Here is a 115,343-nt window from a genome sequence, read left to right on the forward strand (position 1 = left end):
TCGTTGGTCGGCAGCGAGGTGGTGGAACCGGTCTGGCTGACCTGCTTGAAGCAGCCGTTGGCCTTGGTGCAGGCGGACAGGCCGTAGGTGGAACGGTAGGTGGCCAGGTCCGACTCGGCGTTGGGGTCGTTGTAGGCGTCGACGATGGCGACCGTCATGCCCGAACCGCCCGCGGTGGGCAGGTTGTAGGCGCTGTGCAGGTTGGCCGGGGAGAGGCCGGAGGGGGCCGCGGCGGCGAGCGCCGAGGCGAGGCGCTGCCTGATGTCGGTGCGGCGCTGGGCGAAGCAGGACGCGTGGCCCGGCTCGGCCTTGCCGCACAGGTGCTCGGTCGGCACCTTCTGGCCGGCCTTGCCGGTCGAGTGGAAGGTCTGCCGCTGGGGGTCGGTCAGCGCCTTGGCGTTCTGCGTGACCTTGGAGGGGTGCGGGTGGGACGCCGCGGGCTGGGCACCGGCGGTCGGTGCGGCGACCAGTCCGGCGACGGTCAGGGCGAGCGCGGGGAAGGCGACGGCGACGAGTCTTCGCAGACTCCGTCTCCGCCGCGTCGGGCGTGACTCACGCATGGGGTACTGCCTCCGGTTGACGTGGGGATTCGCACTGGATTGGCAGGCCCGTGACGCGCGTAGCGGCGGCAGAACCGCGCAGTCATGAGCATGACACTCGCAGACACCTGACATCCCGCTGGGTGAGCGTGACATGTCAGGTGCGGGAGGAACCTAGCCTTGGCCACCGCCTGACCGGCAGTACCTCAAAGGAATTCTTTGCCCGTCCATAGGAATGACTTAGCCCCCTCATTAGGAGGGGGCCAAGACGCAGTTCAGGCGGGTCAGGCCCAGAGCTGGCCCTGCAGCGTCTCGATGGCCTCCTCGGTGGTGGCCGCCGTGTAGACGCCGGTGGACAGGTACTTCCAGCCGCCGTCGGCCACGATGAAGACGATGTCGGCGGACTCCCCCGCCTTGACCGCCTTCCTGCCCACGCCGATCGCCGCGTGCAGGGCGGCGCCGGTCGAGACGCCCGCGAAGATGCCCTCCTGCTGCAGGAGTTCACGGGTGCGGGTGACCGCGTCGGCCGAGCCGACCGAGAAGCGGGTGGTGAGGACCGAGGCGTCGTACAGCTCCGGTACGAAGCCCTCGTCCAGGTTCCTGAGGCCGTACACCAGGTCGTCGTAACGCGGTTCGGCGGCGACGATCTGGATGCCCGGCCGGTGCTCGCGCAGGTAGCGGCCGACGCCCATCAGGGTGCCGGTGGTGCCCAGGCCGGCCACGAAGTGGGTGATCGAGGGGAGGTCGGCGAGGATCTCGGGGCCCGTGGTGGCGTAGTGGGCGCCCGCGTTGTCCGGGTTGCCGTACTGGTAGAGCATCACCCAGTCGGGGTGCTCGGCGGCCAGCTCCTTGGCCACGCGTACGGCGGTGTTGGAGCCGCCCGCGGCCGGGGAGGAGATGATCTCGGCGCCCCACATGCCGAGCAGGTCCCGGCGCTCCTGCGAGGTGTTCTCCGGCATCACGCACACCATGCGGTAGCCCTTGAGCTTGGCGGCCATGGCGAGGGAGATGCCGGTGTTGCCCGAGGTGGGCTCCAGGATGGTGCAGCCCGGGGTGAGCCGGCCGTCCTTCTCCGCCTGCTCGATCATGTGCAGCGCGGGACGGTCCTTGACCGAGCCGGTCGGGTTGCGGTCCTCCAGCTTCGCCCAGATGCGGACGTCGGCGGACGGCGAGAGCCGCGGCAGGCGCACCAGAGGGGTGTTGCCCACCGCGGCCAGCGGGGAGTCGTAGCGCATCGCTGCTCAGCGACCGATCAGCGCATGCCGCCGGCGACGGCCGGCAGGATCGTCACGGTGTCGCCGTCCGACAGCTTGGTGTCGATGCCGTCGATGAAGCGGACGTCCTCGTCGTTCAGGTACACGTTGACGAAGCGGCGCAGCTTGCCCTCGTCCACGATGCGGGCCTGGATGCCCGCGTGCCGGGTCTCGAGGTCGGCGAACAGCTCGGCGAGGGTGTTCCCGCCGCCCTCCACCGCCTTCTGGCCGTCCGTGTACGTGCGGAGGATGGTCGGGATGCGGACCTCGATGGCCATGGCTCAGGGCTCCTGTCGGAAGGTGTCGTCGGTTCGGTCAGGCGCGCGCAGCGGCTGGGGGTCCCCCGGGCGTCCAGCACTGGGGGAGCGCCACGGCCTCACGGCCGGACGGCGGCAGCGGGGTGGATCAACAGATGGCGCTGTTCAGCCTGCAGAGGTCGACGTGCAGCCGCGCCACGAGCAGCATGCCCGGCGCCTTGTCGCTCACGTCGAGAAGAACCATGGGGTCATCGTATCGATTCCCGGTCCGGCTCCCGGAGTGTGATCCCGTATGCCGGACGGATTTCGTCCGATGAGCGAGATCAGTAGGACTGCACCACCGTGACCTCCTCCTCCGTGACCTCGCCGTCCACGATCCGGAAGGAGCGGAACTGGAAGTCGCCGAGGTCGTCGGTGTCCCGGGTGGAGACCAGGACGTAGTGGGCACCGGGCTCGTTGGCGTAGGAGATGTCGGTGCGGGAGGGGTAAGCCTCGGTGGCGGTGTGGGAGTGGTAGATGACCACCGGGTCCTCGTCGCGGTCGTCCAGCTCGCGGTAGAGCTTGAGCAGGTCGCCGGAGTCGAACTCGTAGAAGGTCGGCGACATCGCCGCGTTCAGCATGGGGATGAAGCGCTCGGGGCGGTCCGAGCCCGCCGGGCCCGCCACGACGCCGCACGCCTCGTCGGGGTGGTCCTTGCGCGCGTGGGCGACGATCTGGTCGACGAGGGCCTGGGTGATGGTCAGCATGTCCGTCAGGATAAGCAGAAGGGCCGTTCCGTACCGAGGCTTGGTACGGAACGGCCCATATGCCGGACGTCCTGAGCGGCAGCCGCGCGGGGCACCACGAGAGCCCCGTGCGGCTGGACGTCCCTGGGGATGGTCAGCGCTTGCGGAAGGCCGCGGCCTCCGGGTTGCGGCGCCTGAGCACCCAGTAGGAGACGCCGAGGATCGCGGCCCACAGCGGAGCACAGTAAAGCGACACCCGGGCGTCCTTGTCGATGCCCATGAACACGATCACCATGAAGATGAACGCCAGCGCGAAGACGCTCGTGTACGGCGCTCCGGGCGCGCGGAACTCGCTCTGCGGCAGCAGCCCGCGGTTCGCCTTGAACCGGTAGCGGAGCTGGCACAACAGGATGACGATCCACGCCCACATGCCGGAGATGGTCGCGAAGGAGACGACGTAGTCGAACGCCTTGCCCGGCCACTGGTAGTTGATCCAGACGCCGACCAGCATCAGCGCGGCGGAGAACGTCGTGCCGAACAGCGGGGTACCGCTGCGCGTCAGCTTGGTGAAGGCCTTCGGGCCCTGGCTGTTGAGCGCCAGGTCGCGCAGCATGCGGCCGGTGGAGTACATGCCGGAGTTGCAGGAGGACAGCGCGGCGGTCAGGACGACGAAGTTCACGATGCCGGCGCCGACGGACAGGCCCATCTTCTGGAACGCGGCGACGAAGGGGCTCACGCCCGGGTGGAACTCGGTCCACGGCACGACCGAAAGGATCATGATCAGCGCGCCGACGTAGAAGACGGCGATACGCCACGGCACGGTGTTGATCGCCTTGGGCAGCACCTTCTTGGGGTCCTTGGACTCGCCCGCGGTGACACCGACCAGCTCGACGGCGAGGAAGGCGAACATGACCATCTGCAGGGTCATCAGGGTGTTGCCGACGCCGTGCGGGAAGAAGCCGCCGTCGTTCCACAGGTGGCTCACCGAGGCGGTCCTGCCCGCGTCGGAGAAGCCGATCGTGAGGATGCCGGCGCAGATCAGGATCATGCCGATGATCGCGGTGACCTTGACCATGGAGAACCAGAACTCCAGCTCGCCGAAGAGCTTCACGGAGATCAGGTTGGCGCCGTACAGCACGATGGTGAAGATCAGGGCCGACACCCACTGCGGGATGTCGAACCAGTACGTCATGTAGGCGGCCGCTGCCGTGACCTCGGTGATGCCCGTGACCACCCAGAACAGCCAGTACGTCCAGCCGGTGACGAAGCCCGCGAAGGGGCCGATGAACTCGCGCGCGTACTCCGAGAAGGAGCCCGACACCGGGCGGTACATCAGCAGCTCGCCGAGCGCGCGCATGATCAGGAAGATGACGAGGCCCGCGACGGCGTAGGCCAGGATCAGGCTGGGGCCCGCCTTGGAAATACCCTTGCCCGCGCCGAGGAACAGGCCGGTGCCGATGGCCCCGCCGATGGCGATCATCTGGATCTGCCGGGACCCGAGCCCGCGCTGATACCCCTCGCCGCCCTCGCCGTCCGCTGTCCGCGCGGCCTCTTCGCCGTCGCGATGCTGGTCGACCTGCGCTGAGGTCATGTGTGGTGCGCCTTTCTCCATGCCGACCCGGGCCTTCGCGTCGGCCGCGGATCGGGTTTCGATCCCCCCGGATTGATGGAGCCGGGCGGGATTCGCGATCCCGCCCCGTGCCTGGCCGACGGTCGTCGGCTCGGTGGCGCACCCGGCCGAACATGGGTGGTGTTGGCCGGGCGGTCGTGAAGATTTATCACGGCCGCAATATTGATCACGGAGGCGAGCTGTGACGCACCCCACAGGGAAAGACGGACAAAGAACCCTCGAATGCGGCAAACCAGGCCGCAACGGTGACGGGATCGTTATCCGGATTTGAGCGTCCGCTGAGCGAACACGAAAACGGCTGAGACTACGACATAAGGGTCGTCACCAGGGTCTCCTGGAGGCCGCCCAGCCACAGATACGCCATCACCATCGGCTTGCGCGGGTCCTCGTCCGGGAGCCGGTAGAGCAGGTCGGTGTCGTCCTCGTCGGTGATCTCCAGCCGGGCACCGATCGCGAGACGGAGATCGTTGAGGGCGCCCAGCCACCGCCTGGACTCCTCCGGCGACAGGTTCAGCACCGCCCCGCCCTCGTCGACCGGCGCCAGCGCGTCGAGGCTGCGGATCACCGCGAGCGCGTTCTCCCGCTTGCCGGCCCTCAGGTCGTTCTCGGTGTAGCGGCGGAACTCGGCGGAGTGGGCCCGCCGCTCCTCGGCCTGGGCCGGCGAGTCCGGGGCCTGCTCGGGGTCGCTGTAGGCATCGGGGAAGAGCCTCCTGAGCACCGGGTCGGCGGGCGGCTCGCTCGGGCCCTCCGCGAACAGCTCGGCGAGCGGGTCCTTCGGGCTGTCGGCGCCCGGCCCGGGGCCGATGAGCTCCAGCAACTGGACGGCCAGCGACCGGATGATGGAGATCTCGACGTCGTCGAGTGCGACGGCCGCGCCGCCGCCGGGAAGCGGTTCGAAATGTCCGGGCATGTAAATGGGTTCGCTACTTCCGGTCCTGCGGACGGGGGCGGGTCATTTCCGGTCCTGCTGGAGGGTGGCCCACAGACCGTAGCCGTGCATCGCCTGCACGTCGCGTTCCATCTCCTCGCGCGTGCCGCTGGAGACGACCGCCCGGCCCTTGTGGTGGACGTCGAGCATGAGCTTGGTGGCCTTGTCCTTGGTGTAGCCGAAGTACGTCTGGAAGACGTACGTCACGTAGCTCATGAGGTTGACCGGGTCGTTGTGCACGATGGTGACCCAGGGGACGTCGGGCTCGGGTACGGCGAAGACCTCCTCCGCCGACTCGGTGCGTTCGATCTCTACGGGCGCGGGTGACGTCACAGTGCCCATGCTGCCACGGAGCCCGGAAATCGTCACACCGACGAAAAGGGAGTACGATCGGTTGCCATGAACACAGCGGACCTTGGGCTGCCGGTGGATGTTCCCTCGACGGCGCTCTTCACGGACCAGTACGAGCTGACGATGCTGCAGGCCGCCCTGAAGGCGGGTACGGCCGAACGGCGGAGCGTGTTCGAGGTCTTCACCCGGCGGCTGCCGGACGGGCGGCGCTACGGCGTGGTGGCGGGCACCGGGCGCGTGCTGGACGCGGTGGAGAACTTCCGCTTCGACGCGGACGTCCTCGGCTTCCTGCGCGAGCGGGGGATCGTCGACGAGCAGACCCTGAGCTGGCTCGGCGACTACCGCTTCGGCGGGGACGTCTGGGGCTACCCCGAGGGCGAGGTCTACTTCCCCGGCTCGCCGATCATGCGCGTCGAGGGCACCTTCGCCGAGTGCGTGCTGCTGGAGACGGTGATCCTCTCGATCCTCAACCACGACTCCGCGATCGCCGCGGCCGCCTCCCGGATGGCCTCCGCCGCAGGCGAGCGCCCGCTGATCGAGATGGGCGCCCGCCGCACCCACGAGCTGGCCGCGGTCGCCGCCGCCCGCGCCGCGTACGTCGGCGGCTTCGCGACCACCTCCGACCTGGCGGCCGGCTTCCGTTACGGCATCCCGACCGTCGGCACCTCCGCCCACGCCTTCACCCTGCTCCACGACCGCGAGCGGGACGCCTTCCAGGCCCAGGTCGACACCCTCGGCCGGGGCACCACCCTGCTCGTGGACACCTACGACGTCGCCGAGGCCGTCCGTACGGCGGTGGAGGTGGCCGGCCCCGAGCTGGGCGCGGTCCGCATCGACTCCGGTGACCTGCTGCTCGTGGCGCACCGGGTACGCCAGCAGCTGGACGAGCTGGGTGCCACGAGCACCAAGATCGTGGTCACCTCCGACCTGGACGAATACGCGATCGCCTCGCTCGCCGCCGCTCCCGTGGACGCGTACGGCGTCGGCACCCAGCTGGTCACCGGCTCCGGGCACCCGACCGCCGCCATGGTCTACAAGCTGGTCGCCCGCGCCGAGACCGCCGACCCGAAGGCACCGCTCGTGCCGGTCGCGAAGAAGTCCAGCGGCGGCAAGACCTCCCTGGGGGGCCGCAAGTGGGCGGCGCGCCGGCTGGACGAGGACGGGGTGGCGGAGGCCGAGGTCGTGGGCACCGGCGCGGTACCGGCGGACCTCGCCGACCGCCGGCTCCTGGTCCAGCTGATCAAGGGCGGGGACGTCGTCGCCCGCGAACCCCTGGACGTGCCCCGGGACCGCCACATCGCCGCCCGCGCGAACTTGCCGCTGTCCGCGACCCAGCTCTCCCGAGGGGAACCTGTCCTTCCGACGGAGTACGTCAACGGGCGCTCGGGTAGCTAAGGCGGGACCGCCGCCCGTCCGCGCCCCACGCCCCCTCCCCTACGGGGCCGTAAGTCTCTAGGCTCAGTTACTTACACCTCAGTCGAAGGACACCCACCATGCGCCGCGCCTTGATCGTCGTAGATGTGCAGAACGACTTCTGCGAGGGGGGCAGCCTCGCGGTGGCCGGGGGCGCGGACGTGGCCGCCGCCGTCACCGAGCTGATCGGCCAGGCGGCGGGCACCGGATACCGCCATGTGGTGGCCACCCGGGACCACCACATCGCGCCCGGCGGCCACTTCGCCGACAACCCCGACTTCGTCCGCTCCTGGCCCGCGCACTGTGTCGCGGGCACGGAGGGGGTGGGCTTCCACCCCAACTTCGCCCCCGCCGTCGCCTCCGGCGCGGTCGACGCGGTCTTCTCCAAGGGGGAGTACTCGGCGGCCTACAGCGGCTTCGAGGGCAAGGAGGAGAACGGCACCTGTCTGGCCGACTGGCTCCGCGCCCGCCACATCGACGAGGTCGACGTGGTCGGCATAGCCACGGACCACTGCGTACGCGCCACCGCACTGGACGCGGTGCGGAAGGGCTTCCGCACCCAGGTCCTGCTGGACCTGACGGCCGGGGTGGCTCCGGAGACGACGGAGAGGGCCCTGGAGGAGATGCGGGAGGCGGGCGTGGAGCTGACGGGCAAGCCCGTGGTCAGTGGCTGAGGGTCACTGAACCACCGCTGATCTGCGAAGAAGCGCCCGGATGGGATGCCACAGTTCGTTGACGATGACACCGTTGTCGGCCGGTGCCGTGCGCCATATCAGGCCGTCCGGGTGGTGCAGTACGGCGGTGATCTCGTCCGGCGTGGGAGGCGCGGCGTTCCCCCGGAGGTAGATCGCGCGCAACCCCAGGTTGCGCAGCCTGGTCAGGGCTCGGGCGCGGTTCTGGGCGTGCACCAGTACCCGCACCGCGGCGGAGCCGTAGGGCAGGTTCAGCGCCACCACGACCGTGCCGTTCGGCAGCTTGCAGAAGCCTCCAGCGGCCATGCGGTCACATCCCCGTTTCGGTCGGTGTCAATAAGCGGTCCACAGCACGCACCTAAACACGATCGGCGGCAACCCGCCAAGAGGTTGCCGCCGATACGCTTCTGACCTGCGGAAATGCGGACTACTTCACCGCCGGACCGACCTTGAGCAAGATCGTCGAGCCGTTCTTGGCTTCCTTGACGATCGTGATCTTGGTGTTGGTGTCAGTGACCTTCACACCCCCGGTGGGGTTCGACAGGTCGTAGTAGTTGCTGGTGTGGTCGTTGAAGACCGGCACCCCCTTCGACGCCTTGATCACCGTCGCGACGTCCGCCTTGTGCAGCGTGATGCCGTCCGTGCCGTACAGGCTGAACGGCGAGTCGTACGCCTGCATGCGGTTGCGCATCAGCGTGCCGTCGGACCACTTCAGCGCCGTCGGGTGCGAGTCGACCGGCAGGATGAGACCGGAACCCGGGTGACCGTTGGTGCTGTTGGTGTTGTTGTCCGCCTCGGAGGTGTCCCACTTCCAGATCAACAGGCCGTTCTGGTACGGGTAGTGCTCCACCCAGCCCGGACGGGTCGTCGAGAAGCCGAAGTTGTACGGGCCCGTCTTCAGCGTCTTGTCGTACGACACGTACTGCCGGTTCTCGGCGATGTAGTACTGCTTGTAGTCCTTGGTGAAGGACGCGCCGATGCGGGAGAAGCCCGTCGCGGTCCAACCGGCGTCCTGTGTCTCGGCGTTGTCCGAGAAGAGCGGCGTGCCGTCGGCGGTCACGGTGATCTCGTCGGCCGTGAAGCCGTTCTCCGCGACACCGCTGTCCGTGGCGTAGCGGAAGCGCAGGTCGATCTTCTTGCCCGCGTAGGCGTCCAGCGGGAACGACAGCTTCTTGTGCGTCTGCGAGAAGCCGGTCAGCGCCGGCTTGCCGCTGCCGTCACGCGGGATGGCCTGGCCGTCCGCCGTGCCGTCCAGGGCGGCCCAGTTGGCGCCGCCGTCGGTCGACACCTCGGTGTAGACGTAGTCGTAGCCGTCCTCGGTGGCCCACCAGCCGTCCAGGTCCAGCTTCGCCGAGGACTTGCCGGTCAGGTCCACGGACCGGGTCAGCGTGTTCTTCAGGTTGTTGCCGCTGCCGCTCCACCACTGGGCCGAGCCCTGGGCCGGCTGGGTGATGGTCGTGGTGACCGCCTTGTCCGGCAGGGTGACCACGAGGGCCTGCTTGTCCCAGGTGTTGTACTCGGCGACGCCCAGCTTGTGCGTGGACTGCGCACCGGCCTTGGCGCTGTCGTAGTTCAGCCAGCCGAGCTGCAGCTTGTCCCAGGCGTTCATGTCGCCCGGCAGGTCGCCGATGGACTCCCTGCCGGTGCCGAGCCAGGAACCCGAGGACATCAGGGTCCAGAAGCCGGTGGAGTTGTCGCCGCCGGCGGTGTCGTACTCGTCGGGCAGGCCGAGGTCGTGGCCGTACTCGTGGGCGAAGACGCCGAGGCCGCCGTTCTCCGGCTGGATGGTGTAGTCGCCGACCCAGATGCCGGTGTCGCCGATCTGGGCGCCGCCCAGCTTGTTGTCCGCGGGGCCGGTGGCGCCGGCGTCGGTGCCGAAGGCGTACCAGCGGTGGGCCCAGATCGCGTCCTTGCCCTGCGCGCCGCCGCCCGCGGACTCGTCCTCACCGGCGTGCACGATCTGGAAGTGGTCGATGTAGCCGTCGGGCTCGTTGAAGTTGCCGTCGTGGTCGTAGTCGTAGCGGTCCCACTGGTCGTACTGGGCGAGGTCCTTCTTGATGTCGGCGTCGGTCCTGCCGGCCGCCTTCTGCTGGGCGACCCAGGCGTTCAGGCCGTCACTGACCACGTTCCACACGCTCGGGCAGTTGGTCTGGCCGCAGGCGTTGTTGCCGTAACGAGCCTCGTTGTAGGGGACCTTGACCCAGTCCGTGACCTCGCCGTTGACCGAGTAGCGGCCCGAGGACTGCTTCTCGTAGTACTTCTTCAGCGACTCGGTCTTCTTGCCGGTGCCGAAGTAGAGGTCCTGGTAATGCTTCTGGTTGTAGTCCTTCTGCCAGGCCGTGGAGTTGTCCTTCTTGCGGTCCGGCGCGGCGATGGTGTTGTGCAGCGGGCCGGGCGTGCCGCCGAACTTCGGGTCGGTCTTGTCCCCGAACTCCACCAGGATCGTGAAGATCCTGTCGGTCTTCTCGCGGCTCAGCTCGACGTACTTGCTCTTGCCCTTGCGGCTCCCCAGCGCCACGACCTTGGAGCCGTCCCGGTCCTGGGCCTTGGCCTTCCCGGATATGAGTTGGCTCAGCGCCTCCTGGCGCTGGGCCTCCTGGGTCTTGCTGAGCGGGCCGTCGAGGTCGTGTGCCCGCTGTCGCACCGGGGCCGGGTCGTGCCGGTCGACGGCCGCGGACCGGGTCTGGGTGCTCGCCTCCGCGACGGCGAAGGTGGCGAATGTCGCGGAGGCCGCCGCGAGCGTCACACCGATCGCGGCCGCTCTGAACGTCCAGGATCTGCTGGTCACTTGAGTTCCTCCCCTGCGCCTGTTCGGCACATGTCAAGTGACGACATTTGACTAGAGGTTTAGAAGAAAAGACAGACCTTGACTCGGCCACTCCCTGTGCACTATGCGGAGATGGCGTCCGTTTTACGGATACCGTGCTTCCTGTGCGCCCCCCGTGCACCGGTACCGTGGGTTAGGTCACGCTTACCGGGCGTCCCGTTCGGGCATGCACGCGAAGAGAGTCGAATGGCACGCCCCGATACGCCGAAGAATCCCCGAAGAGTTCCGAGGACACGATTGCCATGCCTCGTCCGACTGCCGCACAGCTCGTTTACGGCTCATGCACCGTGATCTTCTCGACGCTCGCCATGCTGCTGCTGTCCCAGACGAGTTCGGGCCTCGGGGTCACCGTCATCGCCTTCGCGGCGCTGGCCCTCGGGCTGCTCGTGGCGATGACGGTGCCGCTGCCGAAGGTCCGCACGACCGAGGCAACCACCGATGCACCGGCCGAGGCACCGGCCGACGACCAGGCTGTGCGGGGGCGCGGCGCCGAACCCGCGCCCCAGGAGCAGCCGGTGTCCACCGCCCTGTGAACAGAGCGCAGACGAAAGCGGCGGGCCCGTGACCCCACGGACCCGCCGCTTTCGTATGGGCACCCATGACGATTCGCTCAACCGGTGCTGACCACCACCGTCTTGGCCGCCTTGTCGTGCAGCCCCTGCTTGTACGGCTTGTCGAAGTAGCTCCAACCGCCGCAGACCGCCGTCCAGATACAGGCACAGCAGAAGGCGAACGGCAGCCACAGCACCAGGGCGCGGATCAGGTTCGTCTGCACCGAGGGCGTGGCGCCGTTGTCCAGGTTCGCCACCCGCATGTTGAACCACTTCTTGCCGAGGGTCTGGCCGTACTGGGTCATCATGAACGTGTCGTACGCGACGTACAGCACGGCCGCGACGAAGGACTGCGCAACGGACCGGCCGACCTCGACGTGGTCGTCGTTGACGGTGTACTCGCGCACTCCGAACGCCCAGGTGAGCAGCCAGACGACGATGCCGACCAGGATCATGTCGATGATCCGCGCGAGCGTCCGCTTGCCGCTGTCGGCGAGCGGGGGCATGCCGGCGAGCGGGTCGGAGGGATAGCCACCGGCGCCCGCGCCGTAAGGACCGGTGCCGTAGGGGCCGCCTCCATAGGGTCCGCCTCCGTAGGGAGGGGGCTGGTCTCCGCCGTACGGGGGCGGTGGCTGGTTGCCGTACGGCGGCGGTGGCTCGCCGCTCCCGTACGGGGGTGGCTGGCCGCCGCCCGGAGGCTGCCCGCCGCCGGGCGGCGGCTGCTGCTCGGCGCCGCCGTACGGGGTGTCGTACGGCGAGCCCGACCCCTGGTCCGACGGGGGCCGCTTCCTGAACGGGTCGTCCTCGGGGGGCTGCTCTCCCGAGCCGGGGGGCGGTTCGCTGCTCATGGCCCGAGTGGACCGCGAACGCCCCGGCTCCGCATCCGGCGGACGGCCGTACGGAGTACGGCCGTGCCCCGCGCTCAGCCCGCGACGAAGGTGTGCGCCGCCTTGTCGTGCCAGCACTGGCGCCAGGGCCGGTCGAACAGGCACCACAGCACGCCCACGATCCCGATGCCGAGCAGTCCGGGCACGCTGAAGACCAGCCAGCGGCGCAGCGCCGCGCCGAAGGTGGGGGGCTCGTGCGCCTCGATGTCCCGGACCTCAAGACCGAGCAGCTTCTTGCCGAGGGTGCGGCCCCACTTGGCGGTCGGCAGCGCCTCGTACCCGACACCGACCAGCAGCAGGACGGCGAGCACGATGCCGAGACTGGTGGCGGTCGTGCCGTCGAGCAGCCAGACCGTGACCTCGCGGCCGGACAGCTCGGCCGCGTCGATCTTCTGCTGCACGTGGTCGACGGCCTTGATGCCGAGCGGTACGCCGGCGGCGGCCGTCACGGCGCCCACGACCAGGGTGTCGATCAGCCGGGCGGCGAACCGCTTGGCGAGTCCGGCGGGACGGGCGGCGGCCTGTCGGCGCGCGGCCGCCTGGAACGGGTCCTCCACCGGCGGCTTCCACGGCGCCACGGGCTGGTCGTCCGCGCCACCGGCCAGCTGGTGCACCTGCTGCGCCCAGGACGCCTGTCCGCCACCGGATCCGCTGGTCACCGGGGTGACCGGGGCACCGCCCTGCGCCGGCACCGAGGGCGCGACGGCCGCCTGGGCGGGGGGTGCGGGCTGGGCCTGCGGTGCCTGCGCGGCGGCGGCACGGGCGGCGGCGGCCTTGCCGGCACCGAAGCCGGGGCCTCCGGCCGGGGAGGCGGGGTTCGGGGAGGCAGCGGCGGGGTTCGCGGTGGGCGGGGTGTGTGCGCCGACGGGGCCCTGCGGCCCGAAGCCACCGGGCGCCGCCCCCGCGCCGGGGGCGTGCGGGCCGAAGCCCGAACCGGCCCCGGTGCCGACACCGGGGGTCTGCGGGGCGTAGGCGCCGGGCGCCGCGGACGAACCGGCCGCACCCGCGTCCTGGCCACCCGCTCCCGAACCGGACGCGGGCGCGGCGAAGCCGGGGCCCTGGGCCGCGCCGTGCGGTCCGAAGCCGGAGGCCTGCGGGCCGGACCCGGGCTGCCCGCCCTGGCCCTGGCCGGGTAGCGGGCGGAACGTCATCGTGCCGTCGTCCTGCACGGCCGCGGGTCCCGGGACCGGCCGGCGGAAGATGAAGGTGCCGCCGGGGTCCTGGTCGACGCCCTCCCCCGGCGGGACCGAGGCCGTGCCGTCGGTGCGGCCCGCCTGGCCGGCCGGCCGGGCCGAGCCCTCGGCGGGCACCCGGGGGTCGGTACCCCAGGCGGTGCGCCCGTCGCCGTCCCCGGCGGAACCGAACCGCCCCGCGGACGGGCCGGCACCGCCGGCACCGGGCTGTCCGGAGGGTGTGGGGGCCGGGTCCTCGTCGAAGAAGTGCGGGCCCGTCTCCTCGACGGCCGGGGCCGCGGGACGGACACCGGGCGGCGGGGTGAGCGGTTCGCCGTCCTTCGGCGCCGGGCGGCTGGTACCGGGCACCCAGGAGGCGCCGTTCCAGTACCGGACGTATCCGGGGATGGACGGGTCCGGGTAGTAGCCCTCGCGGGGCCTGTCGTCACCTGGGGCCGGGGTTGGGGCGCTCATGTCCGTCGTCCCGTATCTGCTCGGGGGTGGGATGGGAGCCTCCACATCTATCAGACCGCGGCACTCCGCAGCGCCAGTCCCGCAGGACCCACCCCTTTCCGGGCAACGCCGTACCCGGCTCCCGCACGTCCCCGAAAAAGATTTCCCCGAACCCGCGTAATGGCCCGGCCCCTGCCCGCTCTCCCCCGGTGCGGGCCCGTTCCGAGCGGACCCGGCCAAGCCCCGACAGAAAGGACACGCAGGTCATGCATCACACCGTGGTGGAGCGGGAGCTGGAACTGAGGCTCGTCCTGTCGCCGGAGCGCGGCATCCCGGTGCCGGCCCGGCTGAGCTACCGCTCCGACGATCCGTACGCCGTCCACATCGCCTTCCACATCAACTCCGACCGTCCCGTCAACTGGACGTTCGCCCGCGACCTGCTGGTGGAGGGTGTGTTCCGGCCGTGCGGGCAGGGGGACGTGCAGGTGTGGCCGTCGAAGGTGGCGGGGCGCAGTGTCGTGCTGATGGCGCTGAGCTCACCGGACGGGGACGCGCTGCTGGAGGCGCCGGTCCCGCAGGTGTCGGCCTGGCTGGAGCGGACGCTGCGGGCCGTGCCCCCGGGGGGCGAGGGCGGGCAGCTGGGCATCGACGACGCGCTCGACCAGCTGCTCGCCCAGTGAGCGCCCCAGGGTCAGAGCACCTTGCCCGGGTTGAGGATGCCCAGGGGATCGAAGGCGTGCTTCACGGCCCGCTGCATCTCGACCCCGACCGGCCCGATCTCCCGGGCGAGCCACTCCTTCTTCAAGACGCCGACGCCGTGCTCGCCGGTGATGGTGCCGCCGAGCTCCAGGCCGAGGGCCATGATCTCGTCGAAGGACTCGCGGGCCCGCCGGGACTCGGCCTCGTCCTGGGCGTCGAAGCAGACGGTGGGGTGGGTGTTGCCGTCGCCGGCGTGTGCGCAGACGCCGATGGTCAGGCCGTACTTCGCGGCGATCCGCTCGACGCCCTCCAGCATCGCTCCGAGCTGCGAGCGGGGCACGCACACGTCGTCGATCATCGTCGTGCCCTTGACCGCCTCCAGCGCGGTCAGCGAGAGCCGCCGGGCCTTCAGCAGCAGCTCCGACTCGGCCGCGTCCTCGGCCGGGACCACCTCGGTGGCGCCGGCGGCCTCGCACAGCGCGCCGACGGCGGCGAGGTCGGCGGCCGGGTCCGGGGTGTCGAAGGCCGCCAGCAGCAGCGCCTCGGTGGTCTCGGGGAGGCCCATGTGGGCGAGGTCGTTGACCGCCTTGACGGTCGTACGGTCCATCAGTTCGAGGAGGGACGGGAGGTGACCGCCCTCCATGATCCGGCAGACGGCGTCGCAGGCCGCCGCCGCGGAGGGGAACTCGGCGGCCAGCACCAGCTGCTGCGGAGGCTTGGGCTTCAACGCCAGCACAGCCCGGACGACGATGCCGAGCGAGCCCTCGGAGCCGACGAAGAGGCGGGTGAGGTCGTAGCCGGCGACGCCCTTGGCGGTGCGGCGGCCGGTGGACATCAGGCGGCCGTCGGCCAGCACCACGTCCAGGCCGAGCACGTACTCGGCCGTGACCCCGTACTTCACACAGCACAGGCCGCCGGAACCGGTGCCGATGTTGCCGCCGATGGTGCACATCTCCCAGCTGGAGGGGTCCGGCGGGTAGTACAGGCCGTGTTCCTCGACCGCGCGGGACAGGGCCGCGTTGATCACTCCGGGCTCGACCACGGCGATCCGGTCGACGGGGCTGATCTCCAGGATGCGGTCCATCTTGGTGAGGGACAGCACGATGCAGCCGTCGGTGGCGTTGGCGGCGCCGGACAGGCCCGAGCGGGCGCCCTGCGGGACCACCGGAACGCGCAGTTCGGTGGCGGTGCGCATGACGTGCTGGACGTGTTCGACGGTGCGCGGCAGGACGACGACGGCCGGGGTGCCGGCCGGGCAGAAGCTCGCCATGTCGTTGGCGTAGGCGGCGGTGACGTCGGGGTCGGTCAGCACGGCCTCGGCGGGCAGGCCGGCCAGGAGCCGGTCAGTGAGGTCGCTCGTGACCACGGCGTCTTCGGAGCGGGGCGCTTCGATGCGGCTCATGATCAAAGGGTCGCACTCACGGCCATCGGTGTGAACCCCGTCCGTACTCCGCTCGGTCGACCCGGATCGGCTCCGCACTTCTCGCCGTTGAGGGTCCCGGTGGCGAGGGCGGCGTTGGGGGCGTTGGGCGGCGTGCCGCAGGCGCCGCCCAACTGAACCCCGTGACGGGCCTACAGGTTGCCGCGCTTGGCCTGCTCGCGCTCGATCGCCTCGAACAGGGCCTTGAAGTTGCCCTTGCCGAAGCCCATGGAGCCGTGGCGTTCGATGATCTCGAAGAACACCGTCGGGCGGTCCTGGACCGGCTTGGTGAAGATCTGCAGCAGGTAGCCGTCCTCGTCGCGGTCGGCGAGGATCTTCAGCTCGCGCAGGGTCTCGATCGGCACCCGGGTGTCGCCGACCCACTCGCCGAGGGTGTCGTAGTAGGAGTCGGGGGTGTCGAGGAACTCGACGCCGGCCGCGCGCATGGTGCGGACGGTCTCCACGATGTCGCCCGTGTTCAGCGCGATGTGCTGGACGCCGGCGCCGCCGTAGAACTCCAGGTACTCGTCGATCTGGGACTTCTTCTTGGCGATCGCGGGCTCGTTGATCGGGAACTTGACCTTGAGGGTGCCGTCCGCGACGACCTTCGACATCAGCGCGCTGTACTCGGTGGCGATGTCGTCGCCCACGAACTCCTTCATGTTCGTGAAGCCCATGACCTTGTTGTAGAACCCGACCCACTCGTTCATCTTGCCGAGCTCGACGTTGCCGACGCAGTGGTCGATGGCCTGGAAGGTGCGCTGGGCGGGCGGGGCGACCATCGGCTTCGCGGCGACGTAACCGGGCAGGTAGGGGCCGTCGTAGCCGGAGCGGTCGACCAGGGTGTGGCGGGTCTCGCCGTAGGTGGCGATCGCGGCGAGGACGACGGTGCCGTGCTCGTCCTTGACCTCGTACGGCTCGACGACGCTCCGCGCGCCGTGCTCGATCGCGTAGGCGTGGGCGGCGCGGGCGTCCGGGACCTCGATGGCCAGGTCGATGACGCCGTCGCCGTGCTCGGCCACGTGCCGGGCGAGGAAGCGGCCCCAGTCGGTGCTCGGCTTGATCACCGAGGTGAACACGAAGCGGGCGGAGCCGTTCTCGAGCACGTAACTGGCGGTCTCGCGGCTGCCGTTCTCCGGTCCGGAGTAGGCGACCAGCTTCATGCCGAAGGCGGTGGAGTAGTAGTGCGCCGCCTGCTTGGCGTTGCCCACGGCGAAGACGACCGCGTCCATTCCCTTGACCGGGAAGGGGTCGGCCTGCCGGGCGGTGTCGGGAGTGTGGTGTGTGGTCTGCGTCATGCCGGAAGCGTGGACCCACTCTGCAAGGTGCGCAATAGTTTCCGTGTTCACTGGGCAGTCTGTTCAGTGGTACGACCGTAGTGCCGGTCTTTCTGTACAGGATGCCCATCCCTGGGGGTGCCGTGGCGATCGATCATCTGGACGGGCGGATCATCGTGCTCCTCGCCCGCGAGCCGCGCATCGGCGTGCTGGAGATGTCCCGGCGGCTCGGGGTCGCCCGGGGCACGGTGCAGGCGCGCCTGGACCGGCTTCAGTCGAACGGGGTCATCCGGGGATTCGGCCCCCAGGTGGATCCGGCGGCGCTCGGCTATCCGGTCACCGCCTTCGCCACGCTGCAGATCCGGCAGGGCCAGGGCGCCGACGTCCGCGCACACCTGGCGACCGTGCCGGAGGTGCTGGAACTGCTGACCACCACCGGCAGCGGCGACATGCTGTGCCGCCTGGTGGCCCGCTCCAACGCCGATCTCCAGCGGGTGATCGACCGGGTCATCGGCTTCGACGGCATCGTCCGGGCGTCCACGGCGATCGTCATGGAGAACCCGGTTCCGCTGCGGATCATCCCGCTGGTGGAACAGGCGGCCGGGCACGATGACGCATGACGCGCGACGCCTGCGCCGGCAGCATCCGCTGGAAGCCGACTGCGGCTCAACAGCTCGGCACGGGCCCCTTGCCGTTCTCCAGCGTCTGAAGGGCGTTCACCGCTCCCTTGAGCGTGGTGACCGGGATCAGGCGCAGGCCCTTCGGGAGTTCTGCCTCGGCGTCGGTGCACTCGGCCTTCGGGACCAGGAAGATCGTGGCGCCGTCGCGTCGGGCGGCCTGGGTCTTCAGGGCCACCCCGCCGACCGCGCCGACGTTGCCGGAGGCGTCGATCGTGCCCGTACCCGCGATGGTGCGACCGCCCGTGAGGTCGCCGCCGCTGCCGTCGCCGTGCAGCTTGTCGATGATGCCCAGGGTGAACAGCAGGCCCGCGCTCGGCCCGCCCACGTCGGCCAGCCTCAGCGTGACCTTGACCTTGTCGGCACTCAGCCCCAGGTACTTCAGCGCCGCCCGGGTCGCCGCGTCCTGGGACTGCTGCATCTGCGCCGCGTTGTGCTTCTCGATCTCCTTGACGGTGTCGCCGCTCGGGTAGACCGCGTCGCGCGGCATGACCGCCCGGTCGGTGCGGAACCAGTTGCCGGCCACGTCACCGAGGCTCACCCGGGCGTCCGGGCCGGTCGCCACGATCGTGACCATCCGCAGCTGCCCGCTGGTCCTGCGGACCGGCGCACCGGAGACGTTGATCACCTGGGTGCCCTTGTTCGCGCCCAGCACGTTCGCCGTCATGCCGGGCTGCGCCACCGAGAACGGCAGCGGTGCGAACGCCGCCGTGGCCAGCAGGGCCACGACGGGCAGAGCGCAGACGGCTACGGCCTGGGGACGCGTGAGACGTGAGAGCACGGGATCAATCTAACGTGACCACCGGCTGTCTCTTATGCCGCGTACAGGTCCCTTCGCCGACGGGTGAAGCGGCGCAGGGCCTCCGGAAGGGGCTCGATGCCGATTCCGGGGGCGGTCGGCACCGGCAGGTGGCCGTCCCGCAGGACGAACGGCTCGGTGATGTCCTCGGCGAAGTAGCGGGCCGAGGCGGAGGTGTCCCCGGGGAGGGTGAAGCCGGGCAGGGCGGCCAGGGCCAGGTTGGGAGCGCGGCCGATGCCCGTCTCCAGCATGCCGCCGCACCACGCCGGGACGCCGTGCGCGTGCGCCACGTCGTGGACCCGGCGGGCCTCCAGGTAGCCGCCGACCCGGGCGGGCTTGACGTTCACCACCCGGCAGGCGTCCATCGCGATCGCGGCGGCGGTGCCGGAGGCGTGGTGCAGGGACTCGTCCAGGCAGACAGGGGTGCGCAGACGCTTCTGCAGCCGGGCGTGGGCGTACAGGTTGTTCTCCTCCAGCGGCTCCTCGATCAGCAGCAGCCCGAAGTCGTCCAGGCGCCGCAGGTGTTCGGCGTCCGCGAGGGTGTAGGCGGTGTTGGCGTCCACCTGGAGGGGCAGGGCGTCACCGAAGCGGTCGCGGACCGCGCGGACCGGCTCCACGTCCCAGCCGGGCTCGATCTTCAGCTTGATGCGCACATACCCCTCGGCGAGGTAGCGCTCGACGTCGTCCAGCAGCCCCGGCACCGAGTTCCCGATGCCGACCGACACCCCGGCGGGCACCCGGTCCCGTACCGCGCCGAGATACGTCGCGAGCGGCATGCCGTGCGCGCGCAGCTCGGCGTCCAGCAGCGCCGTCTCCAGGGCCGCCTTCGCCAGCTCGTGGCCCTTGATCTTCGCCATGGCCGGGGCGAGGGCGGCGGTCGTGACCTCCCCCAGCGCCGCCACGCGCGGGATCAGGAAGTCGCGCAGCACGATCTCGGCGCCGGCGACGAACTCCGAGCAGTACAGCGGCTCGGGATCGGCGGCGAACTCCGACCAGCCCTCGGCGGAGTCGGTGACGACGTGCAGGAGGAAGGTGTCCTTCGTCGTCATCGTCCCGAAGGACGTACGGAACGGGGTGGCCAGCGGGATCGCGACGTGCACGATCTCGACGCGCTCCAGCTTCATGCCGTGGCCCCCTCACGGGTGAGGGTGTACCAGCCGTCGCGGGACATCCCGGTGGCCCGGAACCCCTCCACGAAGGCCGTCAGCAGCACCTCGCGCACCGCGTACCGCCAGCGCAGGGCCAGCGCCGGGTCGGCGGCGCGCAGCTTGACGACGTCCGCCGGCACCCGGCACCAGACGCGCCGCTCGTCGCGGCGGACGAGGGAGTCGCCGTCGGGGGCGACGGCGGTGACCGGTCCACGGGGCGTGACGTCGTACGACGCCCTCGGCGCGGCCAGGTCCCAGGTCACCGTCAGCCGGTCGCTCTCGTCGCCGTCGTTCACGCCGTCGGTCATCGGACCGTAGAAGTCGACCAGGTACTCCGTGCCGGTGGCGCCCAGCTTGGCCAGGTTGAAGCGGGCGTTGCGGCCGACCAGCGGGTCGAAGGTCCAGCGCATGGTGCCGGCGCCCACCCCGAGGGCCCAGTCCCGCTGGGCCTGCTTCACCGCGTGTCCGAGCCCCTGCTCGGCGGCGGCCACCAGCGAGTACGTGCTGCGGTCGGCAGCGAGGACGCCGACGGAGGCGCCCGCGAGCCGCTGCCCGTCGTACGCGCCGTGCACCGCGCCGCCGGCGTGCACCAGGCTGTGCAGAACCTCGGCCGGGTAGGGCGGGGCGCTGCGGGGCGTCCGCCAGACGTCGCTGAAGTAGTCGGCCACGGCCGCGAGGGAGGCGACGTCGTGGACGGTACGGATGGTGACTCCTGCTGTCATGGCACGAGTCTCGAAGGAGCCGGCCCCGCGCGCGTTGTGCGAGCGGCCAACGCGCGCCGTACGTTCGTTTCACCATCCGCCAACCGCCCGCCGGGAACCCGCATGAACGCCTGCACCCTCGGTGACCTCCTGGACGTCGTCGGCGGCCCCGCCCTGCGCCTGCACACGGCCCCCGCCGGGCAGGCCGTCCCGGTGACCGAGGCGGTGCTCCACGACGGCCGGACGCCGCTCCCCCGGCAGCCCGGCGCGCTCCTGCTCGCGGTCGGCGTCCCGGCGGCGGAGTCCGGGCCGCTGCTGCGGGCGGCGGCCGAGGCCGGGCTGACCGGGGTGGTGGTGCGCGGCGCCGACGGCCCGGTCGCGCAGGCGGAGGCGCACGGCGTGGCGCTGCTGTCGGTCGCCGAGGACGCGACCTGGCACCACGTCCATCTGCTGCTCGCCTCGGCCATCGCCGCCCAGCCCGCCGCCATGCCCTCCGACACCGGCCTCGGCGACCTGTTCGCGCTGGCCGACGCGATCGCGACGGCGGCCGGCGGGGCCACCGCCGTCGAGGACCCACGGCAGCGGATCCTCGCCTACTCCACCGTCCCCGGCCAGCCGGTGGACGAGGACCGCCGGCAGGGCATCCTCGGCCGCCAGGTACCGGCCGGCGCGGACAACACCGAGCAGTACCGCCGGCTGTTCGCCGCCGACCGGCCGATCCGGCTGCCCGCGCTGTCGGACGGGGACCTGCCCCGCCTCGCCATGCCGGTACGGGCCGGCGGGGAGACGCTCGGCTCGGTGTGGGTGATCGACGGCGGCTCACTCGCCCCGGACGCCGAGGACACCCTCGCCCAGGGCGCCTCCACGGCCGCCCTGCTCCTGCTGCGGGCGCGCGCGGCCCGGGAACTGGCCCGGCACCGGGGCAGCGAGTTGCTGCGCCGGCTGCTGGGCGGCTCGGCGGACGCGGCGACGGCCGCCGAGCGCCTGGGCATCGCCGGTCCCGCCCGGGTGGCGGCCTTCGTGCTCGACTCCGCCGCCGGCGTCCCGGACGCCGAGCGCACGGCGCTGCGCCTGCTGGACGTCGTACGCCTGCAGTGCGAGGCGCGCTACGGGCGGCACGCCGGCGTGCTGGTGGACGGGGTGGTGTACGCGGTGCTGCCCGGCCCCGGTGAACGGCACAAGAGGCTGGCCGAGGACATCGTGGCCCGGGCCGGGCAGGCGCTGCGGGTGCCGGTGCGGGCGGCGCTCGGCGAGGTCGTCCCGGACGCGGCGGGGCTGGCGGACTCCCGGGCGGACGCGGACCTGGTGCTGCGGGTGCTGGACGCGGACCTGCCGGTGGCCGGCGTGGACGAGGTACGGCCCCGGGTCACGCTGTTGCGGCTGGCCGAAGTGATGGGCGAACGCCGGGAGCTGAGCGCGGGCGCCTGGCGCCGGGTGCTGGCGTACGACGCCGCGCACGGCACGGAGTACGCCCGCACCCTGGTCTGCTGGTTCGACGCGGGCTGCGACATGGCGGGCGCGGCGAAGCTCCTCGCCGTCCATCCCAACACCTGCCGCTACCGCCTGCGCCAGCTCCAGCAGCACGCCGGGGTCGACCTGGACGACCCCGACGAACGGCTGGTTCTCTGGCTGCAGTTGAGGGCGCTGGGCGGGCTCAGCTCAGCCACGCCCTGAGCCTGGATTCACACCGCTCGAGGTGCTCCACGGGGACGCACTCCCCCACCGTGTGGGCGAGGGAGGGGTCCCCGGGACCGTAGTTGAGCGCGGGCACGCCCAGCGCGGCGAACCGGGCGACGTCCGTCCAGCCGAGCTTGGGCCGCGGCTCGGCGCCGAGCGCGGCGACGAGCCCGCCGACCCGGTCCAGGTGCGGCAGGGCACCGCCGACGACCTCGGTGACGCGCACCTCGTACTCCGGGAAGAGCGAGCGCACGTACGCCTCCGCATCCAGCGGCGAACGACTGGGCGCGAAACGGCAGTTGACGGTGACGACACACTCGTCCGGTACGACGTTCCCGGCGCCCCCGGCCCGTACGGCGACGGCGCTGCTCGGCGCCGATGCGGGCGAGCCCGTTGCGGTCCCCTTCCACCTCCTCGCACTCGTGGAAGACGTAGGTGAGGTCGCGGACGGGAGCGGAGACGGTGGCCGCCAGCCGCAGGGCGACGGCCACCCCGCCCTTCATGTCGCAGGCGCCGAGCCCGTGCACACGGCCGTCGGCCAGCCGGGAGGGCAGGTTTCCGGCAGCCGGGACGGTGGCCAGGTGCCCGGCGACCAGAGCGCGTTCGCCGCGTCCGAGGTGGGTGCGGGCGACGACGGAGTTGCCGACCCGGTCGACGGTGAGACGGGGCAGGGCGCGCAGGGTTTCCCGGACGGCGTCCGCGATCTCCGTCTCCCGCCCGCTCTCGGAGGGCAGGTCGACAAGGGCGCGGGTGAGGGTGACGGCGTCGGCGGTGAGGTCGAGGGCGGTCATGCGAGGTCTTCCGGGGAGGTCTGGGCGAGCTTGGAGTGCCGGATGCCGTAGAGGCCGTGGATGACGAGCCCGGCCGCCATCCATGCCCCGAAGGCGATCCAGGTGTGCGGCGCCCAGGCTGCCCGGCATGCAGACGCGGAATCCGACGCCGAGCAGGGGCGTGACGGGCGAGAACGGCACCCGGAAGGAGCGCGGGATGCCGGGGCTGCGCCGGCGCGGCAGTAAGGCCGAGCAGCTCGTCGACGTACTGCCCCCACCCGACGGCGACGGCCGACACCCCGTACTCCACGATCAGACACCAGCCGCAGACCCAGGCGACCAGCTCGCCGAGGGTGGCGCAGGCGTAGCCGTAGGAGGATCCCGAGCCGGGGATCATGCCGGCCAGTTCGGCGTGCGCCCGGCGGGTGAGCCGACGTGTCCTGATTGCTTCTTGTGCTGTGGCCCCCGGCGATGGGGGTTCCCGCTCGAGCGAAGCCGAGAGCGGGGAGGCTCCCTGCAAGCGCCGGCAAGCGAGACCCACCCCGGTCCGCTTCAGTACAGGGCCATCCCCCGCACCGCTCAGCGCAACGCTTCGGCGACCTCCTTCGCCGCCTCCACCACCCTCGGTCCCACCCGCTCCGGCACGGAGTCCGCCAGCATCACCACACCCACGCTGCCCTCAACGCCCGTGACCCCCACCAACGGCGCCGCGGCCCCGCTCGCCCCGGCCTCCAGCTCTCCGTGGGTGAGGGTGTACCCGGGATCCACCGACGGCGACTGGCGCGCGGCCAGGATCGCCCTGCCGGCCGCCCCCCGGTCCAGCGGATGCCGGAACCCGGCGCGATACGCCACGTGATAGTCGGTCCAGCTCGGTTCGACCACGGCGACGGCCAGCGCCTCCGTCCCGTCCACCAGCGTCAGATGCGCCGTGGCCCCGATGTCCTCGGCGAGCGACCGCAGCGCGGGCAAAGCGGCCTCCCGCACCAGCGGATGCACCTGCCGGCCGAGCCGCAGCACCCCTAGACCGACCCGGGCTCGCCCGCCCAAGTCGCGTCGTACGAGCGCGTGTTGTTCCAGCGTGGCGAGCAACCGGTACACCACGGTACGGTTCACGCCCAGTTTCGTGGACAGCTCGGTGACGGTCAGCCCGTGGTCGGTGTCGGCGAGCAGCTTGAGGACACGCAGTCCCCGGTCGAGCGTCTGAGAGGTCTCCGCGGTCACGACGCCCACTCCTTTGGTGGTGAGGTCGACGGCCCTCCGAGCGGCGGATGCCTCACCGAGTCCCGTCGGCGACGCGCTTCAGAGGCCGCCGATCGGCAGGACGGCCCGGCGGCTCCGGGTCATGTCGCTTCACGGCTGCGCTCCGCGGCGGCGCTGCCACGGGGCGTGTGCGTAGCGGGACAGTAGCGAAGCAGGTTCGCTGAGCGGAAGTCTCAGTCCAGAATCCGGGCAAGACCATATCCGGCCTGCTGCTATTCGTCCGGGTACGCACATGCCCCAGGAACCTGCACGGCGACTCATCGCATGCGCGTGGCCCACTCCTGCACCTTGGCGATCCGCTGCCGCAGCTGCCCGGCCGTGGCCTCCGCGCTGGGCGGCCCGCCGCAGACCCGGCGCAGCTCGGTGTGGATCACCCCGTGCGGCTTGCCGCTCTGGTGGACGTAGGCGCCGACCATCGTGTTGAGCTGCTTGCGCAGCTCCATCATCTCCTTGTGCGTGACCACCGGCCGCCGCTCGGCCGGCAGCTCCAGCAGGTCGGCCTCGGTGTCCGGCTTCTTGCGGCTGTGCGCGATCTGCCGGGCCTGCCGCTTCTGCAGCAGCAGCTGGACCTGCTCGGGCTCCAGCAGCCCCGGAATGCCGAGGTAGTCCTGCTCCTCCTCGCTGCCCGGGTGCGCCTGCATGCCGAACTCGGCGCCGTCGTAGAGCACCCGGTCGAAGACGGCGTCGGACTCCAGCGCCTCGAAGGGCAGCATGTCCTGCTCGCCGGTGTCCTCGTCCTGCTGCTTGTTCGCCTCCTCCATCTCCTTCTCGGATTCGGCGTACGGGTCCTCCTCGCCCTCCTTCTTCGGCTTGTCGAGGGCGTGGTCCCGCTCCTTCTCCATCTCGCCCGCGAACGTCAGCAGGTCGGGCACGGTCGGCAGGAACACGGACGCGGTCTCGCCGCGCCGCCGCGACCGTACGAAACGCCCGACGGCCTGCGCGAAGAAGAGCGGGGTCGAGATCGTTGTCGCGTACACGCCCACCGCGAGCCGGGGCACGTCGACGCCCTCGGACACCATGCGCACCGCGACCATCCACCGGTCGCTGCTCTCGCTGAAGTCGTCGATCCTCTGCGAGGCGCCGGCGTCGTCGGAGAGGACGAGCGTCGCCTTCGTCCCCGTGATCTCGCGGATCAGCTTGGCGTAGGCGCGGGCGGAGTCCTGGTCGGAGGCGATGACGAGGGCACCGGCGTCCGGGATGGCCTTGCGGACCTCGGTCAGCCGCTGGTCGGCGGCGCGCAGCACGCTGGGCATCCAGTCGCCACGGGGGTCGAGCGCCGTACGCCAGGCCTGGCTGATCGCGTCCTTGGTCATCGGCTCCCCGAGCCGCGCGGCGATCTCGTCACCGGCCTTCGTACGCCAGCGCATGTTGCCGCTGTAGGAGAGGAAGATGACCGGCCGGACGACCCCGTCCGACAGGGCGGACCCGTACCCGTAGGTGTAGTCGGCGGCGGACCGCCGGATGCCGGCGTTGTCCTCCTCGTACGTCACGAAGGGGATGGGGTTGGTGTCGGACCGGAACGGCGTACCGGTCAGGGCGAGGCGCCGCGTCGCCGGCTCGAAGGCCTCCAGACAGGCCTCGCCCCAGGACTTGGAGTCACCGGCGTGGTGGATCTCGTCGAGGATGACGAGCGTCTTGCGCTGCTCGACCCGGTTGCGGTGCAGCATGGGCCGCACGCCGACGCCGGCGTAGGTGACGGCGACACCGTCGTACTCCCGGCCGAGGGGCCCCGCGCTGTACTCGGGATCGAGCTTGATCCCTATCCTTCCGGCCGCCTCGGCCCACTGCTTCTTCAGGTGCTCGGTCGGCGCGACCACGGTCACCTGCTGCACGACGTGGTGATGCAGCAGCCAGGAGGCGAGCGTCAGCGCGAAGGTCGTCTTGCCGGCGCCGGGCGTGGCGACGGCGAGGAAGTCACGCGGCTGCTCCTGGATGTACTTCTCCATCGCCCCCTGCTGCCAGGCACGCAGCTTGCTGGCGGTACCCCAGGGCGCGCGGCCCGGGAAGGCGGGCGACAGGTGGTGGGAGTGAGCGGAGGAAGCGGCGGTGGTAGTCACGGTCTCCGTTTTTTGGGGCTGGAATCTTGGGGCCGCGCGCAGCGCGTCCGTTGGGGCGGTGGCGGGTGACGGGCGGGATCGGCTACGTATGACAACCGGGCCACCCTACCGGCGCCCCGACGGTGTCAACGTGCGAACGAGGCCGGGTCGCCCGTGGGTGGGACCCACGTCACAGCCACCGCAGCCGCCCCCACGTCACCCGGCGACCGGCCTTCGCCAGGTCGTCGCGCCTCACATTCCCACGTCACCGTGACCTCAGACGTGTCGTCACCCATGCCCCCGCCAACGCCACCACGGCCATCGGCAGGAACACGGCGGCGAAGGCCGCGGGATGGGTGCCGTCGGGCGTCGCGGCCGTGGTGGCCGTGCTGCCGCCGCCCAGGGCCGCGAAGGCGGCGCCGGTCACGGCGAGCAGGACGACGTTGGACAGGGCGTCGGAGATCTGGAGCGCGGCGGAGTTGGTGCCGGCCTCCTTCGGGGCGGACAGCTTCAGCAGCAGCACGCTGGTGGAGGAGATCACCAGGCCCATGCCGAAGCAGCCGAAGCCCCAGGCGACGGCGAGGGTCCAGACGGGCACGGAGTGCACGAGCACGCTGGGCGCGGCGGTGATCGCGGCCGCGACCAGCACCATCCCGGCGGTCATCAGCCGCTCCCGGTACGGCTGCACGCGCGGCCGGGACTGCACCCACGAGCCCAGCGCCCAGGTGCCGCCGCCCGCCGCCAGCGAGAACCCGGCGAGCATCGGGGACAGCCCGCGCTGCGTGACCAGCATCAGCGGCACGAAGGACTCGGCGGCGATGAAGGAGCCGGCGGACAGCCCGCGCAGCAGCACCACGGAGGGCAGTCCGCGGGCCGCGCGGTAGGTGCCGGGCGGGAGGAGACCGAGGACGGCGGGCACCAGCAGGGCGGCGCCGGCCAGCCCGGGGAGGAGGGAGAGGGGACGCAGGTCCTGGGCGGCGTACTGGAGGAGGCCGGCGCCGAGGGAGATGCCGAGGGCGAGCCGGATCCGCCGCCGGTCGAAGGAGCCGGCGCCGGTCTCCGCGTCCACCGGGCCCGAGGCCCTGCGGCGTATCTGCGGCAGGGCGAGAGCGAGCGGGAAGACGACGAGGGCCGGGATGCCGAGGAAGACCCAACGCCAGCCGAGGTGTTCGGTGACGGCGCCGGAGGCGAGCGGGCCGACGACGGACGGTACGACCCAGCCGGCCGCGAACGCCGCCATGATCGCGGGCCGCAGCCGCTCGGGGTAGGCACGGCCGACGACGACGTACAGCGCGACGATGACCAGCCCGCCGCCGAACCCCTGCACGGCCCGCCCGAGGATGAACACCCACATGACCTGCGCGGTCCCGGCGACGACGAGTCCCGCGGCGAAGGCCCCGATCCCCGTGGTCAGCGCACCGAGCGGCCCGCGCCGGTCGGACCACTGGCCGGCCAGCACCATGCCGAACAGGCTGGTCGTGAAGTACCCGGAGAAGGCGAACGCGTACAGGGCCACGCCGTCCAGTTCCCGCGCCGCGACCGGCATGGCGGTACCGACGGCGGTCGCCTCGAAGGCGATCAGCAGCACGACGGAGACGATCCCGACACTGAGCGCCCGGTAGGCCCGGCCCAGCACACCGTCGCCCTGCTCGACGGAGTTCACCACGGCGGCATCACGGGATTCGAGGGCACTCATGGTCGCCAGAGTAAGGTGCACAGCGCGGTTTTGCCCCTGTCGGTGGTCCTGCTCGTCCTCCGACCTTGGCCGTACGTCCCGCGTCGTTCATGAACGCCGCATGGCAGTCGCATTGCAGCACCACCGCCCGCCTTGAGCCCTCGGAGCCCCTCCCCATAACCTCGTGTCCACGAACACGGCCGTGTGCCCGAGCGGTTCAGGGGCTCGCCTGCAAAGCGAGTTACGCGGGTTCGAATCCCGCCACGGCCTCCGGTGCCTTGACCAGGCAAGAGAGCGGACGATTGTGGTTGGCAGGGCGGTCAGGGAGGGGATCCTGCCCCTGTCCCTGACCGCCCTGCGGGTGGGTTGACATCTTCCATGTGCGGTTGTGCGGTTGTGCGGTTGGCGGGCAGAACTGCCGTCGGTTGTCCGTCAGTTGCAGAAGTTGAGGATGGGGAGGAGACCGTTGCCGCACTGGTTCTCTTCGCCCCCGCCGCCGCCACCGTGGCCGTACGCGGGGGTGGCCTTGGTGGCGACGTGCGTGGGGGGCGTCGCGGCCACGGCGGACGTGGCAGTTGCCACCCCCGCCGCACAAGCGAGGCCCAGGGCGGCACACACCGCGAATACTCGCGGCATCCGGGAAACGGTCTTCTTGGGGTGAGGTGCAGTGTTCATGCCCTCACCATGCACACCCTCGTGACCAGTTGCCCGCCGAGCGCATCCGAGCGGGTGAGCCACCCCCGGGTCGGATCCGAATCGGCAAGGCTCCGCGCCTTTGAGGGAGGTGCCCGAAGCCTCAACTCAGTGGCGCAGCAAGCCCTGTCTCCGTGGACACCTGCCGCGCCTCATGGGAGCCGGCCCGTGGGTGACGAGGTGCGTGCGAGGTGTACGGTCCCGGTACCGCGCCCGGGATCAAGGGCGCCTGGGCCTGTACAGGGGGGATCGTGGGTCCCCAGCCCGTCCCGGTGTCGAGGAAGCCGGTGCCGGCCGCGCGGGCGTCGACGCCTGGGCCGGGGCAGAAGCCGGCCGACCTGGATGGGGCGGCAAACCTGCGGAAGCACGGCGTCGGTGATCGGATCGCCCGGGCGGGCCGGGTCAGAGGACGCCGCCCGCCTCGTCCTGGAATATTTCCGTCCAGTAGTGCCAGTCGGTGCCGGGCGCCGTGCCCGTGGGGTCGACGGCCGACAGGGTGTGGATCATCGCCGCGGCCAGCTGGTCGTACGCCTCCGTCGTCAGTTCGTTGCCGAGGTGTTCGTCGATGGTGCGCTCGTGGTGCAGGAGCCAGAGCGTGAAGGCGAGGGTGGAGACGTCGGTGTTGAGGGGGTGGAGCGTCGCGTCCGGCTCGCTGAAGGTGAGGACCGCGCCCGTTCTGCCGTCGACCACCAGGCTGTGGTCCTCGATCAGGCGGCCGAGCCGGATCAAGTGATCGGCGTGGGCGGGGAGTTCGCCCCATGCACGGTCGTCCGCGCACTCCTCGCTGACGTACTCGCGGAGGGTCGGCAGCGGGACGTCCGTGTCGGCGTGGAAGAGGACCGCCTCCTCCGGCAGCCCGGTCTCGCGCAGGAAGCGCCGGGTCGGCTCGTACGTGAGCGTGACGGGGAAGTCGACCTCTTCGAAGCGGACCACCCGGCCGTGCCCGAACTCCTGGTCCAGCAGTCGGGCGGGGACGTCCAGGGTGAGGCCGGAGGTGGTGCCAGGGCCCGCGGCGAGGGCGAGCGGGCGGATCAGGGCCGCCGCCTTCCAGTACGGCGGGACCTCACCGCCCGCACCCTCCTCGAAGAGGGAGAGGAGGCGGCGGGTCGCCTCGGCCGCCGTCTCGGGGCCGTAGCGGTCCGCGAGGGAGGCGAAGCGGCCGCGCAGGCCCGCCAGTTCCTCGGTGACCGCGGCGAAGCGCAGCAGCGTGGCCAGGCAGGGCGCGAAGGGGCGGGGGCGGGACGGGTCGCAGAGGTAGGCCGTGGTCAGTTCGCCGGTGCCGCCGTCGAGCAGGATCGACTCGCGGTCCATGCCCGCCGGGTTGAGGAGTTCGCCTATCACCAGCCGGTCCCGCAGCTCGTCCGCCACCCGGAACGGGGCGTCCGTGGCGTCGGCGAGCGTGCGCAGGCCGTGCGTGCGCAGCGGGGAGAAGGTCAGCAGGCCGGTGGCCGCGGGCAGCCCGGTGCCGCCGAGCAGGCCGCGCGTGGGCGGGTGCGTGACATACCGGTCCAGCTCCGCCTCGGTCAGCGTGATCGCCGGAAACCCGGCCTCGGTCGTGCTCATCGCTCCCCCGCGATCTTCCCCATGTGCGCCAGCGTGCGTACTTCGACGGGCAGCCGCCCCCACCGCTGAGCACACTACGCCGCCCCACTGACAACAGCCCCTACCAGCAAGGACGTCGGGCGGCCCGGGCACGTTGCACGGCCGCGAGAATTGCCCGAACCGTCAGTCGGCTGGGGCGTTTGCGCCGAGGTGCCCGTCCGTGGGCGGTGTCCGTTCGTGCGCGGTGTCCGTTCGTCCGCGGCGTCCGTTCGTCCGCGATGTCCGTTCGTGCGCGGTGCGAGGCAGCTTCCCCGATTGCCTTGCCGGGCCCGGTCACGACTGCCTTACTGGTCCGTCACCACCGCCGCCTGCGGGCGGATGGGGAGCCGGTTGACCGGGCGGCCGGTGGCCGCGCGAACCGCGGAGGCGACCGCGGCCGGTGCCGTCACGACCGGGACCGCGCTGACGGACTTGGCCCCGAAGGGGGCGACCACGTCCCGTTCCTCGACCAGTCTGACGATCCGGATGTCCGGGGCGTCCAGCGCGGTCGGCAGGGCGTATCCGGTCAGGTCGGGGTGGCGGAGCAGGCCGCGCGGGGTGCGCAGGTTCTCGGTGAGCGCGATGCCGACACCCTGGGTCACTCCGGCCTCGATGCGGGCGGCCAGCTGCGTGGGGTTGAGGATCCGGCCCACGTCCTGGGCGACCGCCAGCTCCACCACGCGCACCGAGCCCAGCTCGATGTCGACGTCCACCACCGCGCGGATCGCGCAGAAGGCCAGGCCCACGAAGGCGTCGCCCTGGCCGGAGGCGCTCAGCGGCTCCGTGGGATGCGGTCGGCACTGCGCCGTGGCCCACAGCTCCTTGCCGTCCAGCGCCTCCGTGACAGTGGTCGACAACACGCCGTCGTACGACGTGATCTTGCCGTCGGTGATCTGGAGCAGCTCCGTCGACATGCCGAACTTGTGCGCGAGCGGCTGCAGGAGCTGGGTGCGGACCATCTTCGCCGCGCGCTCCACCGCGCCGCCCGACACCCAGGTGTGTCGGCCGCGGCAGCCCGCGCCGGCCGGAGGCTGGTCGGTGTCCACCGGCGCCACGTGGACTTCCTCGATGCCGAGGGTCTCCTGGACGATCTGCCGGGCGAGGGTGGTGAAGCCCTGGCCGGTCTCCACGGCGGCGCAGAGGACGGTCGCGACGCCGTCGTGGACCTTGACCGTCGCCGTGGACACCTCGTCGGCGCCCTCCGCGCCGAGCATGTGCACCATGCCCAGGCCGTAGCCGACGCCCCGGCGCACCGCGCCGGGTTCGCCCGCGCCCTCGGGTCCGCCGGGCAGCAGCCACTCCTCCTCGGGCGTGTCCTTGGGCAGGGCCGGGAGCGGGAAGTCCCGCACCGCCTGCAGGAGTTCGGCCACCGGGGCGGGGCAGGTCACCGTCTGGCCGATCGGGAGGACATCGCCGGTCGCGAGGACGTTGCGCAGGCGCAGCTCGGCCGGGTCCAGGCCCAGCTTCTTCGCCAGCTTGTCCATCTGGGCCTCGTAGGCGGCGCACACCTGCATCGCGCCCTCGCCGCGCACATGGCCGGAGGGCGGGTTGTTGGTGCGCACGGCCCAGCCCTCGATGAAGGCGTTCGGGACGACGTACGGGCCGCACGCGAAGGAGACGGCGGCGGCCAGGGCGTCGGAGGAGGTGTCGGCGTACGCGCCCCCGTCCAGCAGGATCTGCGCCTCCACCTTCACCAGCTTGCCCTCGGCGTCCGCGTGGTGGCGGTACCTGAGCAGCGTCGGATGGCGGTGGGTGTGGCCGAGGAAGGACTCCTCGCGGGTCGCGGTGAGCTTCACCGGGCAGCCGGTCTTCAGGGCGAGCAGGCCGAGCGGGAGCTGGAAGCCCTGGTCCTCGCGGTCGGCGGTGGCGCCCGGCACCCCGGTGACGACGATCTTCACCCGATCCGGGGACAGGCCGTAGCAGGCCGCGGCGGTGTTGCGGTCGGTGTGCGGGTCGGTGGAGGCCAGGTACAGCTCCACGCCGCCGTCGGGCCGCGGCACGGCGAGGCCCGCCTCGGCGCCGATCGGGGCCGGGTCCTGGCGCCCTATGCGGTACTGGCCCTCCACGACGATCTCACCGACCGCCGACGGGTCGCCGTGGTGCAGCGGGATGTGCCGGATCAGGTTGCCGTCGGGGTGCAGCGGCTCGGCCTCGAAGGCCTGCTCGGGGTCGACCACCGGGTCGAGTACTTCGTACTCGACGATGACGGCCGCCGCTGCCATCCGCGCGGTGTCCGGATGGTCGGCGGCGACGGCCGCGATGGGCTCGCCGTGGTGGCGTACGACCTCGGAGGCGAACACCGGCCGGTCGGGGGTGCCCCGGCCGTGGCGCGGGGTGCCGGGCACGTCCTCGTGCGTGACGACGGACCGTACGCCGGGCATCTCGCGCGCGTGGCTGGTGTCGATGGACACGATGCGCGCGTGCGCGTGCGGGGAGCGCAGGACGGCCGCCCACAGCAGGCCCTCGGCCCACAGGTCGGCGGCGTACGGGAAGGTGCCCTCGGTCTTGGCGCGGGCGTCGGCGTGCGGCAGGGAGGCGCCGATGCCGTGCGGCAGCGGCTCGGCCTCGGGGGCGGGTTCCGCGGCGGTGGTCGCCGTGGCGGCTTCGTTGCTCACGCCTGGCCTCCGTCCTGGCCGTAGTGCGGGTCGTGCGGGCCGTGCGGTCCAGGGGTGCCGTACGGCGGTGTGCCGTACGGGTCGGGCGTGCCGTACGGCGGCGTGTCCGTGCCGTACGGCGGCGTGTCGCCGTAGCCGCCGGGAGCGGCCTGCGGCGTGTCGAACGCGCCCGGGGCCTCGAACGCCGACGGGTTGACGCCACCGCCCCCGGGGCCCGCCTGATGAGGAATACGGGCCCCGTCCGCGTCCGTCTCGACGTCGGCGGCGTGCGCGGCCTCGCGTTCTGCGACGACCTCCTGGACGGCTTCCAGGACGCCCCGGTAGCCGGAGCAGCGGCACAGGTTGCCGCACAGCGCCTGCCGGGTCTCCAGCTCGGTCGGCGCGGGGTTGCCCTCCAGCAGGTCGTGCACGGTCATCGCCATGCCGGGCACGCAGAAACCGCACTGCACGGCACCGCACCGGGCGAGCGCGCGCTGCACGTCGGAGGACTGTCCGTCGACGGCCAGGCCCTCGACCGTGCGCACCTCGCTGCCGGCGGCGGTGACCGCCGGGACCAGGCAGGAGGCCACCAGGCGGCCGTCGACCTGGACGTTGCAGGCCCCGCACTCGCCCTGCGAGCAGCCGTCCTTGGCGCCCGCGAGCCCGAGCCGCTCCCGCAGGACGTACAGCAGCGACTCGCCGATCCAGGCGTCGGTGACGGGCCGGTCGACGCCGTTGACGCGCAGGACGTAGGAGGCCGGCGGGTGGTCGTCGTGCGGCGGGAGGGGGGCGGTGTGCTCCGCGTGTCCCTCGGCGGCGGCTTCCTGTGGCCGGGCCGCGGTGTCTTCGGGCGCGTCGTCCGTCCCGGGGGCGGCCACTGCGGCCTCGGGTGCGTCGGCGGCATGCTCCGGTACGGCTGCGGGGGCCGGGGTCCGAGGCGTCCTGAGCCCTGCGGCTGTCTGTGGGGCTCCGGCGGGGGTCGTGCGGCCGTGGGGACCCGTTTGGCCTACTGGGCCGTCAGCGGGGCGCTCAGGGGCCTCCGCGGGGCCGGAACCGTCACTGCCCGGTGCCGGTCCCGCCGCCGACTCGGCCCGCTGCTGCGGGAACGCGGTCCGCGCGCCGGGCCGCACCGTCTCTGGGGACTCGCGGAACTCGGCAGGCTCGGCGGGCTCACCGAACTCGTCCGCGCCGGGGTGGCCGGCCTCGGCGCGGCGGGCCTCGACGTGCGCCTCGGGGGCCTCGGCCCGGCGGCCGTCGCCGTGACCGGTCGGCCGGTGCCCGGCGCCCCCATGTCCGGGTGCTCCTGCTCCGGTCTCCTCGCGAGCGGCCGGGACGCGGTCGGCCGGGGCGCGGTCGCCCGGAACCTGCCCGTACCGCTCGTCCGGCGCGGGTGCGTAGCCGGGTGCGGCCGGACCGCCCGCCGGACGGGCGTCGGTGTGGTCGGGCCCGGCGGGCCGGTCCCAGGGACGGGCCGCCTCCTCCGTCGCCCAGGGCGCGGGCGCGCCGCCGGGCAGGGTGGCCGGCGGGGTGCCGCCCCACTGCTCGACGAGGGACGACGTGGTGAACTCGCCGGATTCGTCCGGAAGATCGCCACCGGCGACCGGGATCGACCACTGCCCGGTGACGTCGTGGCCGGGCGCGGCCGGGGCAGCGGGCTCCTCGAAGGTCCAGTGCTGGGTCGCGCCGGGGTTGTAGGTGAACCGGTCGTCCGCGGCCTGCGTCTGGGGCGTGGCGTTCGGGTCGGGCCACTCGGCGCCGCCCGCCGGCGCGGTCCAGGTGCCGGTCGCGGCGGGTTCGCCGGTGCCGGGGGCGACCGCTATCCGCGGCGGCACATAGCCGTGACCCGGCGCGGCCAGCGGGCTGTCGCCGGACAGCAGGGCGTCGATGCCGCCCTCGGGGAGTTGGACGAAGGCGGTGGCGCCGTCGTCGTAGTCGCCCTGGGGCAGCGGGTCCCAGCGTCCGCCGTTCCGGGGCGTGCCCTGTCCGTGCTGGTCGTCGGTCACGACAGCGCCCTCCCCAGTGCTCGTCGGGCCAGTGCGGCGACGGTGCGCCGCAGGTGCAGTACGCCGGGCGGAAGCGGGGCCACCGAGCCGTCGGCCTCCGGCGCCGGGTCCGGGATGCAGGCCGCGGCGACGTACTCCCCGAAGGCGTTCAGGGCCTCCGGGACGAGCGCGCGGTCGTTGTCCCAGTCGATCAGCTGGGCAACCCACTGCTCGGCCTCGAGGGGCCTCAGCGGCATCGGCGCTATGGCACCGACGGCGCACCGCACTCCGCGCCGGGCGGGGTCGAGGACCAGGGCCACGGAGGCCAGCGCACGGCCCGGGCCGGTGCGTCCGGTCGCCTTCAGGAAGACCTGCGGGGCGTGCAGCAGCGGCACGCGCACGTAGCCGATGAGTTCGCCGCCGCGCAGCATCTCCATGCCGGCCAGCAGGTGCGACACCGGGATCTCCCGGCGGGCTCCGCCCTGGCCCGCGATGATCAGCGTCGCCTCCAGGGCGGCCAGCACCGGCAGCGCGTCCCCGGTGGGGGCGGCCGAGGCGATGTTGCCGCCCAGGGTGCCCGCGTTGCGGATGTGCGGCGGGCCCGCGGCGCGCGCTGCGGCGGCGAGCGCCGGGATCAGGGCCGCGAAGTCGGGGCGGCCCATGCGCGCGTGCGTGAGTCCCGCGCCGAGCAGCGCGTGGCCGTCCTGGTACTGCCAGCCGCGGATCTCGCTGATCCGCCCGAGACCCACCAGGGCGGCGGGCCTGAGCTGGCCGGAGTTGACGGCGGCCATCAGGTCGGTGCCGCCCGCGACGGGCACGGCGGTGGGCATGGCCGCGAGGGCCGCCACGGCCTCGTCCAGCGTCGTGGGCAGCGTGACGGCCTGCTCCGCCTGCGGTGCGTGCGTGGTCAAACCGGCTGCCCCTTCCCGCTGCCCCACCTGGTCCCCCTGTGTGGCCGTACGGTACGTGCTCACAGGGCGGACGTGGCAACTCTGGCACATCTTCGCAAGGTGCGAAGACGGGGGTCCCTTAGGAGGCATTCGCCCACCTCATCGCGGAGATGGTCCGTTTTCTCACGGCATCACCGGTGCGCACCGATTGACACTCTTCGGTGACTCTTGGCGCGATTTTCCAGCGCTTGTTCGATACGACCGGCCGGACCGGACGCTCACCTGTTCGGCGGCGGTCCCTCGATCGGGCGGCCGAGCACACCGGGGCGTTTCTGCCACGGCCGGGGTCCGGTGGGCGGCCGGTAGCCGACACCGAGGGCGTCAAGTCGGGCGTAATGGGCGGTCATACGGCGTTCGAAGCCGGCGAAGTCCCGTTCCGCGGGGGCGGGCAGCCGGCTCCAGGCCACCTCGGCGAAGGCCGCTAGGCGGGGGAAGGTCTGGTAGTCCACGCGCGCGGCGTCCTCCAGCACCTCGGTCCAGACGTTGGCCTGAGTGCCCAGCACATGCCGGGCCTCCTCCTCGGTGAGCCCGTCCGGGACGGGCTCGAACCGGTAGACGTCCTCCAGGGTGCGCACGAAGCCGATCGGCACCGGTTCGTCCTCGCCGGGAGCCTGACGGTGGTCCAGATACACGTACTGCTCGGGGCACATGACGACGTCGTGGCCGGCCCGCGCAGCCGCGATCCCGCCGCCGTAACCGCGCCAGGACGACACCGCGGCGCCCTTCGCCAGCCCGCCCTCCAGGATCTCGTCCCAGCCGATGAGTCGGCGCCCGCGCGCGGCGAGCCAGGCGTCGAAGTGCCCGATGAACCACGACTGCAGCTCGTCCTCGTCGGCGAGAGCGAGTTCCGCGATCCGGGTCTTGGCCGTCACCGAATCCGTCCACTGCTCCTTGCGGCATTCGTCGCCACCGACGTGGACGAAGTGCGCGGGGAACAGCTCCAGGACCTCCTCGAACACCCCCTCGTAGAAGCGCAGGGTGGTGTCAGTGGGGGCGAGTACGTTGGCGGAGATCCCCCAGTTGTCCCAGACGGTGAGGGCGGTGGTGTCGATGACGTCGGTGTTGCCGAGTTCCGGGTACGCGGCGATGGCGGCCTGCGAATGGCCTGGTACGTCGATTTCCGGGACGACGGTGATATGCCGCTCGGCGGCGTAGGCGACGATCTCCCGGATGTCGTCCTGGGTGTAGTAACCACCGTGTGGTTTCTCCTCCCACAGCGGGGAGGCCCGGTGACCGAATTTCGACCGCGCCCGCCAGGAGGCGGTTTCGGTCAGCTTCGGATACCGCTTGATCTCGATCCGCCAGCCCTGGTCGTCGGTCAGATGGAAGTGGAAGACGTTGAGTTTGTGGGCGGCCATCAGGTCGAGATAGCGCAGCACGCCTTCCTTCGGCATGAAGTGCCGTGCCACGTCGAGGAGTAGACCGCGCCAGCCGAAACGGGGGGCGTCGCGGATGGTGACGGCAGGGAACTCCCACTCGGTGCGGCCGCTGACGGGGGCGCGCCGGAAGGCCTCCGGACCGAGCAGCTGACGGAAGGTCTGGGCGCCCCAGAACAGGCCGGCCTCGCTCGCGCCGTCGATGCAGACGAGGTAGCCGTCGGCGCACAGCTGATAGGCCTCCGGGCTGCCGAGTTCGCCCCCGAGCGAGGGGTTGATCCGCAGCAGGATGCGGGAGCCGCTGTCGCGGTGCGGGGCCAGCGGCAGTCCGGTCGCCGCGCCGACGGTCGTCCGCAGCCAGCGCGCGACCCGCTCGGTGCCCTCGGTGGCGTCGATCTCGGTGTCCGCGTCGACGACGAAGCCGGTGCCGCCGCCGGGCAGTGAGGCCGACACGCTGTTCGGCGCTGGGATCAGCGCCACATCCGGTTCCGGGAAGAGGGGTTTGTCGTTCATGCCGCCCGTCGCACCTCCGCCACGCGCGTTGCACAGAGTGCAACGGCCGTTCCACTGCGTACAACTGCGACGGAGGCTACAGGTCTTGACCACTCATGACCAGAGACCACTCACGGCCGGAGAACACGAAGACCCCGGCATGCGCGCAAGCACACACCGGGGGCCTCCCGTACGCGGACGGAACCCTACTTGTCGCCGCCCTTGTCCTCGCCGCCGCTGCCCATGGACTCGTAGATCTCCTTGCACATGGGGCACACGGGGTACTTCTTCGGGTCGCGGCCCGGCACCCAGACCTTGCCGCACAGCGCCACGACGGGGGTGCCGTCGAGGGCGCTCGCCATGATCTTGTCCTTCTGGACGTAGTGGGCGAAGCGCTCGTGGTCGCCGTCGCCGTGGGACACCTGTGGCGCCGGCTCTACGAGGGTCCCCGTACCAGTCCCGCGCTCGGGCTCGAGAGTGCTCATAAGCCCCAGGGTACTGAAGCGCACAGGTATCAGTTGAGCGACGGGTCGTCCGGATACGTGGCCACCATCGCCAGCTCGTTGCGCTGGCGACGCAGCACCTCGCGCCAGAGCCTCTCCGGGGCCGGTGAGGAGACGTCCCCGGGTTCGGACTCGACCACGTACCAGGCACCCTCGATGAGCTCGTCCTCCAGCTGGCCGGGCCCCCAGCCGGCGTATCCGGCGAAGATCCGCAGGGAACCGAGGGCCGAGGCGAGCAGTTCCGGCGGGGCCTCCAGGTCGACCAGACCGATCGCGCCGTGCACCCGGCGCCAGCCGAGCGGGGCGAGGTCGCCGTTCGCACCGCCCGGGATGACCGCGACGCCGAGCGCCGAGTCCAGCGAGACGGGGCCGCCCTGGAAGACCACGCCGGGCTCGCCGGTCAGGTCGGCCCAGCCTTCCAGGATGTCACCCACGTCCACCGGGGTGGGGCGGTTGAGGACCACGCCGAGGGAACCCTCCTCGTCGTGGTCGAGAAGGAGCACCACCGCGCGGTCGAAGTTCGGGTCCGCCAGGGCGGGAGTGGCCACGAGCAGCCGCCCTGTGAGCGAGGACACCTCGGTCATGCCAGACATGATCCCGCATCTTCCCCTTCGGTGGGGAGCCAATCGGGGTGCGGGAGTGAACGCAGCTCAGGGAGCGCGGAAGCGCCCCGGGCGCACTCCCCGGCCGGTGACCCCATGTGTCCGATAGCGCACGGTTCGTGTTGTGACACAGCTATGACGCGACTGGGCGGTCCTTGGACTTACGGGAGGGGGGTGATCGGCGATTACCCTGTCTCTCCCGGCCCCCGCGCAACAGTGATCGGCCGCCCCCCTGACCAACTCATCGGAACGCGAGATACATGACCGTCAACGACGATGTCCTGCTTGTCCACGGCGGAACCCCGCTGGAGGGCGAGATCCGTGTCCGCGGTGCGAAGAACCTCGTACCGAAGGCCATGGTGGCCGCCCTGCTGGGCAGCGCGCCGAGCCGCCTGCGCAATGTTCCCGACATCCGTGACGTGCGGGTCGTCCGAGGCCTGCTGCAGCTGCACGGGGTGACGGTCCGGCCCGGGGAGGAGCCCGGCGAGCTGGTGCTCGACCCGACGCACGTCGAGAGCGCCAACGTGGCTGACATCGATGCCCACGCGGGCTCCAGCCGTATCCCGATCCTGTTCTGCGGCCCGCTGCTGCACCGCCTCGGCCACGCGTTCATCCCCGGTCTCGGCGGCTGTGACATCGGCGGACGGCCCATCGACTTCCACTTCGACGTGCTGCGGCAGTTCGGCGCGACCATCGAGAAGCGCGCCGACGGGCAGTACCTGGAGGCCCCGAAGGGCCTGCGCGGTACGAAGATCCGGCTGCCGTACCCGTCCGTCGGCGCGACCGAGCAGGTGCTGCTGACGGCCGTACTCGCCGAGGGCGTAACGGAGTTGTCCAACGCGGCCGTCGAGCCGGAGATCGAGGACCTGATCTGCGTCCTGCAGAAGATGGGCGCGATCATCGCGATGGACACCGACCGCACGATCCGCATCACCGGTGTGGAGCGGCTCGGCGGTTACGCCCACCGCGCCCTCCCGGACCGCCTGGAGGCCGCCTCCTGGGCTTCCGCCGCGCTCGCGACCAACGGCAACATCTACGTCCACGGCGCCCAGCAGCGGTCGATGATGACGTTCCTGAACACCTACCGCAAGGTGGGCGGGGCCTTCGAGATCGACGACGAGGGCATCCGTTTCTGGCACCCCGGCGGCCAGTTGAAGTCCATCGCGCTGGAGACGGACGTGCACCCCGGTTTCCAGACCGACTGGCAGCAGCCGCTGGTGGTCGCGCTGACCCAGGCCACGGGCCTGTCCATCATCCACGAGACGGTCTACGAGTCCCGTCTGGGCTTCACCTCGGCCCTCAACCAGATGGGCGCCCACATCCAGCTCTACCGCGAGTGCCTGGGCGGCTCCGACTGCCGATTCGGCCAGCGCAACTTCCTGCACTCCGCGGTCGTCTCCGGACCCACCAGGCTCCAGGGCTCCGACCTGGTCATCCCCGACCTGCGCGGCGGCTTCTCGTACCTGATCGCGGCCCTGGCGGCCGAGGGCACCTCCCGCGTCCACGGCATCGAGCTGATCAACCGCGGCTACGAGAACTTCATGGAGAAGCTCGTGGAACTGGGCGCGAAGGTGGAGCTGCCGGGCAAGGCGCTCGGCTGACGGGTTCCCGCGCGGTACGACGAAGGGGCGGCCCTCCGGTGAAGGAGGGCCGCCCCTTTGACGTCATCGTGCGTCAGAACGCACCGTACGTCGTCCCGTGACGTACGAACGACAGGGTCACTTGCCCTTGGCGGCTTCCTTCAGCTTGCTGCCCGCGGTGACCTTCACGCTGTAGCCGGCGGGGATGTTGATCGGCTCGCCGGTCTGCGGGTTGCGCGCGGTGCGGGCGGCACGGTGGGTGCGCTCGAAGGTCAGAAAGCCGGGGATGGTGACCTTCTCGTCGCCCTTGGCGACGATCTCGCCGACGGTCTCGGCGAACGCGGCCAGCACGGCGTCGGCGTCCTTGCGGGTCACCTCGGCGCGGTCGGCCAGCGCGGCCACCAGCTCACTGCGGTTCATGTTGTTACTCCCGTGTTTTTCTTGCCGTTGGGGTGTGCCACGCGACGGATCCGCCCGAGGCACTGCGATGCCGATGCGCTCGCGCCCAGGGACGCATCCTGCCCCTACCTGCGGCGGTAAAGCCAATCCGGCACCCGTAGGAGTCGTGAGAACACCCTGGGGAGTCACACGAAAAGCGCCTGCTCGGCGTCACCCTAGAGTGCGCCCGGCATCGGCTGGTTCCACGACGCGCCGGTGCACGGGCCGCCGTGGTGATCCTCACAGGCCCTGCACAGTACGGCACGCCGTCACCGGGCCGACGCCCGGCTGCCGCTTCGCCTTCACCCGGACGGGAGCGGCGGCGCCCGGACCATGGCCTCGGCCCGCCCGGGCCGGGGCCTTCGCACGCCCCGGCCGCAGCGGTACGGCCGAGGCCGTCACCGCAGCCGGAGCGGCCAGGACCGGCCGGTCCTGGCCGGGGCGAGCCGCTGCGCCCAGGGCCTGTCGTCGAACTCCCGACGTCCGCCCGGAGGGCGGGCCCTGCGGCGAGAGCGTGTGCAGGGCGTCGCGGGACTGGGGGACCGCCCGGCCGAAGGCCGGGGGAGGGAGTTTGGCGACAGGGCCTAGGCCGTGGCCCCGGCCGCCTTCGCGGCCTCGCGGACCGCTCCGGCGACGGCGCCCGCGACCTTGTCGTTGAAGACGCTCGGGATGATGTAGTTCGGGTTCAGCTCGTCCTGGCTGACCACGTCGGCGAGGGCCTTCGCCGCCGCCAGCATCATCTCGGTGTTGACGGTGCGGGACTGGGCGTCCAGCAGGCCGCGGAAGACGCCCGGGAAGACCAGCACGTTGTTGATCTGGTTCGGGAAGTCGGAGCGGCCGGTGGCCACAACGGCCGCCGTCTGACGGGCGATTGCGGGGTCGACCTCGGGATCGGGGTTCGCGAGCGCGAACACGATGGCACCGTCGGCCATGGCGGCCACTTCTTCGCCGTCGAGGACGTTCGGTGCGGAGACGCCGATGAACACGTCGGCGTCGCGCACGGCCTCCTTGAGGGTGCCGGTGAGGCCCTCGGGGTTGGTGTTGTCGGCGATCCAGCGCAGCGGCGAGTCGGCCGGGGCGTTCACCAGGTCCTCGCGGCCGGAGTGGACGACACCGTGGATGTCGGCGACGACGGCGTTCTTCACGCCCGCGGCGAGCAGCAGCTTGAGGATGGCCGTACCGGCCGCACCGGCGCCGGACATCACGACCCGGATGTTCTCGATCGCCTTGTCGGTGACGCGAAGTGCGTTGGTCAGGGCGGCGAGGACGACGATGGCGGTGCCGTGCTGGTCGTCGTGGAAGACGGGGATGTCGAGCGCCTCGCGCAGCCGGGCCTCGATCTCGAAGCAGCGCGGCGCGGAGATGTCCTCCAGGTTGATGCCGGCGAACCCGGGGGCGATCGCCTTGACGATCTCCACGATCGCGTCCGTGTCCTGGGTGTCCAGGCAGATCGGCCAGGCGTCGATGCCCGCGAAGCGCTTGAAGAGGGCCGCCTTGCCCTCCATGACCGGGAGCGCCGCCTTCGGGCCGATGTTGCCGAGGCCCAGCACGGCGGAGCCGTCCGTCACGACCGCAACGGAGTTGCGCTTGATGGTGAGGCGGCGGGCGTCCTCGGGGTTCTCGGCGATCGCCATGCAGACGCGGGCCACACCCGGGGTGTAGACCATGGAGAGGTCGTCACGGTTGCGGATGGGGTGCTTCGACGCCATCTCGATCTTGCCGCCGAGGTGCATCAGGAACGTACGGTCGGAGACCTTGCCGAGGGTGACGCCCTCGATCCCACGCAGCTTCTCGACGATCTCCTCGGCGTGGGCCGTGGAGGTGGCCGCGATGGTGACGTCGATACGGAGCTTCTCGTGGCCGGACGCGGTGACGTCGAGGCCGGTCACCGAGCCTCCGGAGGACTCCACCGCGGTGGTGAGCTGCGAGACGGCGGTTCCGCTCGCGGGCACCTCCAGCCGGATGGTCATCGAGTAGGAGACGCTGGGCGCCGTTGCCATGGCCGACTTCCTCTGCTTTCACCGTGTCGCGAGTTGTGCCGTCCGATCGTCGCACCTACCGCGGAGTACGCGGTAGTCGCCCTGGATTGCGGACGTTGTGTTCATGAGCGGTGCCTGATTGCCGCACGTTTTCGGAAAGTGACTTCCACCATACGAGAAATGATCAGGCTGGAAAAGGGGCGCGCAGGGCAAAGAAAGAGACCCACATCACGTCCGTGATGTGGGTCTCCCTCACGCTCATGACACCGACCCGCCATGCTCGCCTCGCGGCAAGTGGTCCCTCGCAGGGACAAAGGTTGGGCCCGGGGGCTTGGATCGGGCCGGTGCCACACCAAGGCTAACAAACCGGCGCCCCGGGGCCATTCCCGTACGGGAGGTTCACAGGAAACTCAGTCCCGCAGCAGGTCCGGCACCCCGGCCGCGTCCGGCTCGTCCCGCTCCCCCGACACCACCGTCAGCTGCTGGGTGGCCCTGGTCAGCGCCACGTAGAGCACGCGCAGCCCGGCCGGCGACTCGTCGGCGATCTCCGCTGGCGAGACGACCACCGTCGCGTCGTACTCCAGCCCCTTGGCCTCCAGGCTGCCGAGCGCGACGACCCGGTCGCCGAGCCCGGCCAGCCAGCGCCGGGCCTCCTCGCGCCGGTTCATGGCGACGACCACGCCGACCGTGCCGTCCACCCGCTCCAGCAGCCGCTCGGCCTCGGCCCGCACGGTCCGCGCCGGCGACTGCCGTACGACCGTGCCGTGCTCGATGTTCGTTCTCACGAAACGCGGCTCGACTCCGGTGGACCGCACCGCGCTGGGCGCCTCGGAGCCGGGCATGGCGAGCGCGAGCACCTTGGCGGCCAGCTCGGCGATCTCGGCGGGGTTGCGGTAGTTCACCGTCAGCTCGAAGCGGCGCCGGGGCCGGGTGCCCAGGGCCTCGTCGCGGGCCTCGGCCGCCTCGTCCGGGTCGGACCAGGAGGACTGGGCCGGGTCGCCGACCACGGTCCAGGTGGCGTGCCGGCCACGGCGGCCGACCATGCGCCACTGCATCGGCGTCAGGTCCTGCGCCTCGTCCACGATGACGTGCGCGTACTCGGTGCGCTCCTGGGCGAGGCGCTCGGCCCGCTCGCGCTGCGACTCCTCGCGCACCGGCATCAGCTCCTCCAGGCCGGTGAGCTGGTCCAGCGGATCGACCTCGCGCCGCCTCTTCGGGCGGGCCGGAGCGCCGAGGATCGCCTGGAGTTCGTCCAGCATGGCGATGTCGTGCACCGACCAGCCGTCCCGCTGGAGCGAGCGGGCGACCTTGCGGATCTCGCCGGGGTTGAGGATCCGGCGGGCCCAGCGGCCGAGCCGCCTCTCGTCGGCCATGGCGGCGAGCACGGCCTTCGCGGTGAGCTCGGGCCACCAGCCGTCGAGGAAGGCGATGAAGGAGTCCTCGGACGTGACGTCCTCGTCGAAGGAGGAGCGCAGCTCGGCGGCCAGCTCGGGGTCGGTGTGCCGGGCGGCCGATCCCGACTTGGCCCACAGCGCGTCCAGCAGCAGCTTGCGGGCGCGCGGGCGCAGCAGGTTGACGGGCGCGGTGCCGCCGAGGGCGGTACGGCGGATACGTTCCAGCTCCTCCGCCTCCAGTTCGATGCGGCGCCCGAAGGCGACGACGCGCAGGCGGGACGGCGGGCCGTCGAACGCCCGCGGCCCGGCCTCCTCGTCAGCGGCGGGCCGGGGGGCGGGCCCCAGTTCCAGGGCGCCCCGGGCGGCCTTCCGCAGCACCTTCAGCATCCGGTACGAGCCCTTGGCCCGGGCCACGGACGGGGAGTCGTACAGCGTGGCCTCGACGCCGTCGACGAGCGAGCCGATCGCGCGGATCGCGACCTGGCCCTCCTCGCCGAGCGAGGGCAGCACGCCCTCGGTGTAGGCCACGAGCAGCGGGGTCGGGGAGACGATCAGGATGCCGCCCGCGTACCGGCGTCTGTCCTGGTAGAGCAGGTAGGCGGCGCGGTGCAGGGCGACGGCGGTCTTGCCGGTGCCCGGGCCGCCCTCCACATAGGTGATGGAGGCGGCCGGGGCGCGGATGACCAGGTCCTGCTCGGCCTGGATGGAGGAGACGATGTCCCGCATGGTGTGGCTGCGGGCCTGGCCCAGGGCGGCCATGAGGGCGCCGTCACCGATCACGGGCAGCTCACGGCCGTCGAGGCGGGCGGTCAGCTCGGGCCGCATCAGATCGTCCTCGACGCCGAGCACCCGGCGCCCCTTGGACCGGATGACCCGGCGCCGTACGACCCGCCCGGGGTCCACCGGAGTGGCGCGGTAGAAGGGTGCGGCGGCGGGCGCCCGCCAGTCGATGACCAGCGGCGCGTAGTCCTCGTCGAGCACGCCGATGCGCCCGATGTGCAGGGTTTCGGCGATGTCGGCGGTGTTGTCGTCCCGCACGGCGCCTTCGGCGGGCTCCACGGCGGTGTAGGCCCCGTCGGGCCCCTTCTTCCCGTCCTTGCCGAGCAGCAGGTCGATGCGCCCGAAGAGAAAGTCCTCGAACTCGTTGTTGAGCCGGTTCAGATGGATGCCGGCCCGGAAGACCTGCGCGTCCCGCTCGGCCAGCGCGCCCGGGGTGCCGACCTGGCCGCGCTTGGCCGCGTCGTTCATCAGGAACTCGGCCTCGTGGATCTTCTCCTCGAGACGCCGGTACACCCGGTCCAGGTGTTCCTGTTCGACGCTGATCTCTCGGTCGCGGACGGAATCGTGTGCGTCGTGTACCGAGCCGACCGCGGACTGCTGAACCTGAGCGGCCACCGGGCCCCCTTCTGACGTGCTGGGCAGCCGTCAACCGTACGCGAAGGGGGCCCGTCGAAGCTACGGCAGCTACGCGTTCACCTGGACCAGCTTCTTGCCCTGGAAGGTCACGACCTCGAAGTGGTCGATCTCGTTGGGCTTGAAGGCCGCCGCGCCGCCGATGTAGAGCGGTTTCTTGGACTCCGGCGTCTTGCCGTTCGGGATGCCGTAGCCGGTGTCCGGTACGGACCAGGAGGACATCGTCACGCGCTGTCCGTTCTTCGCGACGAGCACCAGGGAGCACTTGATCGGCCCCGTGGCGTTCTTCAGCTCCAGGACCGCCTGAGTGCCCCAGTCCTTCGGGGCCATCGCGACGGTGGCGCTGATCTGCGACGACGGGTCGGTGGCCGACTTCTTGTCGGGCATGGCCTCGAAGGTCGTCTGCGCCGAGGACGCCGTGACCTGGCCCCCGCTCCCGCCCGAGCCGCCGTTGACCGCCACCGCGGCCAGCGGTCCGGCGATGATCAGCGCGGCGGCCGCAGCGATCATGTAGAAGCTGCGCCGGCGCTTCTGGGCACGCTTCTCCGCGACCTCGTCGACCAGCTTCTCCACGATCCGCGGGCTGGGCTTGGCGGACAGCGACTCGCCGATCGCGGGAGTGCTGCCGGAGCCCGGCAGGTCCGCGAGCGCGGCCAGCATCGGCTCCATCCCGGCCAGCTCGTCGAGCTGCTGGGCGCACCACTCGCAGCCGGCGAGGTGGGCCTCGAAAGCGGTTGCCTCGGCGTCGTCGAGAATCCCGAGGGCATAGGCGCCGACGGTCTCGTGCTCGCTCGGCACGGAAGATCCCGATTGGGGGCTCATGGGCCCAGACATACCCGGACCACCTGCACCGAATCCCTGCATTCCCCCATAACCACTGCTCATCACGCCGTCACCCCCCGCTCCTCCAGTGCCAGCTTCATCGATCGCAGGGCGTAGAAAACCCGAGACCGCACCGTGCCGCTGGGTATCCCCAGCGTCTCGGCCGCCTCATTGACCGTACGCCCCTTGAAGTACGTCTCGACGAGCACCTCCCGGTGGGCCGGGGTCAGGTCGTCGAGCGCGTCCGACAGCGTCATCAGCCACAGCGCCTTGTCGATCTCGTCCTCCGCGGGGATGACCTCCAGCGGCGACGGATCGACCTCCTGCGGCCGGGCCTGCCGGCTGCGGTGGCCGTCGATGACGATGCGGCGCGCGACCGTCACCAGCCAGGGGCGTACCGAACCGGTCGCCCGATTGAGCTGACCGGCGTTCTTCCAGGCACGGATGAGCGTTTCCTGCACGACGTCCTCGGCGCGCTGCCGATCACCGGCGACCAGCCGGAGGACATACGCGAGCAGGGGTCCGGCGTGCTCTCGATACAGCGCACGCATCAGCTCCTCATCCGGTTCCGAGGGCTGTGAGGACATGCGATGTCGGGCCCTCGATCCACGTTCATTGGCCACGGCCGCATCCTTGCGCACGCCCACCTCCGGTGTCCGGGGGTTCCCCCAGTCGGTCGCTCGCCCACCCGTACGGAAGGAAGGGGCCCGGCGTTCAAACGGAGGGCACAATTTCTCGTGGCTGACGTGACGACAGGGACATGCGAGCACATTCCTCCCGCTCGATCTTTACAATTCCGGCACATTGCCGGGACGGCTCTCAACTCCCGTGTACGGGGCACCCAAACGCGGTGTTACGAAGATCACGCCCTTGCGAGCGCGGCCCGCCGCCGGTGCCGGGCCACCCGCTCCCGGTTCCCGCACACCTCACTGGAACACCACCGCCGGCGCCGCCCCCGGGAGGTGTCGAGGTACACGAGCGGGCAGTTGTCCCCTTCACACTCCCGTACGGCGGCCCGGGCGACGGGATCGGTGAGCAGCTCCACGGCGTCCCGCGCGACGAGCGCGAGCAGAGCGGCGCAGGCCGGCGGGCCGGCCAACTCCCTCGTGAGTCCGCCGTCCGCACCGCGTACGGCACGCGGGACGGGGGTCGAGGCGTGCGCGACCTCGTTGACCCGCCGGAGCGCGCTCTCGTACGACGGTGTGTCCGGCGCATGCGGGTCGCGCACCAACGTCCCGATATGGGCGCGCAGTTCCCGGAACGCGACGAGCCAGGAGGCGTCGGCATGACCGAGTGCCGTCCCCCCGGGCACGAGCCCCACCCCACCGATCCACGCGCACAACGCCTCGACGCCGTCCAGCCGTTCGGCCGGATGGGTGGTGGCGAGGAGATCGAGACAGATCCGTCCGGCGTCGAACCGTGGCTCGTACGCAGGGGGCGCCGTACCCAGTGCCATGTGCCTGTCACCGCCTAGGCAGGAAGCGTGAGGGTCTTCTCGTGGGGTCTTCTCGTGAGGCTCTCCACTTCACAGTGCCCGCCCGAACGCCAGGCCGGAACCCCACGCTCCCAAGGACTTGCCACACGAGGCGTCCTGGGACACGTCACGGCCGGCAACCGAAAGGCCCCGCTGATCGCTCTCCGGTCCGGCGCTTCCCGGGGGATGAGGTCAACTCACCGGATCGACCGCCCAGTTGAACCGGGAGGTCCAATGGCTTCGGACGACGCCGACGACACCCATGACAAGCTGCTCGCCCTGCTCGATGAGCACCGGGCGACGTATCGGGTGATCGAGCACGCCCCGGAGGGCGGTACCGAGGCGGTCAGCCGGCTCCGCGGACACGCACTCGACCAGGCTGCCAAGTGCACCATCGTCATGGTGAAGATCGGCAAGAAGGACAAGCGCCACGCGCTCGTGGTCGTGGTCGTGCCGGGGGACAAGCGGGTCGACCTGGGGGCGGTGAAGGCGCTCTACGGCGGCACCTACGCCTCCTTCGCCTCTCCCGGCATCGCCGAGGAACTGGCCGGCTCCCCCAGCGGCACCATCCTTCCCCTGACCTTCGACGAACGGCTGGAGCTGATCGTCGACCCCGGGCTGCTGGTCCACCCGGAGTTCCACTTCAACGCCGCCCGCCTCGATCGGTCGCTCGCGCTGTCGACGGCCGACTACCGGTCCATCGCCGAGCCCCGCGTGGAGCCGGTGTCACTGGACTGATGGTGATCCGTGACCGCGACATCCGGGCTACGCGTCCGCGTACTTCGCGTCCGTTGCCGGATCCAGGGCCAGGCGGTAGCCGCGTTTGACCACGGTCTGGATCAGCTTGGGGGCGCCGAGGGCGGTGCGGAGGCGGGCCATCGCCGTCTCCACCGCGTGTTCGTCCCGCCCGGCGCCGGGCAGCGCACGCAACAGGTCCGCCCGCGGTACCACCCAGCCCGGGCGGCGGGACAGGGCCCGGAGCAGGGACATGCCGGCCGGGGGGACCGGCTTCAGCGCGCCGTCGACCAGGACCGCGTGGCCCCGGATCTCCACCCGGTGGCCGGCGATCGGCAACGCCCTTGACCGGCCGGGCAGTTCCTGGCACAGGAGCTGGACCAGGGGGCCCAGGCGGAAGCGTTCCGGCTGGATCGTGTCCACGCCCTGGGCCTGGAGGGGGATCGCCGTGACCGGGCCCACGCAGGCCGGGAGGACGTCGTGGGCCAGGGCCGACAGCAGCTCCTCCAGCAGGCCCCGGGTCTCCGCCCGGGAGAGCAGGGACGCGGCCGCGGGCGCGCTCGTGAAGGTCAGCGCGTCCAGGGAGCGGGAGACCGTCGCGTCCAGGAGGCGGTCCAGCGGGGTGATGTCCTCCGGGGGCATCCAGCGGTACACCGGGACCGGGACCACCTCCGCTCCCCCGGCCCGCAGGGACTCGACGAAGCCGGGCAGCGGCTCGCCGTGCAGCTGTACGGCGACACGGCGGCCGGCGACGCCCTCCTCCAGCAGCCGGTCCAGGACCTCGGCCAGGGATTCCGAGGACGGGGACCACTCCTCCGTCAGACCCGCCGCACGGATCGCTCCCTTGACCTTCGGCCCCCTGGCCAGGAGTTCGGCGCCGCGCAGCCCGTCGAGCAGCTGCTCGCCGAGGCCCCAGCCGTCGGCGGCCTCTATCCAGCCCCGGAAGCCGATCGCCGTGGTGGCCACGACCACGTCGGGCACCTGGTCGATGATCTCCTTGGTCGCGGCGAGGAGTTCACCGTCGTCGGCCAGCGGCACGATGCGCAGGGCCGGTGCGTGCAGGACCGCGGCACCGCGCCGCTGGAGCAGGGCGCCCAGCTCGTCGGCCCGGCGCGCGGCGGTGACGCCCACGGTGAATCCCGCGAGCGGACCGTGCTCGACGGCTCCGGGATGCTGCTCTTCGTCGTACATGGGCTCTCCTAGCTGACCGGCGCGCGAATCGAGCCTGTCAACGGCGCGTGACAGGCTCGGTTCGGCTTCATTGCACCGGTGTTACGTCATACTTCGGCGTAGCTGAGCTGCGCCTTTGTCTCCGAAGCCGCCACCGGCACGGCCTGACGCGCCGGGCGGCGAAGGTATACGGCCCACGTCACGGCGAAGCAGAGGCCGTAGAAGGCGAGGAAGGCGACGAACGCTCCGGTGCCACTGCCGTAGGACAGGAAGGACTGGCGGAAGGCGAGGTTGATGCCGACTCCGCCGAGCGCGCCGACCGCGCCGATCAGGCCCATGGAGGCGCCGGACAGCCGGCGGCCGTAGGCCACGGCCTCCTCCCCCTCCAGGCCCTTGGCCAGGGCCTTCGCCTGGAAGATGCCCGGGATCATCTTGTACGTCGAGCCGTTGCCGAGCCCGCTGAGCACGAACAGGACGACGAAGACGGACACGAACAGCGGAAGCGACTTCTCCTGGCTCGCGGCGATCAGGACGCCGGTGGCGGCTGCCATGGCGACGTAGTTCCACAGGGTGATGCGGGCGCCGCCGAAACGGTCGGCGAGCCGACCGCCGAGGGGGCGGATGAGGGAGCCGAGCAGCGGGCCGATGAAGGTGAGGTACGCCGCCTGGAGCGGGGTGCGGCCGAACTGGATCGTCAGGACCTGGCCGAAGGCGAAACTGTAGCCGATGAAGGAGCCGAAGGTGCCGACGTAGAGGAAGGACATGATCCAGGTGTGGCCGTCCTTCGCGGCGTCCTTGGCCGCGCCGGTGTCGTTCTTCACGGAAGCGAGGTTGTCCATGAAGAGAGCGGCCAGAACGGCGGCCACGACGATCAGCGGGATGTAGATGCCCAGCAGGACCCGCGGGCCGCCGCTCGCGCCGATGACCGCGAGGGCGACGAGCTGGATGACGGGCACGCCGATGTTGCCGCCGCCCGCGTTCAGGCCGAGCGCCCAGCCCTTCTTCTTCAGCGGGAAGAAGGCGTTGATGTTGGTCATGGAGGAGGCGAAGTTGCCGCCGCCGATGCCGGCCAGCAGGCCGACGACGAGGAACGTGCTGAAGGACGTGCCCGGTTCCATGACCGCGAAGGCCGCGATCGTCGGGACCAGCAGCAGGCTCGCCGAGATGATCGTCCAGTTGCGGCCGCCGAACACGGCCACGGCGAAGGTGTAGGGGACGCGCACGACCGCGCCGACGAGGGTGACCATCGAGGTCAGCAGGAACTTGTCGGCGGGTGTGAGGCCGTACTCCGGGCCCATGAACAGGACGAGGACGGACCACAGGGTCCAGATGGAGAAGCCGATGTGCTCCGAGAGGACCGAGAACCACAGGTTCCGGTTGGCGATCCGCTCCCCGGTCGCCGTCCAGAATCCCTCGTCCTCCGGGTCCCAGCGTTCGATCCAGCGGCCGCTGCGACGGGTTGGGGCTGTTGGGGCTGGGGCTGTCATCACGCCTCCACGGGGCTCCGGCTGCTCGGTCCGCCGTCGACCTGCCATCGACCGGCTCAGCCCGAAGGTAGGGAGGGCTCGTTTCCTGCCTGTGGCTGTGGGTGACCGGAAGGGAACGTTGCTCTCACCCTGCCCGGAGGCGGGATGAGAGGTTCCCCGTCGAGCCCCTGGACCGGCTTCGCCTCTACTCGGTTCCGAGAACACGCCGCACCTTCTGCGCGATGACAGCGGCAGCGGCTCGTACCTCGTCGTCGCCGAGGGGGCCGTCGGCTGGTTCTTCGTTCACAGCTACTGGCAGAAGCGCGCCTCCATCGGCTGACCCATCACCTCGACATCGGTGGCTGGAAGCCATCCCTCGGCAGGACGCCGCAGCCAGTCTTCGGCCCGTGCACGTTCGACCGCCGCCCGCCGAAGCGCCTCCAGCCCCGGATGGACCAGCCCCTTCCGCCACACCAGGGAGACCGGCGACAGCGGGACGGGATCGACGAGCGGGCGGCGGACGGTGTGGGGCATGGCCGGAAAGTCGACCACGGCCAGCACCGGATGCCGGGTCTTGGCCATGATCCGTTCGAACTCCTCGTCCCCGACGGCCAGCGGCAGCGGCGCGGCGAGCCGGATGCCCCGCCCCTCGAAGAGCCGGTTCGCCAGGTCGGTCCACTCCAGGGTGCGCGGGTTTCCGGCGCCGGCGTACACGGTCTCACCGGCCAGCTCGGACACCGGCACCTCGGCGCGAGCGGCCAGCGGATGGTCCTCGGGCAGTACGACGGCCATCGGCTCGTAGCGCACCGGCTGCTGCTCCAGACCGGAGCGCAGCGCCGGGTCCAGGCCGGCGAAACGGCCGAAGGAGGCATCCAGCCGGCCGGCCAGCAGTTCGGCGGCGGCCCCGGTCAGGCCGCTCTCGTAGCGGGCCATCAGCTCACAGTCCGGGGCGAGTTCACGGGCCCGGTGCAGCACGCGGCGGCCGGTGGCCAGGCCCGGTGAGTTGAGGTCCACCAGCAGCGGGCGGGACCGGCCGGGGGCGAAGGCGGCGAGCAGGTCGTCCTGGGCGGCGAGGACCCGCCGGGCGTGCGGCAGCAGACGCTCGCCGTCCGCGGTCGGCGTCACCTGCCGGGTCGTCCGCACGAACAGCTCGGCGCCCAGCTCCCGCTCCAGCCGCCGTATGTCCCGGCTGAGCGCCTGCTGGGCGACGTACAGGCGGGCCGCGGCGCGGGTGAAGTGCAGTTCCTCGGCCACGGCGACGAAGGCGCGCAGGAGGCGGGGGTCTATGCCGGCGGGGACGGACATGCCCGTGAACTTACAACACAGGTGCGTGAATCGGCACCGAGAAGGTGTTGGACCCCGTGATCCACTCGGGGCGAGGGTGAGTCCATGTCCTCGGTCATGTCCACAACCAGCGGCTACCGCCGCCTCCTCGGCCTCCCCGGCGCCCGCGCCTTCACCACCGGCAACCTTCTCGCCCGGCTGCCCATGGGCATGTTCAGCGTGAGCGCCGTCGTGATGATCGCCGGTTCGCGGGGCTCGTACGCACTGGCCGGTGCCGTCACCGCGACCGGTCTCGCGGCGACCGCGCTGGCCGGGCCCTGGATCGCCCGGTTCGTCGACCGGCACGGGCAGGCCCGGGTCGCCGTACCGGCCACGCTCGTCTCCGTGCTCGGCAGCCTCGTGCTGCTGCTGTGCGTCCGCTACGACGCCCCCGATTGGACCCTGTTCGCCGCCTACGCGCTCACCGCGGCCACCCCGAACATCGGCGGCCTGTCCCGCGCCCGCTGGGCCCATCTGCTGCGCGACGACCCGGGTGCGCTGCACACCGCGAACTCCTTCGAGCAGGCCGCCGACGAGCTGTGCTTCATGCTCGGCCCGGTGCTGGCCTCCTTCCTCACCGGCACGTTCTTCCCGGAGGCGGGCACGCTCACCGGCGCGGTGCTGCTGCTCGTCGGCATGCTGCTGTTCACCGCGCAGCGGGCCACCGAGCCGCCGCCGCGGGCCCGCTCACAGGCGCCCTCACCGCTGCGCAGCCCGGGCATCCCGCCGCTGCTGGCCTGTTTCACCGCGACCGGGGCGGTGTTCGGCTCGATGGAGGTCGTCACGATCGCGTACGCCGACGCGCAGGGCCACCGTACGGCGGCCGGTGCGGTGCTCGCCCTGCAGGCGGCGGGGTCGTGCGCGGCGGGGCTGCTGTACGGCGCGCTGAAGCCGACGGGGGTGCGGCTGGGGCACTGCCTGGCGGGCATGGCCGTCCTGATGACACTGCCGTGGGCGGCCGCGGTCCTCGCCGGTTCGCTGTGGGTGCTGGCGGGGGCGCTGCTGGTGGCGGGGATGGCTACGGCGCCGACGATGGTGACGGCGATGACACTGGTACAGCGGCGCACCCCGGCCGACCGTCTGAACGAGGGGATGAGCCTGGTGGTGACGGGGCTGCTGACGGGGATCGCCTGCGGGTCGGCGGTGGGGGGCTGGGTGGCGGAGCACTTGTCGCCGACCTCCGCGTACGTCGTACCGGCGGCCGGCGCCACCGTTGCCCTCGGATTGGCTTGGCTCACCGGCGCCGGCCGTGTGCCGCTGCGCGGGGAATGACAACGGCCCCGTCGCCAGAAGCGACGGGGCCGTTGCCCACATGGGGTAACCCCCGGAGGGGTTTGGTGGAGATGGCGGGAATCGAACCCGCGTCCAACGGTGCGGAACCAGGGCTTCTCCGTGTGCAGTTCGCTTCGCTTTTCTCGGCCCCGGCGATCACGCGAACAAGTCGCCGACGGGCTCAGTCACTGTTTGGTTTCCCTCTTCACCCCGTGACCGGGATCAAGGTTTAGTTCCCTAGCTGATGCCAGGATCCGGGTCGGGAACAGCCCCGGGCTGACACTTCGCAAGTCGCTACTTAGGCAGCGAGGGCGAAGGAATCGCGCTTGGTGTTGGCGATTATTTTTTTCGGCCTGTGGTTTACGAGATCATGGCCGCTTCCTCGACACGCTTCCCCTGCTTCGACAGCCGCTGTCGAAACCGATCATCCCCATGTTGATTTCTCAAGGTTCACACCGGGCGCTGACGTCCGGTGCTGGTGCCATCGTACGGGAACAACGCAGGTCGGTGCCAGCGTATTCCCGCTAGCCCCGCTGCTTCCGGCGCGCCGCCGACATCGCGCGGTCCGCCTCGCGCCGGTCCTGCTTCTCGCGCAGGGTCTGGCGCTTGTCGTACTCCTTCTTGCCCCTGGCGAGCGCGATCTCGATCTTGGCGCGGCCGTCCTTGAAGTACAGGGCGAGGGGCACGATCGTGTGACCCGTCTCCTGGGACTTGGACTCCAGCTTGTCGATCTCCGTGCGGTGCAGCAGCAGCTTGCGCTTGCGGCGGGCGCTGTGGTTGGTCCAGGTGCCCTGGCTGTACTCGGGGACGTGCACGTTGTGCAGCCACGCCTCGTGACCGTCCAGCTGCACGAAGCCGTCGACCAGCGAGGCCCGCCCCTGACGCAGCGACTTCACCTCGGTGCCCATGAGGACCAGCCCGGCCTCGTAGGTGTCGAGGATGTGGTAGTCGTGCCGCGCCTTCTTGTTCTGCGCGATCAGCTTGCGCCCTTTTTCCTTAGCCATAGTACTGACCATTTTGGCACCACACCGGGGGTGTGAGTACAGCCGATTACGAGTGGCTACGAGGGGTCGCCCAGGCCGGTGAGAACCGTCTCGGCCCGGGGCAGGGCCTCCCCGGGGCTCGCGTCCAGATCCGGGGTGATGCCCCGGGCATCGACCGCGTGACCGGAAGGGGTGCGGTAGTGGCCGACGGTCAGCTCGGCCACCGAGCCGTCGGGCAGCTCGCTCGGCATCTGGATGGAGCCCTTGCCGAAGGTGCGCGAGCCGATCACCACCGCGCGGCCCCGGTCCTGCAGGGCCCCGGTGAGCATCTCGGCCGCGCTCATCGTGCCGCCGTCGACCAGGGTGACCAGGGGCCGGGTGGTGTCTCCGCCGGGGTCGGCGTGCAGGGAGCGCTGGGCGCCGTCGACGTCGTAGGTGGCGACCAGGCCGCCGTCGAGGAAGGCGGAGGCGGTGTCCACCGCCTCGGTGACCAGGCCGCCGGAGTTGCCGCGCAGGTCGAGGACGATCCCGTCGTCGGCCGGGGCCTGCCGTACCGCGGCGCGGACGGCGTTACCGGAGCCCTTGGTGAACGCGGCGATCCCGATGACGGTGACCCCGCCGGGCAGCCGGCGCACGGTCACGGAGTCGGTGGACAGACTGGCCCGGTGCAGGGTCTCGGTCCACGTGCGCGTGCCGCGCTGCAGGCCCAGGGTGACGGGCGTGCCCGCGGCCGCGTCGTCGGCGTCGCCGCGCAGTAAGGAGACCACCTCGGTGACCGGCCGCCCGTCGACCCTGCTGCCGTCGACGCTGCGCAGCCGGTCGCCCTTGCGGATCCCTGCATCGGCGGCCGGCGAGCCCGGCTGCACCCTGGTCACCTCGATCCGGCCGTCCCGCTCGCGCCGCGCCCACAGGCCGACGCCGGTGTAGCGGCCGTCGAGGGACTCCTGGAACTCCTGGTACTCGCCCTCGGTGTACACCGCGCCCCAGCGGTCCCCGCTGCGGCTGACGGCCCGCTCGGCGGCCTCCATCGGGGACTTGCCGTCGGCCATCGCCTCGGCGGCGGCCTTCTGGACGTCCTCGTGGCTCGTGGCCGTACGCGTCGGCCCGGTGACGGGTCTGCGCGCGGTGGCGTCCGGCTCCGGGAAGGAGCCGGTGGCGGCGCCGGTGACCAGGACGCCGGCGAAGACCAGTGTCAGGGCGGCCCCGCGGCTGATGCGGCGGGGCCGGCAGAACAGGTCTCGGCCTGGCATGGCGGGGAGTCCTCGGCCTGACATGGCGGTGAGTCTAGGACAACGCGAAGGGCCGCACGGGCGGATGCCCGTACGGCCCTCTTGGCATGCGTCACACCTTCAGGTACTTGCGCAGCGCGAAGAACGCCGCAAGTGACGGCATGAGAACGCTGGTTGCGAGGATCAGCGGCAGCTTGGTCAACACCGCGTCCCACCCGACGAAGTTGATGAGCGTGAGCTTGTGGGCGAGGTCCATGCCGTGGTCGATGGTGAAGTACCGGCCGACCACCAGGGCCACACAGGCGAGCCCGCCGCCGATGAGTCCGGCGACGGCGGCCTCGGCGATGAACGGCGCCTGGATGTAGAAGCCCGAGGCACCGACCAGACGCATGATCCCGGTCTCGCGCCGGCGGCTGAACGCCGACACGCGGACCGTGTTGACGATCAGCAGCAGCGCGACGATCAGCATCATCGCCATCACGCCGAGCGCGCCCCGGTTCATCAGGTTCAGCAGCTGGAAGAGGTTGTCCAGGATGCCCTTCTGGTCCTGCACGGACTGCACACCGGCGCGCCCGTTGAAGGCCGAGGCGATCACCTGGTACTTCCGCGGGTCCTTGAGCTTGATCCGGTACGACTCCTGCATCTGGTCCGGCGTGAGCGAGCTGGCCAGCGGTGAGTTGCCGAACTGCTCCTTGTAGTGCTTGTACGCCTCGTCCTGCGACTCGTACGCCACCTTCTCGACGACCGGCATCTTGTGCAGGTCCGAGAGGATCTGCTTCTTCTGGTCCTCGGTCACCGCGCCCTTGGCGCAGTTGACGTCCGAGTCGGCGTCGTGCTTGTTGCACAGGAAGATCGAGACGTTGACCTTGTCGTACCAATAGCCCTTCATGGTGCTCACCTGGTCGCTCATCAGCAGGGAGCCGCCGAAGAGCGCCAGGGACAGGGCGACGGAGACGATGACGGCGAAGGTCATCGTCAGATTGCGGCGGAGACCGACACCGATCTCCGACAGGACGAACTGGGCGCGCATGGCGTCTTGTCGAGCCTTTCGTCGTGAACTTGCTTAGTGCTGGTAGCCGTAGACGCCGCGGGCCTGGTCGCGGACGAGGCGGCCCTTCTCCAGCTCGATGACGCGCTTGCGCATCTGGTCCACGATGTTCTGGTCGTGCGTCGCCATGATGACCGTGGTGCCCGTCCGGTTGATGCGGTCGAGCAGCTTCATGATGCCGACGGAGGTCTGCGGGTCGAGGTTGCCGGTGGGCTCGTCGGCGATCAGCAGCTTGGGCCGGTTGACGAAGGCCCGCGCGATGGCCACGCGCTGCTGCTCACCACCGGAGAGCTCACCGGGCATCCGGTCCTCCTTGCCGCCGAGCCCGACGAGATCGAGCACCTGTGGCACGGACTTGCGGATCTCGCCGCGGGACTTGCCGATGACCTCCTGGGCGAAGGCCACGTTCTCCGCGACGGTCTTGTTCGGCAGGAGCCGGAAGTCCTGGAACACCGTCCCCAGCTGGCGGCGCATCTGCGGCACCTTCCAGTTGGAGAGGCGTGCGAGGTCCTTGCCCAGCACGTGCACCTGGCCGTGGCTGCACCGCTCCTCGCGGAGGACCAGCCGCAGGAAGGTGGACTTTCCGGAGCCGGAGGACCCCACGAGGAACACGAACTCGCCCTTCTCCACCTCGAGGGAGACATCCCTGAGTGCGGGGCGGGTCTGCTTGGGGTAGACCTTGGAGACATTGTCGAATCGGATCACGGATGCACCACGCGTCGCCGGGGGTAGATGAGCGTGACCATACGCGAACCGGGTGTGCAAGTGCAGTCGCAGGTCGAGGTTGGGTAAGGCTTGTACGTTTTTGTACCGCCCCCGGTTCTCTCCCGGTTCCCTCCCGGCTCTCCGAGGCCCCGCGCAAGCTCCGCGGGAACCTGGCACAGTGGAGGGGGGAACGTTCTCGGTTCCGTGAGCGTTGATACGAGTGATGGCCGGTGCGAGGAGGGCGAGCGCATGACGTACGACCGGTTGGTGTGCGCGAACTGCGCGGCGCCCGTGAGCGAGGGCCGGTGCCCGGTGTGCCGTGCCAACCGCGAGCGACTGCAGCAGGAGGGCTTCCTCGGCGGGGTGAGCCCGATGGCGCTGATCGCGCTGCTTGCAGTGCTGGTCGCCGCGGTGGCGCTGCTGGCGCACCAGACCGCCTGAGAACCGGCGCGTGCAAGGACAAGCCTCAGAAACCCGTCAGGGCCCGGAGCGTCAGCTCCGGGCCCTTCCGTGTGCACGGTGATCGCGCCGCGTGACCGTTGGGTCACGCTCAGGCGGCAGCGCCGCCGCGGCCGTTGACCAGACGCGGCAGAACGCGGAAGCCGATGCCGCCGGCGATCATCGTCGCGGCGCCGATGAGCAGGAACGCGGTCTGGCCGGCACCGGTCTCGGCGAGCTGCTTGCCGCTGCCCTGGGGCTGGGTGTCGGAGCCGGTGTCGGTGAGGGCCGAGGAGCCCTCGTCCTGCGAGGCGTTGTTGTTGCCGCCGCCCTGCGGGGTGTCGTTGTTGCCGCCGGTGCTGGAGGAGCCGCCGGTGGTGCTGCCACCCGTGCTGGAGGAGCCGCCGGCGGTGCTGCCGCCCGAGGTGCCGGAACCGCCGGTGGTGCCGCCACCGGTGGTGCTGCCGCCACCGTTGCCGTTGCCACCGCCGTTGCCGCCGCCGGTGCCGTTGTCGCCACCGTTGCCGCCGCCGGTGCCGTTGTCGCCACCGTTGCCGCCGCCGGTGCCATTGCCGCCGCCGGTGCCGTTGTCGCCACCGTTGCCGTTGCCGCCGCCGGTGGTGCCACCGGCGCCATTGTCACCGCCGGTCGTGGTGTCGCCGCCAGTGGTGGCGTCGCCGCCGGTCGTGGTGTCGCCGCCGCCGATGACGCCGCCGATGGTGACGTCACCGCCGGTGTCGCCACCGGTCGTGGTGTCGCCACCCGTCGTGGTGTCGCCACCGGTGGTGGTGTCGCCGCCAGTGGTGGCGTCACCGCCGGTCGTGGCGTCGCCACCGGTCGTGGTCCCGCCGGTGGTGGTGCAGATGCCGAGATCGCACCCGCCGTCACCGCCGTCGGTGCCGCCGTCGTCGCCCTCGCCGTTCGCGTGCGCGCTCAGGCTGATCGGGCCCGCCTGGACATCGATGCCCGCGGCGGAAGCCGCGCCGGCTGCGGTCAGTGACGCACCGGCCGCGATCACGGCGCCGGCGGCTATCCGCGCGACCCGGATCCGCGTCTTCTTCGTCATATGGTTGCTACCCCCAGTAGCTGTTCGTCAATGAGGCGGCGCATGGGGCGTTGCCGTGATCGACGGAGGGCAGGCGGTGACGAAGTCCGCGTCAACTCATTCCCCCGGTTCACATGCGCCCCTGAAGTACGCATGCCGCACTTCACCCTTCCGATTTTTCAAAGCAACGTCAAGGCCGTTGCGGGCGCAATGTCCCGTCGGGGGTGTTTTGCGACGAGTTGAAGCCTGTGAGTGTGATGTAAAACCCAGACAAAAGACAACTGCCGCCTCTCGGGCGGCAGTTGTCATGTCGACAAAGTTACTTCTCCTGCTGCTTGCGCCAGCGAATGCCGGCCTCCAGGAACCCGTCGATCTCACCGTTGAACACGGCCTCGGGGTTGCCGACCTCGTGCTCGGTGCGCAGGTCCTTGACCATCTGGTACGGGTGCAGCACGTACGAACGCATCTGGTTGCCCCAGGAGTTGCCGCCGTCGCCCTTGAGGGCGTCCATCTTGGCCTGCTCCTCCTGCCGGCGCCGCTCCAGCAGCTTGGCCTGGAGGACGTTCATGGCGGTGGCCTTGTTCTGGATCTGCGACCGCTCGTTCTGGCAGGAGACGACGATGCCGGTGGGGAGGTGGGTGATGCGAACCGCGGAGTCGGTCGTGTTGACGCCCTGGCCACCGGGCCCGGAGGACCGGTAGACGTCGATGCGCAGGTCGGACTCGTCGATCTCGACGTGGTCGGACTGCTCGACGACGGGCAGCACCTCCACACCCGCGAAGGAGGTCTGACGGCGGCCCTGGTTGTCGAAGGGCGAGATACGCACCAGGCGGTGCGTGCCCTGCTCGACGGAGAGGGTGCCGTAGGCGTACGGCGCCTGGACGGCGAAGGTGGTCGACTTGATGCCGGCCTCTTCGGCGTACGACGTCTCGATCAGCTCGGTCTTGTAGCCGCGCTGCTCGGCCCAGCGCAGATACATGCGCTGGAGCTTCTCGGCGAAGTCGGCGGCGTCGACGCCACCGGCCTCGGCGCGGATGTTGACGAGCGCCTCGCGGGCGTCGTACTCGCCGGACAGGAGGGTACGGACCTCCATCTCGTCCAGCGCCTTGCGCACCGCGGTCAGCTCGGACTCGGCCTCGGCACGGGTGTCCGGGTCGTCCTCCTCCTCGGCCATCTCGAAGAGGACGGCGAGATCGTCGATCCGGCCGCGCAGCGTCTCCGCCTTCCTGACCTCGGCCTGGAGGTGGGAGAGCTTGCTGGTGATCTTCTGCGCCTCGTCCGGGTTGTCCCAGAGGGACGGCGCGGCCGCCTGCTCCTCGAGCACGGCGATGTCTGCCCTCAGCTTGTCGAGGTCCAGGACGGCCTCGATCGACTCCATGGTCGAGGAGAGGGACTTCAGCTCTTCGGATACATCGACGACTGCCACGCATCCAGCGTAACGGCTCCGCGAAGCGTCGAGGGCCGGGTGCTCGCGAGCTGCCGGAGTGCCCGGTGCCGCCCTGCCGTCTGCGGGCGGAGCCCCTGGTGGGTCAGGGGGTCGACGTGCTGTGGGTGTTCTGCGGCGCGTCCGAGTCCCCGTCGGCCGACGCCAGCCACGCGCCGACGCCCACGACGGCGGCCAGGACCACTCCGGCCACTCCCAGAGTGACCCTTCGACGCCGCACCGCGGCCTTGTGCCGGGCCGACCCCGGCCTGGGCGCACCGGTGGCCCGGGGAACGCGAGCGGTCCCGTGCGCGCCGCCCGCCAGCTCGTCCGGCCCGGGCACCCTCATCGACGTGTGCGTGTCCCGGTTGGAGTCCGGCTTGGCCCCGGGGACGAGGGACACCGCTCCCCGCCGCCGTACCGGCTCGTCCCCGGGCGGAGCCGACGGCACCGGCTCGTCGGCGGCCTCCTCGGACAGCTCCGGCTCGTCCACGTCCAGCGGCGGCATCCCGGCCAGCGTCGGCAGCTGCTCCCGCAGCCGCGCCGCCAGCTCGGAGGCGCGCAGCCGGGACGCGGGCGCCTTGGCCAGGCACTGCACGATCAGCTGCCACAACTCCTCCGGGATGCCCGGGAGGGGTACGACCGTCTCCGTGACGTGCCGGCGCAGTACCGCCCCCGGATGTCCCCCGCCGAACGGCGTGAACCCGGCCAGCAGCTCGTACAGGACCGTCGCCAGGGCGTAGATGTCCACGGACGCGCGCGGCGGCAGGCCCTCGACGATCTCGGGGGCGAGGTAGTCCGGCGTACCGATGATCTTCGTGGCCCGCGTCCGCTTCGGCGTGTCGATCAGCTTGGCCACGCCGAAGTCGGTGAGCAGGGCAGGGTGGGCGCCGCCGGGTCCCAGCGGGCCCTGCATGTCGAGGAGCACGTTCTCGGGCTTGACGTCCCGGTGGACGATCCCGGCCGCGTGGGCCGCGGCCAGCGCGTCGGCGACGTCGGCGACGATCGCCACGGCCGCCTCGGGGGCGAGGCGCCGCTCGCGCTCCAGCCGGGTGCGCAGGTCGGTGCCGCGCACGAGGTCCATGACCAGGGCCAGGTCGTTGCCGTCGACGACCAGGTCGCGCACGGTGACGATGTGCGGGTGCTCCAGGCCGAGCAGCGCGGTGCGCTCCTGGACGAAGCGTCCGACGAGCTCCTCGTCGGAGGCGAGGTCCTCGCGCAGCAGCTTGACGGCGACGGGACCCTCCGGCCCCTCGCCCAGCCACACCGTGCCGGCGCTGCCCCGCCCCAGGATCTGGTTCGCGGTGTACCGGCTGCCGATCTTCCGTGCCAAGACTGCTCCTACTGACGCGTGTTGCCGACGCTGCGTCATTCCGGGGGGCAACCCCCGGACCCCCAGCCGACAGACCAGAACCCCCGGCCAATAAAACTACGCGTCGAGCGAGCCAACCTTCACCGCGGAGACGGAAATCACCCGTCAGATGTCGACAAATCCGCAAACTCGCGATCGGTTACCGCGAGTCAGCGGCGCTCGGTCACCCCACCCGGTTCCGTGCGCTCAGCTGCCGCTTCCGGAGGAGCCGCCCAGGCGTTTGGCCCACTTGCTCACCTGACCGGCCCAGTGGCTCACCTCGTGCCAGTAGCTGCGGCCCTGGCCGATCCAGGTGTGCAGCGGGGTCAGCTCGTAGATCAGCCAGCTCGCCACGACCAGGATGACGATCGTGAACAGGCAGCCCTTCAGGCAGCCGAGGCCCGGGATCTTCATCGGGTTGGCACTGCGCTGTCGGGGCGCCCGGGGCTCGCGGGCGGGCCGCTGCGGCTCCGGCGCGGGCGGCGCGTACCGCTGCGGCTGCTGCGGCGGGGCGTACTGCTGGGGCTGCTGGGCCTGCTGGGGCGCATAGCCGTACCCCTGCTGGTACCCCTGCTGCCGGCCGCGCGGCTGCGGCTGCTGCGGGCGGGCCTGCGGGGCCTGCCGCTGCTGCTGCGGACGGGCCACCTGCCGCTGGGGCCGGTGGCGCAGCGGGTCGTCCTCCGGGGACAGGAACTGCTGGACCTGCGTCTGCTCGTTGCGGTCGCGGGCCGCGCGCAACTGGGTCTGCCAGGGGTGCGGCTGCTCGGGCTGCGGGCCCTGCGGGCCGTTGTTCGGCAGCACCGCCGTCGGGTCCGCGGCGCCCGTGTTCGGCAGTACGGCGGTGGGGTCGGCGGGGCCGCCGGTGTGCGGCAGCACGCTGGTCGCGGCGTTCGGGTCGTACGCGCCCTGGGGACCGGTGTTCGGCAGTACCTGGGTGGGGTCGGCGGCGCCGGGCACACCCGGGACGGCGGCCGGGGCCGGGTCGGGGGCCAGCAGCGCGCCCACGCCCTCGGCGGCGGCGATCTGCGCGGCGTTCGCGTGCACCCCGATGCCCTCGGCGACGACCCTGAGGCCGCGCGCGAGGTTCTCGGCGCTGGGCCGTTCGTCGGGGTTCTTGCGCAGGCAGCGCTCTATGACCGTCCACAGCGGGTCGGGGACGGTGGACGGGCGGCGCGGCTCGGCGCTCAGGTGCTGGTGCAGCACCTCCAGCGCGGTGCTGCCGGAGAACGGCGGGCGGCCGGTGACCAGCTCGTACAGCAGGATGCCGGCGCCGTAGATGTCCACGGCGGAGGTCTGCGGGCGGCCCTCGGCGGACTCCGGTGCCACGTACGCGGGCGTGCCGACGAACTCGTGGGTGCGGGTCAGGCCCGGGGAGTCGGCGAGGCGGGCGATGCCGAAGTCGGTCAGCATCGGGTGCAGCTGGCCGTCGTGCTGCTGGAGCAGCACGTTGGCGGGCTTCAGGTCGCGGTGGACGACGCCGTCGGCGTGGCTCGCGGCGAGGGCGTCGGCGATCTGCGCGGTCATCAGCGCGGCGGCCACCGGCGTGAAGGGGCCGTTCTCGCGCAGGTGGCGGTGCAGGTCGGGGCCGTCGACGAGGTCCATGACCAGCGCCAGCAGATCGCCCTCGACGACCAGGTCGCGGACCCGGACGACGTTCGGGTGGGTCAGGCGGAGCAGCACGGACCGCTCGCGCAGGAAGCGCATCACGATGTCCGGGTCGCTCGCCAGCTCCTCCTTGAGGACCTTGATCGCGACCGTCTCGCCGGGCTGCCCGGCCACGGCCGCCTCGGCGCCCGCGGTCTCGCGCTGGCGGGCACGCCAGACGGTGCCTGTGGCGCCGCGTCCGAGCGGCTCCTCAAGCAGGTACTTGCTGCCGACTGGCCGCACGTCACGCGCTCCCTGCTGCTTGCTGCTGCTTGCTTGCCTGCATTCCGGTTGTCATTCCGGTTGTCATTCCGGTTGTCCGACCCACTGTAGTGCCGCCGTTGCGGGCACCACGTGTCGACGGAAAGACGCGCGTCCCGGTCTCCTGGTTGCCGGGAGCGGACGTGACCGATCTCAAGTGATCGCGCGTGCGCCACTGGTCAGGCACTTTTGGGGGCAGAGCCGACCAATCAAGATCACTTCTCACCGGGTCCCGGGCGCGTTGTCGGTGGCAGGTGCGAGGATGCCTTCCAGTACTGGCCGACGTGCTCGTGTGCGGGGTGGGGGGAAGTCCGTCCCGCGCAGACCCGCGCAGAAGGGACCGCTGACGCCGATGCAGATCCGGCTGACCGTCGTAGACCCGCTCGGCCCGTCCCCGCAACGGGGCCGCGCCGCGAGCCGCGACGTGCTGGTCACGGCGCCCACGGGCACGGACCTGGCCGCGGTCGCGTCGGCGCTGGCCGGGGCGGTCACCGGGGAGGGCCGCGACACCGCCAACTCCTCCGTGGTGCTCTACGCCGGAACCGAGCGGCTGGATCCGCGCCGCTGCACCCTCGGCGAGCCTCCGCTGGTCGACGGCGCCGTGCTGTCCCTGGGCGCCCCGGCGGCCGTCGAGCCGCATCCCGAGCTCGACGACGCACCGACCCAGCTGCATGTCGTCGCGGGCCCGGACGCGGGCGGGGTCCATCTGCTGCACGGCGGCCGCATCACCGTGGGCCGCTCGGTCGACGCGGACGTGCCGCTGGACGACCCGGACGTGTCCCGGCTGCACTGCGCGGTCACCGTCGGGGCGGACGGGCGCGTGTCCGTCGCCGACCTCGGTTCCACGAACGGTACGGCGCTGGACGGGGTGCGGGTGGGCGAGCGTCCCGTACAGGTCCCTGCCGGGGGCCTGCTGCGGATCGGGGAGTCGGCGCTGCGGGCTGCTCCGTCCGGGGGGCTCGCCGCACGGGCGCGGACCGTCTCCGACGGTGAGGGGTGCCTTCGGGTCGCCCGGGACGCGGTGTCGGGTGCGGGGGCGTCGTCTTCGGATGCGGGTGGACCTGGTGCGGGTGCCGGGGAACCCGTGCGAACGGTTCAGCACGGCTACGGCTCTGCCGGCTGGGGGACCTCCGGCAGTGGGGGCCAGGAGCACCGGCGGGGGAACCCGACCGTGGTGCCGGAACAGGCCGGGGCACCGTGGGTGGAACAGCGGGGCGGTGACACCGCGGCGTCCGGTGCCGCTGCCGGCGGGGACACCCACGCGGGGCGCCTCGGGGTCGGCGGCACGGGCGAGGAGCCGCTGGACGGTGGCCGCAAGGGCACGCCGGTCCGAGGCGTCGACGCCCCGCAGGGCGCCCGGCGGCGCGGCCTCGGCGCCTGGGCGCGCCGGCTTGCCGGTGGGCGTGGCGAACAGGCAACCGGCCCCGAGGCGTACGACGGCACCGACCCCCGGGTGGGCGCCGTTGCGGCGGTCACCGCGCCGCAGCAGCCCGAGACCTGGCCGGATCCCGCCGCACTGCTGCTGACGGCACTCGGTCCCGGGCCCCGGCTGTGGGAGCGCGGGCCCGGTCATCCGGAGACCCTGACCGTGCGGCTCGGCACGGCGGACCGGAGCGCGCCGGACGGCTCCGGCGTGGTGCCCGCGGTGCCCGTGACGGCGGCACTGCGCGAGGCGGGCGCCCTGGGCCTGGCCGGTCCGCGCCCCCGGCTGTCCGGGCTGACCCGCGCGGTGCTGGCCCAGCTGGCCGCGCTGCACTCCCCCGACCTGCTGGAGATCGTGCTGATCAGCGCGGACCGCTCCCGCCCCGTGGAGGAGCGCACGGCCGAGTGGTCCTGGCTGGGCTGGCTCCCGCATGTCCGGCCGGGCCACGGCCAGGACTGCCGGCTGCTGCTGGCCTACGACCGCGAGCAGGCGGCGGCCCGCACGGAGGAACTCCTGCGCCGGGTCGACGACCACGCGACGACCGGCAGAACCGCGGCCCACCCCACCCGCGTCCCGGCACCGGGCATCACGCCGGGCGCCCCGACGCACAGCGAGCCAACCGCCACACCCACGCCCGACTCCCCCAGGGACATGCCCGCCGAGGCGTCCGGGGCCCAGGCCACGGCCACCGGCGGGTGGGACACCCCGGCCCAGGGGGGTCTTTCCGGCCACCCCGGCGCCCCCGCGCACGGCCGGGCCACCGGCGCGCACGGCCCCCGAGCCCAAGGGGCAGCCCCCGGCCGACCCGACACCCCCTCCCAGGCACCCGGCGCCCAGGCCCCGGCCACCGGCGACTGGGACAACCCCCTCACCCCCGGCACCCCCGCCGTCCCGGGCGCACCGGTCCAGGGCCTCGCTCCCGGCCGGCACGGCGCCACCGCTCCCGGCGGATCCGCCCGGGGACCGGCCTTCGGCGCCGACGACATCCCACACGCCGCCGGCGCCCCTGGCCCTGCGGGCGCCCCGTCCCACGGCCTCGCCCCCGGCCGAACCGGCACCCCCGCGCCCGGACACACCCCCACCACCCCTGCCGCCCCGAGCGGCACCCACCCGTCGGCCGCCCTCTCGGCCCCCGCTCGCCGCCCGTCCTGGGCCAGGGAAGACGCCGAGTTCGGCGGGGTCGGTGGTTTCGCCGGGCCCCACACCGTCGTCGTGGTGGACGGGGACCCCGGTGGCGGCGCCCTGCGGGATGCCGTGGCGCGGCTGGCCGTGGCCGGGCCGCGGGCCGGGATTCATGTGATCTGTCTTGCCGAGACCGAGCCCTCCTCGCCCGCCTCCCCCGTGGCGCTGACGTACGAGGCCGCGTGCGCGGTGGCGCCGACGTTCCGGCAGTGCGGTGCCGTGGCGCTGCTCGGCGGGGATGTCGCGACGGCGCTGCGGCTGCTGCGGGTGGCGCCGGACGGACCCGTGGGAACGGGAACGCTCGCCGCCGTGGACGCCGTGTCCCTCGCCTGGGCGGAGCGGTTCGCCCGGGCGCTGGCGCCGCTGCGGCCGGACGGCCCGGCCGGCGAGCGGGACACGCGCGTGGCGGCGCCGTTGCCGCAGTCGGCGCGGCTGCTCGACGAACTGGGGCTGGCCCGGGCCACCCCGGCGTCGCTGATGGCGCGCTGGGCCGACGCGGCAGACGACGGCCAGGCGCTCGGCGGCCGGGCGCGGGCTGTGCTCGGTGCCGGTCCGCGCGGGCCGCTCACCGCCGACCTGGTGGCCGACGGACCGCATCTGCTGATCGAGGGGCCGGCCGGCAGCGGTCGTACGGAGTTGCTGCGGGCCGTGGTGGCCTCGCTGGCCGCCGCCGAGCGGCCGGACCGGCTGGGCGTGGTGCTGATAGACGGCCGGGACGGCGTCGGGACGGGCCCGGCGCACGGCGAGGGCCTGCGCGTGTGCACCGACATACCGCATGTCACCACGCATCTGATCGCCAACGACCCAGTGCGCATGCGGGAGTTCGCCCAGTCGCTGGCCGCCGAGCTGAAGCGGCGGGCGGAGTTGCTGGGCCGGACGGACTTCGCGCGGTGGCACACGGGGCGTGAGGTGTCCGGCCGGATCGTCGCCCAGCGCACGCCGGCCCCCGCCACCGGTGACATAGACGCGCCGCCCAGCTCCACCCTGCGGCTGCGGCCGGGGTCGGCCGCGCGGCAACGGGCCGAGGCCGCGCCGCCGCTGCCACGGCTCGTGGTCGTCGTGGACGACCTGGACGCACTGGTTGCGCCCCCGCTCGGCTCGCCGGGCCGGCCCGCCGCCGGTTCGGTGATGCGCGCGCTGGAGGCGGTGGCCCGGGAGGGCGAGCGGCTCGGGGTGCATCTGGTGGCGGCGGCCGGGACCGACGATCGTACGGCGGAGACCGAACCCGCGCGGCGGGCCTCCCTGCGGGTCGTGCTGGACGCTCCCCAGCAGGGGCCGGACGAACCGGCGCCGGGGCGCGGCCGGCTGGCCTGCGCGGACGGGCGGGTCGTCGGTTTCCAGGGCGGCCGGGTGACGGGCCGTATCCCGCGTACCGCGACCCAACGGCCCACGGTGGTCCCGCTGGACTGGCAGCGCATGGGCGACCCCCCGGCCCGCCGGCCGGTGCGGGAGCTGGGCAACGGCCCCACCGACCTGGCCCTGCTGGCGAGCGCGGTGGAGCGGGCGGCCCGGGAGGTCTCGGCGGCCGAGGTGCCGTCCCTGCTGTAGCCGAAGAAACTGTTGTGGCGAAGAAGGACGCATACACCCCCGGTCACGAGCCGGTCACGATGCGCGGCTCGACACCGCAGGCGCTCTTGCCGCCCTCGAGCGGCCCGGCGTAGACCGGACGGCACGGGACAGTCTTCCTGACGCTTGACGTTCATTGACGTTCAACGGAGAACGACGAACGGGGAAGTGATGCGCAGCAAGAGCAGCACCATCCGGACACGCAGGACCGTCACCACACTCGCCGCACTGCTCACGGGAGCCCTTGCCCTGAGCGCCTGCTCCAGCAGCGACAACGACAAGAAGGGCGACGGGGGCGACAGCGGCAGCGCCGCCCCGAGCGGCTCCACCGTCAGCCTGCCGAAACTGAACGGCGCGAACGTGGAGATCGCCGCCGTCTGGACCGGCCAGGAGCAGAAGAACTTCAAGCAGGTCCTGGCCGAGTTCGAGAAGCGCACCGGCGCGAAGGTCACGTTCGTGCCCGCCCAGGACCCGATCATCAACTTCGTCGGTTCGAAGATCGCGGGCGGCCAGCCGCCGGACGTGGCGATGCTGCCGCAGCCCGGCGCCATCAAGCAGGCCGTGCAGCGGGGCTGGGCCAAGCCGCTCGGGCCGGACGCCCTGAAGGAGCTGCAGAAGAACTACTCGCAGGGCTGGCAGGACATCGGCAAGGTGGGCGGCAAGCAGTACGGCGTCTACTACAAGGCCGCCAACAAGTCGCTGATCTGGTACAACGCCAAGGTCTTCGCGAACGCGGGCGCGAAGGAACCGAAGACCTGGCAGGACCTGCTGACCACCACGCGAGCGGTGTACGACTCCGGTGTCACGCCGTTCTCGGTGGCCGGCGCGGACGGCTGGACGCTGACGGACTGGTTCGAGAACGTCTATCTGTCCCAGGCGGGCCCGCAGAAGTACGACGAACTCGCCCAGCACAAGATCAAGTGGACGGATCCCTCCGTCAAACAGGCGCTGACGACGCTCGCGCAGATCTGGGGCAAGAAGGACTACCTCGCGGGCGGCCAGGACGGCGCGCTGCAGACGGAGTTCCCGGCCTCGGTCACCCAGACCTTCACCGGCGGCGACCAGCCGAAGTCCGCGATGGTCTACGAGGCCGACTTCGTGCAGGTCAACATCGGTGAGACCAAGGCGAAGGTGGGCACGGACGCCAAGGTGTTCCCGTTCCCGACGGTCGGCTCCACCGCGCCGGTGGTCTCCGGCGGTGACGCGGCGGTGATCCTGAAGGACTCCAAGGCGGCCCAGGCCCTGGTCACCTTCCTCGCCTCCCCGGACGCGGCGACGATCCAGGCGAAGCTCGGCGGCTATCTCTCGCCGAACAGGAACGTGCCGATCTCGGCGTACCCGAACGCGGTGCAGCAGAAGATCGCCAAGGCGCTGATCACGTCCGGCGACGACTTCCGCTTCGACATGTCCGACCAGGCTCCCCAGGCCTTCGGCGGCACCCCCGGCAAGGGTGAGTGGAAGGACCTGCAGGACTTCCTGAAGAACCCGAAGGACGTGGCGGGCACCCAGGCGAAGCTGGAGAAGGACGCGGCGGCCGCGTACGGAAGCGGGAGCTGAGCCGGCGATGGCGTCGGCGGCAACGGCGGCCGGGGCCCCACCGGGTCCCGCCGCGCCCCGCGGTCGCAGGAGCGTGACCGGCACCCGGAAGACGGTGGCAGCGCTGTTCCTGCTGCCCGCCCTGGTGCTGCTCGGCGCGCTCGTGGTCTACCCGATCGGGTACTCGGTCATCCGCAGCTTCTACAACGCCTCCGGCGACGGTTTCTCCGGCGCCGACAACTACAGGACGCTCTTCACCGACGACGGCATCCGCACCGCCCTGAAGAACAACATCATCTGGGTGGTGTTCGCTCCCACGGTCTCCACCGCGCTCGGTCTGGTCTTCGCGGTGCTGACCGAACGGGTGCGCTGGGGAACGGCGTTCAAGCTGGTCGTCTTCATGCCGATGGCGATCTCGATGCTGGCGGCCGGGATCATCTTCCGGCTGGTGTACGACCAGGATCCGCACAAGGGGGTCGCGAACGCGGTGTGGGTGGGTGTCCACGACACCTTCGCGCAGTCGTCCGCGTTCCCGAAGGCCCACCCGGGGCGCGAGTCGCCGCTCGTGGCCCAAGGGGGCGGGTTCATCACCAAGGCCCCGGTCCGTGCCGGGCAGCCGGTCGCCCTCCCCCTCGTCGGTGTCGCCCCGGACCAGATGCCGGACAGTGCGAAGAAGGCCGTGGCCGCGAGGCCGGAGCCGGCAAGGATCACCGGCACGACCTGGCAGGACTTCACGCGCGGCAAGGGCGTGGGACGGCTGGGCGCGCCCGACCCGTCCGAGCTCGGCTACGCCGGGATGCGGATCGAGGCGGTCAAGGACGGCAGGGTGGTCGCCTCCGCCGAGGCCGCCGGCGACGGCACCTTCACGCTGCCCGCCTCCGCCGACGGGGCCCGGCTGCGGCTGCCGGCGAGCAACTTCAAGGAGCCGTACAACGGCGTCGAGTGGCTCGGCCCGGCGCTGGTCACCCCGGCGATCATCGGGGCGTACGTGTGGATGTGGGCGGGTTTCGCGATGGTGCTGATCGCCGCCGGGCTCGCGGGCGTGCCGCGGGAGCTGCTGGAGGCCGCGCGGGTGGACGGCGCCAACGAGTGGCAGGTGTTCCGCAAGGTCACCGTGCCGCTGCTCGCGCCGGTCCTCGCGGTCGTCACCGTCACGCTGATGATCAACGTGCTGAAGGTGTTCGACCTCGTCTACATCATCGCGCCGGGCTCCTCCCAGGACGACGCCAACGTGCTCGCCCTGGAGCTGTACCGCAAGGGCTTCGCGGAGGACCAGCCGGGCGTCGCGAGCGCGATCGCGGTGCTGCTCCTGGTGCTGGTGATCCCGGTGATGGCGTTCAACATCCGTCGGCTCAGGCGGGAGGTGCGGCGATGACCTGGCTGCTGGAGAAGATCAACGGTGGTCTGGTCCGCGTGTTCCTGATCGTCGTGGGCCTGTTCTGGCTGGTGCCGACGATCGGGCTGCTCGCCTCCTCCCTGCGCTCGCCGGAGGACATGAGCGCGAGCGGCTGGTGGAAGGTGTTCACCAAACCGTCCCAACTCACCTTCGAAAGCTACCGGAAGCTGCTGGAGAACGGCGACATCACCCACTCCCTGTGGAACACCGTGCTGATCACCGTTCCGGCGACGGTCCTGGTCGTCGTGGTCGGCTCCCTCGCGGGTTACGCGTTCGCGTGGATGGAGTTCCCGGGCCGGGACTGGTGGTTCCTGGGCGTGGTGAGCCTGCTGGTGGTGCCGGTGCAGGTGGCGCTGATCCCGATCGCCGAACTGTTCGGCAGGATCGGCCTGTTCGGAAGCATCCTCGGTGTGATCCTGTTCCACACCGGCTTCGGTCTGCCGTTCGCGGTGTTCCTGCTGCGGAACTTCTTCGCGGAGATCCCGCGCGAGCTGCTGGAGGCTGCCCGGCTCGACGGCGCCGGCGAACTGCGGCTGTTCGCACGGGTGGTGATGCCGCTCGCGGGGCCGGCGATCGCGAGCCTCGGCATCTTCCAGTTCCTGTGGGTGTGGAACGACATGCTGGTCGCGCTGGTGTTCACCAAGTCGGGCACCCAGCCGATCACGGTCGCGCTGCAGACGCAGGTACGGCAGTTCGGCAACAACATCGACGTGCTGGCACCCGGCGCGTTCATCTCCATGGTGATCCCGCTGGCCGTGTTCTTCGCGTTCCAGCGGCAGTTCGTGTCCGGGGTGATGGCGGGCGCGGTCAAATAGCCGCACAACGGTCACTTTCGGGAGGGCGGGTCGCAAGGGGCCCGCCCTCTCCCGTTCACCCGGCGTCCCCCACATGCCGTACGAACCGTAACCAATTCACCCCATCGGCCGTTTCCGGTCAGAACCCCCGCGTCGACCGACGACCCATGGATGCCCTTTGCCCAGGTTCAGTGTCATTGTTCCCGCGTACAAGGTCCAGGCGTATCTCTCCGAGTGCCTGGACTCGGTGCTCTCGCAGTCGTATCCCGATCTGGAACTGATCGCCGTGGACGACTGCTCACCCGATGCCTGCGGCGCGATCATCGACGAGTACGCGGCCCGGGACGCGCGGGTGCGGCCCGTGCACCTGGCCGAGAACCAGGGACTCGGACGGGCCCGGAACGCGGGGACGGCCGAGGCGACCGGCGACTACCTGGTCTTCCTGGACAGCGACGACACGCTCACCCCGGACGCGCTGCGCTCGATCGCCGACCGGATCAAGGAGTCCGGGGAGCCGGACGTCCTGGTGTACGACTACGCGCGCACCTACTGGGACGGCCGTACGGTCCGCAACCAGCTCGCCGGCCAGCTCACCGAGCAGGGCCCGGCGCCGTTCCGCCTGGAGGACCGGCCGGGGCTGCTCAGGGTGCTGATGGTGGCCTGGAACAAGGCGTACCGGCGGGAGTTCGTCGAGGAGCACGGCTTCGCCTTCCCGCCGGGCTACTACGAGGACACCCCCTGGACCTTCCCGGTGCTGATGGCGGCGGAGTCGATCGCCACCCTGGACCGGGTGTGCGTGCACTACCGGCAGCGCCGGCAGGGCAACATCCTCGGCACCACCAGCCGCAGGCACTTCGATCTGTTCGAGCAGTACGACCGGGTGTTCGCGTACGTCGCCGAGCATCCCGAACTCGCCCGCTGGCGGTCCGAGTTGTTCCGGCGGATGATCGACCACTACGCGACGGTGTTCACCAAGCGGGACCGCCTGCCGCGCGGCAGCCACGGCGAGTTCCTGCGCCGGGCGCGCGCCCACTACCGCCGCTACCGCGTCCCCGGCACCCGGATGCGCCGCCGGAACATCCTGGTCCGCTTCGGTCTGCACCGCACGTTCCGCGTGTTCCGGCTGGTGTCGGCCGCGCGCCGGCGCACGTTCAAGGCTGCGGTGAAGCTGGCCCGCGCCGTGCGGACCGGCGTGCTGCGGCTGCACTACCGGATCCAGTTGCGGCTGCCCGTCCGCGCCGACCGGGCGGTGTTCACCTCCGGCGCGGGCCGGGGCCACGGCGGCGACCCGGGCGCCCTGGAGGAGGCGTTCCGCACGCACGTCCCGCACATCCGCACCGCCTGGATCGCCCGCACCGAGCACCAGCACACGGTTCCGCCGGGCCCGCGCCGGCTGCGGCCCGGCACCGCCGCCTACTGGACGGCGCTGGCCCGCGCCAGGTACCTGGTCACCGACGACGGCCTGGACCCGGACCTGCGCAAGCGGCCCGGGCAGATCCTGGTCCAGACCCGGCAGGGCACACCGCTGGGGCACATGGGCCTGGACCTCCAGGAGCGCCCGGCGGCGGCCCGCGGCACCGACTTCGCCCGGCTGCTGCGCGGCGTCGACCAGTGGGACCTGGTCCTGTCCGGCAACCGGCACTCGACCCTGACCTGGGAGCGGGTCCTCCCGGGCCGGTACCGCACGCTGGAGTACGGGTCGCCGCGCAACGACGTCTTCCAGCGGTCGACCTCGGCGGACGTGGCCCGGCTGCGCGAGACGCTGGGCATCCCGGAGGGCACGGTCGCGATCCTGTACGCGCCGGCCCACCGGGACTACCTGCGCACCCAGCGCCCCCTGCTGGACCTGGAGCGGATCCTGCGCCGCCTCGGCCCGCGCTTCGTGATCCTGGCCCGTACCCACGGCGGCCCCCTCGGCACGGGCGGCCGGATCATCGACGTCGGCGACCACCCGAGCGTGCAGTCGCTGTGTCTGGCCTCGGACGTCCTGCTCACCGACTACTCGTCGATCATGTTCGACTACGCCAACCTGGACCGGCCGATCGTGGTGCACACCGGCGACTGGGAGGCGTACCGGGCGGCCCGTGGGACCTACTTCGACCTGGGTGCCTTCCCGCCCGGCGCGGTCGCGCGCAGCGAGGACGAGCTGATCGACATCTTCGCGACCGGGCACTGGCGCGGCTCGCGCTCGGCCCAGCTGCGCGCGGCGTTCCGGCAGCGGTTCTGCCCGTACGACGACGGACGCGCCGCCGAGCGGGTCGTACGGCATGTGGTGCTGGGCGGGACGGGACTGCCGCCGGTGGTGCCGCCGGAGGAGCGCAAGCCGGTGCCGTCGGCCTGTGCGCGCTCTCCGCTGGCCACCGTGCCGCAACCTTCCGGCCCCCTCCCCGTCACCGAGAGGCGCTGAACGGCGTTGGTCCCCCCGGGAGTTCCCGTGCCCCTCGGCTCGACGCGCCCCACCCCGAGCCGGCCGTCCACCTGGCGCCCGGCGGGGCGGCCCGGTCGCGCGGCAGGCCTGGGCCCAGTCCGCAGGACACGCGTCCGCAAGACAACAGAAAGAGCAGAATGCCCCGCTTCAGCATCATCGTCCCGTCCCACGGGGTCGCCGCCCGGCTGTCCCAGGCACTGGACTCGGTTCTCGGCCAGTCGTCCGGCGACCTGCAGCTGATCCCGGTCTGCGACGCCCCCGACGCCCCGGCCGCCGCCGTGGCCGCCGGATACGCGGAGCGGGACTCCCGGGTGACCCCGGTCCACTCGCCGCCGTCCGCCGGGCTGAGCGGGGCGCGCAACGCGGGGATCCGGGCGGCGACCGGCGCGTATGTGCTGTTCCTCGACGGCGACGACCTGCTGCTGCCGGGCGCGCTCGCGGCGCTGGACGCCCGGCTGACCGAGACCGCCGACGTGGACGTGCTCTATGTCGAGCACGAGCGCGCCCCGTGGTGGGAGGGCGAGCCCACCAACCCGGCCGGGCCGCTGTTCGCCGGGGCCCCGAAGGGCGCCTTCGCCCCCGCCGACCTGCCGGACCTGACCGGCGTACAGCTCCCGGCCTGGAGCGCGGTCTACCGCCGCAGCTTCCTCACCGAGCACGAACTCGCCTTCCCCGCAAGCCACTTCACCGACCTCGGCTGGGGCGGGCTGACCACGCTCGCGGCCGGGCGGATCGCGGTGCTGCGCCGGGTCGTCGTACGGCACCGGCTGCGCCGGCAGGGCAGCCGGCTGAACCTGCCCGGACCGCACCAGCACGACCTGCTCGACCAGGTGGACCTGGTGCTGACCCGGGCCGCCGAGCGCGCGCTGCCCGCCGAGCGGATCCGGCCGCTGTTCGAGCAGCTGTTCACCCATGTGCTGAGGACCGCGTCCCGGCCGGAGCGGCTGCCGTCCGGGCACCGGGCCTTCTTCCGCCGCGCCGCCCGCCTCTACCGGCGGCACCGGCCGGCCGGTTTCCGGGCGCCCGGCGGCAGCCTGGGCGTGCAGCACCGGCTGCTGGCGACCCGGGCGTACAGCGTGTTCCGGGCGCTGCGCGGCGCCAACCAGATCGCCGCGGACACCGCCGGGCGCCTGCCGCACCCGCGCATGCTGCGCACCCGGCTGCGCTACGCCCGCGCCCTGCGCCGCCCGCTCGATGACAACCTCGCCGTGTACTGCGCCTACTGGGGCCGGGGCTACGCCTGCAACCCGGCCGCGATCCACGCCAGGGCCCGCGAACTCGCCCCGCACATCCGCTCGGTGTTCCTCGTCGAGGCCGACCAGGCACACGCGATGCCGGACGACGTGGAGTACGCGGTGATCGGCTCCCGCCGCTACTGGGAAGTGCTGGCCCGGGCGAAATACCTGATCAACAACGCCAACTTCGCCGAGGGGATCGTCAAGCGCCCCGGCAGCGTGCACCTGCAGACCCAGCACGGCACCCCGCTGAAGACGATGGGCGTGGACCAGTCGCCGTACCCGGTGGTGGCCGCCCGGTCGGGCAGTTTCACCAGGCTGCTGGGCCGGGTGGACCGCTGGGACTTCAACCTCTCCGCCAACCGCCACTCCACCCAGATGTGGGAGCGCGCCTTCCCCGGCGCCTGGGAGGCGCTGGAGTACGGCTATCCGCGCAACGACGTCTACTACACGGCGACCGCCGAGGACGTGGCCCGCGTCAGGCGGGAGCTGGGCGTCCCGGAGGGCAGGACGGCCGTCCTGTACGCCCCCACCCACCGCGACCACCACACCGGTTTCGAGCCCGGCCCGGACCTGGAGGCGTTCTGCGAGGCGGCCGGCGAGGACGTGGTCGTGCTCCTGCGCGCCCACTACTTCTACGACCGGGGAGCCGCGAAGCGCTCCGGCCGGATCAGCCGCGTCATCGACGTAACCGCGCACCGCTCCTCCGAGGACGTGTGCCTGGCGGCGGACGCGCTGGTCACCGACTACTCGTCGATCATGTTCGACTACGCCAACCTGGACCGGCCGATCGTCGTGTACGCCGACGACTGGGACGTCTACCGGGAGACGCGGGGCGTCTACTTCGACCTGCCGGCCGAGCCGCCGGGATTGGTCGCGCGCACCCCGGAGGAACTGGCCGCCGTCTTCCGCGACGGCTCCTACGCGGGCGAGGAGGCCGCGGCGCTGCGGGCCGCGTTCCGTGAGCGCTTCTGCGAGTTCGACGACGGCCGGGCCGCCGAGCGCGTCGTACGGCGGGTGCTGCTCGGCGAGCCGCCGGAGGCGGTGCCGCCCGTCATCCCGCTCCCGGAACGCGTCCCCGCCCCCGCCGCCGCGACCCTCGTGAGGAGCTGACCCGCCGTGCCCCGCTTCAGTCTGATCGTGCCCTGCTTCAAGGTGCAGGGCTTTCTGCGCGAGTGCCTGGACTCGGTGCTGCTGCAGTCCTTCAACGACTTCGAGCTGATCGCCGTGGACGACCGTTCCCCGGACGGTTGCGGCGCGATCCTCGACGAGTACGCCGAGCGCGACCCGCGCGTGAAGGTGCTGCACCTGCCGGAGAACGTGGGGCTCGGCGGGGCCCGCAACGCCGGGATGCCGCACGCCACCGGCGACTACCTGTTCTTCCTGGACAGCGACGACACCCTCACCCCGGGCGCGCTGGGGGCGATCGCCGACCGGCTGGCGGAGGCCGCGGACCCGGACGTGCTGGTCTTCGACTACGCGCGCACCTACTGGTGGGGCGGCACCCGGCGCAACGCCCTCGCCGAGATCCTCGCCGAGGCCGGCCCGGGCACCTTCACCGTGGACGAGTTCCCGCGGATCCTGGACCTGCTGATGGTGGTGTGGAACAAGGTCTACCGGCGCGAGTTCGTGGAGTCGGAGGGCTTCGCGTTCCCGCCCGGCTACTACGAGGACACGCCCTGGACCTTCCCGGTCATGCTCAGCGCCCGGCAGATCGCCGCGCTGGACCGGATCTGCCTGAACTACCGGCAGCGCCGGCAGGGCAACATCCTGTCCACGACCAGCCGCAAGCACTTCGACATCCACGACCAGTACGAGCGGGTCTTCGCGTTCGTCGAGCAGCACCCTCGGCTCGCGCACTGGCGGCCGTACCTGCACCGCAAGATGGGCGAGCACTGCCTGGACATCCTGGCCAAGCCGGACCGGCTGCCGCCCGCCGACAAGGCCGAGTTCTTCCGGCGCACGCGGGAGATGTTCCGGCGCCACAAGCCGGCCCAGGGCGCCCTGGCCGACGGCGACGCGGGCCTGTTGGAGGGCTCCTGGACGGCGTACCGGATCGGGCGGCAGGCCGCGCGGGCCGGGCAGGAGGCGGCCCGGCGGGCCGGTCCGGTCCGCGGCGCGGTCGCCGCCCGGGCCCGCTCCGGCTGGGCGGCCGTGCACGCGCTCCGCCCGCTGGACCCGCACCTGGTCGTCTACTCGGCGTCCTCGCACCAGGGCATGCTCGGCGACCCGGCCGCCGTGTACGCCAAGGCCCGGGAGATCGCTCCGCAGCTGCGCGGGGTGTGGGTGGTGAGGGACGAGGAGACCGCCGACCGGCTGCCGCCGGACGTGGAGTACGTGATCACGGGCTCCCGGCGCTGTCTGGAGGTCACCGCGCGGGCGACGTTCTTCGTCAACGACGTCAACTGGCCCGGCACCCTGGCCAAGCGGCCCGGCAGCGTGCACATCCACACCCACCAGGGGACCCCGCTGAAGTACATGGGCGCCGACCTGCTGGACAAGCCGGGCGCCAGGCTCGGCTTCGACGTGCCGCAGATGCTGCGCCGGGCCGACCGCTGGGACTACAGCCTGGTCGCCAACCGCCACTCGGAGCTGGTCTGGGAGCGGGCCTACCCCTGCCACTTCACCTCGCTGCGCACCGGCAGCCCGCGCAACGACGTGCTGGTGAACGGCCGCGACGGCGACTTCCGGCAGCGGTACGGCATCCCGGAGACGGACACGGTCGTGCTGTACGCGCCGACCCGCCGGGACTACCGGCGCAGCGGGCACGTGGACCGGATCGACCTCGCCCGGTTCGCGGCGGATCTGGGCGAGTGCCTGGGCGAGGGGCACACCCTGGTGGTCCGGCTGCACCCGTCGCTGGCGACCGGTCCGGCGCGGGGCATGGGTCTGGCCGAGCTGGCCCGGCGCCAGATCGTCGTCGACGCGACCGACGAGCCGCGCGTGGAGGACGTCCTGCTCGCCGCGGACGTGCTGGTCACGGACTACTCGGCCGTGATGTTCGACTACGCCAACCTGGACCGGCCGATCGTGGTGCACGCCGACGACTGGCCCGCGTACACCGCGAGCCGGGGCGCCTACTTCGACATCACCGCCGAGCCGCCCGGCCATGTCGCGGGCTCCTACCGCGAGTTGGCCCGGCTGTTCGCCTCGGGTTCCTGGCGGGACGAGGAGTCGGCGCGGCTGCGGGCGGAGTTCCGGCAGCGGTTCTGCGAGTTCGACGACGGCGGGGCCGCCGAGCGCGTCGTACGGACGCTGCTGCTGGGCGAGCCGATGACCGGCCCGGGAACGGTCCGGATCCCGGGCCAGGCGGCCGGCCGGGACGTGCTGGCGCCGGCATAGGGGCACACGTTCGAGGGTGCCGGCCAGGACCGGCACCCTCGGACGTAGCTCTGGGGGACTACTCGATGACGAGGTCGACGTCGATGTTGCCGCGGGTGGCGTTGGAGTAGGGGCAGACCTGGTGGGCGGTCTCGACCAGCTTGCGGCCGGTCTCCTCGTCCACGGTGTCGGGCAGCTCGACGCGCAGCGTCACCTTCAGCCCGAAGCCCTCGCCCTGCTTGCCGATGCCGACCTCGGCGGTGACCGCCGCGTCGCTGACGTCGACCTTGGCCTGCCGGCCGACGAGGCCGAGGGCGCTGCCGAAGCAGGCGGCGTAACCGGCGGCGAAGAGCTGCTCGGGGTTGGTGCCCTGGCCGTTGCCGCCCAGTTCCACCGGCGGGGCGAGCTGGAGGTCGATCCTGCCGTCGGAGGAGACGGCACGACCGTCTCGGCCGTGGGTGGCGGTGGCGACTGCGGTGTAGAGCGCGTCCATGGGACCCGTCCTCTCGGTTCGATGCGGTGTCCGTTGCGGGGTTGCCGCGGGCTTGCGAGTACAAGTAGAGCACACAATTAAGTTGCGCACAATCAAATGGAGCGCACGAGCTACCCTGGACCCATGACCGCCTCGCCCACCGCCGACGCCGACGCCGACTGGCTCCGCCTGGACCGCCAGATCTGCTTCTCCCTGCACGCCGCCTCCCGCGCCTTCAACGGCGTCTACCGGGTGATCCTCAAGGACCTCGGGCTCACCTATCCGCAGTACCTGGTGATGCTGGTGCTGTGGGAACAGGGCGACCTGCCCGTCAAGAAGCTCGGCGAGCATCTGAGGCTCGACTCGGGCACGCTGTCCCCGCTGGTCAAGCGACTGGAAGGGGCCGGCCTGGTGCGCCGGGAGCGCAGCACCGAGGACGAGCGCTCGGTGCGGGTCCGGCTCACCGAGGAGGGCGCGGCGCTGCGCGAGCGGGCCCTGGAGGTGCCGCGCTGCATCGCCCGGGCGACCGGCTTCGACCTGGCGGAGATCACCGAGCTGCGCGAACGCCTCGACCGGCTCACGACCGCGCTGGACGCGGCGGCCGTGGAAGCGGGGCACGAGGAGAACTAGCCGACACGGACGGGGACTTCACGGGGTTGCGGACGTACAGCCGTACGGCCGTCCCGCCCCGCAGGACCACCTCCTGCCCGGTGAAGTCCCGCCGCAGCGCGGACAGTTCGGCCCGCCCGGTGCGGTCACGGGGGAGCCGGCGCCCGGCGAGCAGATCCGGGTCCGCCACGACCCACACCCGGTCCAGCCGCTCCATCCGCCGCCGCACCTGACGGGCCCCGGCCTGCCGCCCGTACAGCGTCCCCGAGCCGGCGGCCCCCTCCGCCAACGCCACGTCGCGCGCACCCCGGAACGCGCCCGGATACGTCAGGGCCACGTTCCGCATGTGCGCCGGCAGGAACAGCACGCCGTCACCGGGCGCCAACCCCCGCGCCACGGCCCGGGAGACGGCACCGAGATCGTCGGGCCGGGCAGCGGGGTCGCGGTCGGCACGCAGGACGGGGAGCTGGTGGAGGAAGGCGAGGGCGATGGCGAGGACGCCGGTGAGGGTGACGAGGGGGCTCCGCGAGACCGTGCGGAGCCGCGGCAGAGGGCGCCTTTCCGGCCGGCCGTCGTCGTGTGGGCGCCCCACCGTCCCGGCCACCCGCTCAGCCCCCGCCGCCACCAGCAACGGCGCCCCGCTCAACGCGTACAGCACATACCGGTCGACGAACAGCGGCGAGGCCTGAGAGGCCAGCATCAGCACCGCGGGCGGCACCACGGTCAACGGCAACGCCACCCCCGCAAGAGTGATTTCCCCCCGCCCCACAACTCCCGCCGGTCCGGCCAGTCCGGCCAGGACGAGCAGGAGACACATCCCGCACACCGCCCAGCTCGGCCCGAGAAACCCCCGCACCAGCCCCTCCGCCGTAACCGCCGTGGGTCTCTGCAGCCACGCCACCTGCGCCGCCTGCCCCCGCGACACGAGAACCATCGGGACCAGCGACACCACGACCGCGCCCGCCGCACACCCCCACCCGCGCCACACCCTCCCCCACGCCCGGCTGCTCTCGCGCGGGGGTACCCCGACCCGGGCCAGCGCCAGCGACGCCGCGTGGGCGCACAGCAGCAGCACCGCGAACTCGTGCAGCCAGCAGGTGAGGCCGAGGACGGCGCCGTACGCCACCCAGGAACCCGCCCGGGAACCCCCCTGCACGGCCCGTACGAACAGCAAGGTCGCCCCGGTGGCCCCGGCGGCCACCAGGGCGTAACTGCGGCCCTCCTGCGCATAGTGGCCGGCCATCGGCGCGACGGCGTACAACAGCCCGGCCCACAGCCCGACACGCGGCCGCAGAAGCCGGGCGCCCAGCGCCGCCACCAGCGCTGCCGTCACCGCCGCCGCACACACCGACGGCAGCCGCAGGACAACCTCGCCGGGATGGACGAAGAGGACGGCGTGCACGAGGAGGTAGTACAGACCGTGCACGGCATCCACGTCGTGCAGCAGCAGCCAGATCTGCGGCACCGTACGCCGCCCGACCTGGAAACTGACGGCCTCGTCGCGCCACATCCCGCCCCGGTCCAGCCCCCAGAGCCCGACCGCGAGCATCACCAGCGCGGGCACCCCCACGGCGGTCCGGCGGCGGATCCGGGCCCGGTGGCCGCGCGGCACACGCCTCGGCCCGCCGGCCGGCGCGACACCTGCCGTTGCAGCCGGCCTTCGCGACTGCGGCTTCACAGGAAACCCGACGTTCACCACGGCGTGCCCGATCTTGTGCGATTAACGAACCCTTTTACGGTCATGACGGCGTATCGGCATGGATGCACCATCCGCGCCGCTTAGGCTCCCATGCGATGAACCGTCTCCGTGTCAACTCCGGCCCGGTCCTCGGCGTCACTGCCCTCTGGCTGGCCACCCGTGCCCTGATGCTGTGGCTGCTCACCCACGACAGCACTCCGCTGCTCGGCCGGGGCACGGTGACCCGCGAGGTGTGGCGGCTGTACGCCGACTGGTACGGCGTCCTCGCGCACGGCTCGTTCCCGGCGCACGACACGCTGTGGCAGTACCCGCCGGGCGCCGGCGCGGTGCTGCTGGCCCCGCACCTGCTGCCGTGGCTGACGTACTTCCAGGCGTTCGTGCTGCTCACACTGGCCATGGACGCGCTGGTCACGGCGGCACTGACCCGCGCGGGCGGACTCCCCGGGCGCAGCCTGCTCGGCGCGGCCCTGTGGACGGGCGGCCTGCCGCTGCTGCTGCACCTCCCGCTCGCCCGGTACGACGTCCAGGTCACCGCCCTCGCCGTGCTCTCCCTGCTGGCGGTGGGCCGCTCCCCGCGCGCGGGCGGGGTGTGCGGGGCGCTGGGCGCACTGGTGAAGGTGTGGCCGGCGCTGGTGCTCCTGGGCACGCCCAAGGGCCGGGCGACGCACCGGGCGTGGGGGTGGGCGGCGGCCGCCGGAGCCGCCGCGTTCGGTGTGCTCGCCGTGTCGTTCGCCCATCCCCTGTCCTTTCTGCGCGGGCAGGGCGGGCGGGGCGTGCAGATCGAGTCGCTCGGCGGTACGGCGCTGAACCTGGCGCGGCACGCCGGCTGGCCGGGCCGCGCGCACTACCGGTACGGCGCCACCGAGCTGGTCGGCCCGCACGTGCGCGAGGTCGCCACCGTCTCCCTCGCGCTGACGGTGGTCGCCTTCGCGCTGCTGGTGCTCTGGCGGGCGCGGGCGCGGCTGTGGAGCGAGGCGACGCCGTTCGACGCGGCCCTGAGCGCGGTGCTGCTGTTCACGGTCACCAGCCGGGTGATCAGCCCGCAGTACATGATCTGGCTGCTCGGTCTCGCCGCGGTGTGCCTGACCTCGCGGCACACCAGCCAGCGGCCGGTGGCGGCGCTGGTCCTGGCGGCGACCGCGCTGAGCACCCTGGTGTTCCCGACGCACTACGCCGAGGTGGTCGACGGCACCTGGACCGGCTGTCTGCTGATGCTGGCCCGCAACGGGATCCTGGCGGCCGCGTCCGTGCTGTCGTTCGTCCGGTTGTGGCGATCGACCGGTCCGGATGAAAAGAGCGTGCGGACGACGGAACCCCGACCCGATTCCCACCGTCTTCCGGACCGAGCGCTAAGCGTCTCTTAACCGGGTATTACCGAAAATTTCTACGCTCCGCCCGTGGACCCGATGCGACCAGACCCGCCAGACAGGCCCGACACTACAGACCGGCCCGACCGGTCGGACACCGCTGAACCGCCACGCGCGGGGCAGGTCGGTGTGGTCGTCATCGGTTACAACGACCTTGCCCATGTGGGTGACGCCGTGCGTTCGGCGCTCGCGCAGGGGCCCGCGGTCGCCGAGGTCGTCGCCGTGGACGACTGCTCCACGGACGGCAGCGCCGAGCTGCTCGACCGGCTCGCCGCGGACGAACCCCGGCTGCGGGTGGTGCGCCGGAACGAGAACAGCGGCGGCTGCGGCAGCCCGCGCAACGCCGGGATCGACGCGGTGACCACGCCGTACGTGATGTTCCTGGACAGCGACGACGTGCTGCCGCCCGGCGCGGTGGACGCGCTGCTGGCGGCGGCCACGGGGGCGCACGCCGAGGTCACGAGCGGACTGTGCGTACGCCGGGAGCTGCCCTCGGGGCGCGAACAACCCTGGCAGGAAGCCCTCTACACGGCGCACACCGTGCTGGCGCGCCCCTCCCAGCGCCCGCGCCTGGTCCACGACACGCTGTGCGTCAACAAGCTGTACCGCACCGACTTCCTGCGCGAGCACGACATCCGGTTCCCCGAGGGCCGCTTCCTCTACGAGGACATCGTCTTCACCGCGCGCGTGCTGGCCGCCGGCCCGCGCCTCGCGCTCGTCCCGGACCTCGTGTACGTGTGGCATGTGCGCCGCGCCGCCGAGCAGTTGTCGCTCTCGCTGGACCGGGAGCACATCGACAACTGGAAGGCGCGCGTGGAGGCGTGCGCGCTGGCGTACGAGATCCTGCTGGGCGCCGGGCAGAAGGAGCTGGCACGGGCGGCGCGGGCCAAGTTCCTCGACCACGAGGTGCGCATGTACACGCGCGAGCTGGGGTTGCGCGACGCGGACTACCGGCGCGCGTGGTGGGCGCACACCCGGGAGTATCTCGCGCGCTACGACGCCGCCGACTGGGAGCTGGACCCGGGCGCCCCGGGCCGGCTGCTCGCACAGGTCGTCCTGGAGTCGCCCGAGCCCCGCGACCTGCCCCGGATCCGCGAGCTGGCCGCCCGCCCGGCGCGTCTGCTGCCGCCCTACGCCCGCACCCCCGACGGCGACCCGGTCTGGTCCACCGACCTCCCCCAGGCCACCCTCGCACCGCTCCTGACCCGCCCCACCGACCGCCTTCCGCTCGCGGTGGACGCGGAACTGCACCCACGCGCGCGTGCCTCGCTGCTCCGTCTCCGACTCCACGAGCTGTACGGCAGGGTGGCCGAAGCCGGCCCACGCGAGGTGGACGTGGAGTGGCAGTCCCGGGACGACGACCGGACACGGGGGCGTACGACGGTCCGGCTCACGCCTTCGGGCGTGGGGACCGGCACGGAGGCCGACACGGAGGCCGGCGCACGGATCGGTACGGAGGCCGGCGCAGGGACCGGCGCGGAGTCAGGCGTGCGGACCGGTACAGAGCCCGGCGCAGGGACTGGTGCGCGGACCGGTTCGGAGACCGGTGTGAAGACCGGCGCGGAAAGCAGCGCACACAACGGCGCACTCGACGGCGCGCGCAGCGGCGCGAAGATCGGCCCCGCCAGCTGGTCGGCCGAGCTGCCCGTCGGCCTGGACGGGCTCGGCGCCGGCACCTGGGACCTGCGGCTGACCGTGCGCTTCGCCGACGGCACACAGCGGGAGGTGACGGCGCACGCCCTGACGGGCGCCGGCCGACTGCGCCGGCGCGCCGTCCCGAGCGTGCGGCACGGTGTGCTCCTGGTGCAGCCGTACGCCACGCACTCCGGCGCGCTGGCCCTGCGCGTGGCGGCCGGCGTGCGCGGGGTGATGCAGGTGGCGCGCAGCAGGCTCCGCCGCCTGCTTCACTGAGACGTCGGCTGATTCACCGGGACACACCCACCGCGTCACCGGGACACCCGCCGACCCGGCGGGACGCCCACTGCTTCACTGAAAGACACCCGTTGCTCCACCGAGCGGCTGAACGGGCCAACTGACGAGGAGACGGCCGCAATGACCTGGCTGATCACCGGCGGTGCCGGATACATCGGGGCACACGTCGTACGGGCGATGACCGAGGCGGGCGAACGCACGGTCGTCTACGACGACCTGTCCACGGGCGTCGCCGAGCGCATCCCGGCGGAGGTCCCCCTGGTGCGGGGCTCCGTCCTGGACGCCGAGCTTGTGGCCCGCACGCTCGCCGAGCACGAGATCAGCGGGGTCGTGCACCTGGCGGCGAAGAAGCAGGTGGGCGAGTCGGTGGAGCGCCCGCTGGACTACTACCGGGAGAACGTCGAGGGCCTGCGCACCCTCCTGGAGGCGGTGACGCGGGCGGAGGTCCCGTCCTTCGTCTTCTCCTCCTCGGCGGCCGTGTACGGCATGCCGGACGTCGACCTGGTGACGGAGGAGACCCCCTGCCGGCCGATGTCCCCCTACGGCGAGACGAAGCTCGCCGGCGAGTGGCTGGTCCGCGCGACGGGCAGGGCGACCGGCATGTCCACGGCGTCGCTGCGCTACTTCAACGTGGCGGGCGCGGCCGGCCCGGAACTCGCCGACACCGGCGTGTTCAACCTCATCCCCATGGTCTTCGAGAAGCTCACCGAGGGCGCGCCGCCGCGCGTCTTCGGCGACGACTACCCGACGCCGGACGGTACCTGCGTACGCGACTACATCCACGTGGTCGACCTGGCCGAGGCCCACGTCACCGTCGCCCGCGCCCTGGCCTCCTCCCCCGGCACCGACCTGACACTGAACATCGGCCGCGGCGAGGGTGTGTCGGTCCGCGAGATGATCGACCGCATCAACGCGGTCACCGGCTACGACCGCCCGCCGACCGTCACACCGCGCCGCCCCGGCGACCCCGCCCGCGTCGTCGCCTCGGCCAACCGCATCGCCACGGAACTGGGCTGGCAGGCCAAGTACGACGTCCAGGACATGATCACCTCGGCCTGGGAGGGCTGGGTACACCACCACCCGGAGGCGGCGCGGTCGTAGACGACCACCGACGGACCAGGGGCCGCCCCCCGACCGCGGCCCCGCCCCGGCCCCCTGCCCCCACACAGCTGCAGGCAGTCGCACCGCCAGGACAGCACCCACCCACCAACGGCACCCGTGCCACCGCACCCACGCAGCTACGGACAGTCGTGCCGCTGGGGCGGCGCGGGTGGGCGCAGCGGCACCCCGCCGGCGCGGGCAGGCGAAACACCCCGTCGCCCGACCGCGGGCACCCCGCACCCCACCAGCACCGGCAAGCAGGACACCCCGTCAGGCCGGCGGCAGCCCCGGCGAGCGAGACCCCGTCAGGCCGGCGGCAGCCCCCGCGAGCGAGACCCTGTCAGGCCGGCGGCAGCGCGCGGTGCGATCACAACGCCTTGAGCGCCCCCGCCGTGGCCCGAGCCAGCTTCTCAAGGTAGCCCTTGGGCAGCTTCGGGGAACGGATGACCACTGCGCGCCAGTACAGCGGACCGGAGATCAGGTCGAGCGCGAGGTCGGGGTCGACGCCCGCCCGCACCTCCCCCCGCTGCTCCGCCGCCGCCACGATCTTGCTGGCCACGCCCTCCTGCCCGTCCCGCAGCGCCTTCTGGAAGGCGTCGGCGATGTCGGGATTGCGGGCGGCCTCCGCCTGGAGGTCGGGGATGATCTGCGAGGCGACCGGATGGCGCAGGGCGCGGGACGTGACCTCGTACAGCAGGCGCAGGTCGCCCTCCAGAGAACCCGTGTCGGGGACCGGCAGACCCAGTACCGCCATCGCCGACACGACGTCCAGGACCAGGTGCAGCTTGGACCGCCACCGTCGGTACACCGCGGTCTTGCCGACGCCCGCCCGCCGCGCGATGCCCTCGATGGACATCCGCGCGTATCCGACGGCCGCGAGTTCCTCGAAGACCGCCGCCCGGATGGCCTCGGTCACATCCTCCCGGAGTACGGCGGCCCCGGCAGGGGTCCGGCGGCGCGGACGCGTCGCGGATTCGTCGGCGTTCGTCGTCATGACTCACAGCATAGGGCGTTACGACGAAACGGTTGCGTTCCGACGTCGATTGGTTCTACGCTCACGATGCGACGATACGGTCCCGTTCCGACGTAAGAGAACGTGAAGAGAAGCGTAAGGAAACGAACGCACGTCGGACGGCGGGTCCCCGACGCGCCCCCGGCCCCGGCCGGACGCGCCACCCCCTCCCCCCGAGCGAAAGCAGCGGATGTGAGCCAGGTCCTCGACACACCGCCCCCCACCCAGGCCCCGGCCGACGACGACCTCGCGGCACTGGCCGCCCGCCACGGCCTGTCGGTCAGTGGCGCCCGCCCCTCCCTGCGGGAGTACATCAGCCAGCTGTGGGCCCGGCGCCACTTCATCACCGCCTTCGCCACGGCCAAGCTCACCGCGCAGTACAGCGAGGCCAAGCTCGGCCAGATCTGGCAGGTCATGACCCCGCTGCTGAACGCGGCGGTCTACTACTTCATCTTCGGCGTGCTGCTCGGCACCAAGAAGGGCGTCCCGGACTACATCCCGTTCCTGGTCACCGGCGTGTTCGTGTGGACGTTCACGCAGAGTTCGATCCAGGTCGGCACCCGGGCGATCTCCGGCAACCTGGGCCTGGTCCGCGCCCTGCACTTCCCGCGCGCCGCCCTGCCGATCTCCTTCTGCATCCAGCAGCTCCAGCAGCTGATGTTCTCGATGGCCGCGCTGGTCGTCATCCTGCTCTCCTTCGGCCTGCCGATCACCGTCGGCTGGCTCCTGGTGATCCCCACACTGATCCTGCAGTTCCTGTTCAACGCGGGCATGGCGATGATCATGGCGCGGATGGGCGCCAAGACCCCGGACATCGCCCAGCTGATGCCGTTCGTGCTGCGCACCTGGATGTACGTGTCCGGTGTGATGTGGAGCATCAGCAAGCTCACCAAGAAGGACAACCTGCCGCACATCGTCACGGTCATGCTGGAGAACAACCCGGCCGCGGTCTACATCGACCTCATGCGCTACGCGCTGATCAAGAGCTTCCACGCCAAGCAGCTGCCCCCGCACGTGTGGGCGACGGCCACCGGCTGGGCTCTGCTCGCCGGCGTCGGAGGCTTCATCTACTTCTGGAAGGCTGAGGAGAAGTACGGCCGTGGCTGAGCAGACCCCCACCGAGAAGATCCCCACCGTCGTCTGCGACGGCGTCGACATCGTCTACCGCGTCAACGGCACCGGCTCCGGCCGCGGCTCCGCCACCGCCGCCCTCAACCGCATCCTGCGCCGCAAGCAGACCGAGAAGGCGGCCGGCGTGCGCCGGGTGCACGCCGTGAAGAAAGTGTCGTTCGTCGCCTACAAGGGTGAGGCGATCGGCCTCATCGGCACCAACGGCTCCGGCAAGTCGACGCTGCTGAAGGCCGTCGCCGGGCTGCTCCCCGTGGAGAACGGCCACATCTACACCAACGGCCAGCCCTCCCTGCTCGGCGTCAACGCGGCACTGATGAACGACCTGACGGGTGAACGCAACGTGCACCTCGGCGGCCTCGCCATGGGCATGACGCGAGAGCAGGTCAGGGAGCGCTACGACGACATCGTCGAGTTCTCCGGGATCAACGAGAAGGGTGACTTCATCACCCTGCCGATGCGCACGTACTCCTCCGGTATGGCCGCCCGGCTGCGCTTCTCCATCGCCGCCGCCAAGGACCACGACGTGCTCCTCATCGACGAGGCGCTGGCCACCGGAGACCGCAGGTTCCAGATGCGCTCCGAGGAACGCATCCGCGAACTGCGCGAGAAGGCGGGTACGGTCTTCCTGGTCAGCCACAACAACAAGTCGATCCGCGACACGTGCGAGCGGACCCTGTGGCTGGAGCGCGGCGAGCTGCGCATGGACGGGCCGACCGAGGACGTCATGAAGGAGTACGAGGCCTTCAGCGGCGACAAGAGCGACAAGACGACGACGAAGAAGCCGGCACCCGACAAGGCGACCTGAGCGAGGTCGAGGCGGAGCGGGCCCGGGGTAAGAAGACGGCATAAAAGTTACCGGGAGGGAAACCGTAGGCCACGGAACGCCCTCTTCCTCCTTGGGCCGTTCTTACTCCGAGCGCCGTTATCCCTTTCATCCGCTTAGTGACAGTATGTTATGAAGGGTGACCCCAACCGACCGACCGAAGGAGTCCACCGCGATGCCCCAACTCAGCGTCATCGTCTACGGACCGAACGCACAGGGGCATCTGACGGAGTTGCTGGACTCCCTGGAAGCCCGCCCGCTCCCCGACGCCGAGGTCGTCGTCGCCGCGGTCGGCGACTGGGCGCGGGAGACAGCCGAGGGCCACGCCCCCGAGACGGTGGTCGTACCGCTGGCGGAGGGCACCGGTGACGCGGCGGCCCGGGCCGCCGGCGCCGCCCGCGCGACCGGCCGCTGGCTGCACTTCGTCCACGCCAAGGACAGCCTGCCGGCCGGCGCCCCCCGGCTGATCGCCGAGCGGACCGCCGAGCTGGACGCCACCGACGGTGCCGGGGTGGACGTACTCGTCTTCGACCACGTCACCACGACCTGGCAGACCGCCGCCACCCCCTCCCGCGACGGCCGGCTCCTCGCCGCCGTCGGCCGCGACAGCCTGCCCCTGGACGAGACCGCCGACCTGCTGCGCCTCACCCCGCTGCTCGGCAACCGCGCCCTGCGCGCCGAGTTCTGGCGGGCGCACGAGGAGCGCCTCACCACCGACGACGAACCGCAGGCCGCATACGCCGCCCTGCTGCACGCCGGCCGCGTCGCCTGCCTGAACCAGGCGGCGTACGAGAACCGCGAACTGCGCCCCGAGAGCCTGCCGCCGCTCGCCCCCGAGGACCGGTTCGAGCTGATCGAGCGCTACGAGTCGCTGCTCGCGCTCGCCAAGGACCGCCGCGCCGCCCGCACGGTGCTGTACGACCTGATGATGCGCGACCTGGTGCGCACCTTCGCCGGCGAGAACCTGCCCGACGCGGTGGCCCGCGAGTTCTTCCGCCGGGCCTCCCTCGCCGCGGTCCGCTGGCGCCCCGAGAACCACGAGCACCCGGCCGGTGTGGAGGGCGTACGGCACGCCCTGCTGGAGGAGGGCGCGTACACCAAGTACCGCGCGTTCCAGGCCGCCAACCGCGCCCGCCGCACCGCCAAGAAGGCCGTACGGACCCGGAAGAAGCTGGTCGGCGCCAAGCTCCGCGACCAGCAGTACCGCCGCGCCCTGACCCGACCGGTCGACCCGAACCTGGCGGTGTTCGCCGCCTACTGGGAGCGCGGGGTGGCCTGCAACCCGGCCGCGATCGCCGCAAAGCTCCGCGAACTCGCCCCGCACATCCGCCCCGTGTGGGTGGTGTCGAAGAGCAACGAGGCCCTGCTGCCGCCCGGCACCGACCATGTGATCCCCGGCACCCGCCGCTACTGGGAGACCCTGGCCACCGCCAAGTACCTCGTCAACAACGTCAACTTCCCCAACGCGGTGGTCAAGCGCTCCGACGCGATCCACCTCCAGACCCACCACGGCACCCCGCTCAAGCGCATGGGCCTGGACCAGATGGAGCACCCGGCCGCCGCCAAGGGCCTGGACTTCGACGCCCTGCTGGCCCGCATCGACAAGTGGGACTACAGCGTCAGCGCCAACAGCCACTCCACCCGCATGTGGGAGCGCGCCTACCCGGCCCGCTACACCTCGCTGGACCACGGCTACCCGCGCAACGACGTCTTCTACTCGGCCACCGCCGCCGACGTCCGCGCCGCCCGCGAGCGCCTCGGCATCCCGCGCGGCAAGACGGCCGTCCTCTATGCGCCCACCCACCGCGACTACGAGGCCGGCTTCACCCCGCGCCTGGACCTCGCCGCTCTCGCCGACCGCCTCGGCGAGGACACGGTCCTGCTGGTCCGCGCCCACTACTTCTACGGCGGCGCCGCCTCCCCGCTGACCGGTCTGCGCCGCTCCGGCCGGATCATCGACGTCTCCTCCTACGACCCCGTCGAGGAGCTGTGCCTGGCCGCCGACGCGCTGGTCACGGACTACTCGTCGATCATGTTCGACTACGCCAACCTCGACCGCCCGATCGTCGTCTACGCCGACGACTGGGAGACCTACCGGACCACCCGCGGCGTCTACTTCGACCTCATGACCGACCACCCCGGCCAGGTCGCCCGCACCCAGGAGGAGCTGACGGAGATCTTCGCCTCCGGCGCCTGGCGCGACGAGAGCGCGACCAAGGCGCGGGCCGCCTTCCGGCGCCGGTTCTGCGAGTACGACGACGGCCGCGCCGCCGAACGGGTCGTACGACGGGTGTTCCTGGGCGAACCGGAGGAGTCACTGCCACCGGTGGTCCCACTCGAGGAACGCACCCCCGCCCCGACCCCCGAGGAGGCCTCGGCATGACGACCCCCGACGTGACGGTGACGGTCATCGTCTTCAACGACGCCGCCCGCCTTCCCCGGGCGGTCGCCTCGCTGCGCGCGCAGACGCACGCGAACATCGAGATCATCATCAGCGACGACCACTCCACGGACGACACGCCCGCGGTGGCGCGCCGACTGGAGTCGGAGGACTCCCGCGTCCGCTATCTCCGCCTGCCGGAGAACAGCGGCGGCTGCAGCGCCCCGCGCAACCGCGCGATCGAGATCGCCCGGGCGCCGTATCTGATGTTCCTCGACAGCGACGACGAACTTCCGCCCCGCGCGGTCGAGTTGCTGCTCGCCGCGCACCGCGAGCGCGAGGTGGACTTCACCATGGGCGCGGTGCGCCGGGTGCGGGTGGACAACGGCCGGCGCACGACGTGGATGCCGCACCTGGTGGCCGAGCGCCGCACGGTGGAGGGCATCGAGGCCGACCCACGGCTGCTGTTCGAGCACCTGTCGACAAGCAAGATGTACGCGCGTTCCTTCCTGGACCGGCACGAGCTGCGCTTCCCGGAGGGCATCCACTACGAGGACCAGCTGTTCTCGGCGCAGGCGTACTGCCTGGCGCAGGCGTTCACGATCATCCCGGACCCGGTGTACGTCTGGTACATCGACCCGTTCGCGGCGGCGGCGACGGCCTCGATCTCGAACCAGCGGCACAAGGTCACCAACGTCCGCGACCGCGTCCACGTCCAGCGTCTGATCGACGACTTCCTGGTGGAGAGCGGGCACGCGGGGCTGCGCGAGGACAAGGACTTCAAGTTCCTCAAGCACGACTTCCGGATGTACGCGGGCGACCTGCCCTACCGTGACGAGGAGTGGCTGACCGCCTTCGCCGACATCATGAACCCGTACCTGGAGACGCTGTCCCCGGGCGCGTTCGCCCGCCTGCCCCGCCACGAGCGGGTGGTGCTGGAGCTGCTGCGGGAGGGCCGCCTGGACGACGTCCGGCTCGCGGCCCGCGGTCTCGGACACGGGGTGGCGCCGCGGCAGGTCACGGCCGACGCGTCCGGTGTCCCGTACTGGGGCGGCAGCGTGCCCTCGTCCGACCGCACCCGGGGCGAACTGGACGTGTCGGACCTGGAGTTGGACACGCGCCCGTTCCCGAGCGCGCAGTTCCGGCACGAGATCACGGAGCTGACTCCCGGACCCGGCGCCTCGCTCACCCTGGCCGTCCGCACGTACGACCCGGGTCTGCGCCTGCCGGTCGGCCCGCAGCGAGCCGGCCTGATCCTCTCCCCCGGCAACCGCCGGATGACGGTCCCCTTCCGCCTGGACCCGGTCCGCCCCGGCCTCTTCGAGGGCACGGTCCACCTGGACCTGACCGAGGCCCCGCTCCCCCTGCAGGGCTTCGCCGGCGTACGCCACCCCCTGGTCCGCCTCCAGCAGCAGGGCCTGTCCAACTCCGGCGTCCTGCTGGCCCCGCTCACCTTCCCCACCCTCACCGCCCGCATCGACTACCGCTCCGGCGCGACCCCGCACGAGGTCACCATCGAGCCGGAGGGCCGCAACCCGGGCCGGCTGCAGCTGCGCTGGCGCCCGGTGGGAGTCACGGCCCGTGTCATCCGCCCGGTCGTGCAGAGGGTGGCCCGCCCGAAGGTCCGCAAGGCAGCGAAGCTGCTGTCCAGCGTGCTGAGGTAAGAAGGCGGCTTCGAAGCGCCGTCGGGGTGCGGGTCCGTGGGCGACCACGGGCCCGCCGTGGCACACTGTCAGCGCCGGTGAGCGACCCCACACCCCGCCCAGCGAGAGCTCAGGGCACCACTCGGTACAGGACCTGGGCGGACGGGCCGGTGGTCACCTTCCGAAGCCCCGGTCCCGCCAGGCTCTTCGGGCCCACGACCCACTTCACGCCGTACTCCCGCAGAATCCCTGCCCGGTCGGCAGAGGACGCCCCCGCGGCGAAGTAGCGGGCAACCGCATCCTCCCGCCGCGCGGCGTCCGGCAGGAACACATCCGGATAGCCCGGCGCCACGGTGTACGGCCCGTACGCGGGGATCTGCCGAGCCGGCGTCGTCCGGGCCATCACCACGTCCCCGTACTTCACCCACGGCGTGATCCAGTGGTACCCCACCCACGGCGTCCGGTACTTCGCCGCGAGCGCCGAAGGCAGAGCCGCCCTCCCGGTCACATAACCGAGCGTCCCGGCCTGCGTCCACGCGCCGACCAGCAGGGCGGCACCCAGCACACACGCCCAGCCCACCCGTACGGCCCGCCGTCCGGCCGAGACGACCTCCAGCGCGGCCGCGAGCTGCGCCGGGATCAGCGCGGCGGGCAGGGCACGGCCCCAGGAGTAGTGGCCGGACAGCCCGCCCGCGGCGAACACCAGCACGCCGAGGACGAAGAACAGGACCAACGGGTCCCAGCGGTCGCGGCGGAAGCGCAGCACCAGCGCTGCCACCCCGAGCAGTACCAGGCCGAACCGTGCGGCCAGGTCCTCGTACAGCGGCTTGTGGATGGCCTCCAGGTCCGCACCGGCGGAGAAGAGGGAGAAGAAGTCGTAGTACGGCCACAGCCACAGCAGGAGCAGGCCCAGGGCGAGTGCGCCGGACAGACGCAGCAGCACCGGGCGGGGCGGTCGCGCCGCGATCACCATCGCCAGGGCGCCCAGAGAGGCCACCACGCCGGTGAACTGGTGGCACAGCAGGATCAGCGCCCAGAGCACACCGAGCCACAGCCACCTTCCCCACGCGGCCCGCTCCCGCATCGCGCGCGTGAGCCAGGCCCAGAAGTGGAAGGTGAGGCCGAGCGCGAGGACGCTGGGGTACGACACCGTCAGCGCAAGGGAGTTCAGGCCCAGGAAGCCGGACCAGTTGAACAGCAGCGGGCCCCAGAGGAAGAGCAGGCTGAGCAGGGCCAGGGCGGGGGCCGCGCGGTGCGGGGACAGGGTGCGGACGTACCGCCAGACGCCGGTGACCAGCAGGGACAGGCCGACCAGCGCCGCCAGCCGCAGGACCACGAACACCGACAGGCCGGTCAGCTTGGCGACCACGCCCAGGACCAGCATCCACGGCGAGAAGTAGGGGCTCGGCGTGTCGGCGTCGACCAGCGGGTTGCCGGGGTGGAACAGATTGTGGCTCAGGCGCTGGACCGTGGCCGCGTGCATGCCGAGGTCGCCCGCCCAGGGCAGACGGACGATCACCAGGAGCAGCAGTACGACGACGAGCGCGGCGGCGGCCTGCGGCAGGGCGCGGCCGGCCCGCGCGGCGCGCGGCGGGGGCGGTGTACGGCTCACCCGCTCAGTATCAGACGGTGCGGTGTGCATCCTGCTGGAACACCCAAGTGCGGTAGACGAGGAACCGGAAGGCGGAGGCGAGCACGATCGACAGTGCCTTCGCCACATTCGATTCCAGCACACTGTGCAGGCCGAGACCGTGGTAACCGACCCAGAACAGGCCGATTTCCATCACGACACCGAGGCCGCTGAAGACGAAGAACAGGGTGATCTGACTGCGCGTGCGCGAGGACCGGTCACGATAGGCGAAATAGCGGAAGCCCAGGTAATTGGTCGCCATGGCGATACAGCTGGCCAGGACGGTCGCTGTCATCGCCTGCCAACCCAGGCCGCGCAGCAGCAGGTTGAAGACCAGGAAATTGACGAGGACCCCACTGCCGCCGACGATCCCGAATTTCACGACCTCCAGCACGACCCGCTTGACGGGCCGCCGGGCCGGAGCCGGCGCGGGGGGCGCTGCCGGGCGGGTCTCGGTGATCTCGGTGAGTTGAACAGTCACAGCCCAGACCCTATCCGAAGGCCACCGATTAGCAGGAAACGGTAAATTCGCTGATCGTTTTTGGCTAAGGGTCGGCAAGAAAGGGAACGCCCCGGACCGATATGTCGTCGGCCCGGGGCGCTCTCACCGTCGTACGGCTATGCACTCACTGTCGTACGGCTAGGAGTGCGTGCGCAGCAGCGTCCGCATCGTCCGCATCGCCACCGAGAGGTTGGCGAGGTCGAAGGTCTCCGAACCGCGGATCTCCTCCAGGGTGGTGCGCGCCCGGCTCAGGATGGGCGCGTTCTTCTGCTCCCAGGCCTTGAAGCGCTGCTCGGGAGTGGAGGTGCCGTTGCCGACCGCGAGGACGTCCGCGGTGAGCGCCGCGTGCGCCGCGTACAGGTCCTCGCGGATGGAGGCGCGGGCCATGGACTGCCAGCGGTCGGCGCGGGGCAGCTCGATGATGCGGTCCATCAGCTGGGTGATGTTCAGCCGGTCGGCGAGGTCGTAGTAGACCTCGGCGACGTCGAGCGCCTCCTTGCCCATGCGGTCGGCCACCGACACGATGTCGAGCGCCGGGAAGGCGGAGGAGAAACCGGCCACGCGCGTGGCGGGTTCGTCCGGGACACCGGCCGCGGACAGCTCGTCGTACACGTGCTGGTACCACTCCAGGTCCGCGCCGCGCAGCAGCTTCGGCAGCTCCTGCCAGACCCGCTCGACCCGCTCGGCGAAGAACTCGACCGTCTCGGCGAGCTGCAGCGGCTGCGGCCGGTTGTTCAGCAGCCAGCGGGTGCCGCGCTCGACGAGACGGCGCGAGTGCAGCCGGATCCGGGTCTGGACGGCCGCGTCGACCTTGTTGTCCAGGCCCTCCACCGCGTCCCACACCGGGGCCGAGGAGAAGATCGTGCGGGCCGCGGTCTGGGCGCGGACGATCTCCTCCAGGGAGGCGCCGGTCTCCTCGCGCAGGCGGTGCAGGTACGTCGTACCGCCCGTGTTGACCGTGTCGTTGACCAGCACGGTCGTGGTGATCTCACGGCGCAGCGGGTGGTTGTCGACCGCGTCCGCGAACCGCTCGCGCAGCGCCGTCGGGAAGTAGGCGTGCAGCAGGCTGCGCAGGTACGGGTCGTCCGGCAGCGAGGTGTGCAGCAGCTCCTCGGCGACCGTGATCTTCGTGTACGCCAGCACGACCGCGGTCTCCGGGCCGGTCAGGCCCTGCCCCTGGCCGAGGCGCTCGCGGATCTGCCGGTCGGTCGGCAGGAACTCCAGCGCCCGGTCCAGGTGACCCTCGCGCACCAGGTGGCGGATGAACCGCTGCTGGGCGTGGAGCATGTCCTTGGCCTGGAACAGGGCGTTGGCCAGGGCGGTGTTCTGCGCGTAGTTGTTGCGCAGGACCAGCGCGCCGACCTCGTCGGTCATCTCGGCGAGCAGCTTGTTGCGCTGCTTGACCGTCATGTCGCCGTCCGCGACCAGGCCGTTCAGCAGGATCTTGATGTTCACCTCGTGGTCGGAGGTGTCCACGCCGGCGCTGTTGTCGATCGCGTCGGTGTTGATCTTGCCGCCGTGTGTGGCGAACTCGATCCGGCCGAGCTGGGTCAGGCCCAGGTTGCCGCCCTCGCCGACGACCTTGACCCGCAGGTCGGCGCCGTCGACGCGGATGGCGTCGTTGGCCTTGTCGCCGACGTCCGCGTTCGACTCCGCCGACGCCTTCACGTACGTGCCGATGCCGCCGTTCCACAGCAGGTCCACCGGGGACTGCAGGATGGCCTTCATCAGGTCGGCCGGGGTCATCTTGGCGACCTTGCCCTCGATGCCGAGGGCCTCGCGGATGTGGGCGTTGACCGGGATCGACTTGGCGCTGCGCGGGAAGATCCCGCCGCCCGCCGACAGCAGCTCGGTGTTGTAGTCGGCCCAGCTGGAGCGGGGCAGCTCGAACAGGCGGCGGCGCTCGGCGTAGGAGGTGGCCGCGTCCGGGGTGGGGTCGATGAAGATGTGCCGGTGGTCGAACGCGGCGACCAGGCGGATGTGCTCGGACAGCAGCATGCCGTTGCCGAACACGTCACCGGACATGTCGCCGATGCCGACGACCGTGAAGTCCTCGGACTGCGTGTCCACACCCAGCTCACGGAAGTGCCGCTTGACGGACTCCCAGGCGCCGCGCGCGGTGATGCCCATGCCCTTGTGGTCGTAGCCCGCGCTTCCACCGGAGGCGAAGGCGTCGCCGAGCCAGAAGTTGTACTTCTCGGCGACCCCGTTGGCGATGTCCGAGAAGGTCGCGGTGCCCTTGTCGGCGGCGACGACGAGGTAGGTGTCGTCGCCGTCGTGCCGGACCACGTCCTGCGGGGGCACGACCTCGCCGGCGACCATGTTGTCGGTGATGTCGAGCAGCGCCGAGATGAACGTCTTGTAGCTGGCGATGCCCTCGGCCAGCCAGGCGTCGCGGTCCACGCTCGGGTCCGGCAGCTGCTTGGCGACGAAGCCGCCCTTGGCGCCGACCGGCACGATGACGGTGTTCTTCACCATCTGCGCCTTGACCAGGCCGAGGATCTCGGTACGGAAGTCCTCACGCCGGTCGGACCAGCGCAGACCACCGCGCGCGACCTTGCCGAAGCGCAGGTGCACGCCCTCCACGCGCGGCGAGTACACCCAGATCTCGTACGCCGGGCGCGGCGCCGGCAGGTCCGGGATGGCCTGCGGGTCGAACTTCATGGAGACGTAGTCGTGCGGCTTGCCGCCGAGCGCCTCCTGGAAGAAGTTCGTGCGCAGGGTCGCCTTGATGACGGTGAGGAAGGACCTGAGGATCCGGTCCTCGTCCAGGCTCGCCACCTGGTCCAGGGCCGCGTCCAGCTCCTCCAGCAGGGCGTCGGTGATCTCCAGGCCGGCCTTCTGCCGGTCCGGCGACATCCGCGCCTCGAACAGCGAGACCAGCAGGCGCGTGGTGTGGACGTTGTTGCGGAGGGTGTCCTCCATGTAGTCCTGCGAGAAGGTCGAACCGGCCTGCCGCAGGTACTTGGCGTAGGCGCGCAGCACCATTGCCTGCCGCCAGGTCAGCCCGGCGCTCAGCACCAGGGCGTTGAAGCCGTCGTTCTCCGCCTTGCCGGTCCAGGTGGCGGCGAAGGCCTCCTGGAAGCGCTCGCGGGCGTCGTCGGCCAGGTGGTCGCCGCTGACCGCCTTGGGCATGCGCAGACCGAAGTCGTAGATCCAGGCGGTGGTGCGGTCCGCGCAGCGCAGCTCGTACGGCCGCTCGTCGGTGACCTCGACGCCGAGGCGGCTGAGCACCGGCAGCACCTTGGAAAGGGAGACGGTGCCGCCCTTCTGGTAGATCTTGAACCGGCGCTCCTCCGGCCCGGCGCCCACCGGCTCGTACAGGCTCAGGCTGAACGTCTTGTCCTCGCTGAGCTGCTCCAGGTGGACCAGGTCGGCGACCGCGGCGCGCGGGGTGTGGTCGGCCTTGTAGCCCTCGGGGAAGGCGTGGTTGTAGCGGCGCAGCACCTCGGCCGCGTGCTCCTCGCCGCACTCGGCGGTCAGCGCCTCGGCGAACGCGTCGGCCCAGGACCGGGCGGCCTCGACCAGACGGGCCTCGATGCGGTCCTTGTCGGCGTCCGACAGCTCGGGCAGCACGGTGCCCGGCGGGACGCGGACGACGAAGTGCAGCCGGGACAGGATCGACTCGGTGTTCCAGGCCGTGAAGTCGACGCTGACGCCGCCGAGCTCCTCCTTGAGGATGTCGATGATCCGCAGCCGGACACCGGTGGTGTAGCGGTCGCGCGGGAGGTAGACGAGGGCCGAGTAGTAGCGGCCGTACTCGTCCTGGCGCAGGTAGAGCCTCAGGCGCCGCCGCTCCTGCAGGTACAGGACGCTGGTCACGATGGACTGCAGCTCGGCGACCGGGGTCTGGAACAGCTCGTCGCGCGGGTAGGTCTCCAGGATCTGCAGCAGGTCGCGGCCGTCGTGGCTGTTGGGCGAGAACCCGGCGCGCTCCAGCACCTCGTCCACCCTGCGGCGGATGACGGGGACCCGGCGCACGGACTCGGTGTAGGCCGCGGAGGAGAACAGCCCGAGGAAGCGCCGCTCACCGACGACGTTGCCGTCCGCGTCGAACTTCTTGACGCCGATGTAGTCCAGGTACGACGGCCGGTGCACGGTGGCGCGGCTGTTGGCCTTGGTCAGCACGAGCACCTTGTGCTCGCGGGCCTTGGCGCGGGCGTCGGCCGGCAGCCGCTCGAAGGAGGGGCTGACCGGGTGCTGCTCGTCCTCGGCGTGGTGCGGGTCCGAGCGCAGTATGCCGAGACCGGTGCCGGGCACGGCGGCGAGCGTGTCGTCCTCGCGCAGCTCGTACTCGCGGTAGCCGAGGAAGGTGAAGTGGTCGTCGGCCAGCCAGCGCAGAAGCTCGCGGGCCTCCTCGACCTCGGGCCGGGGCAGATCGCCGGGGACGGGCTCGCTCTCCAGGCGGTCGGCGATCCGGGTCGCCGACTCCCGCATCTTCTCCCAGTCCTCGACGGCCTCGCGCACGTCGGACAGCACGCGCAGCAGATCGGCGGTGATCTGCTTCAGGTCGGCGCGGTCGGTCTCACGGTCGACCTCGACGTGGATCCAGGACTCGAAGTGCGCGTCGTGCGGCAGGTCGCCGCCCGGCGGGGTCGGCAGCACCTCGATGAGCTTGCCGGTGAGGTCGCGGCGGACGACGAACTGCGGATGGACGACGACGTGGATCCCACGGCCCCGCCGGGTCAGCTCATTGGTGACCGAGTCCACGAGGAAGGGCATGTCGTCGGTGACGACCTCCACGACCGAGTGGCTGCAGGTCCACCCGTTCTCCTCCACGGTCGGGGTGTGGACCCGCACGTTCGCCGTGCCCTGGGGGCGGTTCTCGGCGAGACGGTAGTGCGAGACCGCGGCGCCGAAGACGTCGACCGGGTCGCGGTCGGCGAGGTCTTCCGGGGCGGTGTGCAGGTAGTAGCGCTGGAGGAAAGCGAGCATGGACTCGCTGTCCGGGGTGTCCGGGGAGCCCTCGCCCTCGGTCCCGGTCGGTAGGTGCCCCCCGACCGGGCTGTTCTCAGCTACCCGGGCGGCCCTCTCGAGCAGCTCGGCCTTGGCTTCGTCCAGCTTGGTCTGCATTGTCCTCTGACTCCTGTCGCGCGCCGTTGCGTGACGTAGAAGGAAGTACGGTCTCTTTCCCTCCGGCTCGACGCCACGGCCCGGGGTGTCCGGTCCGCATCGACGCTATGCCGTGAGGTGAGATGAGCGGGGGGAATTCGGCCATTCTCGACACGCCCGTCGGGTGTGACGCTGCTATCGGCGCCGCCGTGTCCAGGGTTGTCCTCGGCGTCCCGAAGGCTCCTGTGGCCCCGTCCCGCCCGCGAAGACCAGCGACCGCCGCCCGGTCACGGAGGTGTTCCGTGCAACCCGGGCGCAAGGCAGGAGCACGATCGCCCCCGCGAGATATCGCGCTGATCACGCCACAAGGCTATCGCTCCCTACCGGGGGCCCGTCATGAGCCGTATGTGTACAAAACCGAGGGGTGAAGTTTGACGTTCTGCACAGGGGTGGGGTCGGGGATGGTGACGTATTCGGTCGGGTGGGGTTCGTGGGCTTCGAGGTGGCGGCGGGGTGGGGGCGCTGTGGGATTGGGGGCTGCTGGTGCACTTGGGGCTTTCGGCGTCGCTGGGACCCTTGGGGCTTTCGAGGTCGGTGGACGCTGGGGCTTATGGAGTCGGCGGGGCTGATGTGAGGAAGGCGACGGCGGCGAGGCCGGTGGGGGCGGGCGTCCGGTGACGTGACGGCGGGCGTCGGGTCGCGTGACGGCGGGCGTCGGGTCGCGCCGGTGGGACCGTGACCGCACTCTGAAAACAGGGCACCCTGCCACCAGGTGGGGCCCCGGCGCTTGGCGGAGGGCCGGAACCGCGACGACCCCCTTGGCAAGCACGCCCGGTGTTGGCACGTTGCCCAGGGACAGTGCGTCCCGACCAGGAGTGCCCCAGGAGTGCAGGAGCACCGAGCACCGGAGTACCCGGAGGAGCCGACATGCCCGCGAAGATCCTGATCGTCACCGGCGACGCGGCGGAGTCCCTGGAAGTCCTCTACCCGTACCAGCGCCTGCGCGAGGAAGGCTACGAGGTCCATATCGCGGCCCCCTCCCGCAAGACCCTCCGCTTCGTCGTCCACGACTTCGAACCCGGCTACGACACCTACACCGAGAAGCCCGGCTACACCTGGCCCGCCGACCTGGCGTTCGCCGATGTGGACCCCGGCGAGTACGCGGCCCTCGTCATCCCCGGCGGCCGGGCCCCCGAGTATCTGCGCAACGACCCCGAGCTCCGCAAGATCCTCAAGGCGTTCTTCGACTCCGACCGGCCGGTCGCCCAGATCTGCCACGGCCCGCTGCTCACCGCGGCGATCGACAGCCTGCGCGGCCGCCGCGTCACGGCGTACCCCGCGCTGGAGCCGGACATGCAGGCAGCAGGGGCGAGCTTCCAGGACACCGAAGCCGTGGTCGACGGCACCCTGGTCTCCTCCCGGGCCTGGCCCGACCACCCGACCTGGATGCGCGAGTTCCTCCAGGTACTGCGCTCCAAGGCACCGGTGAGCTGAGGGGGCGGCCGACCGCACGACTGCCCGCCCCACGGCATCACCGGGCCGGCGCACCCGCGTAGCTGCGCCCGCCGCGGGCAGTCGTGCCGCTCGGGCGCCCCCCGGCACCGGCGGCGAAACCCGCCCCCGCCACAGCACAGGGCACCGCAGAACCAACGGCCGCCAAGAACCCCGCACCCGCGGCTACGCCGCCATTCGCTGCGCTTCCTCCACCGCCTCGGCCAAGGTGTCCACCACCGGCACCCCCACTTCCTCAAGGCTGGCCCTGCTGTGCGACCCCCCGGTGTACAGCACGGCCCGCGCCCCCACACCCCGCGCGGCAAGCGCGTCATCCGCCGCGTCCCCGATCACCACGGTCCGCGCAGGCTCCACAACCCCGCTCAGCGCCTCCAGATGCCGCACCATGTGCGCGGCCTTGCTCCCCCCGGACGGCCCCGTACGCCCGTCGACGCGCAGAAAGTGCGCCTCGATCCCGAACCCCCGCACGAGCGGCACCAGTTCCTCGTGCACATACATGCTCAGCAGCGACTGGCTGTGCCCCGCCGACCGCCACCCCGCGAGCAACTCCGCCGCCCCCTCGGCCAGAGCGCACCGCCCCCGGTGCTCGGCGTAGTACCGGTGGAAGACCTCGTCCATCAGCTCCCACTCGGCATCGGTCGGCAGCCGGCCGATCAGCCGCTCGTAGAACTTCGGCACCGGCACGCAGTACAGCGACCGGTACTGCTCCAGCGTGATCGGTTCGAGCCCCAGCTCGGCGAAGGCCGCGTTCGTCGCACCGATGATCGCGTCATTGTCGTGGAACAACGTGCCGTTCCAGTCCCAGACGATGTGCGCGTACTCCTGCATCCCCATGCCAAAAACCGTACCCGCCCCCACTGACAACGAGACCAGCCGGTGAATCCGCCCAGGTCAGACCGGGTCAGGCGAGTCCGACGAGGTTGGGGATCTCCTGCGTGGCGTACCACAGCAGCTCGTGATCGTCCGCGCCGTCCACGACGAACTGCGCGTCGTCGTCCCCGCCGTCGGCCGCCTCCAGCGCGTCCGCCGCCGCGGCCACGTCCTGCTCCGCCTCCTCGGCGTCGACATGCACCGCGGCCGCCTTGGCGAGCGGCACGGTCGCCGTCACGGTCACCTCGCCGAGGGCGGACGGGTCCAGACCACGGTCGGGGTCGACGCTCGCGACGCCGTCGGCCACGTCCACGGCGACCACGACCCGGCGCCGTACCGCACCCGCATCCGCCGCCAGCAGCCGCAGCGAGGCCTGCGCGGCCCGGCTGAGCGCCGCGTACTCCAGCTCCTCGATGTCCTCGGAGAGGTACCACTCGCGCAGCGCGGGCGTGACGGCCTGGGCCAGGAAGGGGCCGCTCCCCAGCTCACCCGTCTTGTGCGCCTCGGCGAGACCGGGGAGGGTCAGGGGGACGTAGACGCGCATGCTGGCCGCTCTTTCCTGCTCAAAGGCTCCGCTGAGGCCCCGGGAAGGCGGGCTGCCGCGTCTCCCGGAGGGCCTTCAGGATACGTGCGCCCGTCCCCTTTCGGGTCTGTGCCCACACCCCGCAAGCCGTCAACTCCCGGTGACGAATCGGCGCGGCAGACCGGCCACACCGGGGATCGGCGGCACCGGGTCCCTCGGATAGGTGAACCTCTCCACCCCGCCTCGGCCCGCCACGTCTCCCTTGCCACCCCGCTCCCGGCCCCCGTACAAGATCCCCACCAGCTAGTTACCGCCCGGTATCCCCGGGCCGGCCGAACGGGGACCCCATGAACAAGGTCATGAACCGCACCACACCCAAGGCGACGAACCGCACCCCCCACCCGCGCCACCGCCCCCCGACCCGCCACGACACGCGCCGCCCGGGCGGCGCCCCGCCCCGGAAGCCGTCGATCAGGGGCAGGCACGACATGCCACCGACCGCGCGCGGAAACGCCGGTACGGCCGTCACAACGCCGGAGACCGCCCTGCCCCCGGCACGCCCCACCGACCTCTTCGCCGACCGTCTGCTGGCCGTCCTCAGCGGTCAAAGGCCCGTCCACTGGATGCTCCGGCACACCGCGGGCCGTGCCTACGACGACCTGACCCGCCTCGCCGAAATCGGCCCCCTGCGCACCAGCGGAGGCCGCCCCGTCGTCCACGACATCGGCTACTACGTCCCCAGCGAGGGCGCCCTCGAGGTCTTCGCCCGCATCGCCGCCGGCGACCAGCTCCGCGCCCTGGCCTTCCGCCTGGAACGCGGCCAGGACCGCCGCTGGCGCTGCACAGCAGTGGAGACCGGCCCCCGCCACTAGCCGCGACCCCTGAACCGACGCCGGGTGACGTCAGCGCCGCAACGCCCGCCGACCCCGCCCAACGGCAAGCAGCCGCGCCGCCGAGGGCCGCCGAACCCGCCCAGCTGCGGGCGCGGGCAAGCGCCCCAACCCGGTGCCCAGCCACAACACCACCCCGCTCGCCACCAACCCAGGCCAGCACCCCCACCCACAACCCGGAGCAACCTGACGGGAGCAACGCAGAAGGGCCGGGCCCCAAAAGGAACCCGGCCCTTCGCAACCGGCTGAAGCGCCGCAGGCAACCGCTACTTCTTACGGCGCCGCCCGCCCTTGGCCTGCCGCCGCCGCTCGGCCCGCGTGAGCCCGTCCGCCTCGGACCGCACCGGCTCGTCGTCCTCGAGGTCGCGCTCCACGATGCCGCCCTCACCGTCCACGGTCGGCGCCGAGAAGTGCAGATCCCTCCGCTGCGGAACGTCCAGACCCTTCGCGCGGATTTCCGGACGCGCCACGGCCTGCGCCGGAACCGTCTCCGGAACACCCTCGCCGGCCAGCTCCGCGGCCTCGACCGGGACCTCCTCGACCTGCTGCTCGACCTGGACCTCCAGGTTGAACAGGTAGCCGACGGACTCCTCCTTGATGCCGTCCATCATCGCGGTGAACATGTCGAAGCCCTCGCGCTGGTACTCGACCAGTGGGTCCTTCTGCGCCATCGCGCGCAGGCCGATGCCCTCCTGGAGGTAGTCCATCTCGTAGAGGTGCTCACGCCACTTGCGGTCGAGGACCGACAGCACGACCCGGCGCTCCAGCTCACGCATGATCTCGGAGCCGAGCTGCGCCTCCCGGGCCTCGTACTGCTCGTTGATGTCCTCCTTGATGGACTCGGAGATGAACTCCGCGGTCAGACCGGCCCGGTCGCCGGCGGCGTCCTCCAGCTCCTCGATGGTGACCTTCACCGGGTAGAGCTGCTTGAAGGCACCCCACAGCCGGTCCAGGTCCCAGTCCTCGGGGAAGCCCTCGGCGGTCTCCGCCTGGACGTACGCGTCGATCGTGTCGTCCATGAAGTGCCTGACCTGCTCCTGCAGGTCCTCGCCTTCCAGCACGCGCCGCCGCTCGCCGTAGATGACCTCGCGCTGCCGGTTGAGGACCTCGTCGTACTTCAGAACGTTCTTACGGGTCTCGAAGTTCTGCTGCTCGACCTGCGACTGCGCGGACGCGATCGCGCGCGTGACCATCTTGTTCTCGATCGGCACGTCGTCCGGCACATTGGCCATGGACATCACGCGCTCGACCATCTGGGCCTTGAACAGGCGCATCAGGTCGTCACCGAGGGAGAGGTAGAAGCGCGACTCGCCCGGGTCGCCCTGACGCCCGGAACGACCGCGCAGCTGGTTGTCGATGCGCCGGGACTCGTGCCGCTCGGTGCCGAGGACGTAGAGGCCGCCGAGCGCCTCGACCTCCTCCTTCTCGGCCTTGACCGCCGCCTCGGCCCGCTCCAGCGCGGCAGGCAGGGCCGCGGCCCACTCCTCGATGTGCTCCTCGGGGTCGAGTCCGCGCTGGCGCAGCTCCGCCTCGGCGAGGTCCTCGGGGTTGCCGCCGAGCTTGATGTCCGTACCACGACCGGCCATGTTGGTGGCCACGGTCACCGCGCCCTTGCGGCCGGCCTGCGCGACGATCGACGCCTCGCGCTCATGGTGCTTGGCGTTCAGCACCTCGTGCTGGACGCCGCGCTTGCTGAGCTGCTGCGAGAGGTACTCCGACTTCTCGACGGACGTCGTGCCGACGAGGATCGGCTGGCCCTTGTCGTGCTTCTCGGCGATGTCGTCGACGACCGCCTCGAACTTGGCGACCTCGGTGCGGTAGATCAGGTCCGACTGGTCCTTGCGGACCATCGGCCGGTTGGTCGGGATCGGGACCACGCCGAGCTTGTAGATCTGGTGGAACTCGGCGGCCTCGGTCATCGCCGTACCGGTCATGCCGGACAGCTTCGAGTAGAGGCGGAAGAAGTTCTGCAGGGTGATCGTGGCGAGCGTCTGGTTCTCGTCCTTGATGTCCACCCCTTCCTTCGCCTCGATCGCCTGGTGCATGCCCTCGTTGTAGCGACGGCCGGCAAGGATACGGCCGGTGTGCTCGTCGACGATCATGACCTCGCCGTCGAGGACGACGTAGTCCTTGTCGCGCTTGAAGAGCTCCTTGGCCTTGATGGCGTTGTTCAGGTAACCCACGAGCGGGGTGTTCACCGACTCGTAGAGGTTGTCGATGCCCAGCCAGTCCTCGACCTTGGTGACGCCGGCCTCGTGGATGGCGACCGTGCGCTTCTTCTCGTCGACGTCGTAGTCGCCGGTCTCCTCGACGCCCTTGAGCGGGTTGCCGGCCTCGCCGCGCTTCAGGCGGATGACCAGCTTGGCGAAGTCGCCGTACCACTTCGTGGCCTGGTCGGCCGGCCCCGAGATGATCAGCGGCGTACGAGCCTCGTCGACGAGGATGGAGTCGACCTCGTCGACGATGGCGAAGTTGTGTCCGCGCTGGACGAGCTCGTCCTGGGACCACGCCATGTTGTCGCGCAGGTAGTCGAAGCCGAACTCGTTGTTCGTGCCGTAGGTGATGTCGCAGTTGTACTGCTCGCGGCGCTGGGCCGGGGTCATGCTGGCGAGGATGCAGCCGACGTGCAGGCCCAGGAACTTGTGGACGCGGCCCATCATCTCGGAGTCACGCTCGGCCAGGTAGTCGTTGACCGTGACGATGTGGACGCCCTCGCCGGACAGGGCGTTCAGATACGCGGGCAGGGTGCCGACGAGGGTCTTGCCCTCACCGGTCTTCATCTCGGCCACATAGCCGAGGTGGAGGGCGGCACCACCCATCAGCTGCACGTCGTAGTGCCGCTGGCCGAGGACGCGCTTGGCGGCCTCGCGCACGGTGGCGAACGCCTCGGGGAGCAGGTCGTCCAGGCTCTCACCGTCGGCGTACCGCTGCTTGTACTCATCGGTGAGGGCCCGCAGCTCGGCGTCGGAGAGGTTCACGAAGTCCTCTTCGATGGAGTTGACCTGGTCCGCGATGCGGTGCAGCTTGCGCAGGATCTTGCCTTCGCCTGCACGCATGATCTTCGAGAGGACGGACACGGGGGTATGTCTCCTTGCCGGTCGGGCCTGGGACGGTCGGTTTCCATTTGACTTACTGAGCAACGGCCATCGTATGCGAGGACCCGGCCAGGCCGGGAGGCCTGGCGGTCCGACGGCTGCTTCATCCAGGACAACGGACGGGGCACACGGATAGTGCCGCATCGGCGCGATGAATTGCGCGAAATGTGATCACGCGATCACGTATAGCGAAAATCGATGGCCCGACTGCGTTCCCACGAGCACAATCAGCCGATGGAACCCGTCACGCTCACCACGGACCGCCTGGTCCTGCGCACGGTCGGCCCGCACGACACCCAGGCGGTCTACGACGCCGCGCAGAACCCCGACATCCAGCGCTGGACCACGGTGCCCTCGCCGTATCTGCCCGAGCACGCGAGCGGCTTCACCGAGCAGCTGGTCCCCGACGGCTGGGCGCAGGGTTCGATGTTCACGTTCGGGGTGTTCCTCACCGGCGGGGAGCTCACCGGCATGCTCGGTCTGACCATGCGTTCGCTCGGCGTGGCGGAGGTCGGCTTCTGGGCGGCCAAGGAGCACCGCGGCCACGGTTACGTCACCGAGGCCACGCTCACCGCCTGCCGCTGGATCTTCACCGAGGTCGGCGTCGACCGGGTCGAATGGCGAGCCGAGGTCGGCAACCACGCCTCCCGCGCGGTGGCCGAGCGCGCGGGGTTCACCATCGAGGGCACCCTGCGCTCCGCGATCAACAACAAGGGAGTGCGCCGGGACTGCTGGGTCGGCTCCCTGCTCCCCTCGGACCTGGGCCTGCCGTCCACGGCGCCGTACCTGCCCGCCCGTTCCTGACCGCCTGCGCGCGTCCGCCCAGCCCGCCACCCGGCCCCCGCCCAACCGTTTCCGAGCATCTGCCAGGTCACCTTCCGAGCATCTGCCCAGGTCACCGCGGACTGTCAGTGGCGCCCTCTATCGTCCGGGGCATGACGACCCTTCCGCGCCCGACCACCACTCTCACCGCGGACGACGCCCGCCGCATCTCCCTGCGGGCTCAGGGCTTCCTCGGCGCGCCCGACCGGCGGGCCGGAGTCCGCGGCGTGCTGCGCCACCTCGGCGCGGTCCAGCTCGACACGATCTCGGTCCTCGCCCGCTCCCACGAGCTCGTGCCGTACGCCCGGCTCGGTGCGGTCGGCCGCAAGACCGTCGAGGCCGCCTACTGGACGGGCGCCCACGCATTCGAGTACTGGTCGCACGCAGCGTGCATCCTGCCCATCGAGGAGTGGCCGCACTTCGCCTTCCGCCGCCGCGCCTACCGCGACCGCCCGCACTGGAACCACGAGCTGCCCGAGGGCGCCTACGACCAGGTCGTCAAGCAGCTGCGCGCGGAGGGCCCGCTGACCTCCACGGAGCTGGGCGGTGCCAAGAAGACGAGCGACTGGTGGGACTGGTCGGGCACCAAGGTCGCGGTGGAGCGCGCGCTGATGTACGGCGAGGTGGTGTGCGTCGAGCGACGCGGCTGGAAGCGGGTGTACGACCTCGCCGAGCGCGCCGTCCCGGACGCGCTGTTGCACGACGAGCTGGACGACACCGAGTGCCTGCGCCGCCTGGTCCGGCTGGCCGGCGAGTCCCTCGGCGTGGGCACGCGCGCGGACATCGCCGACTACCACCGTCTCAAGGGCGAGCAGGTCGCCGCGGTGATCGCCGACTCGGGTCTGGTGCCGGTCGAGGTCGAAGGCTGGGGAAAGCCGGCCTGGGCCGATCCGGAGGCCCTGTCGACACCGCCGCGCGGCCGGCACCGCACCACTCTGCTGTCGCCGTTCGACTCTCTGATCTGGGAGCGGGCACGCACGGAACGGATCTTCGGCTTCACGCACCGCCTGGAGGCGTACGTGCCCAAGCCGAAGCGGGTCCACGGCTACTTCGCGATGCCGGTGCTGGCGGGCGGCCGGCTCGTCGGGCGGGTGGACCCGGCACGCGAGGGCCGGACGCTGGTGGCCAGACAGGTCACCCTGGACGGCCCTAAGGCGGTCCCGGCGGTAGCCCAGGCCCTGATCGAGGCCGCGACCTGGGTGGACTGCACGGACGTGCGGGTGGAGCGGGTGGACGCGCCCAGCCTGCGCGAGCCCCTGACGAGGGAACTCGCCCGCACCCTCGCCTAGCCGATCCGGCCCGGTACGACCGCTGTTCAGCGGATCTCGAGGATCTTCTCCCGCATCGCGTAGACCACGGCTTCCATCCTGGAGTGCAGCTGGAGCTTCTCCAGGATGTTGCGGACGTGGTTCTTCACGGTGTTCTCGGAGATGAACAGTTCCTTGGCGATGTCCCGGTTGTTCATCCCGGTGGCGACGAGCTTGAGGACCTCCAGCTCCCGGTCGGTCAGCCGCGGCGCGGGCACCAGCCGACGCTCGTCGGTGCGCTGGATCATCGACTTGAACTCAGTGAGGAGCTTGGACGCCATGGACGGGCTGATCTGCGACTGCCCGTCGGCCACCGCGCGAATGGCGGTCGCCACCTCGTCCGTGGAGATCTCCTTGAGCAGGTATCCGGTCGCGCCCGCCTTGATCGCGTCGTAGAGGTCGGCCTCCTCGTCGCTGATCGTCAGCATGATGATCTTGGCGCTGGGTGCGACCTCCTTGATGGAGGTGCAGGCCTCGATCCCGCCGCGCTTGGGCATGCGGACGTCCATCAGCACGATGTCGGGCAGCAGGTCGGCGGCCTTGTCCACGGCCTCGGCCCCGTCCCCGGCCTCACCGACGACCTGGATGTCCTCCTCGGCCGCGAGCACGATCTCCAGGCCGCGCCGGAAGAGGGCATGGTCGTCCACGACCAGGACTCTGATCGGCTCGGCGCGTACGGAGCCGACGTCCGGGCCCATGCCGATGACACCGTCATCGCCGTCCTCGTCCCGCATCGGTCCGAAGGTGTCCGCCATCGTTCCTCCCCCTGAAGGCTGTGGCCTGGTGGTCCTGTGCCATCGCCAACCCAAGGCACCGACCCACCGGTTGGGCCGGTCCGGCCATGATTTCATGCCCGGGCGACACCGGGGTGACGGGCGAGGCGTGAACTGGTCGCACACAGGTGCCCCTGGGGGCGCACACGCGCTTCCAGGGGCACCGGCTCGACATGGCCCGGATGACTCAGCCGCCGAGCGTGCCTCCGGCCGCGGGGGGCTGCGCCTCGGCGACCATCGGGTCCGTGCTGAGGTGGATGACGCCGTAGTCGTAGGCGTGCCGCCGGTAGACGACGCTCGGTTCCTTGGTCTCGGAGTCGACGAACAAGTAGAAGTCGTGGCCGACCAGTTCCATCTCGTAGAGAGCCTGGTCGAGGGTCATCGGGGAGGCGACGTGGGTCTTCTCGCGGACGACGAGGGGGCCTTCGCCCTTGACCTCCAGCGAGCCGATCTTCTTGGTCGGCACTCCGTCCGTCTCCTCCTCCCCGACGGGGAGGCCGTTACCGTTCAGCGTCGCCGCGCCCGGAACGTGGTCGGGAACCTCGGCCGCCGAGATCCTGCGTGCGCCACGGCGCGAGAACCGCTTGTCGTGCTGCTTGCGCAGCCGGGCGTCCAGCTTCTCCGCCGCCAGGTCGAGTGCCGCGTACGGGTCGCTGGCCGCCGCTTCCGCCCGGATCACCGGACCGCGGGAGCGGAGGGTGATCTCCACTCGGTCACAGCGGTCGGCCTGTCGGGGGTTGGGCTCCTTGGACACCTCGACGTCGAGGCTGATCACCTTGGCATCGAGCCTCTGGATCTTCTCCAGCTTCAGCTTCTCGGCCACGTGCTTGCGGAACCGCTCGGGCACCTCGGTCTTGCGGCCCTTGACGACGATGTCCACGCAGAACTCCGTTCCCGGATCGCTCCGCTCCATCGGCGGAGCATCTCCCTTTTGCACCAGATCCGGTGAGCACCGGACCTCGGACTCGGTGACTTCCACCTCCTCCTCCCCCAAGGGCGAGATCTCCACCCCACCGGCACGGGTGATTGCCGAAAACCCGTGGCACGGCATTCCGATATGAGAGGTGTGGCCTGCGCCTTTCCTCACAACCGAACATATCTCGCCCGGACGGATGTCGTCACCCTCTACTCCCGCGTACCTCCATTCAGGTGAATTACCCCTGGCACTACCTGCAACGATGCAGGTCGGCGGTCAGTTCCTGTTTATTTCGAAAGAATCCGGCGGAGCGGCGATCACGGCCGCATGGAGCACATGCCGGAGCGTGTTGATGGCCGTCTTTTCCGGTGCACCATGCACCCACTTCACGCTCTCCCACCGTGCTCCGATCCGTCGTTCATCCCTTCCTTCCCGAGTTACGGCCCCGTACACGACTGTTCTCACTCCAGTTCGCTCCTCTGCCACCTCCCGGACAGCCCGCGCCGCCTCCGCGAGGCTGGCGCCCGTCGTGATCAGGTCGTCGACGAGCACCACCTGACCCGCGCCGAGCAGCCGGCCACCGCCCGCCGTCACCTCCAGCGCACCCGCGAGGTTCGCCAGGCGCCCCCGCGCGTCCAGCCCGGCCTGGTCCGCGACCGGCCGCCGCTGGCGCAGCACGGCCGCCAACCTGGCCGGCGTCCCGGTGCGTCGCAGTTCCCCGGCCGCCGCGAGCGCCATCCGCCGCACCGGATCGTGTCCACGCGCCCGCACGGCCCACCGGGCGGAGGGCACGGGCACGAGCAGCACGGTCCCGGAACCGGCGGCAGCCGCACCGGAACCGACGCCGGCGGTGCCACCGGTGCGGACACCGGCGCTGCTCCCGCCGAGTCCCGCCCGCACGGCTCCCGCCAGGGCCGCGCCCAGGGTTCCCGCGAGAGCCAGCGCGCCCCGCTCCTTGTGCGCGAGAAGCAGCGTGCGCACCTCCTCCGCATAGGGAGCCACCGCATGCACCACGGGCAGCCCGGCCGGCTCCGGCTCCGGCCGCACCCGCCGCGGCGCGCGGCCGGACAGCGCCGCCCGGCACCGCGGACAGAGCACCGTACGAGGTGCTCCGCAGCCCGCGCAGTCGGTCGGCAGCACCAGGTCGGTGAGGTCCTGCCACCACCCCCGCATGTCCACCACTGTGCCAAGGCGGAAGCGACCCGGCCACCCCTGTGGAAAACGCCCTGTGGACAACTCGGGGAAACGCGCACCGCCCCTCACCCACACGAGGGAAGGGGCGGTGTGTGAGGCGGTGCTCAGCCCGGATAGACCGGCGCCGTCCCGTCCTTGTCCACCTTCTGCCACTGCGACCCGGACGGCAGCCGTACGATCCCGTCGTCCTGCGAGTAGGCCACCAGCGGCACCCGCTCGTCCTCGGACGCGGCGATCGACTTCACGCCGGTGAGCGCACCCGGCGCCGGCCCGTCGAGCGTGGAGCCGTCGACCTGGACGTACCGCATCTGCAGCACGCCGCCCTGCTCCCGGCCGGCCACGAGCAGCCTGCTGTCCCCGGCCCAGGACAGGGCACTGACCTGCTCCAAGTCGGGCGCTGCCGAGCGCAGCTCGACCACCGACGTACCCTGCCCCGTCCCGTCGTCGCGCTGGATCCGGCCGATGAGCAGGGACTGCGTGCCGTCCTTCTTCTCCACGACGAGCGCGATCCGCACCCCGTCGGCGGCGACCCGCGCGTCCCTGATCCGGCCGGGCAGGTCCGGGACCGCGACCTCCTCCGGTTTGGCGGCGCCCTGCTGCAGAACGTACAGCCGGGGACGGTGCTGGTCCCTGTCGGCCACCCACAGGTCGCCGCGGGCGTCCCAGCTCGGTGTCGTCAGCCGCTCGTCCGGGGTGGCGCCCTGGCTGGTCACCAGCGCCTGCCCCAGCGAACCGCCCGACGCCAGCGACGTCACGTACAACGACCTGCCCTGCTCACCGACCCCGGCCGCGCTGTGCTCGTCCCGCGACACCGCCACGGACTCCAGGGCCTTGCCGCCCTCACCCAGCGGACCCGGCACCGGTACGGCGCTGGTGGTGGTGCTCCCGGTCGGCATCCGCACCAGCCGGTGCTTGCCGTCGAGGTAGTACAGGTTCTCGGGGCTCTTGGCCGACCCGTGCCAGGCGATGGCCTCGGCGCGCTCCTCGCTCAGGTCGCACAGCCGGTGGCCGCCGACGCCCTGCAGCTCGACGGACTCCAGCGTCGGCGCCAGGTTCCGCAGCGTGAACAGCAACTGCGTCGCCATCTCGGTGCACTTGGTCGCCGCGACCTGGGACACCTTGAGGTTCAGCGGCACGGTCAGCTTGTTCTGGTCGTCCGGCGCCAGCCCCGACACGTCCTTCTGCAGGGCCGTACCGGTCGGGAAGCTGGACCTGACGACCCGCCCGAGCCAGCGGGTGGGGCCGGCCAGCAGTGAGCGGACCATCTGCGTCATCGGGTCCACCTTGCTGCGCACGAACACCGGATCGGCGACCGCCACCGGCTCCCCCGTGGACCCGACCGTCGTGTCGGAGGCGAAGTAGTACTTGTCGACGGACGTGTAGTTGCGCTGGAAGTCCGACTTGCCCATGACGACACCGTCGGGCAGCGCGTCGATGCGCCACTGCCCGTTCTTGGGGTCCCGGCTGAGATGCACCTTCTTCTGGTAGGAGCCGCCGGCCGGCTGGTACGCCTGCTGGGAGTCCACCGTCGCGACCCTGCTGCCCGCGAGGACACAGGTGACGCTGTTGGTCGTCTCGCGGCCGCTTCCCGCTCGGCAGTCGGGCTCGATGCTCGGCCCGTTGGCGAGGACCGTGCTCGACTGCTCCGGCCGCCAGACCCGCGCCGCGTCGGACGTCAGGTACTTGCGGGCCGTGTCGTACGCCGGGTCGTCGCTGGTCAGCGCCTCCAGGAAGCCCTGCATGATCTCGGCGGGCCCGGCACCCTCGGCCGGCGGCATGGCGAACACCCGCACCCCGGTGTCCTGCCGCGGCGTGGACTCCACGTTCCGCAGATCCCCGCTGTCTGGCATCGAGGCACACCCGGCCAGCAGTACGGCCCCCAGGGCTGCGTACGCCGCCGCGCGTCCCGGCCGGGGCCGGGCGCCCCCCATGCGGTCAGCGCCCACGAAATGCCTCCCCTGGCTCGGTCGAGTCCTCCGTGTCGGCCGCATCCGGCCGGGCCGTACCCACGCCGGGTGCCGGACGCGTGGCGAGCCTGTCGTCCACGCGCCGTGCACCCCCGGTGGGCCGGGGCACCACGCGCGCGCCGTTGCCGTTGCCGGGCAGTGCGGCCGGGTCGGCGGCGGGCGCGGCAGTGGCCAGCCGCGGTGCGATCGGGGCGCGAGACGGCAGCGTGGGCGGCTGGGCGCCGCTGGGCTGTAGGGGAACGGTCGCCCGCTTCTCCTCGCCTCCGCCGGGCAGACCGGCCTCGTCGAGGCCGCGGTTGCGGCGCGAGTCCTTCGGCTCCAGCGGTATCGGCGAGCCTCGCAGCGGCTCGTCCGCGGTCCTGGGCAGCGTCAGCCGGAACTGGGAGCCACCGCCCGGCTCGCCCCAGGCCTGCAGCCAGCCGCCGTGCAGCCGCGCGTCCTCCAGCGCGATCGACAGCCCGAGGCCCGTACCGCCGGTGGTACGCGCGCGTGCCGGGTCCGCCCGCCAGAAGCGGCTGAAGACCCGGGTCGCCTCGCCCGGCTTGAGTCCCACGCCGTAGTCGCGCACCGCGACGGCGACCGCGCCGCCCGCAGCGGCGAGCTTGACGACGACGTCCCTGCCCTCACCGTGCTCGACGGCGTTGACGACGAGGTTGCGCAGCACCCGCTCCACACGCCGGGCGTCGGCCTCGGCGACGACGGGCTGCTGGTCGCCGACCACGCGTATGTGCGTGCCCTTGCGCTCGGCGAGCGGCTCTGCGCCGCTGACCACACGCCGGACGACCTCCCTGAGGTCTATGGGCTCGGCCTCCAGTGCCGCCGCTCCAGCATCGAAGCGGCTGATCTCCAGCAGGTCCGCGAGCAGCGACTCGAACCGGTCCAGCTGGTCGGCGAGGAGCTCGGCCGAGCGCGCGGTCACCGGGTCGAAGTCCTCACGCGCCTCATGGATGACGTCGGCGGCCATGCGGACGGTCGTCAGCGGGGTGCGCAGCTCGTGCGATACGTCCGACACGAACCGGCGCTGCATCCGCGACAGGTCCTCCATCTGCTGGATCTTCACCTGGAGGTTCTGCGCCATCTTGTTGAAGGCCTCACCCAGACGCGCGATGTCGTCCTCGCCGGTGACCTTCATCCGCTCCTGCAGCCGCCCCGCGGACAGCCGCTCCGCGATCCCTGCCGCCATCCGCACCGGTGTGACGACCTGGCGCACCACCAGCCAGGCGATGGCGCCGAGCAGGACGACGACGAACAGCCCGGCGGTCGCGAGCGTGCCCTTGACCAGGCTGAGGGACTTCTCCTCCTGGGTCAGCGGGAAGAGGTAGTACAGCTCGTACGGCCGCCCGTTCGGGTCGTTGACCTGCTTGCCGATGACCAGCGCCGGCTGCGACTCCTTGCCGTTGGCGTAGGCGATCCGGGTGTAGCTCTGGGCGGCCGTCGTACCGCTGTTGACCCGTTCG

The 115,343-nt window shown here is 71.5% G+C and carries 87 protein-coding genes, 1 tRNA gene, 1 other RNA gene and 3 pseudogenes (1 of these 92 running past the window's edge); 30 read left to right on the plus strand and 62 right to left on the minus strand.

Translation table 11 applies throughout. The annotated features are described in order from the left end of the window. From ACWGJ5_RS34930 to clpS, 8 genes and pseudogenes are all read right to left on the minus strand, one after another. Window positions 1–560, minus strand: a pseudogene (locus ACWGJ5_RS34930) (hypothetical protein); the annotation flags it as partial. A 263-nt stretch (window positions 561–823) separates the two neighbouring features. Next, window positions 824–1,774 (minus strand): PLP-dependent cysteine synthase family protein, encoded by a 951-nt coding sequence (locus ACWGJ5_RS34935; protein ID WP_356034123.1) that lies wholly within the window; start codon window positions 1,772–1,774, stop codon window positions 824–826. 17 nt (window positions 1,775–1,791) lie between these two features. Continuing rightward, window positions 1,792–2,070: a MoaD/ThiS family protein gene (locus ACWGJ5_RS34940; protein ID WP_351809899.1), complete on the minus strand. Its 279-nt coding sequence runs from the start codon at window positions 2,068–2,070 to the stop codon at window positions 1,792–1,794. Window positions 2,071–2,197: 127 nt separating this feature from the next. Further along, entirely contained in the window at window positions 2,198–2,293 is a 96-nt protein-coding gene (locus ACWGJ5_RS34945; protein ID WP_317774922.1) for a putative leader peptide, read from the minus strand. Between the two features lie 79 nt (window positions 2,294–2,372). After that, the gene (locus ACWGJ5_RS34950) at window positions 2,373–2,795 is read right to left on the minus strand and encodes a Mov34/MPN/PAD-1 family protein (RefSeq protein WP_453313651.1); all 423 of its coding nucleotides are present in this window, start codon (window positions 2,793–2,795) and stop codon (window positions 2,373–2,375) included. 133 nt (window positions 2,796–2,928) lie between these two features. Then, complete coding sequence (locus ACWGJ5_RS34955; protein ID WP_453313652.1) at window positions 2,929–4,365, minus strand: amino acid permease; 1,437 nt, start codon at window positions 4,363–4,365, stop codon at window positions 2,929–2,931. A 343-nt stretch (window positions 4,366–4,708) separates the two neighbouring features. Further along, entirely contained in the window at window positions 4,709–5,314 is a 606-nt protein-coding gene (locus ACWGJ5_RS34960; RefSeq protein ID WP_453313653.1) for a DUF2017 domain-containing protein, read from the minus strand. Between the two features lie 42 nt (window positions 5,315–5,356). After that, the gene (gene clpS, locus ACWGJ5_RS34965) at window positions 5,357–5,674 is read right to left on the minus strand and encodes an ATP-dependent Clp protease adapter ClpS (protein WP_189948983.1); all 318 of its coding nucleotides are present in this window, start codon (window positions 5,672–5,674) and stop codon (window positions 5,357–5,359) included. 57 nt (window positions 5,675–5,731) lie between these two features. Between clpS and ACWGJ5_RS34970 the strand changes: the two genes are divergently transcribed. After that, window positions 5,732–7,078: a nicotinate phosphoribosyltransferase gene (locus tag ACWGJ5_RS34970; RefSeq protein ID WP_453313654.1), complete on the plus strand. Its 1,347-nt coding sequence runs from the start codon at window positions 5,732–5,734 to the stop codon at window positions 7,076–7,078. 98 nt (window positions 7,079–7,176) lie between these two features. Next, window positions 7,177–7,770, plus strand: coding sequence for a nicotinamidase (locus tag ACWGJ5_RS34975; RefSeq protein WP_453313655.1), 594 nt, complete (start codon window positions 7,177–7,179; stop codon window positions 7,768–7,770). A gap of 3 nt (window positions 7,771–7,773) precedes the next feature. On the opposite strand, the gene ACWGJ5_RS34980 is transcribed toward ACWGJ5_RS34975, so the two are convergent. Continuing rightward, on the minus strand, window positions 7,774–8,094 hold the full coding sequence (locus ACWGJ5_RS34980; protein WP_228621922.1) for a hypothetical protein: 321 nt from the start codon (window positions 8,092–8,094) through the stop codon (window positions 7,774–7,776). Between the two features lie 121 nt (window positions 8,095–8,215). Continuing rightward, window positions 8,216–10,576 (minus strand): immune inhibitor A domain-containing protein, encoded by a 2,361-nt coding sequence (locus ACWGJ5_RS34985; protein ID WP_453313656.1) that lies wholly within the window; start codon window positions 10,574–10,576, stop codon window positions 8,216–8,218. A gap of 281 nt (window positions 10,577–10,857) precedes the next feature. Between ACWGJ5_RS34985 and ACWGJ5_RS34990 the strand changes: the two genes are divergently transcribed. Next, window positions 10,858–11,148: a hypothetical protein gene (locus tag ACWGJ5_RS34990; RefSeq protein WP_453313657.1), complete on the plus strand. Its 291-nt coding sequence runs from the start codon at window positions 10,858–10,860 to the stop codon at window positions 11,146–11,148. A 77-nt stretch (window positions 11,149–11,225) separates the two neighbouring features. On the opposite strand, the gene ACWGJ5_RS34995 is transcribed toward ACWGJ5_RS34990, so the two are convergent. Beyond that, complete coding sequence (locus ACWGJ5_RS34995; RefSeq protein ID WP_453313658.1) at window positions 11,226–12,014, minus strand: RDD family protein; 789 nt, start codon at window positions 12,012–12,014, stop codon at window positions 11,226–11,228. 74 nt (window positions 12,015–12,088) lie between these two features. After that, entirely contained in the window at window positions 12,089–13,699 is a 1,611-nt protein-coding gene (locus ACWGJ5_RS35000; protein ID WP_453313659.1) for an RDD family protein, read from the minus strand. Window positions 13,700–13,944: 245 nt separating this feature from the next. Here ACWGJ5_RS35000 and ACWGJ5_RS35005 point away from each other — a divergent pair, with 245 nt between their 5' ends. Continuing rightward, window positions 13,945–14,358 (plus strand): SsgA family sporulation/cell division regulator, encoded by a 414-nt coding sequence (locus ACWGJ5_RS35005; protein WP_453313660.1) that lies wholly within the window; start codon window positions 13,945–13,947, stop codon window positions 14,356–14,358. 11 nt (window positions 14,359–14,369) lie between these two features. Here ACWGJ5_RS35005 and ACWGJ5_RS35010 read toward each other — a convergent pair whose 3' ends face one another. Further along, window positions 14,370–15,785, minus strand: a complete 1,416-nt coding sequence (locus ACWGJ5_RS35010) for an FAD-binding oxidoreductase (protein WP_372478022.1) — start codon at window positions 15,783–15,785, stop codon at window positions 14,370–14,372. A 164-nt stretch (window positions 15,786–15,949) separates the two neighbouring features. Further along, window positions 15,950–17,095 carry a 4-hydroxyphenylpyruvate dioxygenase gene (gene hppD / locus ACWGJ5_RS35015; protein ID WP_453313661.1) on the minus strand — a complete coding sequence of 382 codons (1,146 nt, stop codon included), beginning with the start codon at window positions 17,093–17,095 and terminating at the stop codon, window positions 15,950–15,952. A 122-nt stretch (window positions 17,096–17,217) separates the two neighbouring features. Between hppD and ACWGJ5_RS35020 the strand changes: the two genes are divergently transcribed. Next, window positions 17,218–17,694, plus strand: coding sequence for an Lrp/AsnC family transcriptional regulator (locus ACWGJ5_RS35020; protein WP_453313662.1), 477 nt, complete (start codon window positions 17,218–17,220; stop codon window positions 17,692–17,694). A 46-nt stretch (window positions 17,695–17,740) separates the two neighbouring features. Here the strand turns inward: ACWGJ5_RS35020 and ACWGJ5_RS35025 are convergent, their stop codons facing one another. From ACWGJ5_RS35025 to ACWGJ5_RS35035, 3 genes are read right to left on the minus strand one after another with little or no spacing between them, the layout of a single operon-like run. Continuing rightward, window positions 17,741–18,532 carry a S16 family serine protease gene (locus tag ACWGJ5_RS35025; protein ID WP_453313663.1) on the minus strand — a complete coding sequence of 264 codons (792 nt, stop codon included), beginning with the start codon at window positions 18,530–18,532 and terminating at the stop codon, window positions 17,741–17,743. A 32-nt stretch (window positions 18,533–18,564) separates the two neighbouring features. Further along, the gene (gene menC / locus ACWGJ5_RS35030) at window positions 18,565–19,674 is read right to left on the minus strand and encodes an o-succinylbenzoate synthase (RefSeq protein ID WP_453313664.1); all 1,110 of its coding nucleotides are present in this window, start codon (window positions 19,672–19,674) and stop codon (window positions 18,565–18,567) included. Continuing rightward, complete coding sequence (locus ACWGJ5_RS35035) at window positions 19,671–20,420, minus strand: chorismate synthase (RefSeq protein ID WP_453313665.1); 750 nt, start codon at window positions 20,418–20,420, stop codon at window positions 19,671–19,673. Before ACWGJ5_RS35035 ends, menC begins: the two co-directional genes overlap by 4 nt. Window positions 20,421–20,522: 102 nt before the next feature. Between ACWGJ5_RS35035 and ACWGJ5_RS35040 the strand changes: the two genes are divergently transcribed. Next, the gene (locus ACWGJ5_RS35040; RefSeq protein ID WP_453313666.1) at window positions 20,523–22,073 is read left to right on the plus strand and encodes a PucR family transcriptional regulator; all 1,551 of its coding nucleotides are present in this window, start codon (window positions 20,523–20,525) and stop codon (window positions 22,071–22,073) included. On the opposite strand, the pseudogene ACWGJ5_RS35045 reads toward ACWGJ5_RS35040, so the two are convergent. From ACWGJ5_RS35045 to ACWGJ5_RS35065, 5 genes and pseudogenes are all read right to left on the minus strand, one after another. After that, window positions 22,054–22,867: pseudogene (locus ACWGJ5_RS35045) on the minus strand (M20/M25/M40 family metallo-hydrolase). The gene ACWGJ5_RS35040 and the pseudogene ACWGJ5_RS35045 sit on opposite strands and share 20 nt — an antisense overlap. A gap of 219 nt (window positions 22,868–23,086) precedes the next feature. Beyond that, window positions 23,087–23,264: pseudogene (locus ACWGJ5_RS35050) on the minus strand (amino acid permease); the annotation flags it as partial. Window positions 23,265–23,425: 161 nt separating this feature from the next. Further along, window positions 23,426–24,067, minus strand: a complete 642-nt coding sequence (locus ACWGJ5_RS35055; protein ID WP_385315204.1) for an IclR family transcriptional regulator — start codon at window positions 24,065–24,067, stop codon at window positions 23,426–23,428. A 296-nt stretch (window positions 24,068–24,363) separates the two neighbouring features. Beyond that, the gene (locus ACWGJ5_RS35060) at window positions 24,364–26,163 is read right to left on the minus strand and encodes a DEAD/DEAH box helicase (RefSeq protein WP_453313667.1); all 1,800 of its coding nucleotides are present in this window, start codon (window positions 26,161–26,163) and stop codon (window positions 24,364–24,366) included. 244 nt (window positions 26,164–26,407) lie between these two features. After that, complete coding sequence (locus tag ACWGJ5_RS35065) at window positions 26,408–27,838, minus strand: MFS transporter (RefSeq protein ID WP_453313668.1); 1,431 nt, start codon at window positions 27,836–27,838, stop codon at window positions 26,408–26,410. A gap of 177 nt (window positions 27,839–28,015) precedes the next feature. Here ACWGJ5_RS35065 and ACWGJ5_RS35070 point away from each other — a divergent pair. Then, a tRNA-Cys gene (locus ACWGJ5_RS35070) sits at window positions 28,016–28,087 on the plus strand. A 162-nt stretch (window positions 28,088–28,249) separates the two neighbouring features. Here the strand turns inward: ACWGJ5_RS35070 and ACWGJ5_RS35075 are convergent. The 8 genes from ACWGJ5_RS35075 to ACWGJ5_RS35110 form a co-directional block, all read right to left on the minus strand. Beyond that, the gene (locus ACWGJ5_RS35075) at window positions 28,250–28,492 is read right to left on the minus strand and encodes a hypothetical protein (RefSeq protein WP_453313669.1); all 243 of its coding nucleotides are present in this window, start codon (window positions 28,490–28,492) and stop codon (window positions 28,250–28,252) included. 420 nt (window positions 28,493–28,912) lie between these two features. Next, a complete protein-coding gene (locus ACWGJ5_RS35080; RefSeq protein ID WP_453313670.1) occupies window positions 28,913–30,073 on the minus strand; it encodes an SUKH-4 family immunity protein in 1,161 nt (386 codons plus the stop codon). A 323-nt stretch (window positions 30,074–30,396) separates the two neighbouring features. Continuing rightward, window positions 30,397–32,706 carry a xanthine dehydrogenase family protein molybdopterin-binding subunit gene (locus tag ACWGJ5_RS35085; RefSeq protein ID WP_453313671.1) on the minus strand — a complete coding sequence of 770 codons (2,310 nt, stop codon included), beginning with the start codon at window positions 32,704–32,706 and terminating at the stop codon, window positions 30,397–30,399. After that, window positions 32,703–34,688: a 2Fe-2S iron-sulfur cluster-binding protein gene (locus ACWGJ5_RS35090; protein ID WP_453313672.1), complete on the minus strand. Its 1,986-nt coding sequence runs from the start codon at window positions 34,686–34,688 to the stop codon at window positions 32,703–32,705. The genes ACWGJ5_RS35085 and ACWGJ5_RS35090 overlap by 4 nt, the downstream gene beginning before the upstream one ends. Continuing rightward, window positions 34,685–35,578 carry an FAD binding domain-containing protein gene (locus tag ACWGJ5_RS35095; protein ID WP_453313673.1) on the minus strand — a complete coding sequence of 298 codons (894 nt, stop codon included), beginning with the start codon at window positions 35,576–35,578 and terminating at the stop codon, window positions 34,685–34,687. The genes ACWGJ5_RS35090 and ACWGJ5_RS35095 overlap by 4 nt, the downstream gene beginning before the upstream one ends. A 257-nt stretch (window positions 35,579–35,835) precedes the next feature. Beyond that, on the minus strand, window positions 35,836–37,506 hold the full coding sequence (locus ACWGJ5_RS35100; protein WP_453313674.1) for a beta-N-acetylhexosaminidase: 1,671 nt from the start codon (window positions 37,504–37,506) through the stop codon (window positions 35,836–35,838). Between the two features lie 185 nt (window positions 37,507–37,691). Further along, window positions 37,692–37,970 carry a DUF3039 domain-containing protein gene (locus ACWGJ5_RS35105; RefSeq protein ID WP_453313675.1) on the minus strand — a complete coding sequence of 93 codons (279 nt, stop codon included), beginning with the start codon at window positions 37,968–37,970 and terminating at the stop codon, window positions 37,692–37,694. Window positions 37,971–37,999: 29 nt separating this feature from the next. Beyond that, a complete protein-coding gene (locus ACWGJ5_RS35110; RefSeq protein WP_453313676.1) occupies window positions 38,000–38,572 on the minus strand; it encodes a YqgE/AlgH family protein in 573 nt (190 codons plus the stop codon). A gap of 278 nt (window positions 38,573–38,850) precedes the next feature. Between ACWGJ5_RS35110 and murA the strand changes: the two genes are divergently transcribed. Continuing rightward, the gene (gene murA / locus ACWGJ5_RS35115) at window positions 38,851–40,191 is read left to right on the plus strand and encodes a UDP-N-acetylglucosamine 1-carboxyvinyltransferase (RefSeq protein WP_453313677.1); all 1,341 of its coding nucleotides are present in this window, start codon (window positions 38,851–38,853) and stop codon (window positions 40,189–40,191) included. Window positions 40,192–40,308: 117 nt separating this feature from the next. Here the strand turns inward: murA and ACWGJ5_RS35120 are convergent, their stop codons facing one another. The 6 genes from ACWGJ5_RS35120 to ACWGJ5_RS35145 form a co-directional block, all read right to left on the minus strand. Next, window positions 40,309–40,590, minus strand: coding sequence for an HU family DNA-binding protein (locus ACWGJ5_RS35120; RefSeq protein ID WP_023550134.1), 282 nt, complete (start codon window positions 40,588–40,590; stop codon window positions 40,309–40,311). Between the two features lie 602 nt (window positions 40,591–41,192). Further along, window positions 41,193–42,608, minus strand: a complete 1,416-nt coding sequence (locus tag ACWGJ5_RS35125; protein WP_453313678.1) for a malic enzyme-like NAD(P)-binding protein — start codon at window positions 42,606–42,608, stop codon at window positions 41,193–41,195. Between the two features lie 389 nt (window positions 42,609–42,997). After that, window positions 42,998–45,376, minus strand: coding sequence for a HelD family protein (locus ACWGJ5_RS35130; protein ID WP_453313679.1), 2,379 nt, complete (start codon window positions 45,374–45,376; stop codon window positions 42,998–43,000). A 69-nt stretch (window positions 45,377–45,445) separates the two neighbouring features. Continuing rightward, a complete protein-coding gene (locus tag ACWGJ5_RS35135; protein ID WP_453313680.1) occupies window positions 45,446–46,228 on the minus strand; it encodes an anti-sigma factor family protein in 783 nt (260 codons plus the stop codon). 50 nt (window positions 46,229–46,278) lie between these two features. Beyond that, complete coding sequence (locus ACWGJ5_RS35140) at window positions 46,279–46,863, minus strand: sigma-70 family RNA polymerase sigma factor (RefSeq protein WP_030167252.1); 585 nt, start codon at window positions 46,861–46,863, stop codon at window positions 46,279–46,281. 215 nt (window positions 46,864–47,078) lie between these two features. Beyond that, window positions 47,079–47,672, minus strand: a complete 594-nt coding sequence (locus ACWGJ5_RS35145; protein ID WP_453313681.1) for a CGNR zinc finger domain-containing protein — start codon at window positions 47,670–47,672, stop codon at window positions 47,079–47,081. A 252-nt stretch (window positions 47,673–47,924) separates the two neighbouring features. Here ACWGJ5_RS35145 and ACWGJ5_RS35150 point away from each other — a divergent pair, with 252 nt between their 5' ends. Next, complete coding sequence (locus ACWGJ5_RS35150; protein ID WP_453313682.1) at window positions 47,925–48,428, plus strand: YbaK/EbsC family protein; 504 nt, start codon at window positions 47,925–47,927, stop codon at window positions 48,426–48,428. Window positions 48,429–48,455: 27 nt separating this feature from the next. Here the strand turns inward: ACWGJ5_RS35150 and ACWGJ5_RS35155 are convergent, their stop codons facing one another. The 3 genes from ACWGJ5_RS35155 to ACWGJ5_RS35165 form a co-directional block, all read right to left on the minus strand. Continuing rightward, window positions 48,456–49,616, minus strand: coding sequence for a uroporphyrinogen-III synthase (locus ACWGJ5_RS35155; RefSeq protein WP_453313683.1), 1,161 nt, complete (start codon window positions 49,614–49,616; stop codon window positions 48,456–48,458). A gap of 86 nt (window positions 49,617–49,702) precedes the next feature. Beyond that, window positions 49,703–51,082, minus strand: coding sequence for a nitrate/nitrite transporter (locus tag ACWGJ5_RS35160; protein ID WP_453313684.1), 1,380 nt, complete (start codon window positions 51,080–51,082; stop codon window positions 49,703–49,705). Window positions 51,083–51,370: 288 nt separating this feature from the next. Beyond that, on the minus strand, window positions 51,371–52,366 hold the full coding sequence (locus tag ACWGJ5_RS35165) for a LysR family transcriptional regulator (protein WP_453313685.1): 996 nt from the start codon (window positions 52,364–52,366) through the stop codon (window positions 51,371–51,373). Window positions 52,367–52,462: 96 nt separating this feature from the next. Here ACWGJ5_RS35165 and ACWGJ5_RS35170 point away from each other — a divergent pair, with 96 nt between their 5' ends. Further along, window positions 52,463–53,656 carry an MFS transporter gene (locus ACWGJ5_RS35170; protein WP_453313686.1) on the plus strand — a complete coding sequence of 398 codons (1,194 nt, stop codon included), beginning with the start codon at window positions 52,463–52,465 and terminating at the stop codon, window positions 53,654–53,656. 63 nt (window positions 53,657–53,719) lie between these two features. Here ACWGJ5_RS35170 and ssrA read toward each other — a convergent pair. From ssrA to ftsE, 5 genes are all read right to left on the minus strand, one after another. Continuing rightward, window positions 53,720–54,088, minus strand: a transfer-messenger RNA (tmRNA) gene (gene ssrA / locus ACWGJ5_RS35175). Window positions 54,089–54,180: 92 nt separating this feature from the next. Then, entirely contained in the window at window positions 54,181–54,660 is a 480-nt protein-coding gene (gene smpB, locus ACWGJ5_RS35180) for an SsrA-binding protein SmpB (protein WP_453313687.1), read from the minus strand. Window positions 54,661–54,716: 56 nt separating this feature from the next. Continuing rightward, complete coding sequence (locus ACWGJ5_RS35185) at window positions 54,717–55,889, minus strand: S41 family peptidase (protein ID WP_453313688.1); 1,173 nt, start codon at window positions 55,887–55,889, stop codon at window positions 54,717–54,719. Between the two features lie 91 nt (window positions 55,890–55,980). Next, window positions 55,981–56,898, minus strand: coding sequence for a permease-like cell division protein FtsX (ftsX, locus tag ACWGJ5_RS35190; RefSeq protein WP_228621958.1), 918 nt, complete (start codon window positions 56,896–56,898; stop codon window positions 55,981–55,983). A 33-nt stretch (window positions 56,899–56,931) separates the two neighbouring features. Further along, window positions 56,932–57,621: a cell division ATP-binding protein FtsE gene (gene ftsE / locus ACWGJ5_RS35195; RefSeq protein ID WP_031159396.1), complete on the minus strand. Its 690-nt coding sequence runs from the start codon at window positions 57,619–57,621 to the stop codon at window positions 56,932–56,934. A gap of 249 nt (window positions 57,622–57,870) precedes the next feature. On the opposite strand from ftsE, the gene ACWGJ5_RS35200 reads away from it, so the two are divergent. Beyond that, the gene (locus ACWGJ5_RS35200) at window positions 57,871–58,062 is read left to right on the plus strand and encodes a hypothetical protein (RefSeq protein ID WP_453313689.1); all 192 of its coding nucleotides are present in this window, start codon (window positions 57,871–57,873) and stop codon (window positions 58,060–58,062) included. Between the two features lie 109 nt (window positions 58,063–58,171). On the opposite strand, the gene ACWGJ5_RS35205 is transcribed toward ACWGJ5_RS35200, so the two are convergent. From ACWGJ5_RS35205 to ACWGJ5_RS35220, 4 genes are all read right to left on the minus strand, one after another. Beyond that, on the minus strand, window positions 58,172–59,125 hold the full coding sequence (locus ACWGJ5_RS35205) for an LPXTG cell wall anchor domain-containing protein (RefSeq protein WP_453313690.1): 954 nt from the start codon (window positions 59,123–59,125) through the stop codon (window positions 58,172–58,174). Window positions 59,126–59,423: 298 nt separating this feature from the next. Beyond that, window positions 59,424–60,530, minus strand: coding sequence for a peptide chain release factor 2 (prfB, locus tag ACWGJ5_RS35210; RefSeq protein WP_453313691.1), 1,107 nt, complete (start codon window positions 60,528–60,530; stop codon window positions 59,424–59,426). A gap of 103 nt (window positions 60,531–60,633) precedes the next feature. Next, a complete protein-coding gene (locus tag ACWGJ5_RS35215) occupies window positions 60,634–61,860 on the minus strand; it encodes a serine/threonine-protein kinase (RefSeq protein WP_453313692.1) in 1,227 nt (408 codons plus the stop codon). 225 nt (window positions 61,861–62,085) lie between these two features. Further along, a complete protein-coding gene (locus ACWGJ5_RS35220; RefSeq protein ID WP_453313693.1) occupies window positions 62,086–63,765 on the minus strand; it encodes a serine/threonine-protein kinase in 1,680 nt (559 codons plus the stop codon). A gap of 370 nt (window positions 63,766–64,135) precedes the next feature. Here ACWGJ5_RS35220 and ACWGJ5_RS35225 point away from each other — a divergent pair, with 370 nt between their 5' ends. The 7 genes from ACWGJ5_RS35225 to ACWGJ5_RS35255 all read left to right on the plus strand — a co-directional run bounded on the left by ACWGJ5_RS35225 (window position 64,136) and on the right by ACWGJ5_RS35255 (window position 78,685). Beyond that, the gene (locus tag ACWGJ5_RS35225; protein WP_453313694.1) at window positions 64,136–67,936 is read left to right on the plus strand and encodes an FtsK/SpoIIIE domain-containing protein; all 3,801 of its coding nucleotides are present in this window, start codon (window positions 64,136–64,138) and stop codon (window positions 67,934–67,936) included. A 189-nt stretch (window positions 67,937–68,125) separates the two neighbouring features. Then, a complete protein-coding gene (locus tag ACWGJ5_RS35230) occupies window positions 68,126–69,511 on the plus strand; it encodes an ABC transporter substrate-binding protein (RefSeq protein WP_453313695.1) in 1,386 nt (461 codons plus the stop codon). A gap of 73 nt (window positions 69,512–69,584) precedes the next feature. Continuing rightward, complete coding sequence (locus ACWGJ5_RS35235; protein ID WP_453313696.1) at window positions 69,585–70,865, plus strand: carbohydrate ABC transporter permease; 1,281 nt, start codon at window positions 69,585–69,587, stop codon at window positions 70,863–70,865. Continuing rightward, window positions 70,862–71,701, plus strand: coding sequence for a carbohydrate ABC transporter permease (locus ACWGJ5_RS35240; protein WP_453313697.1), 840 nt, complete (start codon window positions 70,862–70,864; stop codon window positions 71,699–71,701). Before ACWGJ5_RS35235 ends, ACWGJ5_RS35240 begins: the two co-directional genes overlap by 4 nt. 157 nt (window positions 71,702–71,858) lie before the next feature. Further along, window positions 71,859–74,087 carry a bifunctional glycosyltransferase/CDP-glycerol:glycerophosphate glycerophosphotransferase gene (locus tag ACWGJ5_RS35245; protein ID WP_453313698.1) on the plus strand — a complete coding sequence of 743 codons (2,229 nt, stop codon included), beginning with the start codon at window positions 71,859–71,861 and terminating at the stop codon, window positions 74,085–74,087. A 158-nt stretch (window positions 74,088–74,245) separates the two neighbouring features. Further along, entirely contained in the window at window positions 74,246–76,456 is a 2,211-nt protein-coding gene (locus ACWGJ5_RS35250; RefSeq protein ID WP_453313699.1) for a CDP-glycerol glycerophosphotransferase family protein, read from the plus strand. 6 nt (window positions 76,457–76,462) lie between these two features. After that, on the plus strand, window positions 76,463–78,685 hold the full coding sequence (locus tag ACWGJ5_RS35255) for a bifunctional glycosyltransferase/CDP-glycerol:glycerophosphate glycerophosphotransferase (RefSeq protein WP_453313700.1): 2,223 nt from the start codon (window positions 76,463–76,465) through the stop codon (window positions 78,683–78,685). A gap of 58 nt (window positions 78,686–78,743) precedes the next feature. On the opposite strand, the gene ACWGJ5_RS35260 is transcribed toward ACWGJ5_RS35255, so the two are convergent. Next, window positions 78,744–79,157, minus strand: coding sequence for an organic hydroperoxide resistance protein (locus ACWGJ5_RS35260; RefSeq protein ID WP_351615717.1), 414 nt, complete (start codon window positions 79,155–79,157; stop codon window positions 78,744–78,746). Window positions 79,158–79,253: 96 nt separating this feature from the next. Between ACWGJ5_RS35260 and ACWGJ5_RS35265 the strand changes: the two genes are divergently transcribed. Continuing rightward, on the plus strand, window positions 79,254–79,766 hold the full coding sequence (locus ACWGJ5_RS35265; protein WP_453313701.1) for a MarR family winged helix-turn-helix transcriptional regulator: 513 nt from the start codon (window positions 79,254–79,256) through the stop codon (window positions 79,764–79,766). Here the strand turns inward: ACWGJ5_RS35265 and ACWGJ5_RS35270 are convergent. After that, entirely contained in the window at window positions 79,714–81,309 is a 1,596-nt protein-coding gene (locus ACWGJ5_RS35270; protein ID WP_453313702.1) for a glycosyltransferase family 39 protein, read from the minus strand. The two genes, ACWGJ5_RS35265 and ACWGJ5_RS35270, sit on opposite strands and share 53 nt — an antisense overlap. Before the next feature lie 230 nt (window positions 81,310–81,539). Between ACWGJ5_RS35270 and ACWGJ5_RS35275 the strand changes: the two genes are divergently transcribed. From ACWGJ5_RS35275 to galE, 3 genes are all read left to right on the plus strand, one after another. Further along, window positions 81,540–82,808 (plus strand): glycosyltransferase 87 family protein, encoded by a 1,269-nt coding sequence (locus ACWGJ5_RS35275; protein ID WP_453313703.1) that lies wholly within the window; start codon window positions 81,540–81,542, stop codon window positions 82,806–82,808. Window positions 82,809–82,850: 42 nt separating this feature from the next. Further along, complete coding sequence (locus ACWGJ5_RS35280) at window positions 82,851–84,722, plus strand: glycosyltransferase (RefSeq protein ID WP_453313730.1); 1,872 nt, start codon at window positions 82,851–82,853, stop codon at window positions 84,720–84,722. Between the two features lie 141 nt (window positions 84,723–84,863). After that, window positions 84,864–85,844, plus strand: coding sequence for a UDP-glucose 4-epimerase GalE (galE, locus tag ACWGJ5_RS35285; protein ID WP_453313704.1), 981 nt, complete (start codon window positions 84,864–84,866; stop codon window positions 85,842–85,844). Between the two features lie 367 nt (window positions 85,845–86,211). Here the strand turns inward: galE and ACWGJ5_RS35290 are convergent, their stop codons facing one another. Continuing rightward, a complete protein-coding gene (locus tag ACWGJ5_RS35290) occupies window positions 86,212–86,838 on the minus strand; it encodes a TetR/AcrR family transcriptional regulator (RefSeq protein WP_453313705.1) in 627 nt (208 codons plus the stop codon). A gap of 210 nt (window positions 86,839–87,048) precedes the next feature. Here ACWGJ5_RS35290 and ACWGJ5_RS35295 point away from each other — a divergent pair, with 210 nt between their 5' ends. The 4 genes from ACWGJ5_RS35295 (at window position 87,049) to ACWGJ5_RS35310 (ending at window position 92,854) form a co-directional block, all read left to right on the plus strand. Continuing rightward, the gene (locus tag ACWGJ5_RS35295; protein WP_453313706.1) at window positions 87,049–87,963 is read left to right on the plus strand and encodes an ABC transporter permease; all 915 of its coding nucleotides are present in this window, start codon (window positions 87,049–87,051) and stop codon (window positions 87,961–87,963) included. Continuing rightward, window positions 87,956–88,792 (plus strand): ABC transporter ATP-binding protein, encoded by an 837-nt coding sequence (locus ACWGJ5_RS35300; protein WP_453313707.1) that lies wholly within the window; start codon window positions 87,956–87,958, stop codon window positions 88,790–88,792. Before ACWGJ5_RS35295 ends, ACWGJ5_RS35300 begins: the two co-directional genes overlap by 8 nt. Before the next feature lie 193 nt (window positions 88,793–88,985). Then, the gene (locus tag ACWGJ5_RS35305) at window positions 88,986–91,193 is read left to right on the plus strand and encodes a CDP-glycerol glycerophosphotransferase family protein (RefSeq protein ID WP_453313708.1); all 2,208 of its coding nucleotides are present in this window, start codon (window positions 88,986–88,988) and stop codon (window positions 91,191–91,193) included. Then, on the plus strand, window positions 91,190–92,854 hold the full coding sequence (locus ACWGJ5_RS35310; protein WP_453313709.1) for a glycosyltransferase family 2 protein: 1,665 nt from the start codon (window positions 91,190–91,192) through the stop codon (window positions 92,852–92,854). Before ACWGJ5_RS35305 ends, ACWGJ5_RS35310 begins: the two co-directional genes overlap by 4 nt. Window positions 92,855–92,963: 109 nt before the next feature. Here ACWGJ5_RS35310 and ACWGJ5_RS35315 read toward each other — a convergent pair whose 3' ends face one another. From ACWGJ5_RS35315 to ACWGJ5_RS35325, 3 genes are all read right to left on the minus strand, one after another. Then, window positions 92,964–94,475: a hypothetical protein gene (locus ACWGJ5_RS35315; RefSeq protein ID WP_453313710.1), complete on the minus strand. Its 1,512-nt coding sequence runs from the start codon at window positions 94,473–94,475 to the stop codon at window positions 92,964–92,966. After that, the gene (locus tag ACWGJ5_RS35320) at window positions 94,456–94,944 is read right to left on the minus strand and encodes a GtrA family protein (RefSeq protein WP_453313711.1); all 489 of its coding nucleotides are present in this window, start codon (window positions 94,942–94,944) and stop codon (window positions 94,456–94,458) included. Before ACWGJ5_RS35320 ends, ACWGJ5_RS35315 begins: the two co-directional genes overlap by 20 nt. Window positions 94,945–95,103: 159 nt before the next feature. Continuing rightward, window positions 95,104–100,038: an NAD-glutamate dehydrogenase gene (locus tag ACWGJ5_RS35325; RefSeq protein WP_453313712.1), complete on the minus strand. Its 4,935-nt coding sequence runs from the start codon at window positions 100,036–100,038 to the stop codon at window positions 95,104–95,106. Between the two features lie 906 nt (window positions 100,039–100,944). Here ACWGJ5_RS35325 and ACWGJ5_RS35330 point away from each other — a divergent pair. Beyond that, on the plus strand, window positions 100,945–101,511 hold the full coding sequence (locus ACWGJ5_RS35330) for a DJ-1/PfpI family protein (protein ID WP_453313713.1): 567 nt from the start codon (window positions 100,945–100,947) through the stop codon (window positions 101,509–101,511). Window positions 101,512–101,694: 183 nt separating this feature from the next. On the opposite strand, the gene ACWGJ5_RS35335 is transcribed toward ACWGJ5_RS35330, so the two are convergent. Continuing rightward, window positions 101,695–102,363: an HAD family hydrolase gene (locus ACWGJ5_RS35335; protein ID WP_453313714.1), complete on the minus strand. Its 669-nt coding sequence runs from the start codon at window positions 102,361–102,363 to the stop codon at window positions 101,695–101,697. Between the two features lie 67 nt (window positions 102,364–102,430). Continuing rightward, window positions 102,431–102,943: a DUF6912 family protein gene (locus ACWGJ5_RS35340; protein WP_453313715.1), complete on the minus strand. Its 513-nt coding sequence runs from the start codon at window positions 102,941–102,943 to the stop codon at window positions 102,431–102,433. A 326-nt stretch (window positions 102,944–103,269) separates the two neighbouring features. Between ACWGJ5_RS35340 and ACWGJ5_RS35345 the strand changes: the two genes are divergently transcribed. Then, complete coding sequence (locus tag ACWGJ5_RS35345; RefSeq protein ID WP_453313716.1) at window positions 103,270–103,794, plus strand: Rv3235 family protein; 525 nt, start codon at window positions 103,270–103,272, stop codon at window positions 103,792–103,794. A 284-nt stretch (window positions 103,795–104,078) separates the two neighbouring features. On the opposite strand, the gene secA is transcribed toward ACWGJ5_RS35345, so the two are convergent. Continuing rightward, complete coding sequence (secA, locus tag ACWGJ5_RS35350) at window positions 104,079–106,889, minus strand: preprotein translocase subunit SecA (RefSeq protein ID WP_453313717.1); 2,811 nt, start codon at window positions 106,887–106,889, stop codon at window positions 104,079–104,081. A 252-nt stretch (window positions 106,890–107,141) separates the two neighbouring features. Between secA and ACWGJ5_RS35355 the strand changes: the two genes are divergently transcribed. Together ACWGJ5_RS35355 and ACWGJ5_RS35360 are read left to right on the plus strand one after the other, a co-directional pair. Then, window positions 107,142–107,711: a GNAT family N-acetyltransferase gene (locus ACWGJ5_RS35355; protein ID WP_453313718.1), complete on the plus strand. Its 570-nt coding sequence runs from the start codon at window positions 107,142–107,144 to the stop codon at window positions 107,709–107,711. 131 nt (window positions 107,712–107,842) lie between these two features. Continuing rightward, a complete protein-coding gene (locus tag ACWGJ5_RS35360) occupies window positions 107,843–109,018 on the plus strand; it encodes a winged helix-turn-helix domain-containing protein (RefSeq protein WP_453313719.1) in 1,176 nt (391 codons plus the stop codon). Between the two features lie 26 nt (window positions 109,019–109,044). Here the strand turns inward: ACWGJ5_RS35360 and ACWGJ5_RS35365 are convergent, their stop codons facing one another. The 5 genes from ACWGJ5_RS35365 to mtrB form a co-directional block, all read right to left on the minus strand. Then, the gene (locus ACWGJ5_RS35365) at window positions 109,045–109,791 is read right to left on the minus strand and encodes a response regulator (RefSeq protein ID WP_453313720.1); all 747 of its coding nucleotides are present in this window, start codon (window positions 109,789–109,791) and stop codon (window positions 109,045–109,047) included. Between the two features lie 205 nt (window positions 109,792–109,996). Next, window positions 109,997–110,689 (minus strand): ribosome hibernation-promoting factor, HPF/YfiA family, encoded by a 693-nt coding sequence (hpf, locus tag ACWGJ5_RS35370; RefSeq protein WP_372478036.1) that lies wholly within the window; start codon window positions 110,687–110,689, stop codon window positions 109,997–109,999. A 312-nt stretch (window positions 110,690–111,001) separates the two neighbouring features. Beyond that, window positions 111,002–111,898 (minus strand): ComF family protein, encoded by an 897-nt coding sequence (locus ACWGJ5_RS35375; protein ID WP_453313721.1) that lies wholly within the window; start codon window positions 111,896–111,898, stop codon window positions 111,002–111,004. A 125-nt stretch (window positions 111,899–112,023) separates the two neighbouring features. Next, on the minus strand, window positions 112,024–113,865 hold the full coding sequence (locus tag ACWGJ5_RS35380; protein ID WP_453313722.1) for an LpqB family beta-propeller domain-containing protein: 1,842 nt from the start codon (window positions 113,863–113,865) through the stop codon (window positions 112,024–112,026). Next, window positions 113,855–115,343: the 3' portion of an MtrAB system histidine kinase MtrB gene (gene mtrB, locus ACWGJ5_RS35385; protein ID WP_453313723.1), read on the minus strand. Its footprint extends 626 nt past the window's final position; only the last 1,489 of its 2,115 coding nucleotides appear in the window; the start codon falls outside the window, past its right edge; the stop codon is at window positions 113,855–113,857. Before mtrB ends, ACWGJ5_RS35380 begins: the two co-directional genes overlap by 11 nt.

This window comes from Streptomyces sp. NPDC054783 (genome assembly GCF_053611725.1).

Bases quoted from the DNA above. Each gene is read 5' to 3' on its own strand.
- ACWGJ5_RS35330 (WP_453313713.1), top strand. From the start codon at position 100,945: ATGCCCGCGAAGATCCTGATCGTCACCGGCGACGCGGCGGAGTCCCTG.
- ACWGJ5_RS35005 (WP_453313660.1), top strand. From the start codon at position 13,945: ATGCATCACACCGTGGTGGAGCGGGAGCTGGAACTGAGGCTCGTCCTG.
- ACWGJ5_RS35375 (WP_453313721.1), bottom strand. From the start codon at position 111,898: ATGCGGGGGTGGTGGCAGGACCTCACCGACCTGGTGCTGCCGACCGAC.
- ACWGJ5_RS35340 (WP_453313715.1), bottom strand. From the start codon at position 102,943: ATGCGCGTCTACGTCCCCCTGACCCTCCCCGGTCTCGCCGAGGCGCAC.
- ACWGJ5_RS35205 (WP_453313690.1), bottom strand. From the start codon at position 59,125: ATGACGAAGAAGACGCGGATCCGGGTCGCGCGGATAGCCGCCGGCGCC.
- ACWGJ5_RS34980 (WP_228621922.1), bottom strand. From the start codon at position 8,094: ATGGCCGCTGGAGGCTTCTGCAAGCTGCCGAACGGCACGGTCGTGGTG.
- ACWGJ5_RS35315 (WP_453313710.1), bottom strand. From the start codon at position 94,475: ATGCACACCGCACCGTCTGATACTGAGCGGGTGAGCCGTACACCGCCC.
- ACWGJ5_RS35150 (WP_453313682.1), top strand. From the start codon at position 47,925: ATGGCTTCGGACGACGCCGACGACACCCATGACAAGCTGCTCGCCCTG.
- ACWGJ5_RS35035 (WP_453313665.1), bottom strand. From the start codon at position 20,420: ATGACAGCAGGAGTCACCATCCGTACCGTCCACGACGTCGCCTCCCTC.
- ACWGJ5_RS35290 (WP_453313705.1), bottom strand. From the start codon at position 86,838: ATGACGACGAACGCCGACGAATCCGCGACGCGTCCGCGCCGCCGGACC.
- ACWGJ5_RS34990 (WP_453313657.1), top strand. From the start codon at position 10,858: ATGCCTCGTCCGACTGCCGCACAGCTCGTTTACGGCTCATGCACCGTG.
- menC (WP_453313664.1), bottom strand. From the start codon at position 19,674: ATGAAGCTGGAGCGCGTCGAGATCGTGCACGTCGCGATCCCGCTGGCC.
- ACWGJ5_RS35325 (WP_453313712.1), bottom strand. From the start codon at position 100,038: ATGCAGACCAAGCTGGACGAAGCCAAGGCCGAGCTGCTCGAGAGGGCC.
- ACWGJ5_RS35225 (WP_453313694.1), top strand. From the start codon at position 64,136: ATGCAGATCCGGCTGACCGTCGTAGACCCGCTCGGCCCGTCCCCGCAA.
- ACWGJ5_RS35040 (WP_453313666.1), top strand. From the start codon at position 20,523: ATGAACGCCTGCACCCTCGGTGACCTCCTGGACGTCGTCGGCGGCCCC.
- clpS (WP_189948983.1), bottom strand. From the start codon at position 5,674: ATGGGCACTGTGACGTCACCCGCGCCCGTAGAGATCGAACGCACCGAG.
- ACWGJ5_RS35275 (WP_453313703.1), top strand. From the start codon at position 81,540: ATGAACCGTCTCCGTGTCAACTCCGGCCCGGTCCTCGGCGTCACTGCC.
- ACWGJ5_RS34970 (WP_453313654.1), top strand. From the start codon at position 5,732: ATGAACACAGCGGACCTTGGGCTGCCGGTGGATGTTCCCTCGACGGCG.
- galE (WP_453313704.1), top strand. From the start codon at position 84,864: ATGACCTGGCTGATCACCGGCGGTGCCGGATACATCGGGGCACACGTC.
- ACWGJ5_RS35080 (WP_453313670.1), bottom strand. From the start codon at position 30,073: ATGAGCACGACCGAGGCCGGGTTTCCGGCGATCACGCTGACCGAGGCG.
- ACWGJ5_RS35265 (WP_453313701.1), top strand. From the start codon at position 79,254: ATGGAGCGCACGAGCTACCCTGGACCCATGACCGCCTCGCCCACCGCC.
- ACWGJ5_RS34950 (WP_453313651.1), bottom strand. From the start codon at position 2,795: ATGCTGACCATCACCCAGGCCCTCGTCGACCAGATCGTCGCCCACGCG.
- murA (WP_453313677.1), top strand. From the start codon at position 38,851: ATGACCGTCAACGACGATGTCCTGCTTGTCCACGGCGGAACCCCGCTG.
- ftsX (WP_228621958.1), bottom strand. From the start codon at position 56,898: ATGCGCGCCCAGTTCGTCCTGTCGGAGATCGGTGTCGGTCTCCGCCGC.
- ACWGJ5_RS35280 (WP_453313730.1), top strand. From the start codon at position 82,851: ATGCGACCAGACCCGCCAGACAGGCCCGACACTACAGACCGGCCCGAC.
- ACWGJ5_RS34975 (WP_453313655.1), top strand. From the start codon at position 7,177: ATGCGCCGCGCCTTGATCGTCGTAGATGTGCAGAACGACTTCTGCGAG.
- ACWGJ5_RS35105 (WP_453313675.1), bottom strand. From the start codon at position 37,970: ATGAGCACTCTCGAGCCCGAGCGCGGGACTGGTACGGGGACCCTCGTA.
- ACWGJ5_RS35335 (WP_453313714.1), bottom strand. From the start codon at position 102,363: ATGGGGATGCAGGAGTACGCGCACATCGTCTGGGACTGGAACGGCACG.
- ACWGJ5_RS35345 (WP_453313716.1), top strand. From the start codon at position 103,270: ATGAACAAGGTCATGAACCGCACCACACCCAAGGCGACGAACCGCACC.
- hppD (WP_453313661.1), bottom strand. From the start codon at position 17,095: ATGACGCAGACCACACACCACACTCCCGACACCGCCCGGCAGGCCGAC.
- ACWGJ5_RS35065 (WP_453313668.1), bottom strand. From the start codon at position 27,838: ATGAGTGCCCTCGAATCCCGTGATGCCGCCGTGGTGAACTCCGTCGAG.
- ACWGJ5_RS35260 (WP_351615717.1), bottom strand. From the start codon at position 79,157: ATGGACGCGCTCTACACCGCAGTCGCCACCGCCACCCACGGCCGAGAC.
- ACWGJ5_RS35075 (WP_453313669.1), bottom strand. From the start codon at position 28,492: ATGAACACTGCACCTCACCCCAAGAAGACCGTTTCCCGGATGCCGCGA.
- ACWGJ5_RS35110 (WP_453313676.1), bottom strand. From the start codon at position 38,572: ATGACCGAGGTGTCCTCGCTCACAGGGCGGCTGCTCGTGGCCACTCCC.
- ACWGJ5_RS35185 (WP_453313688.1), bottom strand. From the start codon at position 55,889: ATGCCAGGCCGAGACCTGTTCTGCCGGCCCCGCCGCATCAGCCGCGGG.
- ACWGJ5_RS35100 (WP_453313674.1), bottom strand. From the start codon at position 37,506: ATGAACGACAAACCCCTCTTCCCGGAACCGGATGTGGCGCTGATCCCA.
- ACWGJ5_RS35120 (WP_023550134.1), bottom strand. From the start codon at position 40,590: ATGAACCGCAGTGAGCTGGTGGCCGCGCTGGCCGACCGCGCCGAGGTG.
- ACWGJ5_RS35165 (WP_453313685.1), bottom strand. From the start codon at position 52,366: ATGTCCGTCCCCGCCGGCATAGACCCCCGCCTCCTGCGCGCCTTCGTC.
- ACWGJ5_RS35170 (WP_453313686.1), top strand. From the start codon at position 52,463: ATGTCCACAACCAGCGGCTACCGCCGCCTCCTCGGCCTCCCCGGCGCC.
- ACWGJ5_RS35135 (WP_453313680.1), bottom strand. From the start codon at position 46,228: ATGTCTGGGCCCATGAGCCCCCAATCGGGATCTTCCGTGCCGAGCGAG.
- ACWGJ5_RS35365 (WP_453313720.1), bottom strand. From the start codon at position 109,791: ATGGCGGACACCTTCGGACCGATGCGGGACGAGGACGGCGATGACGGT.
- ACWGJ5_RS35230 (WP_453313695.1), top strand. From the start codon at position 68,126: ATGCGCAGCAAGAGCAGCACCATCCGGACACGCAGGACCGTCACCACA.
- ACWGJ5_RS35125 (WP_453313678.1), bottom strand. From the start codon at position 42,608: ATGGCAACGGCGCCCAGCGTCTCCTACTCGATGACCATCCGGCTGGAG.
- ACWGJ5_RS35240 (WP_453313697.1), top strand. From the start codon at position 70,862: ATGACCTGGCTGCTGGAGAAGATCAACGGTGGTCTGGTCCGCGTGTTC.
- ACWGJ5_RS35000 (WP_453313659.1), bottom strand. From the start codon at position 13,699: ATGAGCGCCCCAACCCCGGCCCCAGGTGACGACAGGCCCCGCGAGGGC.
- ACWGJ5_RS34955 (WP_453313652.1), bottom strand. From the start codon at position 4,365: ATGACCTCAGCGCAGGTCGACCAGCATCGCGACGGCGAAGAGGCCGCG.
- ACWGJ5_RS35250 (WP_453313699.1), top strand. From the start codon at position 74,246: ATGCCCCGCTTCAGCATCATCGTCCCGTCCCACGGGGTCGCCGCCCGG.
- ACWGJ5_RS35310 (WP_453313709.1), top strand. From the start codon at position 91,190: ATGACGACCCCCGACGTGACGGTGACGGTCATCGTCTTCAACGACGCC.
- ACWGJ5_RS35200 (WP_453313689.1), top strand. From the start codon at position 57,871: ATGACGTACGACCGGTTGGTGTGCGCGAACTGCGCGGCGCCCGTGAGC.
- ACWGJ5_RS35360 (WP_453313719.1), top strand. From the start codon at position 107,843: ATGACGACCCTTCCGCGCCCGACCACCACTCTCACCGCGGACGACGCC.
- ACWGJ5_RS34960 (WP_453313653.1), bottom strand. From the start codon at position 5,314: ATGCCCGGACATTTCGAACCGCTTCCCGGCGGCGGCGCGGCCGTCGCA.
- smpB (WP_453313687.1), bottom strand. From the start codon at position 54,660: ATGGCTAAGGAAAAAGGGCGCAAGCTGATCGCGCAGAACAAGAAGGCG.
- ACWGJ5_RS34995 (WP_453313658.1), bottom strand. From the start codon at position 12,014: ATGAGCAGCGAACCGCCCCCCGGCTCGGGAGAGCAGCCCCCCGAGGAC.
- ACWGJ5_RS35355 (WP_453313718.1), top strand. From the start codon at position 107,142: ATGGAACCCGTCACGCTCACCACGGACCGCCTGGTCCTGCGCACGGTC.
- ACWGJ5_RS35160 (WP_453313684.1), bottom strand. From the start codon at position 51,082: ATGACAGCCCCAGCCCCAACAGCCCCAACCCGTCGCAGCGGCCGCTGG.
- ACWGJ5_RS34940 (WP_351809899.1), bottom strand. From the start codon at position 2,070: ATGGCCATCGAGGTCCGCATCCCGACCATCCTCCGCACGTACACGGAC.
- ACWGJ5_RS35305 (WP_453313708.1), top strand. From the start codon at position 88,986: ATGCCCCAACTCAGCGTCATCGTCTACGGACCGAACGCACAGGGGCAT.
- ACWGJ5_RS35145 (WP_453313681.1), bottom strand. From the start codon at position 47,672: ATGGCACTGGGTACGGCGCCCCCTGCGTACGAGCCACGGTTCGACGCC.
- ACWGJ5_RS34935 (WP_356034123.1), bottom strand. From the start codon at position 1,774: ATGCGCTACGACTCCCCGCTGGCCGCGGTGGGCAACACCCCTCTGGTG.
- ACWGJ5_RS35155 (WP_453313683.1), bottom strand. From the start codon at position 49,616: ATGTACGACGAAGAGCAGCATCCCGGAGCCGTCGAGCACGGTCCGCTC.
- ACWGJ5_RS34945 (WP_317774922.1), bottom strand. From the start codon at position 2,293: ATGGTTCTTCTCGACGTGAGCGACAAGGCGCCGGGCATGCTGCTCGTG.